Annotated in this window: 114 protein-coding genes (2 of these 114 running past the window's edge); 67 read left to right on the top strand and 47 right to left on the bottom strand. The window is 73.0% G+C overall.

The window, feature by feature from the left end:
• A protein-coding gene (locus tag IGA62_RS09985; RefSeq protein ID WP_145815295.1) for a GNAT family N-acetyltransferase crosses the window boundary here: on the top strand, window positions 1-866 show its 3' portion. 154 nt of this gene lie to the left of the window's left edge; only the last 866 of its 1020 coding nucleotides appear in the window; the start codon falls outside the window, past its left edge; the stop codon is at window positions 864-866.
• Here the strand turns inward: IGA62_RS09985 and IGA62_RS09980 are convergent.
• Entirely contained in the window at window positions 805-1383 is a 579-nt protein-coding gene (locus IGA62_RS09980) for a hypothetical protein (protein WP_186499700.1), read from the bottom strand. The two genes, IGA62_RS09985 and IGA62_RS09980, sit on opposite strands and share 62 nt — an antisense overlap.
• Before the next feature lie 83 nt (window positions 1384-1466).
• Between IGA62_RS09980 and paaN the strand changes: the two genes are divergently transcribed.
• A complete protein-coding gene (paaN, locus tag IGA62_RS09975) occupies window positions 1467-3143 on the top strand; it encodes a phenylacetic acid degradation protein PaaN (RefSeq protein WP_186499701.1) in 1677 nt (558 codons plus the stop codon).
• 91 nt (window positions 3144-3234) lie between these two features.
• On the opposite strand, the gene IGA62_RS09970 is transcribed toward paaN, so the two are convergent.
• Window positions 3235-3765, bottom strand: coding sequence for a GNAT family N-acetyltransferase (locus IGA62_RS09970; protein ID WP_145815297.1), 531 nt, complete (start codon window positions 3763-3765; stop codon window positions 3235-3237).
• Between the two features lie 224 nt (window positions 3766-3989).
• Between IGA62_RS09970 and IGA62_RS09965 the strand changes: the two genes are divergently transcribed.
• Complete coding sequence (locus tag IGA62_RS09965; protein ID WP_013288855.1) at window positions 3990-4193, top strand: cold-shock protein; 204 nt, start codon at window positions 3990-3992, stop codon at window positions 4191-4193.
• Window positions 4194-5099: 906 nt separating this feature from the next.
• A complete protein-coding gene (gene groL / locus IGA62_RS09960) occupies window positions 5100-6722 on the top strand; it encodes a chaperonin GroEL (RefSeq protein WP_145815298.1) in 1623 nt (540 codons plus the stop codon).
• A gap of 125 nt (window positions 6723-6847) precedes the next feature.
• On the opposite strand, the gene IGA62_RS09955 is transcribed toward groL, so the two are convergent.
• From IGA62_RS09955 to IGA62_RS09945, 3 genes are all read right to left on the bottom strand, one after another.
• Entirely contained in the window at window positions 6848-7084 is a 237-nt protein-coding gene (locus tag IGA62_RS09955; RefSeq protein ID WP_377464921.1) for a hypothetical protein, read from the bottom strand.
• 91 nt (window positions 7085-7175) lie between these two features.
• Window positions 7176-8123: a GNAT family N-acetyltransferase gene (locus IGA62_RS09950; RefSeq protein ID WP_145815299.1), complete on the bottom strand. Its 948-nt coding sequence runs from the start codon at window positions 8121-8123 to the stop codon at window positions 7176-7178.
• A gap of 55 nt (window positions 8124-8178) precedes the next feature.
• Window positions 8179-10614, bottom strand: a complete 2436-nt coding sequence (locus IGA62_RS09945) for a S8 family serine peptidase (RefSeq protein ID WP_145815300.1) — start codon at window positions 10612-10614, stop codon at window positions 8179-8181.
• An 81-nt stretch (window positions 10615-10695) separates the two neighbouring features.
• Here IGA62_RS09945 and IGA62_RS09940 point away from each other — a divergent pair, with 81 nt between their 5' ends.
• The gene (locus IGA62_RS09940) at window positions 10696-12510 is read left to right on the top strand and encodes a glycerol-3-phosphate dehydrogenase/oxidase (protein WP_145821688.1); all 1815 of its coding nucleotides are present in this window, start codon (window positions 10696-10698) and stop codon (window positions 12508-12510) included.
• Between the two features lie 15 nt (window positions 12511-12525).
• Here the strand turns inward: IGA62_RS09940 and IGA62_RS09935 are convergent, their stop codons facing one another.
• Both IGA62_RS09935 and IGA62_RS09930 read right to left on the bottom strand, forming a co-directional pair.
• Window positions 12526-13926 (bottom strand): FAD-binding oxidoreductase, encoded by a 1401-nt coding sequence (locus IGA62_RS09935; protein WP_145815301.1) that lies wholly within the window; start codon window positions 13924-13926, stop codon window positions 12526-12528.
• Window positions 13927-14023: 97 nt separating this feature from the next.
• Window positions 14024-14674, bottom strand: coding sequence for an HD domain-containing protein (locus IGA62_RS09930; protein ID WP_145815302.1), 651 nt, complete (start codon window positions 14672-14674; stop codon window positions 14024-14026).
• Window positions 14675-14883: 209 nt separating this feature from the next.
• Between IGA62_RS09930 and IGA62_RS09925 the strand changes: the two genes are divergently transcribed.
• Both IGA62_RS09925 and IGA62_RS09920 read left to right on the top strand, forming a co-directional pair.
• Window positions 14884-16134, top strand: a complete 1251-nt coding sequence (locus IGA62_RS09925) for an FUSC family protein (protein WP_145815303.1) — start codon at window positions 14884-14886, stop codon at window positions 16132-16134.
• Between the two features lie 62 nt (window positions 16135-16196).
• The gene (locus tag IGA62_RS09920; protein WP_145815304.1) at window positions 16197-17693 is read left to right on the top strand and encodes a PrsW family intramembrane metalloprotease; all 1497 of its coding nucleotides are present in this window, start codon (window positions 16197-16199) and stop codon (window positions 17691-17693) included.
• Between the two features lie 40 nt (window positions 17694-17733).
• On the opposite strand, the gene IGA62_RS09915 is transcribed toward IGA62_RS09920, so the two are convergent.
• Window positions 17734-17901, bottom strand: coding sequence for a hypothetical protein (locus IGA62_RS09915; RefSeq protein ID WP_176737765.1), 168 nt, complete (start codon window positions 17899-17901; stop codon window positions 17734-17736).
• A 101-nt stretch (window positions 17902-18002) separates the two neighbouring features.
• A complete protein-coding gene (locus IGA62_RS09910; protein WP_145815305.1) occupies window positions 18003-18341 on the bottom strand; it encodes a GroES family chaperonin in 339 nt (112 codons plus the stop codon).
• 126 nt (window positions 18342-18467) lie between these two features.
• On the opposite strand from IGA62_RS09910, the gene IGA62_RS09905 reads away from it, so the two are divergent.
• Window positions 18468-19823, top strand: coding sequence for an AI-2E family transporter (locus tag IGA62_RS09905; RefSeq protein ID WP_145815306.1), 1356 nt, complete (start codon window positions 18468-18470; stop codon window positions 19821-19823).
• Window positions 19824-19940: 117 nt separating this feature from the next.
• On the opposite strand, the gene IGA62_RS09900 is transcribed toward IGA62_RS09905, so the two are convergent.
• Window positions 19941-21947: an ATP-dependent DNA helicase gene (locus IGA62_RS09900; RefSeq protein ID WP_377464933.1), complete on the bottom strand. Its 2007-nt coding sequence runs from the start codon at window positions 21945-21947 to the stop codon at window positions 19941-19943.
• A gap of 275 nt (window positions 21948-22222) precedes the next feature.
• Here IGA62_RS09900 and IGA62_RS09895 point away from each other — a divergent pair, with 275 nt between their 5' ends.
• Window positions 22223-22729 carry a DUF402 domain-containing protein gene (locus IGA62_RS09895; RefSeq protein ID WP_145815308.1) on the top strand — a complete coding sequence of 169 codons (507 nt, stop codon included), beginning with the start codon at window positions 22223-22225 and terminating at the stop codon, window positions 22727-22729.
• Between the two features lie 5 nt (window positions 22730-22734).
• On the opposite strand, the gene sigJ is transcribed toward IGA62_RS09895, so the two are convergent.
• Window positions 22735-23655 carry an RNA polymerase sigma factor SigJ gene (gene sigJ, locus IGA62_RS09890; protein ID WP_145815309.1) on the bottom strand — a complete coding sequence of 307 codons (921 nt, stop codon included), beginning with the start codon at window positions 23653-23655 and terminating at the stop codon, window positions 22735-22737.
• Window positions 23656-23808: 153 nt separating this feature from the next.
• Here sigJ and IGA62_RS09885 point away from each other — a divergent pair, with 153 nt between their 5' ends.
• The 3 genes from IGA62_RS09885 (at window position 23809) to IGA62_RS09875 (ending at window position 26513) form a co-directional block, all read left to right on the top strand.
• On the top strand, window positions 23809-24756 hold the full coding sequence (locus IGA62_RS09885; RefSeq protein WP_186499702.1) for a PPK2 family polyphosphate kinase: 948 nt from the start codon (window positions 23809-23811) through the stop codon (window positions 24754-24756).
• 121 nt (window positions 24757-24877) lie between these two features.
• Window positions 24878-25504 (top strand): DUF47 domain-containing protein, encoded by a 627-nt coding sequence (locus IGA62_RS09880; protein ID WP_091452489.1) that lies wholly within the window; start codon window positions 24878-24880, stop codon window positions 25502-25504.
• Window positions 25505-25508: 4 nt separating this feature from the next.
• On the top strand, window positions 25509-26513 hold the full coding sequence (locus IGA62_RS09875; protein WP_145815310.1) for an inorganic phosphate transporter: 1005 nt from the start codon (window positions 25509-25511) through the stop codon (window positions 26511-26513).
• A gap of 194 nt (window positions 26514-26707) precedes the next feature.
• Here IGA62_RS09875 and IGA62_RS09870 read toward each other — a convergent pair whose 3' ends face one another.
• Window positions 26708-27685 carry a Gfo/Idh/MocA family protein gene (locus IGA62_RS09870; RefSeq protein WP_145815311.1) on the bottom strand — a complete coding sequence of 326 codons (978 nt, stop codon included), beginning with the start codon at window positions 27683-27685 and terminating at the stop codon, window positions 26708-26710.
• A gap of 86 nt (window positions 27686-27771) precedes the next feature.
• Here IGA62_RS09870 and IGA62_RS09865 point away from each other — a divergent pair, with 86 nt between their 5' ends.
• Window positions 27772-28605: an NUDIX hydrolase gene (locus IGA62_RS09865; protein WP_145815312.1), complete on the top strand. Its 834-nt coding sequence runs from the start codon at window positions 27772-27774 to the stop codon at window positions 28603-28605.
• Between the two features lie 475 nt (window positions 28606-29080).
• Here IGA62_RS09865 and IGA62_RS29970 read toward each other — a convergent pair whose 3' ends face one another.
• Together IGA62_RS29970 and IGA62_RS09855 are read right to left on the bottom strand one after the other, a co-directional pair.
• Window positions 29081-29272: a hypothetical protein gene (locus IGA62_RS29970; RefSeq protein WP_232624940.1), complete on the bottom strand. Its 192-nt coding sequence runs from the start codon at window positions 29270-29272 to the stop codon at window positions 29081-29083.
• 173 nt (window positions 29273-29445) lie between these two features.
• Window positions 29446-30660, bottom strand: a complete 1215-nt coding sequence (locus tag IGA62_RS09855) for a low temperature requirement protein A (protein ID WP_145815313.1) — start codon at window positions 30658-30660, stop codon at window positions 29446-29448.
• 342 nt (window positions 30661-31002) lie between these two features.
• Between IGA62_RS09855 and IGA62_RS09850 the strand changes: the two genes are divergently transcribed.
• The 6 genes from IGA62_RS09850 to IGA62_RS09825 all read left to right on the top strand — a co-directional run bounded on the left by IGA62_RS09850 (window position 31003) and on the right by IGA62_RS09825 (window position 36404).
• On the top strand, window positions 31003-31650 hold the full coding sequence (locus IGA62_RS09850; protein WP_145815314.1) for a phosphate signaling complex PhoU family protein: 648 nt from the start codon (window positions 31003-31005) through the stop codon (window positions 31648-31650).
• Window positions 31651-31870: 220 nt separating this feature from the next.
• Window positions 31871-32956, top strand: a complete 1086-nt coding sequence (pstS, locus tag IGA62_RS09845) for a phosphate ABC transporter substrate-binding protein PstS (protein WP_145815315.1) — start codon at window positions 31871-31873, stop codon at window positions 32954-32956.
• A gap of 92 nt (window positions 32957-33048) precedes the next feature.
• Window positions 33049-34041, top strand: a complete 993-nt coding sequence (gene pstC / locus IGA62_RS09840; protein WP_232624939.1) for a phosphate ABC transporter permease subunit PstC — start codon at window positions 33049-33051, stop codon at window positions 34039-34041.
• On the top strand, window positions 34038-34949 hold the full coding sequence (gene pstA / locus IGA62_RS09835; protein WP_145815317.1) for a phosphate ABC transporter permease PstA: 912 nt from the start codon (window positions 34038-34040) through the stop codon (window positions 34947-34949). Before pstC ends, pstA begins: the two co-directional genes overlap by 4 nt.
• Before the next feature lie 111 nt (window positions 34950-35060).
• Window positions 35061-35825 carry a phosphate ABC transporter ATP-binding protein PstB gene (gene pstB / locus IGA62_RS09830; protein ID WP_232625059.1) on the top strand — a complete coding sequence of 255 codons (765 nt, stop codon included), beginning with the start codon at window positions 35061-35063 and terminating at the stop codon, window positions 35823-35825.
• 66 nt (window positions 35826-35891) lie between these two features.
• On the top strand, window positions 35892-36404 hold the full coding sequence (locus IGA62_RS09825; protein WP_145815319.1) for a hypothetical protein: 513 nt from the start codon (window positions 35892-35894) through the stop codon (window positions 36402-36404).
• Here the strand turns inward: IGA62_RS09825 and mshD are convergent.
• The 3 genes from mshD to IGA62_RS09810 all read right to left on the bottom strand — a co-directional run bounded on the left by mshD (window position 36385) and on the right by IGA62_RS09810 (window position 39279).
• Window positions 36385-37332, bottom strand: a complete 948-nt coding sequence (gene mshD / locus IGA62_RS09820) for a mycothiol synthase (protein WP_377464344.1) — start codon at window positions 37330-37332, stop codon at window positions 36385-36387. The two genes, IGA62_RS09825 and mshD, sit on opposite strands and share 20 nt — an antisense overlap.
• 177 nt (window positions 37333-37509) lie before the next feature.
• Window positions 37510-38352 carry a polysaccharide deacetylase family protein gene (locus tag IGA62_RS09815; protein ID WP_145815320.1) on the bottom strand — a complete coding sequence of 281 codons (843 nt, stop codon included), beginning with the start codon at window positions 38350-38352 and terminating at the stop codon, window positions 37510-37512.
• Window positions 38353-38565: 213 nt separating this feature from the next.
• Window positions 38566-39279, bottom strand: a complete 714-nt coding sequence (locus IGA62_RS09810; protein WP_145815321.1) for a winged helix-turn-helix transcriptional regulator — start codon at window positions 39277-39279, stop codon at window positions 38566-38568.
• A gap of 252 nt (window positions 39280-39531) precedes the next feature.
• On the opposite strand from IGA62_RS09810, the gene IGA62_RS09805 reads away from it, so the two are divergent.
• The 5 genes from IGA62_RS09805 to IGA62_RS09790 all read left to right on the top strand — a co-directional run bounded on the left by IGA62_RS09805 (window position 39532) and on the right by IGA62_RS09790 (window position 43081).
• On the top strand, window positions 39532-40569 hold the full coding sequence (locus IGA62_RS09805; protein WP_145815322.1) for a hypothetical protein: 1038 nt from the start codon (window positions 39532-39534) through the stop codon (window positions 40567-40569).
• Between the two features lie 91 nt (window positions 40570-40660).
• Window positions 40661-41449 (top strand): LmeA family phospholipid-binding protein, encoded by a 789-nt coding sequence (locus IGA62_RS09800; RefSeq protein ID WP_145815323.1) that lies wholly within the window; start codon window positions 40661-40663, stop codon window positions 41447-41449.
• Between the two features lie 22 nt (window positions 41450-41471).
• Window positions 41472-41711, top strand: coding sequence for an Ms5788A family Cys-rich leader peptide (locus tag IGA62_RS30760; protein WP_332838462.1), 240 nt, complete (start codon window positions 41472-41474; stop codon window positions 41709-41711).
• A gap of 197 nt (window positions 41712-41908) precedes the next feature.
• Window positions 41909-42757 carry a sulfurtransferase gene (locus IGA62_RS09795; RefSeq protein ID WP_145815324.1) on the top strand — a complete coding sequence of 283 codons (849 nt, stop codon included), beginning with the start codon at window positions 41909-41911 and terminating at the stop codon, window positions 42755-42757.
• A gap of 3 nt (window positions 42758-42760) precedes the next feature.
• Entirely contained in the window at window positions 42761-43081 is a 321-nt protein-coding gene (locus IGA62_RS09790) for a DUF1416 domain-containing protein (protein ID WP_145815325.1), read from the top strand.
• A gap of 120 nt (window positions 43082-43201) precedes the next feature.
• Here the strand turns inward: IGA62_RS09790 and IGA62_RS09785 are convergent, their stop codons facing one another.
• Complete coding sequence (locus IGA62_RS09785; protein ID WP_145815326.1) at window positions 43202-43582, bottom strand: DivIVA domain-containing protein; 381 nt, start codon at window positions 43580-43582, stop codon at window positions 43202-43204.
• A 229-nt stretch (window positions 43583-43811) separates the two neighbouring features.
• On the opposite strand from IGA62_RS09785, the gene IGA62_RS09780 reads away from it, so the two are divergent.
• On the top strand, window positions 43812-44051 hold the full coding sequence (locus tag IGA62_RS09780; protein WP_145815327.1) for a winged helix-turn-helix domain-containing protein: 240 nt from the start codon (window positions 43812-43814) through the stop codon (window positions 44049-44051).
• Window positions 44052-44063: 12 nt separating this feature from the next.
• Here IGA62_RS09780 and IGA62_RS09775 read toward each other — a convergent pair whose 3' ends face one another.
• Window positions 44064-44795: a TetR/AcrR family transcriptional regulator gene (locus tag IGA62_RS09775; RefSeq protein ID WP_232624938.1), complete on the bottom strand. Its 732-nt coding sequence runs from the start codon at window positions 44793-44795 to the stop codon at window positions 44064-44066.
• Window positions 44796-44934: 139 nt separating this feature from the next.
• Between IGA62_RS09775 and IGA62_RS09770 the strand changes: the two genes are divergently transcribed.
• Together IGA62_RS09770 and IGA62_RS09765 are read left to right on the top strand one after the other, a co-directional pair.
• On the top strand, window positions 44935-45162 hold the full coding sequence (locus IGA62_RS09770; protein ID WP_145815328.1) for a hypothetical protein: 228 nt from the start codon (window positions 44935-44937) through the stop codon (window positions 45160-45162).
• Window positions 45163-45785: 623 nt separating this feature from the next.
• Window positions 45786-46646, top strand: coding sequence for a hypothetical protein (locus IGA62_RS09765; RefSeq protein ID WP_190289273.1), 861 nt, complete (start codon window positions 45786-45788; stop codon window positions 46644-46646).
• 30 nt (window positions 46647-46676) lie between these two features.
• On the opposite strand, the gene IGA62_RS09760 is transcribed toward IGA62_RS09765, so the two are convergent.
• The 3 genes from IGA62_RS09760 to IGA62_RS09750 all read right to left on the bottom strand — a co-directional run bounded on the left by IGA62_RS09760 (window position 46677) and on the right by IGA62_RS09750 (window position 49611).
• Complete coding sequence (locus tag IGA62_RS09760; RefSeq protein WP_145815329.1) at window positions 46677-48710, bottom strand: amylo-alpha-1,6-glucosidase; 2034 nt, start codon at window positions 48708-48710, stop codon at window positions 46677-46679.
• Window positions 48707-49114: an SCP2 sterol-binding domain-containing protein gene (locus IGA62_RS09755; protein WP_145815330.1), complete on the bottom strand. Its 408-nt coding sequence runs from the start codon at window positions 49112-49114 to the stop codon at window positions 48707-48709. Before IGA62_RS09755 ends, IGA62_RS09760 begins: the two co-directional genes overlap by 4 nt.
• 122 nt (window positions 49115-49236) lie before the next feature.
• Window positions 49237-49611, bottom strand: coding sequence for a DsrE family protein (locus tag IGA62_RS09750; RefSeq protein ID WP_145815331.1), 375 nt, complete (start codon window positions 49609-49611; stop codon window positions 49237-49239).
• A 12-nt stretch (window positions 49612-49623) separates the two neighbouring features.
• Here IGA62_RS09750 and mtfM point away from each other — a divergent pair, with 12 nt between their 5' ends.
• Together mtfM and IGA62_RS09745 are read left to right on the top strand one after the other, a co-directional pair.
• Window positions 49624-49728 carry a small membrane protein MtfM gene (mtfM, locus tag IGA62_RS30550; protein ID WP_269148487.1) on the top strand — a complete coding sequence of 35 codons (105 nt, stop codon included), beginning with the start codon at window positions 49624-49626 and terminating at the stop codon, window positions 49726-49728.
• Window positions 49722-50321, top strand: coding sequence for an FABP family protein (locus tag IGA62_RS09745; protein WP_377464337.1), 600 nt, complete (start codon window positions 49722-49724; stop codon window positions 50319-50321). The genes mtfM and IGA62_RS09745 overlap by 7 nt, the downstream gene beginning before the upstream one ends.
• 47 nt (window positions 50322-50368) lie before the next feature.
• Here the strand turns inward: IGA62_RS09745 and IGA62_RS09740 are convergent, their stop codons facing one another.
• A complete protein-coding gene (locus IGA62_RS09740) occupies window positions 50369-51259 on the bottom strand; it encodes an aminotransferase class IV (RefSeq protein ID WP_232624937.1) in 891 nt (296 codons plus the stop codon).
• A gap of 70 nt (window positions 51260-51329) precedes the next feature.
• Between IGA62_RS09740 and IGA62_RS09735 the strand changes: the two genes are divergently transcribed.
• The 4 genes from IGA62_RS09735 to IGA62_RS09720 all read left to right on the top strand — a co-directional run bounded on the left by IGA62_RS09735 (window position 51330) and on the right by IGA62_RS09720 (window position 54922).
• Complete coding sequence (locus IGA62_RS09735) at window positions 51330-51773, top strand: Fur family transcriptional regulator (protein WP_145815332.1); 444 nt, start codon at window positions 51330-51332, stop codon at window positions 51771-51773.
• Window positions 51770-52888: a CAF17-like 4Fe-4S cluster assembly/insertion protein YgfZ gene (gene ygfZ / locus IGA62_RS09730; protein ID WP_145815333.1), complete on the top strand. Its 1119-nt coding sequence runs from the start codon at window positions 51770-51772 to the stop codon at window positions 52886-52888. The genes IGA62_RS09735 and ygfZ overlap by 4 nt, the downstream gene beginning before the upstream one ends.
• 195 nt (window positions 52889-53083) lie before the next feature.
• Window positions 53084-53911: a BKACE family enzyme gene (locus IGA62_RS09725; RefSeq protein WP_190289272.1), complete on the top strand. Its 828-nt coding sequence runs from the start codon at window positions 53084-53086 to the stop codon at window positions 53909-53911.
• A gap of 54 nt (window positions 53912-53965) precedes the next feature.
• Complete coding sequence (locus IGA62_RS09720) at window positions 53966-54922, top strand: asparaginase (RefSeq protein WP_186499703.1); 957 nt, start codon at window positions 53966-53968, stop codon at window positions 54920-54922.
• Between the two features lie 6 nt (window positions 54923-54928).
• On the opposite strand, the gene IGA62_RS09715 is transcribed toward IGA62_RS09720, so the two are convergent.
• Window positions 54929-55732: an alpha/beta fold hydrolase gene (locus tag IGA62_RS09715; protein ID WP_145821693.1), complete on the bottom strand. Its 804-nt coding sequence runs from the start codon at window positions 55730-55732 to the stop codon at window positions 54929-54931.
• A 142-nt stretch (window positions 55733-55874) separates the two neighbouring features.
• On the opposite strand from IGA62_RS09715, the gene IGA62_RS09710 reads away from it, so the two are divergent.
• The 5 genes from IGA62_RS09710 (at window position 55875) to IGA62_RS09690 (ending at window position 59537) form a co-directional block, all read left to right on the top strand.
• A complete protein-coding gene (locus IGA62_RS09710) occupies window positions 55875-56567 on the top strand; it encodes a helix-turn-helix domain-containing protein (RefSeq protein WP_145815335.1) in 693 nt (230 codons plus the stop codon).
• Window positions 56564-57244: a hypothetical protein gene (locus IGA62_RS09705; protein WP_145815336.1), complete on the top strand. Its 681-nt coding sequence runs from the start codon at window positions 56564-56566 to the stop codon at window positions 57242-57244. The genes IGA62_RS09710 and IGA62_RS09705 overlap by 4 nt, the downstream gene beginning before the upstream one ends.
• A 124-nt stretch (window positions 57245-57368) precedes the next feature.
• Window positions 57369-57683 (top strand): DUF2516 family protein, encoded by a 315-nt coding sequence (locus IGA62_RS09700; RefSeq protein ID WP_145815337.1) that lies wholly within the window; start codon window positions 57369-57371, stop codon window positions 57681-57683.
• The gene (locus tag IGA62_RS09695) at window positions 57680-58567 is read left to right on the top strand and encodes an alpha/beta fold hydrolase (RefSeq protein ID WP_145815338.1); all 888 of its coding nucleotides are present in this window, start codon (window positions 57680-57682) and stop codon (window positions 58565-58567) included. The genes IGA62_RS09700 and IGA62_RS09695 overlap by 4 nt, the downstream gene beginning before the upstream one ends.
• 55 nt (window positions 58568-58622) lie before the next feature.
• The gene (locus IGA62_RS09690; protein WP_145815339.1) at window positions 58623-59537 is read left to right on the top strand and encodes an SDR family oxidoreductase; all 915 of its coding nucleotides are present in this window, start codon (window positions 58623-58625) and stop codon (window positions 59535-59537) included.
• Here IGA62_RS09690 and IGA62_RS09685 read toward each other — a convergent pair.
• Window positions 59528-60574 (bottom strand): helix-turn-helix transcriptional regulator, encoded by a 1047-nt coding sequence (locus IGA62_RS09685; RefSeq protein ID WP_145815340.1) that lies wholly within the window; start codon window positions 60572-60574, stop codon window positions 59528-59530. The two genes, IGA62_RS09690 and IGA62_RS09685, sit on opposite strands and share 10 nt — an antisense overlap.
• A 129-nt stretch (window positions 60575-60703) precedes the next feature.
• Between IGA62_RS09685 and IGA62_RS09680 the strand changes: the two genes are divergently transcribed.
• Window positions 60704-61492, top strand: coding sequence for an EI24 domain-containing protein (locus IGA62_RS09680; protein ID WP_145821694.1), 789 nt, complete (start codon window positions 60704-60706; stop codon window positions 61490-61492).
• Window positions 61489-62007, top strand: a complete 519-nt coding sequence (locus tag IGA62_RS09675; RefSeq protein WP_145815341.1) for an O-acetyl-ADP-ribose deacetylase — start codon at window positions 61489-61491, stop codon at window positions 62005-62007. The genes IGA62_RS09680 and IGA62_RS09675 overlap by 4 nt, the downstream gene beginning before the upstream one ends.
• A gap of 19 nt (window positions 62008-62026) precedes the next feature.
• Here IGA62_RS09675 and IGA62_RS09670 read toward each other — a convergent pair whose 3' ends face one another.
• From IGA62_RS09670 to IGA62_RS09640, 7 genes are all read right to left on the bottom strand, one after another.
• Window positions 62027-62956: a GNAT family N-acetyltransferase gene (locus IGA62_RS09670; protein ID WP_145815342.1), complete on the bottom strand. Its 930-nt coding sequence runs from the start codon at window positions 62954-62956 to the stop codon at window positions 62027-62029.
• Between the two features lie 49 nt (window positions 62957-63005).
• A complete protein-coding gene (locus tag IGA62_RS09665) occupies window positions 63006-64013 on the bottom strand; it encodes a LacI family DNA-binding transcriptional regulator (protein WP_145815343.1) in 1008 nt (335 codons plus the stop codon).
• Between the two features lie 19 nt (window positions 64014-64032).
• On the bottom strand, window positions 64033-65403 hold the full coding sequence (locus IGA62_RS09660; protein ID WP_145815344.1) for a GH1 family beta-glucosidase: 1371 nt from the start codon (window positions 65401-65403) through the stop codon (window positions 64033-64035).
• Window positions 65400-66233 (bottom strand): carbohydrate ABC transporter permease, encoded by an 834-nt coding sequence (locus IGA62_RS09655; RefSeq protein WP_091452364.1) that lies wholly within the window; start codon window positions 66231-66233, stop codon window positions 65400-65402. Before IGA62_RS09655 ends, IGA62_RS09660 begins: the two co-directional genes overlap by 4 nt.
• Window positions 66230-67246, bottom strand: coding sequence for a carbohydrate ABC transporter permease (locus IGA62_RS09650; protein WP_145815345.1), 1017 nt, complete (start codon window positions 67244-67246; stop codon window positions 66230-66232). The genes IGA62_RS09655 and IGA62_RS09650 overlap by 4 nt, the downstream gene beginning before the upstream one ends.
• Window positions 67243-68550: an ABC transporter substrate-binding protein gene (locus IGA62_RS09645; RefSeq protein WP_145815346.1), complete on the bottom strand. Its 1308-nt coding sequence runs from the start codon at window positions 68548-68550 to the stop codon at window positions 67243-67245. Before IGA62_RS09645 ends, IGA62_RS09650 begins: the two co-directional genes overlap by 4 nt.
• Before the next feature lie 177 nt (window positions 68551-68727).
• Entirely contained in the window at window positions 68728-69492 is a 765-nt protein-coding gene (locus tag IGA62_RS09640) for a maleylpyruvate isomerase N-terminal domain-containing protein (protein ID WP_145815347.1), read from the bottom strand.
• Between the two features lie 70 nt (window positions 69493-69562).
• Between IGA62_RS09640 and IGA62_RS09635 the strand changes: the two genes are divergently transcribed.
• Window positions 69563-70654 carry a UDP-N-acetylmuramate dehydrogenase gene (locus tag IGA62_RS09635; protein ID WP_145815348.1) on the top strand — a complete coding sequence of 364 codons (1092 nt, stop codon included), beginning with the start codon at window positions 69563-69565 and terminating at the stop codon, window positions 70652-70654.
• 83 nt (window positions 70655-70737) lie between these two features.
• On the opposite strand, the gene IGA62_RS09630 is transcribed toward IGA62_RS09635, so the two are convergent.
• The gene (locus IGA62_RS09630; RefSeq protein ID WP_145815349.1) at window positions 70738-71523 is read right to left on the bottom strand and encodes a class I SAM-dependent methyltransferase; all 786 of its coding nucleotides are present in this window, start codon (window positions 71521-71523) and stop codon (window positions 70738-70740) included.
• On the bottom strand, window positions 71523-72287 hold the full coding sequence (locus IGA62_RS09625) for an SDR family oxidoreductase (protein ID WP_145815350.1): 765 nt from the start codon (window positions 72285-72287) through the stop codon (window positions 71523-71525). Before IGA62_RS09625 ends, IGA62_RS09630 begins: the two co-directional genes overlap by 1 nt.
• Window positions 72288-72504: 217 nt before the next feature.
• On the opposite strand from IGA62_RS09625, the gene mshA reads away from it, so the two are divergent.
• The 3 genes from mshA (at window position 72505) to IGA62_RS09610 (ending at window position 75419) form a co-directional block, all read left to right on the top strand.
• A complete protein-coding gene (mshA, locus tag IGA62_RS09620; RefSeq protein ID WP_145815351.1) occupies window positions 72505-73869 on the top strand; it encodes a D-inositol-3-phosphate glycosyltransferase in 1365 nt (454 codons plus the stop codon).
• Window positions 73870-73945: 76 nt separating this feature from the next.
• Complete coding sequence (locus IGA62_RS09615) at window positions 73946-74476, top strand: type III secretion system chaperone family protein (RefSeq protein ID WP_145815352.1); 531 nt, start codon at window positions 73946-73948, stop codon at window positions 74474-74476.
• Between the two features lie 220 nt (window positions 74477-74696).
• Complete coding sequence (locus tag IGA62_RS09610) at window positions 74697-75419, top strand: hypothetical protein (protein WP_145815353.1); 723 nt, start codon at window positions 74697-74699, stop codon at window positions 75417-75419.
• A 519-nt stretch (window positions 75420-75938) separates the two neighbouring features.
• Here the strand turns inward: IGA62_RS09610 and IGA62_RS09605 are convergent.
• Window positions 75939-77264, bottom strand: coding sequence for an MDR family MFS transporter (locus tag IGA62_RS09605; RefSeq protein WP_145815354.1), 1326 nt, complete (start codon window positions 77262-77264; stop codon window positions 75939-75941).
• A 153-nt stretch (window positions 77265-77417) separates the two neighbouring features.
• Here IGA62_RS09605 and IGA62_RS09600 point away from each other — a divergent pair, with 153 nt between their 5' ends.
• A complete protein-coding gene (locus tag IGA62_RS09600) occupies window positions 77418-78185 on the top strand; it encodes a phosphoglyceromutase (protein ID WP_091452333.1) in 768 nt (255 codons plus the stop codon).
• 127 nt (window positions 78186-78312) lie between these two features.
• On the opposite strand, the gene phoU is transcribed toward IGA62_RS09600, so the two are convergent.
• Window positions 78313-78954, bottom strand: coding sequence for a phosphate signaling complex protein PhoU (phoU, locus tag IGA62_RS09595; RefSeq protein WP_145815355.1), 642 nt, complete (start codon window positions 78952-78954; stop codon window positions 78313-78315).
• A 199-nt stretch (window positions 78955-79153) separates the two neighbouring features.
• On the opposite strand from phoU, the gene IGA62_RS09590 reads away from it, so the two are divergent.
• Window positions 79154-80467, top strand: a complete 1314-nt coding sequence (locus IGA62_RS09590) for a sensor histidine kinase (RefSeq protein ID WP_186499704.1) — start codon at window positions 79154-79156, stop codon at window positions 80465-80467.
• 23 nt (window positions 80468-80490) lie between these two features.
• A complete protein-coding gene (locus IGA62_RS09585; RefSeq protein ID WP_145815356.1) occupies window positions 80491-81174 on the top strand; it encodes a response regulator transcription factor in 684 nt (227 codons plus the stop codon).
• Window positions 81175-81262: 88 nt separating this feature from the next.
• On the opposite strand, the gene IGA62_RS09580 is transcribed toward IGA62_RS09585, so the two are convergent.
• A complete protein-coding gene (locus IGA62_RS09580) occupies window positions 81263-82060 on the bottom strand; it encodes a hypothetical protein (protein ID WP_145815357.1) in 798 nt (265 codons plus the stop codon).
• A 73-nt stretch (window positions 82061-82133) separates the two neighbouring features.
• Here IGA62_RS09580 and IGA62_RS09575 point away from each other — a divergent pair, with 73 nt between their 5' ends.
• Complete coding sequence (locus IGA62_RS09575) at window positions 82134-83078, top strand: Ppx/GppA phosphatase family protein (protein WP_145815358.1); 945 nt, start codon at window positions 82134-82136, stop codon at window positions 83076-83078.
• A 78-nt stretch (window positions 83079-83156) separates the two neighbouring features.
• On the top strand, window positions 83157-83963 hold the full coding sequence (locus IGA62_RS09570) for a sugar phosphate isomerase/epimerase family protein (RefSeq protein ID WP_186499705.1): 807 nt from the start codon (window positions 83157-83159) through the stop codon (window positions 83961-83963).
• 96 nt (window positions 83964-84059) lie between these two features.
• Here IGA62_RS09570 and IGA62_RS09565 read toward each other — a convergent pair whose 3' ends face one another.
• Genes IGA62_RS09565 through IGA62_RS09555 form a run of 3 tightly spaced genes read right to left on the bottom strand, consistent with a single transcriptional unit; the run spans window position 84060 to window position 86097 of the window.
• A complete protein-coding gene (locus tag IGA62_RS09565; protein ID WP_145815359.1) occupies window positions 84060-84611 on the bottom strand; it encodes a CGNR zinc finger domain-containing protein in 552 nt (183 codons plus the stop codon).
• 21 nt (window positions 84612-84632) lie between these two features.
• On the bottom strand, window positions 84633-85799 hold the full coding sequence (locus IGA62_RS09560) for a glutathionylspermidine synthase family protein (protein ID WP_145815360.1): 1167 nt from the start codon (window positions 85797-85799) through the stop codon (window positions 84633-84635).
• 1 nt (window position 85800) lies between these two features.
• Window positions 85801-86097, bottom strand: a complete 297-nt coding sequence (locus IGA62_RS09555; protein ID WP_232624936.1) for a hypothetical protein — start codon at window positions 86095-86097, stop codon at window positions 85801-85803.
• A 135-nt stretch (window positions 86098-86232) separates the two neighbouring features.
• Here IGA62_RS09555 and IGA62_RS09550 point away from each other — a divergent pair, with 135 nt between their 5' ends.
• Window positions 86233-87153 (top strand): proline dehydrogenase family protein, encoded by a 921-nt coding sequence (locus tag IGA62_RS09550; protein ID WP_145815361.1) that lies wholly within the window; start codon window positions 86233-86235, stop codon window positions 87151-87153.
• Between the two features lie 316 nt (window positions 87154-87469).
• Here the strand turns inward: IGA62_RS09550 and IGA62_RS09545 are convergent, their stop codons facing one another.
• Entirely contained in the window at window positions 87470-87811 is a 342-nt protein-coding gene (locus IGA62_RS09545; RefSeq protein WP_145815362.1) for a PadR family transcriptional regulator, read from the bottom strand.
• Between the two features lie 64 nt (window positions 87812-87875).
• On the opposite strand from IGA62_RS09545, the gene IGA62_RS09540 reads away from it, so the two are divergent.
• The 6 genes from IGA62_RS09540 (at window position 87876) to IGA62_RS09515 (ending at window position 93367) form a co-directional block, all read left to right on the top strand.
• Complete coding sequence (locus IGA62_RS09540; RefSeq protein WP_232624935.1) at window positions 87876-89180, top strand: hypothetical protein; 1305 nt, start codon at window positions 87876-87878, stop codon at window positions 89178-89180.
• 367 nt (window positions 89181-89547) lie between these two features.
• Window positions 89548-89757, top strand: coding sequence for a helix-turn-helix domain-containing protein (locus tag IGA62_RS09535; RefSeq protein WP_088981934.1), 210 nt, complete (start codon window positions 89548-89550; stop codon window positions 89755-89757).
• Between the two features lie 286 nt (window positions 89758-90043).
• Window positions 90044-90145: a 30S ribosomal protein bS22 gene (locus tag IGA62_RS09530; RefSeq protein ID WP_007465623.1), complete on the top strand. Its 102-nt coding sequence runs from the start codon at window positions 90044-90046 to the stop codon at window positions 90143-90145.
• Window positions 90146-90266: 121 nt separating this feature from the next.
• Window positions 90267-91337 carry an NAD-dependent epimerase/dehydratase family protein gene (locus IGA62_RS09525; RefSeq protein WP_145815363.1) on the top strand — a complete coding sequence of 357 codons (1071 nt, stop codon included), beginning with the start codon at window positions 90267-90269 and terminating at the stop codon, window positions 91335-91337.
• A gap of 68 nt (window positions 91338-91405) precedes the next feature.
• Window positions 91406-92311 (top strand): lysophospholipid acyltransferase family protein, encoded by a 906-nt coding sequence (locus IGA62_RS09520; RefSeq protein WP_145821699.1) that lies wholly within the window; start codon window positions 91406-91408, stop codon window positions 92309-92311.
• 102 nt (window positions 92312-92413) lie between these two features.
• Window positions 92414-93367, top strand: coding sequence for a hypothetical protein (locus IGA62_RS09515; RefSeq protein WP_145815364.1), 954 nt, complete (start codon window positions 92414-92416; stop codon window positions 93365-93367).
• Window positions 93368-93372: 5 nt separating this feature from the next.
• On the opposite strand, the gene IGA62_RS09510 is transcribed toward IGA62_RS09515, so the two are convergent.
• From IGA62_RS09510 to IGA62_RS09495, 4 genes are all read right to left on the bottom strand, one after another.
• Complete coding sequence (locus IGA62_RS09510) at window positions 93373-94518, bottom strand: hypothetical protein (RefSeq protein ID WP_145815365.1); 1146 nt, start codon at window positions 94516-94518, stop codon at window positions 93373-93375.
• On the bottom strand, window positions 94515-95390 hold the full coding sequence (locus IGA62_RS09505) for an HAD family hydrolase (RefSeq protein ID WP_145815366.1): 876 nt from the start codon (window positions 95388-95390) through the stop codon (window positions 94515-94517). The genes IGA62_RS09510 and IGA62_RS09505 overlap by 4 nt, the downstream gene beginning before the upstream one ends.
• Before the next feature lie 155 nt (window positions 95391-95545).
• Window positions 95546-96439 (bottom strand): DUF5667 domain-containing protein, encoded by an 894-nt coding sequence (locus IGA62_RS09500; RefSeq protein WP_145815367.1) that lies wholly within the window; start codon window positions 96437-96439, stop codon window positions 95546-95548.
• A gap of 205 nt (window positions 96440-96644) precedes the next feature.
• On the bottom strand, window positions 96645-97556 hold the full coding sequence (locus IGA62_RS09495) for a sigma-70 family RNA polymerase sigma factor (RefSeq protein WP_145815368.1): 912 nt from the start codon (window positions 97554-97556) through the stop codon (window positions 96645-96647).
• A 412-nt stretch (window positions 97557-97968) separates the two neighbouring features.
• Here IGA62_RS09495 and IGA62_RS09490 point away from each other — a divergent pair, with 412 nt between their 5' ends.
• The 3 genes from IGA62_RS09490 to IGA62_RS09480 are packed head-to-tail and all read left to right on the top strand — an operon-like array spanning window position 97969 to window position 100570.
• Window positions 97969-99627, top strand: a complete 1659-nt coding sequence (locus IGA62_RS09490) for an AMP-binding protein (protein ID WP_377464336.1) — start codon at window positions 97969-97971, stop codon at window positions 99625-99627.
• Window positions 99617-99871 (top strand): glutaredoxin family protein, encoded by a 255-nt coding sequence (locus IGA62_RS09485; protein WP_091452281.1) that lies wholly within the window; start codon window positions 99617-99619, stop codon window positions 99869-99871. The genes IGA62_RS09490 and IGA62_RS09485 overlap by 11 nt, the downstream gene beginning before the upstream one ends.
• 48 nt (window positions 99872-99919) lie before the next feature.
• Window positions 99920-100570 carry an HAD family hydrolase gene (locus IGA62_RS09480; protein WP_145815369.1) on the top strand — a complete coding sequence of 217 codons (651 nt, stop codon included), beginning with the start codon at window positions 99920-99922 and terminating at the stop codon, window positions 100568-100570.
• Window positions 100571-100591: 21 nt separating this feature from the next.
• Here the strand turns inward: IGA62_RS09480 and IGA62_RS09475 are convergent, their stop codons facing one another.
• Together IGA62_RS09475 and IGA62_RS09470 are read right to left on the bottom strand one after the other, a co-directional pair.
• A complete protein-coding gene (locus IGA62_RS09475) occupies window positions 100592-101248 on the bottom strand; it encodes a response regulator transcription factor (RefSeq protein WP_145821701.1) in 657 nt (218 codons plus the stop codon).
• An 80-nt stretch (window positions 101249-101328) separates the two neighbouring features.
• Window positions 101329-102627 carry a sensor histidine kinase gene (locus IGA62_RS09470; RefSeq protein ID WP_145815370.1) on the bottom strand — a complete coding sequence of 433 codons (1299 nt, stop codon included), beginning with the start codon at window positions 102625-102627 and terminating at the stop codon, window positions 101329-101331.
• Between the two features lie 364 nt (window positions 102628-102991).
• Between IGA62_RS09470 and IGA62_RS09465 the strand changes: the two genes are divergently transcribed.
• The 8 genes from IGA62_RS09465 to IGA62_RS09430 all read left to right on the top strand — a co-directional run.
• Window positions 102992-103762, top strand: coding sequence for a redox-sensing transcriptional repressor Rex (locus IGA62_RS09465; protein ID WP_145815371.1), 771 nt, complete (start codon window positions 102992-102994; stop codon window positions 103760-103762).
• Window positions 103759-105084 carry a glutamyl-tRNA reductase gene (locus IGA62_RS09460; RefSeq protein ID WP_190289271.1) on the top strand — a complete coding sequence of 442 codons (1326 nt, stop codon included), beginning with the start codon at window positions 103759-103761 and terminating at the stop codon, window positions 105082-105084. The genes IGA62_RS09465 and IGA62_RS09460 overlap by 4 nt, the downstream gene beginning before the upstream one ends.
• Window positions 105081-106049 carry a hydroxymethylbilane synthase gene (gene hemC, locus IGA62_RS09455; RefSeq protein WP_145815372.1) on the top strand — a complete coding sequence of 323 codons (969 nt, stop codon included), beginning with the start codon at window positions 105081-105083 and terminating at the stop codon, window positions 106047-106049. Before IGA62_RS09460 ends, hemC begins: the two co-directional genes overlap by 4 nt.
• Window positions 106046-107626 carry a bifunctional uroporphyrinogen-III C-methyltransferase/uroporphyrinogen-III synthase gene (locus tag IGA62_RS09450; RefSeq protein ID WP_145815373.1) on the top strand — a complete coding sequence of 527 codons (1581 nt, stop codon included), beginning with the start codon at window positions 106046-106048 and terminating at the stop codon, window positions 107624-107626. The genes hemC and IGA62_RS09450 overlap by 4 nt, the downstream gene beginning before the upstream one ends.
• Window positions 107627-107685: 59 nt before the next feature.
• Entirely contained in the window at window positions 107686-108669 is a 984-nt protein-coding gene (gene hemB / locus IGA62_RS09445; protein ID WP_145815374.1) for a porphobilinogen synthase, read from the top strand.
• 560 nt (window positions 108670-109229) lie between these two features.
• Entirely contained in the window at window positions 109230-109805 is a 576-nt protein-coding gene (locus tag IGA62_RS09440) for a helix-turn-helix domain-containing protein (protein WP_232624933.1), read from the top strand.
• Between the two features lie 67 nt (window positions 109806-109872).
• A complete protein-coding gene (locus IGA62_RS09435) occupies window positions 109873-110202 on the top strand; it encodes a PadR family transcriptional regulator (protein WP_232624932.1) in 330 nt (109 codons plus the stop codon).
• On the top strand, window positions 110199-110560 hold the beginning of the coding sequence (locus tag IGA62_RS09430) for a hypothetical protein (protein WP_145815375.1). 424 nt of this gene lie beyond the right edge of the window; the window shows 362 of its 786 coding nt (coding positions 1-362); it begins with the start codon at window positions 110199-110201; its stop codon lies off the right edge, out of view. Before IGA62_RS09435 ends, IGA62_RS09430 begins: the two co-directional genes overlap by 4 nt.

The following is a 110560-nucleotide window of genomic DNA, read 5'->3' as shown; positions in this document are numbered from 1 at the left end:
GCAGATCGCTCCGGATGGCGCTGGCGACTCTCGACGACGTCCCGGTGGGCTACCTGGTGCTGCACCTGCCACAGTTCGAGAACATCGAGAACGCCAGCCTCGACCTGGTCGTCCGCCCGGATCGCCGGCGGCGAGGCGTCGGACGGGCGCTGTACGAGCACGCTGTCCGGGTGCTGCGTGAGCAGGGCCGGAAGCGGATCATCTCGGCGTCGGTCGGGCCGCTGCCGGAGGGGCCGGACCGGCCGGCCGTCGGCGCGGGGTTCGCCGCCGCGCTCGGTGCCCAGCCGGCGCTGGGCGAGGTGCGCCGCCGGCTCGTGGTCGACCGGCTGGACCACGCCGTCCTCGACGCGCTGCTGGCCGACGCGCGCGAGCGGGCCACCGGGTACCGCACGGTGACCTGGCAGGCGGAGGCCCCCGAGGAGTACGTCGCCGACGTCGGCCACCTGGAGAGCCGGCTCGTGCTCGACTCCCCGACGGGAGACCTGGTGCTCGAGCCGGAGCGCGTCGACGCGGAGCGGGTCCGGAGCATCGAGCGCGTGCTGACGGCCCGCGGCCGGGCCTCCTACCACTGCGGAGTGGTGCACGAGGCGAGCGGCCGGCTGGTGGCCTGGACGATGATCATCGTACTGCCGACCGTCCCGTGCCACGGCGACCAGCAGATCACCATCGTGGATCCGGCCCACCGTGGGCGCCGGCTCGGCCTGCTCGCCAAGATCGAAAACCTGCGGTACGCGCTGGCGCACGAGCCGGAGCTGCGGGAGGTCGACACCTGGAACGCCGCCGACAACCGTCACATGATCGCCATCAACGAGCAGCTCGGGTTCCGTCCCGTCGACGCCTGGACGAACTGGCAGCTCGACCTCTGAGCGCGGCCTCCCCGTCCGGCCCCCGCCCGGCGCTGTCCCGGGCCCGGCGACGCAGGACCGCCGCCAACGGTCGCCGGGCCGCCGTGGACGTGCGCAGTGCCGCCGCCCAGGGCCGCAGGGTCGGCTCGGGGTATCCGCCAGCGGCCAGGCCGGCCCGCCGCTCGAAGACGTTGCCGCAGCCGTAGCTGCCGGTCGACGCGTACGACCAGGCGCAGGCGAGCCAGTACGCCGGCCAGAAGAGCGGTCCGAGCAGCGCGTACTGGCCGGTGTGCCGTCGCTCGTGGCCGAGCAGGTCGGCGCGGTCCGGGTGCAGCAGCCACTCGGGTGGGCGGCGGGTCAGCACCACCGCGCCGACCGTGAAGCACCCCTGCCTCGGCACCGGCAGCCGGTACCCCCCGGCGACGACCAGCCCGTCCGCCGTGCGCCGCCGGGTGGTGCGGGCCAGCACCGCCAGCGCCAGGCCGACCGGCGTGGTGCCGTTGAGCCAGGTGAGCGTGGTCCGCGTCCGCTGCCGCACGGCTCCAGGATGCGCCGCCGGGTCGAACGCGGCCACCCGGCGGCTCCTACCGACCGGTCCCGGGCTGCGGCATGATGGCGGGCATGACGGAGACCCCGCATCCCCTGTACGCCACGCACGCCGACACCCTCGCCCGGGCGCTGACCGCGATCTCCGAGCGCGGGTACTGGTCCGCCTACCCCGAGTCCCCCAGTCCCCGCGTGTACGGCGAGACCGCCGCGGCCGACGGGCGGGCCGCCTTCGAGGCGTACCTGGACGGCGATTTCCCCCTCGACCAGCCGGGCACCGGCGAGCGGGTCGCCACCGAGGCGAGCCCGTTCGGGGTGCCGCTGGGCGTGCGCTACCCGCATGCCCGGGTCGACGAGCTGGTGACCGCAGCCTCCGCCGCGCTGCCCGCCTGGCGGGACGCCGGCCCGCAGGCCCGTGCGGGGGTCTGCCTGGAGATCCTGTCCCGCCTGCACAAGCGCATCTTCGAGCTGGCCAACGCGGTGCAGTACACCAGCGGACAGGCCTTCGTGATGGCGTTCCAGGCCGGTGGGGCGCACGCGCTCGACCGGGCGCTGGAGGCGATCGCGTACGCGTACGCGGAGATGACCCGGCACCCGGCGACGGCCCGGTGGGAGAAGCCGGCCGGCAAGGGCGACCCGCTGCGGATGACCAAGACGTTCCACGTGGTGCCCCGCGGCGTCGCGCTGGTGATCGGCTGCAACACGTTCCCGACCTGGAACTCGTACCCCGGTCTCTTCGCCTCGCTGGTCACCGGCAACCCGGTGCTCGTGAAGCCCCACCCGCGCGCGGTGCTGCCGCTGGCGATCACCGTCCAGGTGGCCCGGGAGGTGCTCGCCGAGGCCGGGTTCGACCCGAACCTGGTGCTGCTCGCCGCGGAGGCCCCGGGCGAGAAGCTCGCCTCCGACCTGGCCCTGCACCCGGCTGTGAAGATCGTGGACTTCACCGGCTCCACCGAGTACGGCGACTGGCTGGAACAGCACGCCCGCCAGGCCTCGGTCTACACCGAGAAGGCCGGGCTGAACACGGTGGTGATCGACTCCACCGACGACTTCGCCGGCCTGTGCCGCAACCTCGGCTTCACGCTGACCCTGTACAGCGGCCAGATGTGCACCACCTCGCAGAACATCCTCGTGCCGGCCGACGGTATCGCCACCGACCAGGGGCACAAGACCTTCGACGAGGTCGCCGCCGGGATCGCCGCAGCGGTGGGCAAGCTCACCGCCGACCCGGCCCGCGCCGTCGAGCTGACCGGGGCGATCGTCAACGACGGGGTGCTGGAGCGGCTGGACGAGGCGGCCAAGCTCGGTGACGTCGTGCTGGAGTCGCGTCCGTTGGCGCACCCGGCGCACCCCGACGCGGTGGTCCGTACGCCGACCATCGTCAAGCTCGACGTGGACGCCACCGCGACCTACGGCCGGGAGTGGTTCGGTCCCATCTCGTTCGTGATCGCCACCGGCTCGACCGCGCAGAGTCTGGAGATCCTCCGCACCACGGTCGGACGGAAGGGCGCGCTGACCGCCGCCGTCTACTCCACCGACGAGGCGGTGCTCGACGCGGCCGAGGCGACGGCGGTCGAGGTCGGGGTGCACCTGTCCTGCAACCTGACCGGCGGGGTCTTCGTCAACCAGTCAGCGGCGTACTCCGACTTCCACGCCAGCGGCGCCAACCCGGCCGCCAACGCCGCCCTGACCGACGGCGCGTACGTGGCGAACCGGTTCCGCGTCGTGCAGAGCCGCCGCCACACCGCCTGACCGGGGTTGGTTGGTTGCAGGGGACCCTTCCTACCGTTTTTTGTGTAGGAGGGGTCCCCTGCAACCCGCTCGGGCGGCTCGGCGCGCTCGCTCAGGCGGCTCGGCGCATCTGGAGTTCGCGCATCGACGGGATCGTGGGGTGCGGCACGCGTACCCCGGTGTCGGTGAAGCCCAGCCGTAGGTACGACCGGTAGGCCCGGTCGTTGCCGATCACCACCTCCAGCATGAGCTCCGGGCGTCCGCACGCCCGCGACCAGGCCCCGACCCCGTCGATCAGGGCGGCGAGCAGCCCGGTGCCGCGCCAGGCGGGGGTGACGTAGACCCCGAACACCACGGTCAGGCCCGCCTCGTGCGGCGAGGCGACGCCCCCGGCGTGGCCGACCAGGCGACCGCCGGGATCGGCGACGAACTGCGCGGTGTGCGGGCCGGTCGAGGTGTACGCGATCCGGGCGGCGAACTCGCCGTGCGGACGGGCGGCGGCGTCCGCGAGGGTCTCCAGGAAGGCCAGCGGCGCGTCCGCGAGCATCTCCAGGCGCAGGGCCCGCATTCGTGCGGCGTCGGTCGGGCGGACCCGGCGGACGGTGGGTACGCGTGCCGTCGAACCGGCCGGATTCCGCGTCATGTCCGAATGCCTACCGCAATGATGGCCGCCAATGTGATTCCGGGTCGACAGCCGCCCGTTATGCCCCGTTTTGTGATCGTGCGCTGCGGTCACGCTTCGTGTAGCGTGCGATTTCGGTCACCGAACATCGGCCGCTCCGGGCCGGTGCGGAAAGCGGTGATCCCGATGCCGGTCGGGTCGGTGTCGGGGGTTGCGTGTCGCCCAGCGAAGTGAGGAAGTGCACCGTGGCGCAAGGCACCGTCAAGTGGTTCAACGCCGAAAAGGGCTACGGCTTCATCGCCGTCGACGGAGGGCAGGACGTCTTCGTCCACTTCTCCGCGATCGAGATGGACGGCTACAAGGCGCTGGACGACGGGCAGCGGGTCGAGTTCGAGATCGCTCAGGGGCAGAAGGGTCCGCAGGCCGAGCGGGTGCGCGTCATCGCCTGAGCCGACCACGTGGAGGCGACGCTGCCGTGCCGCCGCCACGACCGGGAACGCCACGGGCCGCTCCGGCGCGCAGTCTGCCGGCGGGGCCACGGTCGACCCGTCCCCTCCGGGCCCGCCCGGATCCGACCTTTCGGAGCCGGGCGCGCCCCCGTCCACCAATCCGTCTCGGCGGCTCGCTGAGTCGCCGACCCGACGCGAACTGCGGCATATCGGGGTGTCCCCTCCGTACGGACACCCCGATATGCGGCGAACGCCGGGTCTCTCGCGCCTCGCCGGGCCTCTCGCGACTTCCGGACCTCTCGCGCTTTCCGGGCCTCTCGCGACTCCTTGGGCCTTGCGTCTTCCGGACCTCTCGCGTCTCCTCGGGCCTCTCGCGCCTCCCGGGTTCACGGCTCTCCCCGTCCCGGGTGCCTCCGGGGGTGCCTTCGGGCGGCCACATCCCCGGCCGTTCCCCGGCCGTCCCCTCGGGTCTTCCAGGGTGTTCCGCCGTTGGGTGTCCGCCTGTCCGGCACCCTCCCCTCTCCGTCCCCTCGCCGCGTCGATCATGAACGGGACGTGTCCAGAGAGGTCGACTCGTTCGTCTGACTCATGACCCTCTCGCGTCCGACGCGGTGTGAGCCCGCCGGTGAGAGCGCCCGACGGAGGCATCGTGCTTGCACTCGGCAGGGGAGAGTGCTAAACAAGTCATTGGCACTCGCATGGCGCGAGTGCCAATGGTCGGGGCGGTAGGGCCACGGTCACGCGGCATCGAGCAGCGTGGCACATGGCCGGTCGTCGCGGGCTATCCGGCCCGGCCGAGGAGACGTCGTCGTCGCCAGGTGGCGACGTCCCAAGGTGCGTACACCAGGCGGCCCATCCGGGACACACACTCGGGTGGCCCGTGAGTGTCCAGGAGGACAACGCCGTATGGCCAAGATGATCGCGTTCGACGAGGAGGCCCGTCGCGGCCTCGAGCGGGGCATGAACCAGCTCGCCGACGCCGTGAAGGTGACGCTCGGCCCCAAGGGCCGCAACGTCGTGCTCGAGAAGAAGTGGGGTGCCCCCACCATCACCAACGATGGTGTGAGCATCGCCAAGGAGATCGAGCTCGAGGACCCGTACGAGAAGATCGGGGCCGAGCTGGTCAAGGAGGTCGCCAAGAAGACCGACGACGTGGCCGGTGACGGCACGACGACGGCGACCGTCCTGGCCCAGGCCCTCGTCCGCGAGGGTCTGCGCAACGTGGCCGCCGGTGCCAACCCGATCGCCCTGAAGCGGGGCATCGAGGCTGCGGTCGCGGCCGTCTCGGAGGAGCTGTCCAAGCTCGCCAAGGACGTGGAGACCAAGGAGCAGATCGCCTCCACCGCCTCCATCTCGGCTGGTGACACCAGCGTCGGCGAGATCATCGCCGAGGCGATGGACAAGGTCGGCAAGGAAGGCGTCATCACCGTCGAGGAGAGCAACACCTTCGGCCTGGAGCTTGAGCTCACCGAGGGCATGCGCTTCGACAAGGGCTACATCTCCGCGTACTTCATGACCGACCCGGAGCGTATGGAGGCCGTCTTCGACGACCCGTACATCCTGATCGTCAACAGCAAGATCTCGTCGGTGAAGGACCTGCTCCCGATCCTGGAGAAGGTCATGCAGGGCGGCAAGCCGCTGCTGATCATCGCCGAGGACATCGAGGGCGAGGCCCTGGCCACCCTCGTCGTCAACAAGGTCCGGGGCACCTTCAAGTCGGTCGCCGTCAAGGCGCCGGGCTTCGGTGACCGCCGCAAGGCCATGCTGGGCGACATCGCCATCCTCACCGGTGGCCAGGTCATCAGCGAGGAGGTCGGCCTCAAGCTGGACGCCGTCGGCGTCGAGATGCTGGGCCGCGCCCGCAAGGTCGTGGTGACCAAGGACGAGACCACCATCGTCGACGGTGCCGGCGACGCCGAGCAGATCCAGGGCCGGGTCAACCAGATCCGGGCCGAGATCGACAAGAGCGACTCCGACTACGACCGCGAGAAGCTGCAGGAGCGGCTGGCCAAGCTGGCCGGTGGCGTTGCGGTGATCAAGGTCGGCGCGGCCACCGAGGTCGAGCTCAAGGAGCGCAAGCACCGCATCGAGGACGCCGTCCGTAACGCGAAGGCCGCCGTCGAGGAGGGCATCGTCCCGGGTGGTGGCGTCGCGCTGGTGCAGGCCGGCAAGACCGCCTTCGACAAGCTGGACCTGGTCGGCGACGAGGCGACCGGCGCGCAGATCGTCAAGATCGCGCTGGACGCCCCGCTGCGGCAGATCGCCGTCAACGCCGGCCTCGAGGGTGGCGTCGTCGTCGAGCGGGTCCGCAACCTCGACGCGGGTCACGGCCTCAACGCCGCGACCGGTGAGTACGTCGACCTGCTGGCCGCGGGCATCATCGACCCGGCCAAGGTGACCCGGTCGGCGCTGCAGAACGCCGCCTCGATCGCGGCGCTCTTCCTCACCACCGAGGCCGTCGTCGCGGACAAGCCGGAGAAGACCCCGGCCGCCCCGGCTGGCCCGGGTGGCGGGGACATGGACTTCTGAGTCCGGTTCCGACACACGCCGAAGGGGCGGACCGCATCAGCGGTCCGCCCCTTCCGCCTTGCCCGGCCCCGGGTGTCCACCGGCCGTTCGTGCTCCTCGCCGCGCGGGTCTCGGGTCCGGTCCGGTCACGTCGGCAGGGGCCGTCGTCGGCCCGGACGGTCGTCCGGCGGGTCGGCCCCGAGGGGCGCGTCCACCATCTCCACCGGTTCCCCGGACGGCGGCTCGGCGGGGGCCGACATCTCCACCAGTTGTTCGGCGTCGCCGTAGTCCAGCCAGTCGAGCGGCAGGTGGCCGGGCGGGTCGCCGACGGGTGCCCAGACGAGGGGCGCGGTGTCGTCGGCGGGTTCGTCGTCCATCCTCATGACTGCCTCCTCCTGCCGAAACGGTAGGAGGTCCAGGGCGCGGCCCGGGGTGGAACGGAACTATTCGGATCCGTGCCTGTTGTCGGGGGCTTTAGGAACTGATGTCCTTTCGGTAGAGCAGGAAGACCCGCTCGATCCGGGCACCGGCGCTACCCGAGTAGAACGGCACCGGCCCCACCCAGCCGATCTGGGCGTGTGCGATCCCGGCGTCCCGCTGGTCGCGCAGGCACCGCCGCAGCAGCACGCCGCCGATCCCCGAACCGGCCGCCGCCGGATCGGTGCCCATCGGCCCGAACCAGCTCGGCCGGGACGACCCCCAGGCGGCGAAACCGACCACGGTCCCGTCGCGCCACGCCACATGACACCCCGCTCCGGTACGCCCCACCGAGCCGGCAAGTTCGACGTCCCAGACACCGCCGAAGGTGTCCCGGGCGAACGCGGTCAGCGCCGGCAGGTCCTCCGGCTCCGCCCGGCGTACCGTCACACCTCCGGCGGCGAGCCGCTGCTCCGCCTCGGCCGTGGAGCGCAGCGCCGGCGAGTCGTCGTACGACAGGTCGGCGGTCATGTTCCAGGCGGTCCGATCCTGGCGGTAGCCCAGCGCCAGCGCGGCGCAGACCGCCGGGGTGTAGCGCACGTCGACGCCCGGCCAGGCGTAGTACGGCGGGTTTCCGGCGAGCAGCACCTCCCGCGCGCCCCACTCGGCGAGCCGCCGTTCGGCGTGCGCCAGCAGCGTCCGCCCGACGCCGCGTCGCCGCTCCTCCGGCGCGACCACCACCAGGTCCACGCACCCGTACGCCGCACCGGGCGGATCCGGCCGCTCGGGTACGGAACAGACCAGTGCGCCGACCAGCGTCGTACCGCGTACGGCCAGCAGCCCGACCACCGGCCGACCGACCCGCGCCCGCCGGTGGAGGGTGTCCACGATGGCCTCGGCCTCGACGGAGTCCTCGGCGAGGTCCAGCCCTCGGCGGCAGAGCGCGACCACCTCGGGCAGTCGGTCGTCGGTCAGCTCGGTCACGCTGATCCGGTCGTCGTCCATGGTCGCCGACCCTAGGCCATGGCACGGCAGCACGTGAACGACTGCCGCTGCGGCCTCACACCCGGGCGGCGCGGACGGCCGCGTAGGCGTCGACCAGACCGGCTCCGGCGACGTTGGCGGTGCCGCCGCACGACCCGGTCTCCCCGCCCGGTTGCGGCGACGTCTCCACCGGGGTGGCGGTCTCCCGCAGGATGCTCCGGGTGCGGTCCAGGTCACCGACGAGCGCCGGATTGGCCGACCACATCAGCGCCACCACGCCGGCCACCTGCGGGGTCGCCATCGACGTGCCGTCCAGCACGGAGTACCCGCCGCCGGGCATCGCGGAGCGTACCGCCGCGCCCGGCGCGACCAGGTCCGGTTTGGCGACCCCCGGCACCGGCCCCCGGCTGGAGAAGTCGGTGACCCGTCGGGACCGGTCCACCGCGCCGACCGTGAACACGTCCGCGTACGGGGCCGGCGGGTCGTCGATCGAGCCGCAGTACGGGCCGGTGTTGCCGGCCGCGGCCACCACGAACACCCCGGCCGCGTCGAAGGCGGCGGTGGCCGGTCGTAGCACGTGCGGGTCGCAGCCCTCGATCGTCGGACAGCCCCACGAGTTGGTCAGCACGTGCGGGGCGCGCTCGGGCCGGCCGTCGGTGAACGGGTCACCGCCGGGCGGGAACGGGGCCAGCATGAACTGGAGGCAGTCCAGGTAACGCGCCGGGTTGCCGAGGTTGCGGTCGAGGTTCACGCAGCCGGTCCAGTTCGCGCCGGGCGCGACCCCGATGCCGTCCCGCCCCACCGCGCTGCCCATCGTGTGGGTGCCGTGTCCGCCCTTGTCCCGCGGGGACCGGCTGCCCTCCCACGGGTCGTACCAGGAGTCGTCGCCGCCCCGGAACCCGGCCTGAAGCGCCGGGTGGCCCGCGTCCACGCCCGAGTCCGAGCTGCCCACGGTGATACCGGAGCCGTCCACGTCCAGCTCCGACCAGACCCGGTCCGCCCCGATCAGACGGATGTTCCACTCGGGACCGGTGGGGCCGGTGGCGTCGCCCCGGCTGGTGCCGGCCGGCGCGGGCAGCGGACGCAACCGTTGGCTGACCAGCACCCGGTCCACCTCGGGGCGGCTCGCGAGCCAGGCCCGCACCGCCGGACCGCCGTCCACCTCGATCGCGTTGACCAGGTAGTACGGGGTGTGGTCCAGTCGCAACCGGTCCAGATCCCGGCGCAGGTCGGCCTGGGTACGGTCGGCGGTGTCGACCAGCCGGCGGTAGACCTCGCGGACCCGGGCGTCCCGTCCGGCCGCGCCCTTGGTGGCGGGCACGTCCCGCAGGTCGGCCTGCTGCCGCAGCACCACCAGCAGGCGTTCACCGTGCAGCCCCGGCTGGCCCGGGCCGGCGTACACCAGGGCGCCCGCCACCAGCAGGACCGCGACGGTGGCCACGGCGAACCGCCGGCCCGGCACGCGGCGCGGCAGCAGCACGCCGTACCCGAGGGCGAGCACGAGCGCGACGGCCAGCCCGGCCCCGGCGCTGACCATCACCCAGAACGGCACGTCCCGGGTGGTGCTCAGCAGCAGGCTGACCTCCTCCGGGTCGGTGAAGGCCAGCGGACCGAACACGCCCAGCCCGACCAGCCAGCGCACCGGGGCGCGGCCGGTCGGCCGCCCGCGCGGGTCGGTGGGCGCCTGGAGTGCGCCGAGCACGAAACCGGCAGGTGGGAGGGTCAGCAGCGGGGCGAGCTGCGCACCGGAGTGGCCGGTGCCGGCGACGAGCAGTAGCAGCGTCACCCCGGCGACCAGGCCGCCGCACAGCACCAGCAGTGCCGGGCGGGTGGGTCGACCGGCACCGAAGCGCGCCCAGAACCCGGCGTCGAGCAGGACCCCGGCGAGGAGACCGACCGCCGCCGCGGCCAGGGCGGCGAGCACCGTCTCCAGCAGCCCGCCGAGTGCGCCCAGCCAGAGCCAGGGCAGCAGCAGGACCAGGCCGGCGGCGACCGCGAGCGGGGTGACCCCGGCGGGGGACGGGCCGTCGGCGGGGGACGTGGGGTCGGCGAGGGCCGGGGCGTCGGCGGGGGCCGGGGTGTCGCTGCGGAGCAGGCGGGCGGCGACCACGGCGGTCAGGGCGGCGACCAGGGCGAGCGCGGCGAGGTACGCCTCGTGGTGCACCGCCGGCACCATCCGGAGCAACCCGAGCACGCCGAGCGCCACCGACCCGGCGAGCCAGGCCCGGCCGGTGGCGCGGACCGCCCCGGAGCGGGGCAGCAGGGCCAGCAGCAGCGCGGGCACCCCGACCGCGACCAGGGTGACCAGGGAGACCACCGGCCAGAGCCAGACCGGCCGGTTGAGCCCGCTGGCGAGCAGCGCCTGCTCGGCACCCCACCCGACGACCTGGGGGAGCAGGACCACCGCGACCGTCCAGCAACCGGCCAGGACGGCCGCGGCCACCGCCAACGGCCCGGGTGGGGCCGCCGTCAACGGGGGTACGGGAGGACCGGGCGGGTACACGGGCTGCATGCCCGTACGGTACGCAGGCGGGTCCGGGGTGTGCCGCCGACCGCCGGTCCCGGTTACCGTGAACGGGTGCGTGACCCCAACATCTCCCGTGCCGCCGCCGGTCAGCTGTCGCCCGTCCGGCGGGCCGCCGATCTGCGCCGGCTTCGGGCCGAACGGTTCGATGTCCTGGTCATCGGGGGTGGGGTGACGGGTGCGGGTGCCGCGCTGGACGCCGCGTCCCGGGGCCTCAAGGTCGCCCTGGTCGAGGCGCGGGACTTCGCCGCCGGCACTTCCAGCCGGTCCAGCAAGCTGATCCACGGTGGCCTGCGCTACCTGGAGCAGTTGGAGTTCGGCCTGGTGCACGAGGCGCTCACCGAGCGGGGGCTGCTCGCCACCCGGCTCGCACCGCACCTGGTCCGTCCGGTGCCGATCCTGGTGCCGCTGCCGGACGGCGGTGGGGTGCGCGACCTGCCGGCCCGCGCCTGGCGGCGGGCCTACTACGGCACCGGCGTGGCCGCGTACGACGTCTTCGCCGGCCTCTTCGGCGGCGGTCGGGGCATGCCGCTGCACCGGCACCTGACCCGGGAAGGCGCCCGGCGGGTCTTCCCCAGCCTGCGGCCGGACAAGCTGGCCGGCGCGATCCGCTACTTCGACGGGCAGGTGGACGACGCCCGCCTGGTGGTCACCCTGGCCCGCACCGCGGCGAGCCTCGGCGCGACGATGGTGACCAGCGCCCGCGCCGTCGGTCTGATCCGGCAGGCCCGGGAGGTGACCGGGGTGCGGGTCCGTGACCTGGAAGCACCGCCCGGCTCACCGGACGCCGAGTTCGAGGTGCACGCCCGTACGGTCATCGCCGCCACCGGGGTGTGGAGCGACGACATGTCCCGGATGCTCAACGACGTGGGACTCCGCCCCGGGGTGCGGGTCCGCGCCTCCAAGGGGGTGCACCTGGTGGTGCCGCGCTCGGCGATCACCGGCGAGACCGGGCTGATCCTGCGGACGCCCACGTCGGTGCTCTTCGTCATCCCGTGGGGCGGGCACTGGATCATCGGCACCACCGACACGGACTGGCGGCTGGACCGGTCCCACCCGGCCGCCTCCGCGCGCGACATCGAATACCTGCTGGAGCAGGTCAACCTGGTGCTGGACAAGCCGTTGACCACTGCCGACATCGAGGGCGTCTACGCCGGGCTGCGCCCGCTGCTCTCCGGCGAGGCGGACTCCACCTCGAAGCTCTCCCGCGAGCACGCCGTGGTCGAGCCGATGCTCGGGCTGCTGCTGGTGGCCGGTGGAAAGTACACGACGTACCGGGTGATGGCCGGCGACGTGGTCGACCGGGCCGCCCGCCGGCTCGGCAACGTCCGGCCGTCCCGCACCGCCGACCTGCCGCTGCTCGGCGCGGACGGGTACGCGGCGATGTGGCGGGACCGGGCCGACCTGGCCCGCCGCCACGGGGTGCCGGTCGGCGTGGTGGAACACCTGCTGGAGCGGTACGGCAGCCTCACCCTGGACCTGCTCGCCCTGATCGCGGCGGAGCCGCTGCTCGCCGCCCCGCTCGCCGGTGCCCCCGAGTACCTGGCCGCCGAGGTCACCTACGCGGCCCAGGCGGAGGGCGCGCTGCACCTGGAGGACGTGCTGACCCGACGTACCCGGATCTCCTTCGAGACCAGCCACCGAGGGCTGGAGTCGGTGGAGCACACGGCCGAGCTGATGGGCGCGGTGCTGGGCTGGGACGCCGACGTGCGGGCCCGCGAGGTCGCGCACTACCGGGCCCGGGTGGAGGCGGAACGGCAGTCGCAGCGGATGCCGGACGACGCCACCGCCGACGCGGCCCGGCTCGGCGCGCCCGACGTCCGGGGCTTCGCCGCCGACCGGGGCACGGACAGCGACCTGAGCGGACTGCCCGCCCCGTACTGACCCCGGGCCCGGCGGTCAGAGCACCTTGCCCGGGTTGAACAGGCCGTCCGGGTCGAGCGCCGCCTTGATCGCGTGGTGCACCCGGATGCCGACCGGGCCGATCTCGCGGGCCAGCCACTCCCGCTTGAGCAGGCCCACCCCGTGCTCGCCGGTGCAGGTGCCGCCCAGCTCCAGGCCGAGCCGCATGATCTCGTCGAAGGCCCGGCGACCCCGCTCCAGGCTGGCCGGGTCGGCCCGGTCGACCACGATGTTGGGGTGCATGTTGCCGTCCCCGGCGTGCCCGACCACGCCGATCGGCACGTCACACTCGGCCGCGATCCGGGCCACCCCGTCGAGCAGCGCGGCGAGCGCGCCGCGCGGGACCGCCACGTCGTCGATCACCAGCCCGCCGTTGCCCTCCGGGTACGACCGGGCGGCGAACGCCTCCATCGCCGGGTGCGCCAGCCGGCGGGCCTGGAGCAGCGCCGCCGCCTCCACGGCGTCGGTGGCGACGTACACCTCGGACGCGCCGGCCGCCTTGCAGACCTTCTCCAGCCGGGCCAGGTCCTCGGCGGCCCGCGGGCCGGTGTCGGCCGCCGCGAGCAGCAGCGCCTCGGCGTCGGTGCGCAGCCCCATCGGCTGGTACGCCTCGATCGCCTCGAGGTGGGTGCGGTCGAGCAGTTCCAGCAGGCTCGGGCTCAACCCCTGCGCGGCGATGCCGGCGACCGCCGTGCCGGCGTCGGCGGTGGAGTCGAAGACCGCCACCAGGGTCAGCGACTCCTCCGGGGCGGGGCGCAGCGCCAGGGTCACCTCGGTGATGATCCCGAGGGTCCCCTCCGAGCCGACGAAGAGGCGGGTCAGGTCGTACCCGGCGACGCCCTTGGCGGTGCGCCGTCCGGTGCGCAGCACCTCGCCGGTGGCGAGCACCACCTCCAGGCCGAGCACGTACTCGGTGGTCACCCCGTACTTGACGCAGCACATCCCACCGGCGTTGGTGGCGACGTTGCCGCCGATGGTGGACGACTCCCAGGAGCCCGGGTCGGGCGGGTAGTAGAGCCCCTCCCGGCGGACCGCGCCGGCCAGCGTGGCGTTGACCACCCCGGGCTGCACCACGGCGAGCCGGCTGACCGGGTCGATCTCCAGGATGGCGTCCATCGCCGAGGTGCTCAGCACCACCGCGCCGTCGACCGCGTTCGCCGCGCCGGCCAGCCCGGTCCGTGCACCCTGCGGCACCACCGGTACGCCGTGCCGCGCCGCCGCGCGGACCACCGCGACCACCCCGGCGGTGTCACGCGGGCGGACCACGACCAGAGGGGTACCGGCGGCGCAGAGGTCGGCCTCGTCCCGCTGGTGCATCCGCAGCAGGTCCGGGTCGGTCAGCACGGCGGTCTCACCGAGCGCGGCGCGCAGTTCGTCGAGGAGAGGGGTGGCGGGCATGCAGGAGAGGTTAGCGTCGACCCAGCTCGCAGGCCACAGTGCGGCCAGCACCCGGGTCAGGCCCGCGCGGCGGACCGCAGGGCGGTCGACGTCCCCCTCAGGCCCGCGCGGCGGACCGCAGGGTGGCCAGCTCCCGGGTCAGGTTCGCCCGCGCCGCGGCCTCCCACCGCTGTGCCGGCTCGGGAAGACGGAACAGGGCCGGCAGGGCGAGCAGCCCCGCCAGTACCCGGACCCGGCCGGCCCGGAACGCCGGCTCGGGCACGTGCGCGTACTCCCGGCGGACGTGGGCGGCGTAGTCGTCGTACCGCTGCGGGTCGGCCCCGAGGATCGCCAGGTCGGCGTCGCAGAGCAGGGCCCCGTCGCGGTCGTCGGGGGCGACCCCGTGCCCGGCGGTGAGCAGCACCAGCCGGCGGACCTCGGCCACCGCGCCGGCCGGCATCCCCAGGGTGGTGAGCAGGGTACCGGCCAGCGCGGCGCTGTCGCGCTCGTTGGCGTCCCCGGTGGCGTGCGGGTCGTAGACCGCGTCGTGGCACCAGGCGGCGAGCCGGACCAGGTCGGGCCGGTCGGCGTGCCCGGCGTACGCGTCGACCACGTCCAGCACGGCGGTCAGGTGCGTCACGGTGTGGTAGTGCCGTTGCGGCTCCCGCCACCGGGCGAGCAACTCCTCCCCGGCCCGGGTCAACGCGTCCGTGTCCGGGGCACCCGCTCCCCGGGCCGCCGCCCGCCACCGTCGCACCAGCGTCTCCACGGATGCAGTGTGCCGTACGCCGAGGTGTGTGCAGGGGCACGAGGTGTTTGCAGGGGCACCCTGCAGTGCAGAAAGCGTGAGCAGGGTGCCCCTGCAAACACCCGGGGAGCGAGCTCGCGGTCGCGGTCAGGCAAGCGGCGCGAGCGGCACCACCGCCGCCAGCGGCACGGCGGCAGGATTCACCCGTCCCGGCGCGGGTAGTCCCGCCCATGGCTGTTGCCCGTAACCGTCGCCGTGTCCTGTGGCATCGCACCGGGCGGCTACGGGACGGGCTGGTCGACGTCGACAGCGCCCGGATCGCCGGGGCCATGTCCGAGTTGCGGCACCGGGGGCACGCCACTCTCCGCGACCGGCTGCACCGGGTACGCAGCGCGATGGTGCTCGCCTTGCAGGCCGGGTTGGCGGCGGCGCTGGCCTGGCTGGCCGCGCACGAGCTGCTCGGCAACCCCGAACCGGTCTTCGCGCCGATCTCGGCGGTCGGCACGCTGGCTGCCTCGGTGGGGCAGCGGATGCGCCGGACGGTCGAGCTGATCCTCGGGGTGGCCATCGGGGTGCTCATCGGCGACGTGCTCATCTACTTCCTCGGGACCGGGCCCTGGCAGCTCGCCCTCGTGGTGATCCTCGCCATCGTCATCTCGACCTTCCTCGGGGGCAGCGCCGCGGTGGTCATCCAGGCGGCGGCGACGGCCGTGCTGATCGCCACGCTCAGCCCGTCCACCCAGAACCTGGAGATCCCCCGCTTCGTGGACGCCTTCGTCGGTGGCGGTATCGCGTTGCTGGTCACGGCGGTGCTGCTGCCGCTCAACCCACTCCGCGTGATCAACCGGGCCGCCCGCCCGGCCCTGGACCTGCTCGCCGACCAGCTCGACCGGGCGGCGCAGGGGATCCGCGACCGGAACCGGGACCTGTGCCAGGGCGCGCTGGACCGGCTCCGGTCCAACCACGAGGAGCTGACCGCCTTCACCGACGCGATCGAGGGGGCGAAGGAGACCATCACCATCTCCCCGGCCCGCTGGCACCGGCGCGACGAGCTGGCCCACTACGCGGAGGCCGCCGCGCCGGTCGACCGGGCGATGCGCAACAGCGGCACGTTGATCCGCCGGGCGGTGACCATGATCGAGGACGGGGAACCGGTGCCCGACCCGCTGCCCGACGCGATCGGGCACCTCGCCGAGTCGGTCCGGCTGCTACGGCACGAATTCGCCGTCGGGGCGGAACCGCAGGACAGCCGGGAACGCTCCCTGCGCGCGGTCAGCGAAGCCGGCCGGGCGTACACGCAGGGGGTCGGGTTCTCCGGCAGCGTGGTGGTGGCGCAGGTGCGCACCACGGCCAGCGACCTGATGGTCGCCTCCGGCCTGGAACAGGAGGAGGCCAACCGACTGATCCGGGCCTCCTTCGGTGAGCAGGAGAACGCCGGGCGGCCCGCCCCGCCCCGGCACGCTCCGCCCCCGCCGTCCTGACCACCGGGCTCCGGTGGCGCGGAGGCCACCCGCGTCCGACGGGCGCGCATCACCGGTACCGAATGCGCCCGGCCGGTCCGGTGCGGGGTGGCTACGCTGACCGCATGGCCGACACCCCGTCCGGCGGAGCCACCCCGGCTGCTCCGCCGCCGCCGAGCCCCGCCCTCAGCCCGTTGGGCGGACCGCCCGGCGTGCCGCTGCCGTACCGGCGTCGCAACTGGTGGCGGTACGTGGTGCTGGCCGGCGCGATCCTGCTCATCGCCGCCTGCGCGGTCTTCATGCTGTTCACGCTCGGCGAGAGCCTGGGCGCGGAGGCGCTGCTGGTCGGCCTGGTCGCCGCGATCCTGCCGGTCCCGGTGCTGGTGACCTGTTTCCTGTGGCTCGACCGGTACGAGCCGGAGCCGCTGAAGTACCTGCTCTTCTGCTTCGCCTGGGGGGCGTTCGTCTCCACGGCGGCGTCGATCGAGGTCAACGGGTTCTTCGCCGACCGGTTCGCCGACTGGGGGCTGCCGGAAACCCTCACCGCCGTGTTCAGCGCCCCGTTCATCGAGGAACTGACCAAGGCCCTCGGGCCGATCCTGCTGCTGATCTTCCGGCGGCGGGAGTGGTCCGGCATCACCGACGGGCTGGTCTACTGCGGGCTCTCCGCGGTCGGGTTCGCCATGGTGGAGAACATCCTCTACCTGGGCGGGTACGGCTACCGCACCGGTGTCGAGGAGTACGGCCCGGCCACCGGCGCGCAGCAGGTCCTGCTGACCTTCATCGTCCGGATCCTGATCTTCGGGTTCGCCCACCCCCTCTTCACCGCGATGACCGGGGTGGGGCTGGGCATCGCCGCCCGGACCGCCGACCGTCGGGTCCGCGTTCTCGCCCCGATCGCCGGGCTGCTGCTGGCGATGATGCTGCACGGTGCCTGGAACTTCCTGCCGTCGCTGTCCCTGGCCATCGGGCAGCCCCTGGTCGCCCTCTACGGCTACATCGGCGTGATGGTGCCGATCTTCTTCGCCATGGTCGGGCTGGCGGTCTGGTTGCGGGCCTGGGAGGGCCGGCTGACCGAGCGCATCCTGCCCGACTACGTCCGTGCCGGTTGGCTCACCCCGCCGGAGGTGGCCGCGCTGGGCAGCCTCGGCCGCCGGCACGCGGCCCGGAGCTGGGCCCGCCGGGTCGGGGGCGACCGCGCGGTGAAGGCGATGCGGGAGTACCAGTTCTCCGCCACCCGGCTGGCCCTGCTGCGCGACGGCATGCGGCGGGGCCTGGACGCTCGTCCGGTCGACCGGCAGCGGGCCATCGCCGAGGAGCGGCACCTGCTGGACACGATCAGCGCGTACCGGGCGTTCTTCGTGGGGCGGGATCCGTACGCCCCGGTCGGGATCTGGGACGGGGAGCGCTACCACCTGCGTTTCCCGGACGGCCAGCAGCGTCCGGTCGACCCGCCGGACGAGCCGGTGGTGCCGATCCCGGTGGTGCTCGCGCCGCCGCCCCCGCCGGTCTACCTCCCCGGTCCTGCCGCCTGGTACGGCCCGCCCCCGCCGGTCGCCCCCTGGCCGCCCCACCGCTGATCCGCCCCGGGACGGCCTCGATCCGGTCGTCGGGGCGGTGTCAGGTCAGCAGGCTGCTCAGGAAGTCGCCCAGGCCGGCGGCGATGGCCAGGAGGGCGACCCCGATGGCCTTGAACATCTCTGCCGCCCCCTGCGGCCGGAACGCCATGAAGTAGATCAGGAAGGCGACGCCTCCCCAGATCAGCAGCTTCTTCAGGAAAACCGGCATCGTCCCTCCCCAGGGCGTGGACGTGCCTGGCTTCCCGCCGTCGCAGGGCGCAAACGAGCACCGACCGGGCGGCTGCCCGGTCGGTGGGGGAGGACGTCGAGCTAGAGGTACAGGCCGGTAGAGTCGGGTTCGACCCGTTCGGCGGCGACGGCGTGCACGTCCCGCTCGCGGAGCAGGACGTAACCTCGGCCGTGCAGTTCGACCTCGGACCGGTCGTCGGGGTCGAAGAGCACCCGGTCGCCGGAGACGATGGACCGGACGTTGGGCCCGACGCCCACCGCGGTCGCCCAGGCGAGACGCTTGCCCACGGCCGCGGTCGCCGGGATCACGATGCCGGCGGTGGAGCGGCGCTCACCCTCGTTCCCCTCCAGCCGCACCAGCACGCGGTCGTGCAGGAGACGGATCGGCAGCCCGGAGTCACCATTCTGGTCAGCGGTCACGGGAGGAACGCTACCGTGTCCGGGCGTGCCCTCCCGCTGGTGGTTACCGGGTGCGGCGCGGGGGCAAGGTGTGGCGGAACGTGCCTACCGTGGCCTCGGCGACGGTTCCGGTTCGGTGGTTACCGTATGACAACAGTTGGTTACCTGGAGGTGCGCGTGAGCCGCTTGGAACGGGTACGCGGACGGCTCCGTCGCGCGTACGAGTCGGGGCGGGACGCGGTCCGGGCGGGTCGGGAACGCCACCGCGTCCGTGCCGACGCCGTCCCCGCTGCGCAGGGTGGACCGGAGTCGGGGGTCGCCTCGCCGGACGATCCGGGGCCGGTCGCCCCGTCGTCGGCGGTGGTGGTCGGCGCGGAGACCCCGGCGGCACTGCACTCCTCCACCGCCAGCCGGGACGACGCGGACGTCCCGCACGCGCTGCGGATCGGGGCCGCCTGGTCGTGGCGGCTGCTCGTGGTCGGGCTGGTCGGCTGGGCACTGCTGAGGATCGTCAGCCAGATCCGCATCGTGATCATCCCGTTGGCCGTGGCGCTGCTGCTCTCGGCGCTGCTCGCCCCGGCCGTGGGCTGGCTGCTGCGGGCCCGCTTCCCCCGGTCGCTCGCGACGGCGGTGGTGCTGGTGGGCGGGGTGGCGGCGGTGGTCGGCACGCTGACCCTGGTGGTCAACGAGTTCATCAAGGGCGTCCCGGAACTGAGCAAGAAGTCGTCCCAGGGGGTCCGGCAGATCCAGGACTGGTTGAAGACCGGGCCGCTGCACATGAGCGACAGCCAGCTCGACCGCTACATCGACGAGGGTCAGCAGTGGGTGAACGACAACACCAACCAGCTGACCAGCGGCGCGCTCTCCACCGCCGCGACCGTCGCCGAGTTGCTCACCGGCACCCTGCTGGTGGTGTTCGCGACGTTCTTCTTCCTCCGGGACGGACGGGTCATCTGGCGCTTCCTGGTCCGGCTGCTGCCGGTCGCGGCCCGCTGGAAGGTCGACGACGCCGGCCAGGCGTCCTGGTCGACCCTGGTCGCCTACGTCCGTGCCACCGTGCTGGTGGCCTTCATCGACGCGGTCGGTATCGGCATCTTCCTCGTCATCTTCGACGTCCCGTTCGCGTTCCCACTGGCGGCGCTGGTCTTCCTCGGCGCGTTCATCCCGATCGTCGGCGCGACCCTCTCCGGGACGGTCGCGGTGCTGGTGGCCCTGGTCGACAGTGGAGTGGTCACCGCCCTGATCATCCTCGGCGTGGTGATCGGCGTGCAGCAGATCGAGGGGCATATCCTCCAGCCGCTGATCATGGGTCGGGCGGTGGCCATCCACCCGCTCGCGGTGATCATCGGCATCGCCGCCGGTGTGGTGCTGGCCGGGATCACCGGTGCGCTGGTGTCGGTTCCGCTGATCGCGGTGCTGAACACCGCCGTGCGCCGGCTCGCCGCCCGGACGGTGCCGGACACCCCGCCGGACGCGGTGGTGGTCGCCGCCAAGGCCCCGTAGCCGCCCGCGCCGTGGCCGCCCGCGCCGTGGCCGCCCGCGCCGTAGCCGTCCGCGCCGTGGCCGTCGGCGACGCGGAGCCGGGGCCGCCGTGTCGCCTGGCCGCCGTGTCGCCTCGCCTCAGGAACGGCCGAGCCGCTCCAGGGCGCCCCGGGCGACCTCCGGGCGGGTGGTGTACCAGAACGGTGGCAGCGAACGGCGCAGGAAGGACCCGTACCCACGGGCCGTCTCCAACCGGGAGTCCAGCACGGCGACCACGCCCCGGTCACCGGTGGAGCGGATCAGTCGCCCGACGCCCTGGGCCAGCCGGATCGCGGCGATCGGCACACTGACCGACGCGAAGCCGGACCCGCCGCCGGCGTCCACCGCCGCCGCCCGGGCCGCCGCGAGCGGTTCGTCCGGTCGGGGGAACGGCAGCCGGTCGATCACCACGAGCTGGCAGGCGTCGCCCGGCACGTCCACCCCCTGCCAGAGCGACATCACCCCGAACAGGCAGCTGGACCGCTCCTCCTTGAACCGGCGTACCAGCAGGGGAAGGGACTCCTCGCCCTGGAGCAGGACCGGCAGGTCGGTGCGGGCCCGCAGCAGCTCCGCCGCCTGCTGCGCGGCCCGCCGCGACGAGAAGAGCCCGAGGGTACGCCCACCGAGCGCGCCGACCAGTGCGAGCAGTTCCTCGCCGGCCGCCTCGGGCAGGCCGGAGACGCTGGGCCGGGGCAGGTGCGCGGCCACGTAGAGGATGCCCTGCCGGGCGTAGTCGAAGGGGGATCCCACGTCGAGCGACCGCCAGCCCGGCCCCTCGGTCGCCGGCTCGGCGGCGGTCGTCGAGGAGCCGCCCGGTGCCCCCGCCCGGCCCGGAGCCGACCGGTCGGGCCGCTGGGTGGCGGTGGCCAGGGCGCTGGCCGCCGCCGACGGCGCAGTGGCCGGCGGGGCCTCCAGCCCGAGCGCCCGGGCCACCGTGTCGAACCGGCCGCCCAGGGTCAGGGTGGCCGAGGTGGCGACGACGGTGCGCTCCTCGTACAGGTGGGTGGCGAGGGTGCCGGCGACGGAGAGCGGCGCGACCACCAGGGCCCGTCGGTTGCCGTTCTCCGGCTTCTCCACCCAGGCCACGTCGTGGTCGGCCTCCTCCAGCAGCCGCTGCGCGGTGGTGGACAGTTCGTCCAGCACCGCCTTGGCCTGCTGCTTGCGCACCGGGTCCGGGTCGTCGGCCTTGACGTCGCCGATCGCGTCCAGGGCGGCCCGGGTTGCCGCGTCCAGCAGGGTGCACGCCTCGCGCAGCGGCCCCGGCAGCCCGTTGGTGATCCGCCCCGCGGGTGCCTCGGTCAGCGCCACCGCCAGCGCGTCGCCGGCCTCGCCGAGCGCCTCGGCGGCCTCCGGCTTGAGGAGCGGCCGGGCCCGCCGGGCGGCCCGGTCGATCAGCTCGGGCACCAGCTCGGCCTGGGCCGCCGAGGAGACCCGGTCGGCCAGCTCGTGGGCCTCGTCCACGATCAGCAGCTTGTGCGGCGGCACGATGTGCCGCCCGGCCAGCATGTCCACCGCGAGCAGGCTGTGGTTGGTGACCACGATGTCCGCCTCCCGGGCCCGCGCCCGCGAGGCCTCGGCGAAGCACTCCGCGCCGAACGAGCAACGGGACGCGCCGACGCACTCCCGCGCCGGCATCGACACCAGTCGCCATGCCTGGTCGTCCACGCCCGGGTCGAGTTCGTCGCGGTCGCCGGTGTCGGTCTCCATCGCCCAGTCCCGCAGCCGTTGGATCTGCTTGCCGAGCCGCCCCGCCTCACCGAGCCAGCGGGTGCCACCGGAGCCCGCTGCCGGGGCGTCGAAGAGGGTGTCCACCGGCTCGTCCTCACTGGAGCTGTCCAGCCGCGCCAGGCAGAGGTAGTGGTGCCGTCCCTTGAGGACGGCGAAGGTCGGCTGGCGGCCGAGCAGCGGCTCGACCGCCTCGGCGAGCCGGGGCAGGTCATGTTCGACGAGCTGCGACTGGAGGGCCAGGGTGGCGGTGGAGACCACCACCGGCCCGGCCACGGTCAGCGCCGGGGCGAGGTAGCCCAGGGACTTGCCGGTGCCGGTGCCGGCCTGCACCAGAAGGTGTTCCCGGGCGGCGACGCACTCCTCGATCGCGGTGACCATCTGCTGCTGCCCGGGCCGGGCCGACCCGCCGGGCACCGCGCCCACGGCCGCTTCGAGCAGCTCCGCGCCGCTCGGCCGGGCCCCCCGGCGCCGGGTGCGGGAGCTGGCGGAACTGGTGGCGGCGCGCGGCGGAGTCACCGTGCGACCGTACCCGTACCCGACGACACGGCTCGCGTCGATGACGTCGTGTCAGAGGTCACCGTCCGGAATCGGTCAGTGTCGGGCGGTTCCTTCCGTGGAGCGTCGCTTGGGGGGTACGGGATAGGCTGCCATTCATGCCGAGCGACGTTGTCCGTGTGATCTACCGGAAGTACGACGGCAGCGCCCACCGCGACTACCCGGCCCGGCGTCTCGCCGAGGACGACCTGGGCGTATGGCTCGGCGTCACCGCCGGCACCGCCTCGATCTACCACGGTCGCCCGTCGGTGGAGCAGATCCCCTTCGTCCTGCTGGTGCCGCACCACGCCTGGTGGACGGGGATGTTCAACCCGCCGCCGCGGACCAGCGAGGTCTACTGCGACATCGCCAGCCCGGCCCGGTGGGAGGGCACCGACACGGTCCACCTGGTCGACCTCGACCTGGACGTGGTGCGGCGGCGGGCCACCGGTCTGGTCGAGCTGCGCGACGAGGACGAGTTCGCCGAGCACCGGGTCCGGTTCGGCTACCCGGAGGACGTGGTGACGGAGGCGGAGGCCGCCGCACGCTGGCTGTTCGGGGCGCTGGGGGACGGCACCGAGCCGTTCGCCACGTCGTACCGCAAGTGGCTGGCCCTGGTGGTCTGAACCCTCTAGAGCGGGGGCAGGGCGGTCAGCTTCTCCGGGTTGAGCTGGTTGAACAGCCCGGTGATCCGACCCTCGTGCACGGCGAACGAGATCACTATGCGGATCGTCCGGCCGTCGGAGTACGGGGCCTCGCCGTACAGGCCCACGGTGCCGTCGACCAGGACCCGCCGGAACCGCGTCCGGCCCGCGTACCGGCCGTCCGGGCCGAAGACGCCGAGCACGAAGCGGGCCACCGCGTCCGCGCCGAGGATCGGCCGCCGGGCCGCCGGGAAGTGGCCGCCGCCGTCGCCGACCAGCACCACGTCGGGGGCGAGCACCCGGAGCAGGCCGGCCAGCTCGCCGGACTCACTGGCGGCGAGGAACGCCTCGACCAGCCGGCGCTGTTCGGCCCGGTCGGCCCGGTGCCGGGGTACGCCGTCCGCGTCGACCGCCCGCCGCGCCCGGGACGCGAGCTGCCGGGCGGCGGCCGGGGTGGTCCCGAGCACCTCCGCGACCGCCTCGAACGGCACGGCGAAGACGTCGTGCAGCACCAGGGCCACCCGCTGCTCCGGGGTGAGCCGTTCCAGGACCACCAGCAGGGCGGTGCCGACCTGGTCGGCGCGGGTGACCCGCTCGACCGGGTCGGGTGCGAAGCCGTCGGCGAGCGGGGTCACCACGGGCTCGGGCAACCACTGCCCCGGGTAGGTCTCCCGCCGGTGCCGGGCGGAGCGGAGCACGTCCAGGCAGATCCGGGCGCAGACCGTGGTCAGCCAGGCGGGCAGCTCGTGGATCTGCGCGCGGGCGGCCGGGTCGGCGAGCGCGGCGGCACACCGCAGCCAGGTCTCCTGGACGGCGTCCTCGGCCTCGGCGCGGCTGCCGAGCATCCGGTGCGCCAGCGCCGTCAGCCGTGCCCGTTCCGCCTCGAAACCGGTCGCCAGGTCGCCCACGTCGCCTCCTCGTCCCCGTCGGTCCCCACCCTGCCGTACCGGTGCCGGTCGCGGGCCGCCCGGGGTGGCCGGCACCCGTACCGGCCGGGTCGCGCGGGTGGCGGAGACGGCGCTCGACGGGCGGGCGGCGGCGGCCTGGGTGATGATCGCAGGATGAGCGCACCCGAAGTGTCCGACATCGTCCCTCCGGCCGGCGGTGCGATCCGGCAGCGGCTCCGGGTGGCGCCCGGTGGCGCCTCCCCGGTCGATCTCGCCGCGATCGACCCGCGCGCCACACCCGGCCTGCCCGATCCCACGGTGACCGGTCCGGACCGCAAGTCGTGGTGCCGGGCGCAGGTGCGGCTGGTCGGCGCGGAGCTGGCGCGACAGCAGGAGATGCTCTTCGCCTCGGTCAAGGCCGACCCGGCCGACGACCGCCGGGTGCTGCTGGTGCTCCAGGCGATGGACTGCGGCGGCAAGGACGGCACGGTGAAGCGGGTGGCCGGCGCGATGAACCCGCTCGGGCTGCGGATCACCTCCTTCGGGCCGCCGACCGACGAGGAGTTGCAGCACCGCTTCCTGTGGCGGATCCGCCGGGCCCTGCCGCCCGCCGGACACGTCGGGATCTTCAACCGGTCGCACTACGAGGACGTGCTGATCGGCCGGGTCGAGACGCTGGCCCCGGAGGAGATCCTGCGGCAGCGCTACGACGAGATCAACGCCTTCGAGCAGGAGCTGGTCGCCGAGGGGGTGACCCTGGTCAAGGTGATGTTGCACATCTCGAAGGACGAGCAGCGCGAGCGGCTGCTCCAGCGGCTGACCGATCCGAGCAAGCACTGGAAGTACGATCCCGCCGACACCGACGCCCGCGCCCGCTGGGACGACTACCAGGCCGCGTACGCCGAGGCGCTGACCCGCTGCGCGACCGACGCCGCCCCCTGGTACGTCGTCCCGGCGGACCGGAAGTGGTACCGCGACTGGGCGGTGGCCCATCTGTTACGTGAGACGTTCGCCACGCTCGACCTGGGGTATCCGCCGCCGACCGTCGATCTCCTACGGGAGCGGGCGCGACTGCTGTCCGGGTGGGCGGATCAAGGTGAACGGCGGGTGAACGATGCATGAATGACGTCCGACCGGGGGTGGGCCGGCATTTTCCGGCTCCCGAACCTTCCCTAGCATGCGCTGGGCAGTGCCTCTCCCCGGGCGCCCGTCACCCTTCCATCGACACGACGAGGTCCGTGCTGTGAAGTTTTCCTTCCGCCCTTCCGAGGGCGCCTTCTACGAGCTCTTCACCAGGGCCGCGCAGAACCTGGTGCGGGGTACGGAGCTGCTCAACGAGCTGGCCCTGCCGGGCGTCGACGTCCAGTCGGTCAGTGAGCGCCTGACCGAGGTGGAGCACGACAGCGACCAGATCACCCACGATCTGTACAAGAAGATCAACTCCACCTTCATCACCCCCTTCGACCGCGAGGACATCTACCGCCTCGGGTCGCTGCTGGACGACGTGATGGACCACCTGGAGGCGGTCGGCAACCTGCTCTACCTGTACGGCCTCACCAAGCTGCCGTCGCTGCCGCGCGAGATGCACGAGCTGGTCAACGTCCTCGACCAGCAGGCCCGGCTGACCGCCGACGCGATGCCCCGACTCAAGTCGATGAAGGACCTCGAGGACTACTGGATCGAGTGCAACCGGCTGGAGAACGACGGCGACCAGGCGTACCGGATGCTGCTGGTCCGCCTCTTCTCCGGCGAGTACGACGCGCTGACCGTGCTGAAGATGAAGGAGGTCGCCGACGAGCTGGAGGCCGCCTGCGACGCCTTCGAGCACGTGGCCAACACCGTCGAGACCATCGCGGTCAAGGAGTCCTGATCCTGTGACTCCCGAACTCATCGCCGTGCTGGCGGTGATCGTGGTGGCCCTGGCGTTCGACTACACCAACGGCTTCCACGACGCCGCCAACGCGATCGCGACCAGCATCTCCACGCGGGCGCTGACACCCCGGGTCGCCCTGGCCATGGCCGCGGTCGGCAACTTCATCGGCGCGCACTTCGGCGCCGAGGTGGCCAAGACCGTCGGCAGCGGCCTGGTCAAGCTCCCCACCGGTACGGCCAGCCTCGGCATCGTCTTCGCCGGGGTGATCGGCGCGATCACCTGGAACCTGATCACCTGGTACTTCGGGCTCCCGTCGTCCTCCTCGCACGCGCTCATCGGTGGCCTGGTCGGCTCGACCATCGCCGCCTCCGGCACGGTGCTCTGGAGCGGCATCGGCGAGAGCGTGATCATCCCGATGGTGCTCTCCCCGATGGTCGGCTTCCTGCTCGGCTACATCGTGATGATCGCGGTGCAGTGGATCTTCCGGAAGGGGCACCCGGGCAAGCTCAACCGGGGCTTCCGCTGGGCGCAGACCGCCTCCGCCGCCGCCATGTCGGTCGGACACGGCATGCAGGACGCCGCCAAGACCATCGGCATCGTGGTGCTCGCCCTCTACGTCGGCGGATACCAGGACGACCCCGGCTTCATCCCCGAGTGGGCGTTCTGGACGTCGGCGGCGGTGCTCGCCGCCGGCACGTACGCCGGTGGCTGGCGGATCATCCGTACCCTCGGTCGGAAGATCATCGACCTGAAGCCGCCGGAGGGCTTCGCCGCCGAGACCGTCGCCAGCGGCGTGCTCTACTTCAACGCCCTGGTGCTCGGCGCCCCGATCTCCACCACCCACACCATCACCTCGGCGATCATGGGCGTCGGCGCGACCAAGCGGCTCTCCGCCGTCCGCTGGGGCGTGGCCGGCAACATCATCGGCGCCTGGATCCTCACCTTCCCGGCTGCCGGCAGCATCGGCGCCCTCATGTACTTCCTGGCCCGCCCCCTCTTCAGCTGAGGCCGCCGGGCACGGCTCGGGTGCTGCGACGCACGGCTTGGGTGCCCGCCGGGCACGGCTCGGGTGCTGCGACGCACGGCTTGGGTGCCCGCCGGGCACGGCTCGGGTGCTGCGACGCACGGCTTGGGTGCCTGCAGGGGCCCCTTCCTATCGCATTTTGATGAGGCGGGGGCCCCTGCAACCACCCGAGGAGGCTACGACCGGCCCGGATACACCACGCCGATCTGGGCGCGGACGTCGTCCAGCAGGCCCATCACCTCCAGCGTGGTCGCGTGCGGCACCAGCGGGCTCTCCGACAGCCCCTCGGCCAGGCAGCGCTGCACCTCGATCGCCTCGTACTGGTAGCCGTTGCCGACCAGCTCGGCGTGGATCGTCTCCGGCTCCCTACCGGACCGGTGCAGGGTCAACGAGTCGGGGCGGAAGAACAGCGACGGCAGCTCGATCCGGCCGGTGGTGCCGGTGATCGAGGCGGTCACCGCGCTCGCTCCGAGCAGACCGCAGCTCAGCGTGGCGACCGCCCCGGAGTCGTACCCGAGGACGATGCCGGTGTTCTCGTCCACGCCCTCGGGGCTGATCTTCGCCCAGCAGCGCACGTGGTCGGGCGCGCCGAGCAGCAGGTGCGCCAGGCTGATCGGGTAGATACCCACGTCCAGCAGAGCGCCGCCACCGAGCGCCAGGGCGCGCAGCCGGCTCTCCGGCGGGAACGGCCCCGCCATGCTGAAGTCGGCCCGGACCCCGGTGACCGTACCGATCGCCCCCTCGGCGACCAGCTCCACCATCCGCAGGATCAGCGGGTTGCACCGCATCCACATGGCCTCCATCAGGAAGACGCCACGGGAGCGCGCGGTCTCGACCAGTGCGGTGCTGTCCGCCAGGTCGAGCGTGAACGGCTTCTCCACCAGCACCGCACGACCGGCGTCCAGGCAGGTCAGGGTCGCCTGGTGGTGCGCGGCGTGCGGCGTGGCGACGTACACCACGTCCAGGTCGGGATCGGCGGCCAGCTCCGCCCAGGAGCCGTACGCCCGGGCGACGCCGTGCTTCGCGGCGAAGCGCTCGGCGCTCTCGGCGGTACGCGAGCCGACGGCGACCAGCTCGGCGTCCGGCACCAGCGTCAGGTCCTCGGCGAAGCGGGCGGCGATGTTTCCGGTGGCCAGGATGCCCCAACGTGTCATGCGACCGGACGCTAGCGCAGTTCCCGCCCCGGTCCCACCCTTGATCCACCCGCCGGGATGACCGCGCGGGGAACTAGGCTCGACCCATGACGATCGACAGCGGCAGCTTTCCCGTTCCGGCCGCCCTGGTCGAGCACGCCCGCCGGTTCCGCGCCGAGGGGAGTACGCCGGTGGTGCCCCGGGTCGCGGCCACCGTGCTGCTGCTGCGTCCGGCCGCCGTCGGGTTCGAGGTCTACATGATCCGCCGGGTCGCGGCGATGGCCTTCGGCGGGATGTACGCCTTCCCCGGGGGCGGCGTCGACCCGTCGGACGCGCAGGCGCACCCCGGCTGGGCTGGTCCCGACCCGGAGGAGTGGGGCCGGCGGCTGGGCGTCGCCCCCGAGGCGGCCCGGTCGGTGGTCTGCGCCGCCGCCCGGGAGGTCTTCGAGGAGGCGGGTGTGCTGCTCGCCGGCCCGGACCCGGCGACGGTGGTCGGGGACGTCAGCGGCGACGACTGGGAGGCCGCCCGGGTCGACCTGGAGAAGCGGCGTACCCACTTCGCGGGGTTCCTGACCGACCGAGGGTTGACGCTGCGGTCGGACCTGCTGCTGCCGTGGAGCCGGTGGATCACGCCGGAGTTCGAGCCGCGCCGCTTCGACACGTACTTCTTCGTGGCGCTGCTGCCGGAGGGGCAGCGGACCCGGGACGTCTCCGGCGAGGCCGACCACACTCTGTGGATCAGCCCGGCGGACGCGTTGCGCCGGGCGGCGGCCGGTGAGCTGACCATGCTGCCGCCGACCCTGCTGACGCTTCAGCAGGTGGCGGCGGCCGGCGACCTGGCCGACGTGGCCCGGCTCGCGGCGGGCCGGGACGCGGCCACCCCGATCACGCCCCGCCTGGCCGACCTCGACGGCGACGCCCCCTACTTCACCCTGGGCTGATCCGTTTCGCTGTCCGCCGACATCAGGGTGTCGCGCGGAACTGGGCCAAGAGCACTGCATTCATTCGCCACGGGGTGAGGGGTAATTGGTTAGCGGAACCAGTGACCAGATCTTCGACGCCGCGAGATCGTACGCAGTGACCATGACGATTCGCCAGTGGCAAATAATCGACGCCACTATCGACAATGAGGTGGACTCGAATATAACGGGCGGCGATCCACGAGGTGTGGTCCCGCTGGGAAAAAGCATCCGCGAGGCTGGATGGGATCAGGCCACTGACGCTTCGAGAGCATGGCGACCGTGCCTGCCATACTCGGCGCGGATCGCCCGCCCCGACAACAACTGGGTGTCCGAGGCTTCGTGGCTGCCTGAGGTGTGATCCGCTCGGCGTGTCGTATATCTGAGCTGCCACAACTGCGTGCGGTAACGAATGTCCGCTCACCCGATAACCCGGTCGACGTTCAAAGACCAGGCACTAGTCGAGGCCCCAGATCGAGATGATCGGTCCGCTCCCAACCAGCCCGGCGTACAAGCCAGATTGCCCGGTGAGCACGTCGCACCCGAGGTCGATCGCGGAGAGCACCGCGCTGGCCGCGTCGAGCCGGCCCACGGTTTCGTAGGTGATCGCGAGGGCCCGCCAGGCTTCCGGGCCGGGCGCGAGCACCAAAGCGGCGGGACGGTTGACCAGAATGTCCAGCGGTCTTGGTCGGCGACCGCGCGGTTCGCTTCGGCGAGACACAGGACGGGCAGGCCGAATGCGCAGCCAGGTTCGTCGGCGACCTCGGCGACCACCTCGCCCTACTTCACGCTGGGCTGATCCGGTGGCGGGTGCCGCCGTGCTCAGTGAGGGGGCATGGGACTCTCCCGCGACCTGCCGTGGGCGCGGGCCGCGTCGGCGATGGCGACGCCCAGCAGGACGGCCAGGGCGGCGACGGTCGCCGCCAGCACTGGCAGCCGGACCAGGATCGGGCTCGTCGCGGCCAGGACGAGGATGCCGATGATCCGGACGGGGGACACCCGTCCGAAGATGTCGTACTCGAAGCGGGCCCGGCCGGCCAGGAACAGCGCCGGTCCGCCGAGGACGGCGGCGAGCCACACCGGGTTCGCCATGTCGTACGGGTGGTCGATGACGAGTCCGTAGCCGACCGCGGTGGCGATGACGCCGACCACCATCGTCAGATGGGTGACGAATCCGTACGCGACGAGGCGGGCCGGCTGGGTGGCGGTGGCGACGGCGCTCTTCATCACCGTTCCCGCACGGTAGAAGTAGATGCGCCAGAGCAACGCCGTGGTGATGAAGGCGCACCCGAACGCCACCGTCTGTCCCGCACCGAACGGGTTGCTGCTGAAGGTCAGTCCGCTCAGCAGGATCGACTCCCCGAGGGCGATGATGAAGAACTGACGGTAGCGGTCGGCCAGGTACTCGCCGACCAGGTCCCAGTCGTGGATGCGGCTACGGCCCAGTCTCGGCGTGGGCCAGCCGAGGGCCAGTCCGACGTACTCGATGGTCAGCCCGAGCGTCCACAGCCCGCCCCGGGCGACGCCGGTGGGAGCGACCGCCCCGGCGATCCACGGCACGGCGGCGACCATGGACCAACAGAGGATCCGCGCCGGGATCGGCGGTGGGACGAGGGTCTGGTGGACGGGTCTGCGCTGGAAGAGCGCCAACGCCAGGGGACGGCCGACCTGGACCGCCACGTACGCGCCGACGAAGTAGCCGCCGTGCCCGTCGTACGCCGCTGGTGCCGAGACTCCCATCACGACGCTGCCGAAGGCGATGCAGAAGATCACCGCCTGGATCTCCGGGCACCGCGGGTCGAACCTGCTCGCCGACAACGCCGCGAAGAACCACACCAGCCACATGGCCAGGAACAGCAGCAGCACCTCGCCGACCCCGGACAGGACGAGGTGCTGCTCGTCGGTCAGGTGGTGGATGGCCTCTTCGGCGATCCGGTTGAGCGCGAAGACGAAGACCAGGTCCAGGAGCAGGTCCAGGATCGTGGACTCGTGTGGCCCCTCGCCCGCTCGCAGCGGCTTGCCCTGCCTAGGCGTCATCGGCCGCCCGTTCTGTCCGTCTTGTAACTTTCATGATAGGCGTGTCGAGTCGACCCGTCAGGTGGGCTCCGGCGAACGGGGGGCACCGTGGTCGACCCGCCGGCGTGGTCCCATGGACGGGGCAGCTCCAAAGGACGCGCGAGCCGTACCCTCCCGGCCGCCAGCCGAAGTCCCGTACCCTCCCGGCCGCCGCAGCCCGTACCCTCCCGGCCGCCGCCCACCGGTTGCCGTCACAGCGCGTGGACTGGCTTTCCTGCCGACGGCGGGGGATGGTGGTCAGGACTGACGGATCGGCGGCCGGTACCCACCGGTCGACGACGAGCCTGGCGGGGGGAGAGAGCGATGGGTAGCCACCTGGAGCAGCTCGACCGGCTCTCCGGGCTCCTCGCCACGGTGAGCCGGGACGCGGCGGGCACCATTGGCCGGGCCAGCGTGGCCCTGCTCGACCTCGACCCGGACCGGGCACGGGCGGTGCTGGCCGAGGTCGCCGAGCGGGCGGCCACCCACCGCCGGATCGACGAGCTGGTGCCGCTGGCCCTCGTCCGGCAGCAGCCGGTCGCCTCCGACCTGCGGCTGGTGCTGTCCGCGCTGCGGATGAACACCGAACTGCACCGGATGGACGCGCTCGCCGCGCACATCGCGAAGCTCGTGCTCGCCCGCCACCCGGCACCCGTGGTGCCGCCGCCGGTCCGACCGCTGATCGGCGCGATGGCGGAGACCACCGCGCGGATCGCCGACAAGGCCGCCCTGGTCCTGGTCACCCGGGACCGGCTCGACGCGATCCAGCTCGGCCTGGACGACGACGAACTCGACGTGCAGTACGAGCGGCTCTTCACGGTGCTCACCGACGCCTGGCCGTACGGGGTGCAGGCGGCGATCGACGTGGCGATGCTCGGGCGGTACTACGAACGCTTCGCCGACCACGCGGTCAACGTCGCCCGCCGGGTGGCGTACCTGGTCGGCGGCGACATGGCGCGCGGCGTCCTCTGACACCCACGGGTCGCGCCGGTGGTCGGGCGGCCGGACGCAGACGCCTCGATCCGTTCACATAGCGGACAACCGCGCCTCAGCCGACGGCAACATTTTCCTGGCGACCTGTTCACCTTCGGTTAACCAAGCTCCGGGGAGCCGGCTACCTGGCCCGCTTAGCGTCGGCAGCGGTCAGGCCCCGAGAGGTCCGGCCCAACCCCAAGAGAGAGGCAATTCTGAGGTGAACCGCAACGTGCTCTCCCGGCGCGTCCTTGCCGGCGTCGCGCTCGCCGCGCTGGCTCTCACCGGCTGTGGCTCCAGCGACAACGACAACGACACCCCCGCCGCCGCCGGCAAGAGCGGCGGAAGCGAGTACGCGAGCCTTTCCGGTGAGCTGAAGGCCTCGGGTGCCAGTTTCCCGGACGCCTACTACCAGGAGGTCATCACCTCCTTCAAGGATGTCGCCCCGGACGTCACGGTCAACTACAACGCGACCGGCTCGGGCACCGGCAAGAAGCAGTTCGGGCAGAACCTGGTCGACTTCGCCGGCAGTGACAGCCTGGTGAAGGAGAGCGACGGGGTCGCCGCCGGCTCCTTCCTCTACGTGCCGACCGTCGCCGCCCCGATCACCGTCAGCTACAACCTGGAGGGCGTGGACAAGCTCCAGCTCAGCCCGGAGACGCTGGCCAAGATCTTCCAGGCCGACATCAAGACCTGGAACGACCCGGCGATCGCCACCGACAACCCCGGCGTGACCCTGCCGAACACCCCGATCACCGTCGCGCACCGCTCGGACGGCTCGGGCACCACCAACAACTTCACCAAGTACCTGGACGCCGCCGCCAAGGGCGTCTGGAAGCTCGGCAGCGGTGACACCGTGGCCTGGCCGTCGACCACCCAGGGCGGCGAGAAGAACACCGGTGTGGCCCAGATCGTCAAGCAGGCCAACGGTGGCATCGGCTACGTCGACCTGAGCGACGCCAAGGCCAGCCAGCTCAAGTTCGCCGCGATCAAGAACAAGGACGGCCAGTTCGTCGTTCCCTCGCTGGAGGGCACGACCGCCGGCCTGGAGGGCGCGGAGATCAAGGAGGACCTGAGCTACAACCCGCTCAACGCCGCCGGCGCCGCCGCGTACCCGATCACCGCCCCGACCTACATCCTGGTGAAGACCAAGTACGACGACGCCAAGAAGGCCGAGCTGGTCAAGGGCTTCGTGAAGTACATCCTGACCGACGGCCAGGAGCTGGCCAAGGACGTCGACTTCGCGCCGCTGCCCACCTCGCTCAAGGACAAGGCGCTCGCCCAGCTCGACAAGATCCAGGGCTGATCCGAGCCGAGAAACGCACCGTCCACGCCGGGACGGGACCGGAACCCCGGTCCCGTCCCGCCGGGGTAGCCGCGCCGCCACTGGAGCTGAAGGTGACCATCACAGAGAACAAACCCGACACCCGGCCGACCCTGACGCCACAGCGGGGCGGCCTTCTCGCCGATCGCGCGTTCTCCTGGTGGACGCTCGGCACCGGCCTGCTCGTCCTGGCCATCCTCGCGCTCATCCTGGTGACCACGGTGCGGGAGGCCTGGCCGGCGTTCGCCGAGATGGGTTTCCGCTACGTCACCGAGGACACCTGGGACCCGAACCCGGGGGCCGGTGAGGCCGTCTTCGGCGCGCTGGCCTTCATGTACGGCACCGCGATCTCCTCGCTGATCGCGCTGGTCGTCGCCGTGCCGGTGTCGATCGGCATCGCGCTGTTCATCACCGAGCTGGCGCACCGCCGGCTGCGCGGCGCCGCGATCACCGTCATCGACCTGCTGGCCGCCGTACCGTCGGTGGTCTTCGGTCTGTGGGGCATCCTGGTCCTGGCGCCCAAGCTGGTGCCGTTCTACCAGTGGCTGCACGACGTGTTCGGTGGCATACCGGTGCTCGGCAGTGTCTTCGGCGAGGCGGCCAGCGGCCGGAACTTCATGACCGCCGGCCTGATCCTGGCGATCATGGTCACCCCGATCATCACCTCGATCTGCCGTGAGGTCTTCGGCACCGTCCCGCAGGCCGACAAGGACGCCGCCCTGGCGCTCGGCGCGACCCGCTGGGAGATGATCCGGGGCGCGGTCTTCCCGCACAGCTTCGGCGGCATCGTCGGCGCGGTCATGCTCGGCCTGGGTCGCGCGATGGGCGAGACCATCGCCGTCGCGCTGGTCATCGGCGGGGCCACCAACATCTCCGCGAACCTCTTCGAGCCGGGCAACACCATGGCCGCCGTGATCGTGCAGCAGTTCGGCGAGTCCACCGGCACCTTCACCGCCGCCCTGATCGGGCTCGGCGTCGTCCTGTTCGCGATGACCGTCGCGATCAACCTCACCGCCCAGGCGATCGTCCGCCGGGCGGAGGCCCGCATGAGGGGAGGCGTGGCGTGACCGCCACCGTCGAGCCGGCCACCCGTACCCCGGTCGTCCCCGACCTGTCGGGGCGTGCCCTGTCCACCCGCCGCCGGATCGTCAACCACCTGGCCAGCGGCGGGATCTACCTGGCGGTGCTGCTCGCCGTGGTGCCGCTGGGTCTGGTCGCCTGGACGGTGATCAGCCGGGGCAGCGGGGTGATGAGCCTCGACTTCCTCACCGAAGACATTCCGAACTCGTACCGGCGGTCGGGGCCCGGCATGGGCCCGGCCATCGTCGGTACCCTGATCATCACCGGCATGACGTCGCTGATGGCGATCCCGCTCGGCGTCTTCGGCGCGATCTACCTCAACGAGTACGGCAAGCAGAGGCCGCTGGCCCGGATCATCCGGATCATGTCCGACGTGATGACCGGTGTGCCGTCGATCGTCATGGGCCTGTTCATCTACATCGGCTGGGTGCTGCTGGTCGGCGAGCAGTCCGGCTTCGCCGGTGCGCTCGCGCTGGCCTGCCTGATGCTCCCCGTGGTGATCCGCAGCAGCGAGGAGATGCTCCGGCTCGTCCCGGACGAGCTGCGCCAGGCGAGCCTGGCGCTGGGCGCGCGTAAGTGGCGGACCATCCTCACCGTCGTGCTGCCCGCCGCGATCTCCGGCATCACCAGTGGTTCGCTGCTCGCGGTGGCCCGCGCCGCCGGGGAGACCGCGCCGATCATCATCGTCACCGGCATCACCTTCGCGAACAACCCGAACCTCTTCGAGGGTACGAACACCGCCCTGCCCGCGCAGATCTTCCGCAACGCCAGCCAGCCCTTCGTCGGTGCCCAGGACCGGGCCTGGGGGGCGGCCCTCACCCTGATCGTGATCGTCGTCCTGTTCACGGTCGTCGCCCGTCTCATCGCCAACCGCTTCGCCCTGAAGGAGCGCTGAACCATGGCCCAGCACCGCACCGTGAGCGACCACCGTCCGTCCGTCGCCATCAGCGCGCCCGGCGAGGGCTGGGGCGACACCGGCCCGCACGCCGCCGGGGACACCACCGTCATGGAGCTGCGCGACGTCAGCGTCCACTACGGCAGCTACGAGGCCGTCCGGGGCACCACGATCCCGATCCGGCAGAACCAGATCACCGCGATGATCGGGCCGTCCGGCTGCGGCAAGTCGACCATCCTGCGTTCGCTGAACCGGATGAACGACCTGATCCCCGGTGCCCGGGTGACCGGCTCGGTGACGTACCACGGCCAGGACATCTACGCCAAGGGCGTCGACCCGATCCAGGTGCGCCGCCGGATCGGCATGGTCTTCCAGAAGCCCAACCCGTTCCCGAAGTCCATCTACGACAACGTGGCCTACGGGCTGCGGATCAACGGGATCAAGGGCAACCTCGACGACCAGGTCGAGGAGGCGCTGACCGGCGCGGCCCTCTGGGACGAGGTGAAGGACAAGCTCCGCAAGAGCGGCCTGGCCCTCTCCGGCGGCCAGCAGCAGCGGCTCTGCATCGCCCGGACGATCGCGGTGAAGCCGGACGTGATCCTGATGGACGAGCCCTGCTCGGCCCTCGACCCGATCGCGACCAGCAAGATCGAGGACCTGATGTACGAACTGTCGAAGTCGTACACGATCGTCATCGTCACCCACAACATGCAGCAGGCCGCCCGGGTCAGCCACTACACGGCCTTCTTCACCGCCGAGGTGGACGAGCAGCAGGTGCGGCACGGCCGGCTCGTGGAGTTCGACCAGACCTCGAAGATCTTCACCAACCCGGGCGACAAGCGGACCGAGGACTACATCACCGGACGTTTCGGCTGACCGGCACCGTGCCGACCCGGGCTCCCCGGGCCGTCGGCCGGAACCGTCGATCCGAAGGAAGGTGATGTGGTCACTCACGACGTCGGCGCGGACCTCGTGCACATCGCCGTTCCGGTCGCGTACGTGCGGCACGTCGCCGCGCTCCTGGCGGAGCTGGACCGGCAGGGCGGCGACGTCCGCCCGCCGGCCCGGCCACCCGCCCGGCCGGCACCACCGGAACTCGCCGGCCAGTGGTCCGTGGCGGATCTACGGCGGTTCGCGACCGGACGGTCGAAGAGTCACGACACCGTGCTGAAGGTCCTCGACCTGCTCGCCGTGCGGCCCGGCGAGTGGTTCTCGGCGGAGGCGATCTGCGTGGAGGTGGGGGTCTCCCGGCACCGGTTCGGCGGCGCGCTGGCCGGGATGACCCGGATGCTCCGCGCCCACCCGACGTTCCGGGAACTCGGGCCGCCGATGAACCGGTACGTCACCGGCAGCCTCGACGACCGGGCCGGCACCTTCTACTGGATGACGTCGGAGCAGGCCGGGCAGTGGAAGCTGGCCCGCGCCGGCGAAGCGGTCAGGCCCGGTGGTAGTTGACGTGCGCGCACCAGTGGGCGAAACCGAGCCGCAGGTAGAGCGCCACCGCCGCGGTGTTCGACTCGTCCACGTAGAGCATCACCCGGTCCAGGCCCCGCCGCTCGCGCAGGTATGCCAGACCGGCGGCGGTGAGCACCCGGCCCAGCCCGCCCCGGTGCGCCGTCGGGTCCACCCCGAGCACGTAGACCTCCCCGATCGGGGTCGAGCCCGCCCGCTGGTGGACCTTGGTCCAGTGGAAACCGAGCAGGCGTCCGGTCGACTCCTCGACGGCGAGCAGGAAGCCGGCCGGGTCGAACCACGGCTCGGCGAGGCGGAGCCGCAGGTCGTCGGCGGTCCACCGGCCCTGCTCGGGGTGGTCGGCGAAGGCCCGCGCGTTGAGCGCCAGCCAGGCGTCGTCGTCCGTGCCGGGTTGGAAGGCGCGTAGCGCCACCCCGTCGGGAAGCTGCGGTGCGGACGGCGACCCGGTCAGCGACCGGCGCATCTGCCACAGCACCCGGGCACGGACGAAGGCGAGGTCGACGGCGAGCGCCGCAGCTGCCGGATGGTCACCGTGCGCCCAGGCCCGGACCGCCGCCGGGCCGACCGGGGCCGCCGCGTCCACGTCGGCCAGAGCTGCCGTGGCGAGCGTCCGGCCCAGCCCGCGCCGCCGGTACGCCGGGTGCACCACCAGGTCGAGGCCGGTCCCCTCGGCCGGCGCGGTGACGTCGAGGTGTGCGTACCCGACGAGCAGCCCCTCGGGCGTCCGCGCGGTCAGGTGCACCGCCGCGGCCTGCGGATCCCGCAGCCGGAGCAGCACCGCCTCGTCGAGCGGTTCCGCGCCGTCGGCGTCCCCGGCGATCCGCGCCAACGCCAGCACGTCGGCGATCCCGGTCGCGTCCAGTCGCACGTTCCGGTCCACCCGCGCGGCCGTCACCGCGTCGCCCCGCACCCCGTCTGCCACCCCGCCACGGTAACGGTTCCTGCCCTCGCCCTCCGCCCCCGGTGGAAGGAGGGGCCCCCTGTTACCGCTTTTTGTCGAGGAAGGGTCCCCTGCAACCACCAAGCCCAACTACCAAGCCCAACCACCAAGCCCAAGCCCAAGCCCAAGCAACCAACCCCCGGTGGGTTACAGGTCGGGGGGCAGGGCGGTGACCTGGAAGCGGCTGGTGAGGTTGGGCAGGATCCGGTACAGCGCGTCCACGGTGCCCTGCCGGTCGCCGCCCGCGTCGTGCAGCAGCACGATCGAGCCGGGCACCGTGCCGGCGGTGACCGTGTCGGCGATGCTGGCCGCGCCCGGCTTCCGCCAGTCCGTCGGGTCGACCGTCCAGTGCAGCGACACCATGCCGAGGTTCCGGGCCACCGACACCACCGGGTACGTCCACGCGCCGCCGGGCTGCCGGAAGTACGCGATCCGCGCCCCCGGCACGGCCGCCCGGATCGCCTCGTTGGTGCGCAGCAGGTCGGCCTGGATCGACTGGTACGAGCGGCTGCCGAGCAGCACGTCGTGGTTCCACGAGTGGTTGCAGAGGGTGTGCCCCTCGGCGGCGATCGCGCGTACCAGATCGGGGTGGGCCCGCGCGTTCTCGCCGACCAGGCAGAAGGTCGCCGTCACCCCGTACGCGCGCAGGGCCGCGAGCGCCTGCGGGGTGTAGTCCGGGTCCGGTCCGTCGTCGAAGGTGAGCGCCACCTGCCCGGTGCCGGTGGTCGCCCGGGTGCCGTAGGGACCGCCCTCGTCGGTGCCGTCGGGTGGTGGCTCGTCCGCCGGAACCGTCGGGCCGGGGGTGCGTTGCGGGGGCACGCTGGTCGCGGGTGGCTGGTCGGCGACGTGCGGCTGGTCGCTCGGTGCGGTGACGCCCGGGGCGGCCACCGGCCCGATCAGGCTGCGTCCGAGGGCGTACGCCGAGCCGAGCAGCGCGGCGACCACCAGCACCACGATCCCCAGGGTGCGGGGCGGCGACACGGCGGGCATCAGGCACCCTGGCCGGTCGGTGCGTCGGGACGACCCGTCGGACGGGGCCGGTTGCGCCCACCGGAGCAGGTGTCGACGACGCCACCTGTCGCTCGTTCGGTCGTCGTGCGCACCCGTCGCCCCCTTCTCCGGCTGGTCCGCCAGTCACATTAGGACCGGCTAACCGAACAAGAGGGCTATTTGCCTACCAATCCCTAAAAGGGGGAAAATCGGTCATACGGGCAAGGGCGCGTGCTCGGTGTCCGGCAGCGAACGCGACGGCGGGACGACGAACTTGTAGCCCACCTGCCGGACGGTGCCGATCATCGACTCGTACTCCGAGCCGAGCTTGGCGCGCAGTCGCCGGACGTGCACGTCGACCGTGCGGGTGCCGCCGAAGTAGTCGTATCCCCAGACCTCGCGCAGGAGCTGGTCGCGGGTGAACACGCGACCCGGGTGCTGGGCGAGGAACTTCAACAGCTCGAACTCCTTGTAGGTCAGGTCGAGCGGGCGTCCCTTGAGCTTGGCCGCGTAGGTGTCCGGGTCGATGGTCAGCTCGCCCGCCCGGATCGAACCCCCGGTTCCGGCGGTGGCGTTGCTCAACCGACCGACCACCAGCCGCAGCCGGGCCTCCACCTCGGCCGGGCCGGCGCTGGCGAGGATGACGTCGTCGACCCCCCAGTCGGCGTTGAGCGCGATCAGACCGGCCTCGGTGACCACCGCGACCAGCGGCACCCCCAGTCCGGTGGCGTGCAGCATCCGGCAGGTCGCCCGGGCCTCGCTCAGCTCGGAACGGGCGTCCACCAGGACCGCGTCCGGGCTCGGCCCGGCGACCAGGGTCCGCACGTCACGCGGCGCGGTGCGGACCGAGTGGGGCAGTAGGTCGAGTGCCGGCAGTACGGCGGATGGTTCACCTGCGCGTGCGGTCACCAGCAGCAGGATCTCCACACGATCACCTCCGTCCCGGCGGCGGTCAGCCGCAGGCGACCAGCGACGGCACCCAGGGCGGGGTGCGGCGCTGAGAACTCGTGGTCCCGGCGTCGCTGGCGGGCGGGTCAGGGCTCGAGCCTAACCGATCGCCCGTGGTCAGCCCCGGAGCCGTTTCCCCTTTGCCGGGGATGCCCACACTTGCGGCCCAGGTTTTAACGTCCGTGAAACGGCGTCCGCCCCGCACGTGGTCGGGTCTGGCACGATCGTGTCGTGTTTGCCTCCGCGTCTCCCGCCGCCGGTCCCGACCCCTGGTCCGACGACGGCCCACCGGCCGGTTTCCCGCCGCCGCGTACCGGGCCGGACCTCGACGACCTGGTCGGCCCGCGCAAGCGGCGCGGCCCCCGCCGCTTCCGGCCCGGCGATCCGTCGGCACGTCGTCCGGACGACGAGGCCGACGACGAGATCGACGAGGAGGAGATCGAGCCGGTCGAGATCAACAAGCGGCTCTCGCTGACCATCGCCGGCTTCGCCGCGCTGCTCGGGCTCGGCCTGGTCCTCGCCGCGCAGACCTCCGGCCCCGGCCACCGGCTGCCCTTCGCCATCGTGACCTTCGGCGTGCAGCTCCTCTTCGTCCTGGCCTGGACGATGGCGACCCGCCCGCCGGCCCTGCTGATCGTCGCCCTGGTCGGCGCGGCCACCGCCGGGGTCGCCGACACCGTCGCGCTACAGACGGCCGAGGCCCGGCTGATCCCGCTGCTGTACGTCGCGGCAGGCGGTCTGGTGGTCGCCCTGCTCGGCCAGCTCGTCCGTCGGGTCGACCGGCAGCGGCTCACCGACTCGTTCGGCACCACCCTGCTCATCGTGGCCGGCGTGGCCGGGTTCGCCACCCTGCTGCCACTGAGCCGGATCCCGGCCGGCACCCAGACCATCACGGTCAGCCTCACCGCCACCGCGCTGGCGCTCACCGTGGCGCGGATCACCGACGCGGTGCTGCCCTGGCCACGGCTCGCGCCCCAGGTGCCCCGGGGCGCGGCCGGCGTGGTGCTCGGCGCGATGCTCGGCACCCTGGCCGGCAGCGTGCTCGGCAGCTTCCTGGTCGGCTTCACCCCGACCAGCGGCGCGCTGGTCGGCCTGGTCACCGCGGCCACCGCCGTGTTGGCCGACCTCGCCGTCGGGTACGCCGAGGCGGGCCGGCTGATGGCCGGCGAGCCGCCCACCTTCTGGATCGCACGGCACATGCAGGGGCCGCTCGGCGGCATCGCCCTCGCCGCACCGGCCGCCTATCTGGTGTGCGTACTGTTCCTCTGACCCGCGTCCTCTGCCGCACGGTTGAGGCGTGGGCCCATCGGGTACCACCGGTGTGCCCCCAGGCGACACCGGACGTGAGAGTGGAGGCGGCGTGACCGAGGCCCACCCGGCGTACGACGAACGGCCCCGTCGGCGGGGCCGCAAGGTCCTCATCGGCCTGCTCGTCCTGCTCCTGATACTGGTCGGACTGGTCGTGGTGGCCGACCGGATCGCCGCCGGGGTCGCCGAGGACGCCATCGCCGACCAGGTCCGTCAGGAACTGACCCAGCAGGACGCCAGCGCGCAACCGCCGAAGGTCGAGGTCGGTGGCTTCCCCTTCCTCACCCAGGTGCTCGACGGCCGGTACGAGCGGATCACCATCCGGCTGCGCGACGTCCAGGGCACGGTCGAGGGCAACTCGGTCAACCTGCCGGAACTCGACGTGGACGCCCGGGGCGTCACCGCGTCACTGGACACCATCCGCTCCGGTCAGGGTGACGTGGTGGCCGAGCGGGTCGACGGCACCGGAACCGTCAGCTACGACAGCCTGGCGGCGTTCCTCGACCGGCCCGGTCTCAAGCTCGCCGAGAAGGACGGCAAGCTGGCGGTCACCGCGCCGGTGGACATCCTCGGGCAGAAGCTGACGGTGACCGGCAACGCCGAGGTCAGCGTCAGCGAACAGGGCAAGGTGGCGCTGCGCTTCAGCGACCTGGACGCCGAGGGCCTGCCGAACGTGCCGATGGCCCGGGTCCTGCTCAACAACTACGCGCGCAGCATCTCGATCGACGTTCCCCTGCCCGACCTGCCGTTCCAGCTCACCGTGCGGGAGGTCCGACCGCTGCCGGAGGGGCTCGCGGTCACCGCCGACGCCCGGGACGTACCGATCAGTTCGGTCGGCTGAGTCGCACGCCGCGCCGTGGCCGATGTGTCCGGCGCGGCGGCCGTTTCCCGCGCCGCGCTGCGGCCGGCGGGGCCGGAAGGGTCGCCGGGTGTGGTGCGAACCACGCCCGGAACGCCTGCTCAGGCGTCCCGGATGCTGGTCGGGCCGGTGGCGGGGCATGGGAACGCTGGTAGGCTCCCTGGTCATGGGGACGCTCCTCACCAAACGGCGCGCGGTCGACCTGTGCCGCGTGGCCACCTGCCTGTGTCGCTCCGTCATCTGACGGCGGAGCTGCAAACGGCTGTGTAGCGGCCACCGGCGGGTTTCCCTCCTCGCCCCCGGTTCTCCTCGTTCGCCCGGCAGTGGCGCCGTCGCATCCAACCCGAGATCCGTCCATCCTGGGTCCCGCGCGCGGTGCGACAGACACCGACCTTCCCCCGCGCGTCGACTCACCCGCAACCCTCACCAGGGAGTGATCCGATGAGTCGCGACACCGCACTCGTCTCGGCCGAATGGGCCGAGAAGAACATCGACGCCCCGGGCGTCGTCTTCGTCGAGGTAGACGAGGACACCTCGGCGTACGACACCGGCCACATCGCCGGGGCGATCAAGCTCGACTGGAGGACCGACCTCCAGGACCCGGTCCGCCGGGACTTCGTCAACAAGAGCCAGTTCGAGGCGCTGCTCTCCGAGCGGGGCATCGCCAACGACGACACCGTCATCCTGTACGGCGGCAACAACAACTGGTTCGCCGCGTACGCGTACTGGTACTTCAAGCTCTACGGCCACGGCGACGTCAAGCTGCTCGACGGTGGCCGCAAGAAGTGGGAGCTGGACGCCCGTCCGCTGGTCACCGACAAGGTGGAGCGGCCGAAGACCCGGTACGTCGCCCAGGAGCCGGACAACTCCATCCGCGCCTTCCGCGACGAGATCGAGCCCGCGATCGGCACCAAGAACCTGGTCGACGTGCGCAGCCCCGACGAGTACGCCGGCCGGCTGCTCGCCCCCGCCCACCTGCCGCAGGAGCAGGCGCAGCGGGCCGGGCACGTGCCCACCGCGATCAGCGTCCCGTGGTCGAAGGCGGCCAACGAGGACGGCACCTTCAAGTCCGACGACGAGCTGCGCAGGATCTACGCCGCCGCCGGGCTGGACGACGGCAAGGAGACCATCGCCTACTGCAGGATCGGCGAGCGGTCCTCGCACACCTGGTTCGTGCTCCAGGAACTGCTCGGCCACCGCAACGTGAAGAACTACGACGGATCCTGGACCGAGTACGGCTCGCTGGTCGGCGTGCCGGTCGCGCTCGGCGACGAGCCCGGGGAGGCCTGAGCCATGACCGCACCCACCGCTGCCGGTTGCGCCGCACCGGACCAGGCGGCTCCGCTGCCCGCGAGCCTGGACCTGGAGAAGGAAACCGTCATCACCGGCGTCGTACGGTCCGAGGCGGGCGAGCTCGTGCCGGGCGCGTACGTCCGGCTGCTCGACTCGACCGGTGAGTTCACCGCCGAGGTGGTCACCTCGACCGCCGGCCAGTTCCGGTTCTTCGCCGCGCCGGGCACGTGGACGCTGCGTGCCCTCTCCCGGCACGGCAACGGCGACACCCCCGTCGCCGCCGCCCGGGGCATCAACGAGGTCGCCGTGACGGTCGCCTGACCCGCGTCCTTTCAGCTGCCGGAAGGGGTCTCCACTGTGCCCGGAGGCCCCTTCCGGCATGTGCGGCCCCGGGCGGGTCCGGGTGGCCGCCGTGTACGACGAACCGCCGGTCGTCATCGCTCACCGGTGCACCCGGGGCGCGAAGCGTGACTGCCAGTCCCGCAGCGACTGCTTGATGCGGGCGTTCTCGTTGCGGATCTGGTCCAGTTCCGCGTGCAGCGCGGCGAGGTCGTCGGCCACCCGGTGCAGGAAGGCGGTCACCTCGCCCGGGTCGAGACCTCGCCGGACCAGCGGAAACTGACGGTCCCGCACCCGTCCCGCACAGAGCGGCCGGTACGCCGCCGAGCGGTGGTGCCGGCCCGCGTTTCCCATCCCGACCGGTCGGGCCTGGCCCGGGACGGAGGACCGGCCGATGGTGGATCGCTGGTCCGGAACGCGGTGGCGAACCGGTGCCGGGTCGGCCGGGGCGTCGCGGCGGAAGCGTCGGAACGGATTGCGCATGGGCGGACCACCCTTTCCCGAAGGACCCCTTGTACGGAGGCGGTGTGTGGGGGGTCGGGGCGGACCGTCCTGCCGTGCGCGGCCCGCCCCGACGGGGGGAGTGAGCGCTACCCGTTGCCATGCGAGGAGCACTCAACGTCAACATAGTTGAAGAACTTGTAGTAGTCAACGAGCAGTTGCGGCGGAGTGTCGTTGCGTGATCAAATCGCAGTGCCATGCGAGGAGTGCCATGCCTGCGACCCCGGACTACATCCGGATCTCTGACGAAATAGTCGCCGACGTCAGGTCGGGAAGGTACAAGCCCGGCGACAAGCTGCCCTCAATCAGCGAGCAGTGCCGTGTCTACGGTGTCAGCGCGTCCACGATGACCCTGGTGAACGTGCGCCTTGAGGCGCTGGGGGTGATCCATCGCCATCAGGGCAAGGGGATCTTCGTCACCGATCCGGCGACGTGGATGCGTAAGCCCTGACCCTGGTGGCGGTCACGCGCCGTTCTGTCGCGGTGTGCTCGCCAGGATGAGGTCGAGGCCGCGTTCGAAGAGGTCGTCGTCGCTCCACCGGTCGGTGTCGAGGTGGCCGGAGGAGTTGAGCGTCGGGTAGTCGGCAGGGTTCGCGGTGATGCGCCGCCGGGCTTGCGTCTGGGCCTGGGGGTCCGCGCTCCGACGCCAGGTGGCCTCGGTGAGCGCCGCGCCGATCACGTAGTTGGCCAGCGTGCGGGTGGCCACGGTCAGTTCGGGGTCGGCGAGGCCGCCACGGGCCAGCGCCGATTGCAGGTACTCGGTGCGGGTGAGGACGTTCGGACCGAGCATCGGTCGGCCGATCAGGCCCGGAGCCCACGGGTGACGGAGCATCGTCGCGCGCCAGTCACGGATCAGGCTGCGGGCGTCGCCGCGCCAGTCGCCGGTGGCCTCCGGGAGCGGCACGTCGCCGAACACGTGGTCGAAGGCCAGGTCGAGCACGTCCTCCTTGGTCTTCACGTGCCAGTAGAGCGCGGTCGAGGTGACGTCGAGCAGATTGGCGAGCCGACGCATGGTCAGGCCGTCGATGCCGTGCCGGTCGAGCAGGGTCACCGCCGCGTCGACGATGCGCTCGCGGCTCAGCGGGGTCGGGCGGGACCGGGCGGGTTCCTCGCGCAGCCACACCGAGCCGGGGTCCGCGCGGCGGCGTTCCCCCGAAGGGTCGCCGTGCGGCTGGTCGAACTCGGTGTCGGTCACGCCAGGACTCCAGACAGGTGTGCGGGTGGAAATCGTATGGCCGGAGCCGGGGCGGAGCTGTCGGACCGGGCCCCGACAAACTTAACGTTGGTAAGTTACCTTAACGGCGTACGGTGCTCCGATGTGGAGGGGGAGAGTCATGCCTCTGATGCGGATCCAGTTGGAGAGCGACCGCACCACCGCCCGCCGGGTCATGGAACTGCACCTGGCCGGCAAGATCCATCGGGAGTCCCGCGACGCCGCGCGGGAGGAGGTCTGGCGACGGGGCCGCACCCCGGCCGGTGAACCTGTCTTCGTCGGCGTCACGAACGGCGAACCCGTGCGACTGCTCTACGACGTGGAGGTCTACTGGGACACGACCCGTTGACGGGGCACCCGTGACCCGCGCCGCTGCGCTGGCCCGACTCGCGTTGTCCGGTCGAGGTCGGCCGAGGTCGGCCGAGGTCCGCTGCTCCGGTCGGCTCCTTGCCGACCGACGAAGTGCGAGCTGGGCATCGCAGGGCGGTGGTGTCCGATCGGGGTCCTTTCGAGCTGCCCCGTCTGTGCGCCCGCCGTGCAGTCGGCTGATGCCCGCGCAGTCGACGGTTCTCCGTGCATCGCGGTTCCCCGGGGGTGCTGGGCGGGGTCCTGGTGGGTGCCGGATGGGGCCGAGGAGTACCGGATCGCGCCGGTGAGGTGCCGGACGGGTGGGTGCCCCGTCTGTGCGGGCAGCTCTACAGCGTCCGCAGGGGCATGTCGCCGGGCCCGGAACTCACCGCCCGGACCGAGGTCAGGGCCCGGAAACTCGCCGTCCCGGACCGAGGTCAGGGCCCGGGAACTCGCGGTCCGGGACCGAGGGCAGGTCCCGTCGCCGGGCGGGGTGAGCTGCCGGCCGAGAGCGGGTGGTGGGGCGCGGTGGTGCCGGCCGCGCCCCACATCTGTCCAACCCACGGACAACCCTCCGGGTCACGCCCGCGTGGCCTGGTCGGGGCGACGTGACACCATGGCCGCGTGACCGGTCCTGTCCAGACGGGGTACGCCCCACCCAGTGGTCCGCCCAGCCCGCCCGCGCGGGGGTGGCCCCGCTGGCTGATCGTCGCCACCCTGCTCTGGGCGCTGCTGCTGGCGGCGCTGACCTGGCTCTCCGTACGCGATGACGGGCCGACGGTCCGCGAGCAGCGCACCCTGGCCGAGGCCGGTCCGGTGGTGGACCGGGCGATCGGTGACCTGGTCGCCGCCGCCGGTCCGGACGCGCTCGTCGAGCTGGCGAAGCCGGTGGTCGAGCGGGGTTGCCGGGTCACGCCGTTCGCCGACGGCGGCACCCTGGAACGCCTGGTCGACGTCCGGGTCCCCGGCGAGGAGCCGCGCGCCCTGCTGGACCGGCTCGCCGGGGCCCTGCCGGACCGCTACCGCGCCGCCGTGCTGCTCACCCGGGAGGGCTCCCGGTTGCGCGCCGACGCGGGGGAGTTCGTCGCCGTGCAGGGCCAGGAGACCGAGGAGGGCACTGTGCGGCTCACCGCCGACAGCGGGTGCCGCCCGCTCGGTTCCGGGTACGAGCCGACGCCGGTGACCGGCGCGGACGCCGAGGCCGACGCGGTCGCCGTAGCCCTGCGGGTGCTGGGCCGCCCGTCCGCCGGAGGGCCGGACCTGGTCGCGGCACCCTGCCCCGGCGGCGGCAGCGCCCGCACCGCGCGGGCCACCGCCGGCCCGGGGGCCCCGACCTCGGCGGCGGCCGTGCTCGCCCCGCTGGCCGCCGGTGCTCCCCTGGTCGACACCCCTGATCTGTACGCCTACCGCGTCGGTCCGGTCACCGTGCAGGTCCACCTGGCCGCCGACCCGCTCGCGGTCACCGCCTCGACCCCCTGCCGCTGAGCCGGGATACCCCCGGCCGGACCGTGCGCGTCAGTCGGTGCGGCTGCGGCCCAGCGCGTCGACGTGCCCCCAGCGGCCGGGGATGTCGAGTAGCTCGATCCGGCCCATCCCGGCCGGCACGGCCGGATCGATGATCAGGTGCTCGCCCGTCGGCTCCAGTCCGAGCAGCACCCGGAGCATCAGCAGCGGTGCCCCCGCCGACCAGGCCTGCGGGCTGCACGCCGTCGGGTACTCGACCGGGTAGTCGGTCAGGTCGCGGTCGTAGCCGGCGAACGCTTCGGGTAGCCGGCCGTTGAAGTAGCGGGACGCCTCCGCCATCGCCTTGCAGATCCGCCCGGCCTCCTGCCGGAAGCCGTACCGCCACAGCCCCCAGGCGATGATCGAGTTGTCGAACGGCCAGACCGTTCCGGCGTGGTACCCGATCGGGTTGTACCGCCCCTGATCGGTGGCGAGGGTGCGCACCCCCCAACCGGAGAAGAGCCGGGGGCCGAGCAGGTGTGCGGCCACCGCCGCCGCCCGCGACTCGTCGACGATGCCGCTCCAGAGCAGGTGCCCCATGTTCGAGGCGAGCGCGTCGACGTGCTTGCCCTCCGCGTCCAGGGCGAGCGCGTAGTACTCCCCGTCGGCGATCCAGAAGTCCCGGTTGAACCGGGCTTTCAACTCGGCTGCCTCCCGTTCCAGCCGGTCGGCCCAGGCCGGGTCGTCGTAGACCGTCCGGGCCAGCCGGGCAGCGCGCATCTTCGCGTCGTAGGCGTAGCCCTGGAGTTCACAGGTGGCGCGGGGGAATCCGGGCAGCCGTCCGTCGGCGTACGAGATGGAGTCCCAGGAGTCCTTCCAGCACTGGTTCTCCAGACCGGTGCTGGGGTTGCGGGTCTCGTACCAGAGGTAGCCGGTGCCGAGCAGGTCGCCGTAGGTGTCGATCCAGTCCAGCGCGAGGCGGATCGGGAACTCCAGAGCGCGGACGAGCGTGGTGTCGCCGGTCCAGCGTTCGTACTCGTCGACGAGGATGACGAACAGCGGCGTCGAGTCGGCGGCGCCGTAGTAGGGGGAGTGCGGCTGTTCCTCGAAGCCGGCGGTCTCGCCGTACCGCAACTCGTGCAGGATCTTCCCCGGCTCCTCGTCGCGGAAGTCGTCGAGTCGGGTCCCCTGGAGGCCGGAGAGGACGATCATGGACGCCGGCACCAGGTCCGGCATGAACGGCAGCACCTGGAGACCGGTCAGCATGCTGTCCCGCCCGAAGAGGGTCATGAACCAGGGCAGGCCGGCGGCCAGTAGGCGCATGTCGAGCGTGATCGACTCGTAACGCAGTGCGGTGAGGTCCTCGATGCTGCGCTGGTACGCCCGCTCCAGCGGGGTGAAGTCGCAGCCCAGCCTCGGAGCCCGGTCGATGAGTTGGCGGCGTTCCTCCTCGATCTGCCGGGAGCTGCGGCTGCCGCCGAGTGGCAGGCTCGCCCGGATGTCCTCGCTCCGCGCGCCGAAGACGGTGGTCACCACGTGCAGTCGCGTGCTCCACTCGGAGTGCGCCGCCACCCGGACGGTGAAGGTCATACCCTGCCCGTCGATCTGGGCGGGCGCGCTGGTCGCGACCACCGTCTCGCGGTGGAACCGTTCCCTCCGATACGTCAGCCGCAGTTGGTGGTCCTCGGCGCTGGCCGCCGAGCGACCCTTCTGCCGCCGGTCCTCCTTGATCTCGAACAGGTCCGCGAAGTCCGCCGCCATCTCGATCCGGACGGTGAACTCCACCTCCTGGCCGGTGTGGTTGAGCACGGCCAGTTCCTCGTCCAGGCCGCCCCCGATGGCCCTGCTCCGGATCACCGACACCTTGGGGTCCATGAAGTGGGCGGGTCGGTCGGGGATGAGGAAGTAGCGCGTCTGGTACGAGTTCTCCTCGTCCACGTAGAGCGTGTTCAGCCGCTGGCCGTCGAGGGTCAACAGCCAGGTGGAGAGGAACCGGGTGTCGAAGGAGAACAGGCCGGTCGGGAAGTCGGTCGAGGGCTCGATGTCGCCCCGCTCGTCGCACACCAGGAACGTGTTGCCGTCGAGGATGCTGACCAGGCGTTTCATCCCGGCCGTCCGCTCTGCGGCCGGATCGGCGGGGGCGTGTGGGCCTCCTGGGCGACCGCACGGGGGTCGCGGGTGCCCGGCGGCGAGGGGAAGAAGGTTCGGAAGACCAGGAACAGCAGTACGTTCCCGCTCAGCGTGGTCTCGTTGCGCAGCATCGCGGCGAAGCCCTGCGCGGTGCCGGTGACCAGCCGGTCGAACAGATCGGCACTGCTGTCCATGACCGCGTCCGCCGGCCGCCGTTCCCGGCTGACCCGGAGTTCCTGGTCGCGGATCACCACGTACCAGTGCTCGGTGCAGCCCCCGGCGGTCAGGTTGATCTGGAGCGTCCCGCTGATCGGTCCGCGGATGACGGCCGGGGCGCGCGCCGGCAGGGACGCGAAGAACTGTCTGGTCGCCTCACCCACACCCGGATGGTAGGTGCGGTCCGGGCAGGTCAGGGCAGGATCGGCGGCCCGCTCATCCGTCGGTGCTGCCCGGCGCGTGCGCGCCCACCCGTTCGGGCGGGCGGGGGTGGCCGGCGGGCGGGCTAGTAGACCAGCGCCTGGGCGCCCTCGGCCATCGCCTCCTCGACGAAGACCGCCGCCCCGGCGATCCGTACCCCCGGCAGCACGTCGCCGGGGCCGATGTCCCGACGGGCGGCGCACTGGGTGCAGGCGGTGACCTGCCCCGAGGCGAGGATCACGTGCAGCAGCTCGGCCAGCGGGGCGGAGTGGGGCAGCTCGAACTCCTGCGCCCGGCCGGGAAGGGCGAACCAGGTCGACTCGCCGGTCAACCAGAGCGAGACCTCCACCCCGGCCGCCACCGCGGTGGCGGCGACCGTGAACGCCTGCGCACACCGCTCCGGGGCGTCCGCGCCCGCGGTCACCTTGACGACGAGAGAACGTGCCATGGGGGCCAGCATAGGATGACCGCCATGGTCACCGAGATCGGGTTCGTCAGCCTGCTGGTCGCGGGCCTCGGCGCGCTCGCCGGTGGCCTGGTCTACGTTGCCGTACGTATTTCGAGAGGTCATTGGTGAGCGACAGCGACAACCCCCTGGCCCCGCCGCCGTGGCTGAACGCGCCGCCGGTCGACCCGTACCCGTACGAGGAGAGCCACGACCTGCGGGTCGGGCCGAAGCTGCACCCCACGCTGGACGGCCTGCTGCCGTACGTCGGGGTGTGGCGGGGACGGGGACGGGGCGGTTTCCCCAGCATCGAGGACTTCGACTTCGCCCAGGAGATCCGGATCAGCCACGACGGGCGGCCGTTCCTGTTCTACGAGTCCCGCGCCTGGATCCTCGACGAGCAGAGCCAGCCGGTGCGTCCGGCCGGTCGGGAGGTGGGCTGGTGGCGTCCGGTGCTCGACGGTGACCGGGTGACCGACGAGCTGGAGGCTCTGATGACCGTGCCGACCGGGGTCATGGAGCTGCACATCGGCAAGCGCCGGGGCACCCAGCTGGAGTTCGTCACCGACGCCGTGGTGCGCACCGCCACCGCCAAGGAGGTGACCGCCGGCCACCGCCTGTTCGGCATCGTCGAGGGTGCCCTGTTGTACGCCCAGGAGATGGCGGCCGTCGGCCACTCCCTCTCGCCCCACCTGTCCGCCCGCCTGACCCGCGTCGCGGGCTGACTCCTCGCCGGGGCCGGACGGTCGACGAACCGTCGGCGGCGCGGGGGTCAGGGATGGGGGAGGAGCTGCTGGAGCCGTCGGGTGTGCGGGGACGGGAAGGCGCGGTGCCCAGGAATGCCGTCCAGGGTGCGGATCTCGGCGACTCCCCGTACCGACGAGGTGAGCCAGGCGGCGTCGGCCTCCCGCAGGTCACCGGGGCTGATCATCCGCTCCGCCGACGTGAACCCCAGCTCGTGCGCGTGCGCCAGCAGCCAGGCGGCGGTGACGCCGGGCAGGATCCCGGTCCGGGTGGGAGGCACCGTGCAGAGGGTGTCGCCCTCCAGCCAGACCAGGTTGGCGGTCGGCCCCTCCAGGGCGTACCCGTCGGTGGAGACCCAGAGCACGTCGTCCACCCCGTGCGCGACCGCCCACCGGCGGGCGGCGCTGCTCAGCGCGTACGAGGTGGACTTGAACCCGGCCGGCAACCAGTCCAGGCCGGCGCGGCCGTCGGCGGTCACGCCCAGCGGCAGCGTCGCCACCGCGATCCCGAGGTGACGGGCGCGCCGGGCCGGCTGCGGCACCTCGCCCAGCGTGGCGTAGACCGTCGGTGGGCCGCCGCCCTCCGGCCCCCGGGTGCAGACCAGCCGGAGCGCCCCCTCGACCCCGGTCGGCCAGTCCACGGCCACCGCCGCCAGCAGGTCGAGCAGCGCGGTGGCCGGCGGTAGCCGGAGGCCGAGCAGGCTCGCCGCCCGGGTCAGCCGGGCCAGGTGTTCGCCGACCAGCCACGGCCGCCCGTCCCACAGGTGCATGGTCTCGAACAGCCCGTCACCGTGCAGCACCCCGAGGTCGTCGCCCCGCAGCGCCGGCTCGCCAGCCGGCACGAGTCCCCGGCCCAGCACCGCCACCCGGGGCGGTCCCGCCTGGTGCGTCAGCTGTGTCGTCCCGCTGAGTTCGGTCACGAATTCCGAGCGTAGCGGCGTACCGTCGCCGTGGGCCGGACCCACGCGGAGGCCGAACTATGATCGGACGGTGCCCGAAGCCTCCCTCGCCGAGCTGCTGCGCTCCCGCGGGCTGCGGTTGACCCCGCAGCGGCAGTTGGTCCTCCAGGCGGTGCTGGACCTGGGGCACGCCACACCCGAGCAGGTGCACCACGCCGTCCGCGAGGTGGCCGCCGGGGTCAACATCACCACGATCTACCGCACGCTGGAGCTGTTGGAGAAGCTGGGGCTGGTCAAGCACACCCATCTCTCCCACGGCTCGCCGACCTTCCACGCCGCCGGCGAGCACCAGCACGCCCACCTGGTCTGCCGGGAGTGCGGCAGGATCGACGAGGTGGAGCCGGAGCTGCTGCGCCCGGTCGCCGACCGGCTGGCCGCCGAGCGCGGCTTCCAGGCCGACATCGGGCACGTGGCGCTCTTCGGCGTCTGCGGGGAATGCGGGAACGCCGAGCACGGAAACGGGGAGCAGACATGATCGAGATCGCGGGGGCCGTACCGGTCGAGGCCATCGACACCGAGACCCGGGACCAGCCCGATCCCGCCCACCGGGCGGCCGGGGTCCACGGTGTCGCCGCCCACTACGGCGACCCGCTGCGGGAGCAGCGCACCCTCGCCACCGGGGTCGGCCTGGTCGACCGTTCACACCGGGGCGTGGTGGCGGTGCCCGGCGAGGAACGTGCCGGCTGGCTGCACACCCTCACCACCCAGCACCTGGCCGACCTGACCGCGGGCGAGGGCACCGAACTGCTCGTGCTCTCCCCGCACGGCCACGTCGAGCAGCACGCGATGGTCGCCGAGGACGGCGGGACCACCTGGCTGGACACCGAGCCGGGGGCCACCGCCGGCCTGCTCACGTACCTGGAGCGGATGCGGTTCTTCAGCAAGGTCGAGCCGCGCGACGCGACCGTCGAGCGGGCCCTGCTCTCCCTGGTCGGCCCGGACGCCGCCGAGGCGCTCGGCGCGCTCGGCGTGACCGGGCTCGCCGAACCGGACGCCCTCGCGGTGCCGGGCCCGAAGTTCCCCACCGGCTCCGTGCCACCCCGACCCACCGTCCGGTACGACGTCCGTCCGCTGCCCGCCGGTGGCTGGGCGCGGCGCGGGCCGCTCGGCGTGGACCTGCTCGTCGGCCGGGACACCATGGACGAGGTGGTCGCCACGCTGCGGGCCGCCGGGGTGCCGGTGGCCGGCCTGTGGGCGTACGAGGCGTTGCGGGTGGCCGCCCGGCGGGCCCGGGTCGGCGTGGACACCGACCACCGGACGATCCCCGCCGAGGTGGACCTGATCGGCCCGGCCGTGCACCTGGCGAAGGGCTGCTACCGGGGCCAGGAGACGGTGGCCCGGGTGCACAACCTGGGGCGCCCGCCGCGTCGTCTCGTCCTGCTGCACCTGGACGGGGTGACCAGCGACCAGTTGCCTCCCGCCGGTACGCCGGTGACCCAGTCCGACGGACGGGCGGTCGGCTTCCTCGGCACCGCTGTGCAGCACTTCGAGCTGGGGCAGGTCGCGCTCGCCGTGGTCAAGCGGAACGTGCCCGACGACGCCGCCCTCCTGGTGGGCGAGGCGGCCGCCGCCATCGACCCCACGCCGTAGTCGCAGTTGTCGACCCGGTCTGCGTCTGGTGGTAGCAGGGGTCCCCTGTTACCGCATTTTGTGTAGCAGGGGTCCCCTGCAACCACCTCACGCAGGACGTGCGACCACCGCACGCAAACGGACCGACGTCCGTACCAGCTGTTCCCGAGTGGCACACCATCGACCCGGCCCGACCAGCGGTCTAGGATCGCCGGCATGACGACAGGGACGTTGATCACGGTTGCCCCGACCGGTGCCGAGTCGGCCAAGGCGGAGGTGCCGGCGCTGCCGGTGACCCTCGACGAGTTGCTGCTGACCGCCAAGGAGTGCGAGGCGCTCGGCGCGGCCGTGATCCACGTCCACATCCGCGACGACGAGGCGAAGCCCACCCTCGACCCGGGGCGGCTGCGGGACACCGTCGCCGCGCTGCGGGAGAACACCGACCTGATCGTGCAGCTCTCCACCGGTGGCGCGGTGACCGACCCGGAGGCCGCCCGGCTGGCCGTGCTAGACGCCCGACCGGACATGGCCTCCTGCACCATGGGCACGGTCAACTTCGGCGACGACGTCTTCCTCAACCGCTGGGAGTTCATCGTCGACCTGCACACCCGCATGCAGGAGCGCGGCGTCGTCCCCGAGTACGAGATCTTCGACCTCGGCCACCTGACCGCCCTCCAGCGCCTGCTCGGCAAGTACGGCCTGCCGGCCGGCGGCCACGTGCACGTCGACTTCGTGATGGGCGTGCCGGGCGGTATGCCGGGCACCGCCGAGGCGCTGGTGGCGTGCCGCCAGGCGGTGCGGGACCTGCCGGAGGGCACCACCTTCTCGGCCACCGGCATCGGGCGCAGCACCATCCCGGTGATGCTGGCCTCGCTGGCCACCGGCGGTCACCTGCGGGTCGGCATGGAGGACACGGTGACCTACGCCAAGGGGCAGCCGGTCGAGTCCAACATGCAACTCGTCGCCCGTGCGGTCGCCGCCGCCCAGCTCGCCCAGCGCCCGCCGCTCACCCCGACCGGGGCCCGGCAGCTCCTCGGCGTGTAGTCGCAGGTGGGGGGCGGACGGACGGAGATCGGGACACCGGTACCGTTCCACCCCGTGAGGACGTACGCAGGTGGCGCGCTGCTCGCCGAGGTGGTCCGGTCCGGGTTCGTGGAGGGCCTCCACCGGGGCTCGGTGGTGGTGCTGGACGCGTCCGGCGCGGTCCTCGCCGCCGCCGGTGACGTCACCGCTCCGGTTTTCCCCCGGTCGGCGAGCAAACCGATGCAGACCGTCGGCATGCTCCGGGCCGGGCTGCGGCTGACCGCCTCGGCGGACCTGGCCCTGGTGTCGGCCAGCCACGCCGGGGAGGATTTCCACCTCGCCCGGGTGGCCGCGCTGCTCGCCTCCGCCGGGCTGGACGGGTCGGCGTTGGCCTGTCCGCCCGACCTGCCCCTGGACGAGGCCGCCCGGAACGCGGTGCTGCGGGCCGGCGGTGGCCCCGACCGGATCGGGATGAACTGCTCCGGCAAGCACACCGGGATGCTGCTCACCTGTCTCGCGGCCGGCTGGCCCACCGAGGGGTACCCGCTCCCGGAGCACCCGCTGCAACAGCGGATCCGGGCCACCGTCGAGGAGTTCACCGGAGAGCCGGTCGCGGCGGTCGGGGTGGACGGCTGCGGTGCCCCGGTGCTGGCGGTGTCCCTGACCGGGCTGGCCCGGGCGTACCTGCGGCTGGTGCAGGCGGAGCCGGGCACGCCGGAGCGCGGCGTCGCCGACGCGATGCGCGCCCACCCCGAGATCGTGGGCGGTACCGGGGCGGAGGACAGCCGACTGATGCGCGGCCTGCCGGGCACCCTCGCCAAGATCGGCGCGGAGGGGATCATCGCCGCCGGCCTGCCCGGCGTGGGCGCGGTCGCCGTCAAGATCGACGATGGGGCGGCCCGCGCCCGGATGCCCGTGCTCGTCTCCGCCCTGCGCCGGCTCGGTCAGGACGCCCCGATCCTGCACGAGTACGCCCAACTCCCGCTGCTCGGCGGCGGCGTGCCGGTCGGCGTGGTCCGTCCGGCCTGGTAGCCGGCCCTACCTCCCGGCTTCCGCGAGGAAGTCGAGCAGGGCGGCGTTGACGGGGGCGGGCCGTTCCAGCGGGAGCAGGTGGGCGGCGTCCGGTACGTCGGCCAGGCGCGTCGCGTCCGGCGCGGTCGCGGCGATCAGGTCGGCGAGGCGGCCGATGTCCGGCAGGTCGGCCGCACCGGCCGTGGCCAGCACCGGCATGCGCAGTTCGTGCAGACGTCCGATGGCCGGTGGCTCGGGTACGGCCACGTCGACCGCGCTGAGCGCGCGTTCGGTGGCGAGCGCCCGCTCGTCCATCTCGTGCGCGAAGCGCAGCAGGGCGGGATCGACGTCCTCCGGCCGCCGGTGTGGGCCGACCACCCAGAACCGCACCTCGGCGGCGGCCCCGGCCGCGTCGTCGTCCGGCTCGATCTCGCCGACCAGGGAGTCCCACAGGTCGTTCGTGTCGTCGGACCACTCGTGCCCGGTCACCGCGGTGCCGAGGAGCGCCAGCGCGGACACCCGGTCCGGGTGGGTCAGCGCGGTGTCGATCGCCACCGCCCCGCCGAACGAGCAGCCGACCAGGGCGGCCCGTTCGACCCCCAGCGCGTCGAGGACGCCGACCACGTCCGTGTGGTGGGCGAAGGGGGTGGGGGGCAGCTCGGACTCGCCGTATCCGCGCAGGTCGAGGGCGATCACCCGATGTCGGGTGGCGAGGGCGGGCACCTGCTCCCGCCACATCCGTCGATCCGCGATCCCCGCGTGCAACAGGAGGACCGGGGAGCCCTTGCCGGTGTCGTCGTACCCGAGTCGGGTGCCGTTCACTTCGATCATGGCCACCGGGGGACGTTACCGGACCGGCCCGCGCCGGTCGCGGGCGAGCGGCCCGTCCGCCCCCGCGGGACGATCTGAGACGTCGCTAACTCTGGTTAGCGTTCTGCTTGCAGGAGCTAGCGCAAGGGGTTAGCGTCGGGGCATGGCCACCCCGAAGGACCTTCCCCGCGACGTCGGCGGATTCATCCGTGACCTGCGACGCAACGCGAAGATCTCGCTCCGGCAGCTCGCCGAGCAGGCCGGGGTGAGCAACCCGTACCTCAGCCAGATCGAGCGCGGTCTGCGTAAGCCCAGCGCCGAGGTGCTCCAGCAACTCGCCAGCGCGCTGCGGGTCTCCACCCCGGCGATGTACCTGCGGGCCGGGCTGCTCGACGACCGCGAGGGGCAGGGGGTGCTCGCCGCGATCGCCGTCGACCCGGATCTGACGATGGCGCAGAAGCAGTCGCTCACCCAGATCTACGAGACGTTCCGCCGGGAGAACGTCCGGCTCGCCGAGGCGACCAGCGCCGCCGAGCAGAACGCTCCCGCCGCGACCACCGCAGCCGAGCAGAGCGCTCCTGCCCCGACCACCGTCGCCGAGCAGAACGCTCCCGTCGCCACCAGCGCCGGCGTGGCCCCCGACGCGGCGGCCACGGTCAACCTGGCGGCCACCGGCCCGACCACCGACAGCGGCACTCCGACCGAGGCGGTGCTGGAGTCGGTCGCCGTCACCGAGGCCGGGCCCGCCCCCGCCCCGGGCGACCGCCCGGCCCGACGGACCCGCGTACACACCACCCCCCGGAAGACCACGAAGAAGGCGACCGCCCCGGCGGTCGAGGAGGAGAACCCGTCATGAGCCAGCCGAAGACCAGTCGCATCCCTGCTCCGATCTACGCCGCCGCCGGTGCCGGCGACCTGGCGCTCGAGCAGCTCCGCAAGCTCCCGTCCGTGGTCGACGACCTCCGCGGCCGGGTGGTCAACGACCTCGGTGGCAAGGCCGTGGTGACCGGCTTCGAGCTGCGGCAGAAGGCCACCGAGACGCTGAAGACCGCCAACCTCACCGCCACCGGCCTCCGCGAGAAGGCGGTCCCGGGCGATCTCGACCTGGACAAGCTGCGCGAGATCGCCGGCCGGAACGCCGCTGTCGTCCTGGCTGGCGCCCAGGCCGCCCAGGAGCGGGCGCTGGCCGCGTACGGCGCACTGGTCGCCCGAGGTGAGCGGGTCGTCGGTGCCGGTGTGCTGGAGGCCGCCGAGACCGTGAACGCCGACATCGAGACCACCGAGGCCAGCACCACCACCGTTGCCGAGGCGGCCCCCGCCGCGGCGCTCGGAGCGGCCACCGCCCCGGTCACCGAGGTGACCGCCGTCGAGACGTCCGAGGTGACCGTCACGCCGGCCGACGTGGCCGAGGTGGTCGAGGCCAAGCCGGCCGCCGCCAAGCGGACCCGGACCACCAGGGCGGGCAGCACCAGCGACACCCCGTCGGCGAAGCTGCCGAAGGTGACGAAGCGGAGCCGCCCGGCCGTCGACTGATCCGGCGGCCCCACCCCGGCACCCCGCTGCGTACGGCACCCGGCGGTAACCGGACAGTCACTCCACCCGCGACCCCGGCCGTCCTGTCGGACGATTCCGGGGTCGCGGGCATAAGCTTGCCCACATGGCCAACGCCGCGCCGATCTTCTTCCTCGACGTCCGCTACGTGATCGAGCTGATCCTGCTCGTGTTCGCGCTGATCCTGCAGGGCGTCGCGCTGGTGCACGCGATCACCCAGCGCGCCGACGCGTTCGCCGCGATCGGCACCCTGCCCAAGGGCGGGTGGATCGCCATCCTGGCCGTCTGCCTGGCGCTCACCCTGCTCGGCTTCGGCCCGCTCACCCTCTTCGGACTGGTCGGCATCGCCGCCGGGCTCATCTACCTGCTCGACGTCCGGACCGGGTTGCGTGACCTCTCCGACGGCAAGGGCTTCTGGTGAGGGATTTCCGCTGGCCACCGCCGCCCGACGGCGGGCCGCGGACGTGGGGGCCGGGCCCGGGTGGCCCGCGTACCGGCCGACCGGCCCTGCCGGAGCCGGAGACGGAACTGGTCACCACTCCGCACGGCGTCCGGCTGGAGCGGCTGGTGACCGGGGCGGGCGAGCCGACCACGGTCTTCGCCCACGGCCTCGCCAACGGCATCGCCACCACCCGGCCCTTCGGCAGCGCGGTCGCCGGCCGCCGGGTCTTCTTCCAGTTCCGGGGCCACGGCCGTTCCGACACGCCGCCCGGTCCGTGGAGCTACCTCGACCTGGCCCGTGACCTGCGGGCCGTCGCCGACCTGAGCGGGGCGACCCGGGCGTTCGGGGTCAGCCTCGGGGCGGGGGCGCTCTGCCGGCTGCTGGTGGAGAGCCCGGAACGCTTCGAGCGGCTGGTCTTCTGCCTGCCGGCGGTGCTGGACCGGCCCCGGGACACGCGGGCCCGTCCGTGGCTGGCCGAGCTGCTGGCGGCCGTCGAGAGCGGGGAGGCCTCGGCCGTGGCGGACGTCGTCGCGGTCGAACTGCCCCCGGCCGTCCGCAACACCCCGGCCGGGTGGGCGTACCTGCGGCAGCGGCTGGACCACCTGCTCCGTGACGGCCTCGCGGCCGAGCTGGCCGGGCTGCTGGAGCAGGCCCCGCTGCGGGACGTCGCGACACTCGGGGCGGTCACCGCCCCGACGCTGGTGATCGGCTGCACCGGGGACGACCGGCACCCGGTCGAGGTCGCGGAGGCGCTGGCCGGCGCGTTGCCCGGGGCGACCCTGCACGTGTACGACCGTCCCGGCGTCCTCTGGACCGACCGGGCCGACCTCCGGGACCGGATCTCGACGTTCCTCAACGACTGACGATCATCGGGAAAAGGTGACTCCGGCTGTCAGGTACCGCTGACAGGGTCGGGGCATGACGAAACCGTTGACAGGGAAGACCGCGCTGGTCGCCGGGGCGACACGGGGCGCCGGCCGGCAGATCGCGGTGCAGCTCGGCGCGGCCGGGGCGACGGTCTACGCGACCGGCCGGAGCAGCCGCGCGGGCCGGTCGGAGCTGGACCGGCCGGAAACCATCGAGGAGACCGCCGACCTGGTCACCGCCGCCGGGGGCACCGGCATCGCCGTCCGCGTCGACCATCTCGTACCCGATCAGGTGCGCGACCTGGTCGCCCGGATCGACGTCGAACAGGGCCGGCTCGACGTGCTGGTCAACGACGTCTGGGGTGCGGACCCGTTGATCACCTGGAACCGGCCGGTCTGGGAGCAGCCGCTCGACGCCGGCCTCCGTACGCTCCGGCTGGCGATCGACACCCACATCGTCACCAGCCACTACGCGTTGCCCCTGCTGATCCGCCGGCCGGGCGGGCTGGTGGTGGAGGTCGGCGACGGCACCACCGCGTACAACTCCGGCACCTACCGCCTCTCGCTCTTCTACGACCTGGCCAAGACGGCCGTCAACCGGTTGGCCTTCGCGCAGGCCCACGAACTGGAGCCGCACGGTGCCACCGCGGTCGCGCTCACCCCGGGTTGGCTGCGCTCGGAGATGATGCTGGCGCACTACGGGGTCACCGAGGAGAACTGGCGGGACGCGCTGGTCCGGGAGCCGCACTTCGCCATCTCGGAGACGCCGGCCCTCGTCGGGCGGGCCGTGGCGGCGCTGGCCGCCGACCCGGACCGGGCCCGCTGGAACGGCAGCTCCGTCTCCAGCGGCGAGCTGGCCCGGGTGTACGGCTTCACCGACGTCGACGGCAGCCAGCCGGACGCCTGGCGGTACATGGTGGAGGTGCAGGACGCCGGCAGGCCGGCCGACGTGACCGGCTACCGCTGACCGTCGCCGGGCCGCCCGGCGGGGTCACCGGTGACCGGGGCGGATCCGCCGTCGTCCGGCCGGAGGTCGTCGCGGTAGAACGCGGCGAGCCGGCCGGCGGCGGTGGCCATCCGGGTCCGCAGGGCGGGTGGGTCGAGCACCTCCACCTCCGGCCCGAGCGCGAGCAGCATGTCGTACGCCACCTCGACGGACTCGACGGGCAGTCGGGTCACCACCCGGCCCTGCCCGTCCGGCTCGCCCGCCCCGGCGACCGCCTCGTCGTACGCGAACGGGGCGTGTGCCACGTGTCGCAGCGCGCGCAGCCCCGCCGGGGTGAGCCGGACGGTCACCCGCTCGGCGAGCATCTGACGGAGGAACACCTCGGCCTGCTCCCGCCAGTGTCCGCCCAGGTCGAAGCGCTCGTCCCGGTCGAAGGTGTCCCCGCCCACCACCACGTCGACCACCCGGTCCACCCGGTACGTCCGGTACCCGGTGCCGATCCGGCCGACGAGGTACCAGGTGCCGCTCTTGAGCACCAGCCCGTACGGCTGCACCGTGCGGGTGACCTCCCGGTCCCCGCGCCGGTACCGCAGCTGGACCACCCGGTCCCGCCACACCGCGCCGGCCAGCTCGGCCAGCCATGCCGGCGGTGCGGCGTGCCGGAACCAGCCCGGGACGTCGAGATGGAAGCGCTGCCCGGTCCGGGCCGACGCGTCCCGCAGCGCCGGCGGGAGCGCCGCCAGCACCTTCAGCTCGGCGGTGGCGACGGCGTCGGCCAGGCCCATGTCCCCGGCCGGTCCGCGCAGCCCGGCGAGGAAGAGCGCCTCCGCCTCCTGCCGGGTCAACCCGGTCAGCCGGGTCCGGTACCCGCCGAGCAGCCGGTACCCGCCGGTCCGGCCCCGGTCCGCGTAGATCGGCACCCCGGCGGCGGAGAGCGCCAGCACGTCCCGGTACACCGTCCGTTCGGAGACCTCCAGTTCCCGGGCCAGCTCGGCGGCGGTCATCGCCTCCCTCGACTGGAGCAGCAGGAGCAGTGAGATCAACCGGGACGCGCGCACCCGGCCATCCTGCCCGGTACGGCCGGCGGGCCACCGTGGACACCGGCGCGTCGGCTGGCCGTGGACACCGGCGCGTCGGCCGCCCGGTGGACCCCGGTGCCGGCCGATAGGCTCCGGTGCGTGGACACGATGAGGGTCGCCGCCCCGGCCACGAGCGCCGTGCGCCGGTTCTTCTCCGGGGCCGGGCTGCTCGTGCGCGGTCTCGGCCTGTACGCCCGCAACCCCGGGCTGATGCTGCTCGGCATCCTGCCCGCGTTGATTACCGGTGCGCTCTTCCTGGCCGCCTTCGGCGCGCTGGCGTACTTCGTCGACGAGCTGGCCGCACTGGTCACCCCGTTCGCCGACGGCTGGTCGGCCACCGTGCGCAACCTGGTGCGGGTGATGGCCGGGTTGGCGCTGCTGGGGATCGGCGGGCTGGTCGGGGTGCTCACCTTCACCGCGGTCACCCTGGTCGTCGGTGACCCGTTCTACGAGAAGATCTCCGAGCGGGTCGAGCAGCGGTACGGCGGCACCCCGGGCGAGGTGGAGGTGCCGTTCTGGCGTTCCCTGCGCCGCAGCCTCGTCGACTCGCTGCGGCTGGTCGCGATCTCGGTGCTGGTCGGCGTCCCGCTCTTCGCGGCCGGGTTCGTCCCGGTGGTCGGGCAGACGGTCGTCCCGGTGGTCGGCGCGGTCGTCGGCGGTTGGTTCCTCGTCCTGGAGCTGGTCGGGGCCCCCTTCTACCGGCGCGGCATGCGACTGCCGGACCGCCGTCAGGTGCTCCGGGCCGACCTGCCGACCTCGCTCGGCTTCGGGGTGGCGGTCTTCGTCTGTTTTCTGATCCCGCTCGGCGCGGTGCTCATCATGCCCGCCGCCGTGGCCGGCGCGGCGCTGCTGACCCGACGCCTCCTCGGCCAGCCCCTCCAGGAGGCACACCCGTGAGGATCACCCTGGTCGAGGGGGACATCACCGAGCAACGGGTCGACGCGATCGTCAACGCCGCGAACTCGTCCCTGCTCGGCGGCGGGGGCGTCGACGGCGCGATCCACCGCCGGGGCGGCCCGGCCGTCCTGGCGGAGTGCCGGGCGCTGCGTGCCTCCCGGTACGGCCGGGGCCTGCCGACCGGGCAGGCGGTCGCCACCACCGCCGGTGACCTGCCCGCCCGGTGGGTGATCCACACCGTCGGCCCGGTCTGGTCGGCCGCCGAGGACCGCTCCGCGCTGCTGCGCGACTGCTACGCCAACAGTCTCCGGGTCGCCGACGACCTGGGTGCCACCGTGGTCGCCTTCCCGCTGATCTCCGCCGGCATCTACGGCTGGCCGGTCGAGGACGCCGTCGGCCAGGCACTCTCGGTGCTGCGCGCCGCGACCCCGGCCACCGTCACCGAGGCCCGACTGGTGCTCTTCGGCGCCGACACCTTCCGCACGGCGGAGCGGGTAGCCGGCGGAGAGCCCTGATCAGCGGGTTCCGGACGCTTCAGCCCTCCGCCGCCAGGTCGCGCAGGCAGGACCAGAGCGTGGCCACCGGCTGGTAGCCGAGCCGTGCGTTGATCGCCAGCATCGGGGCGTTCGCCTCGTCGTTGGAGGTGTACGCGTGCCTGACCCCCGTCGCGCGGGCCCGGTGCAGCGCGGCCAGCTTCGCCAGCCGGGCCAGCCCCCGCCCCCGGTACGCCGGCACCGTCGCGGTCATGTCCGACCACATCCGGTCGCCGTCCCGTTTCACCAGGCTGAACGCCGCCAGTTTCCCGTCGACCTCCAACACCGAGCTGGCCCGAGGGTCGAGTCCGACGTTGTCCCAGACCTCGAAGCGCCACTGTTCGTAGCCGAGGGCGTCCGACGGCAGGTCGTCCGGCTCGTCGGCGCTGGCGGCGACGTACGCCTCGTACAGACGACGCGGCGCAAGCTCCGTCAACGCCAGCAGACGCGTTCCCGTGGGCAGGGGCGGCACCGGTGGCGTCCCGCGCAGGTCCAGCGCGGCGTAGCGCGCCTTCCGGCTCGGGACGAAGCCCCGCTTCTCCGCGAACGGCAACGATCCGGTCGTCACCCAGGTGCGCACGCGGGCCAGCCCGAGGGGCGCGAGGTGGCCCAGCGCCCGGTCCAGCAGGGCGTTGCCGACCCCACGCCCACGGTGCCCGGGGTGGACGTGCAGCATCGCCACCTCACCGGAGGTGGGCGTCGACGAGCGGAGGTACCGGTACGCCGACACCCACCCGACCACCGTGGCGTCGACCTCGGCCACGAAGGCGGCCCAGTCCTCACCGGGCGGAGGCGCGGTGATCATCTGACGGGTCGACTCGACTCCGCGTACCAGGTAGGGATGCACGACCGCCCGCAGCGCGACGACGCCCGCCGCGTCGTCGGGCCGGGCGGTGCGGATCAGGTGCCGGACGGGCGGAGGCTCTGCCATCCCCGGGACGGTACGCCGACCCCGCCGGTGGCGGCCACGGCATTTCGCCTCACGCCGAGGCGCGCAGCACCAGTTCGGTGGGGAGGATCAGCGCGGGTTCGACGGCCTCGCCGGCGGCTATGCGCAGCACCTGGCGGGTGCCGGCCCGGCCGAGTTCCAGGATCGGCTGCCGGACGGTGGTCAGCGGCGGCTCGGTGTAGGCGGCCGTCTCGATGTCGTCGAAGCCGATCACGGCCACGTCCTGCGGCACCCGCCGCCCGGCCTCGCGGAGCGTCCGCAGGGCGGCGTGCGCCATCAGGTCGCTGGCCGCGAAGACGGCGTCCAGGTCGGGGTGCTCGGTGAGCAGCTGCCGCATCGCCGCCGCCCCGGACTCCCGGGTGAAGTCGCCGTACGCCACCAGCTCGGGCAGGCCGGCGGCGACGACGGTGTCCCGGTAGCCGGTGAGGCGCTCGATACCGGCGACCATGTCCTGTGGGCCGGCGATGGTGGCGATCCGCCGCCGGCCGCTCTCGATCAGGTACCGCACCGCGCGGGTCACCCCGCCGACGTGGTCGACGTCGACGTACGGGACCGGGGAGTCGCCGAGCCCGCGTCCGCTGCACACCACCGGGATCCCCAGCCGGGCGAGGCGGGCGGGGAGCGGGTCGGCGCCGTGCAGCGAGGCGAAGAGCACCCCGTCGACGTGCCGGCCGCTGGTGTAGCGCTCCACCCGCTCCCGCCCGGCCGGCGAACCGGCGAGCATCAGCACGAGCTGCTTGTCGGCGGCCTCCAGCTCCTGGCTGACCCCCCGGATGATGCCGGGGAAGACCTGGTCGTCGGAGAAGACCCGGGTGGCCGCCTCGGGCATGATCAACGCGATCGAGTCGGTCCGCTGGGTGACCAGGCTGCGGGCGGCCAGGTTCGGCACGTACCCCAGCTCGGCCACGGCCTGGTGCACCGCCGCGCGGATCGGCTCGGCGACCGTGGTGGAGCCGTTGACCACCCGTGACACGGTCGCCCGCGACACCCCGGCCCGTCGGGCCACCGCCTCCAGCGTGGGTCGCTGCGCCGTCGTCATCCCCGTCACCACCGCCTCGTCACAGCCCGTTCCGGGAGATCACCTCCTGGTACCACCGGGCGCTGGCCTTCGGGGTCCGCCGCTGGGTCAGGTAGTCGACGTGGACGATCCCGAACCGCTTCCGGTAGCCCTCGGCCCACTCGAAGTTGTCCAGCAGAGACCATACGAGATAGCCGCGCAGGTCCACTCCCCGGCTGATTGCTTCGTGCGCCGCCCGCAGGTGCCCGTCGAGGTAGGCGATCCGGTCGTCGTCGGCCACCCGGCCGTCCCCGGTGCGGGCGGTGTCGGCGAACGCGCCGCCGTTCTCCGTGATCATCAATGGTACGCCGGGGTAGTCGGTGGCGATCCGCTCCAGCAGCCGGGCCAGGCCGGCCGGCTCGACCAACCAGCCCATGTCGGTGACCGTGCCGGTCGGCGACAGGAAGTCCACCACGCCCTCGGTGCCCGGGAACGTGCCGGCGTTCCCGACCGCGTCGGGCCGCCCGGCGACGTAGGTCGGCTGGTAGAAGTTCAGCCCGAGCAGGTCGATCGGGGCGGCGATGAGCTTCTCGTCGCCGTCGCGGATGAAGGTCGGCTCGACGAACCGGGCGATGTGGGCCAGCATGTCCTCCGGGTAGCCGGCGCGCAGCAGCGGGTCCAGGAAGATACGGTTCTGCAACCCGTCGACGAGGCGTACCGCGGCGGCGTCGGCCGCGCTCTCCGGGTCCGCCGGCTGGACGTCGGCCGGGTTGAGCGTGATCGAGATGGTCTCCGCGCCGGCCGCGCGCAGCGCACGGGCCGCCAGACCGTGCCCGAGCAGCAGGTGGTGCACGGCGGAGAAGGCGGCTCCCGCGTCCTGGACGCCGGGGGCGTGCACCCCGCTGCCGTAGCCCAGGTACGCCGAGCACCACGGCTCGTTGAGCGTGGTCCAGGTGCGCACCCGGTCACCGAGGCGGGCGTACACGGCGGTGGCGTACTCGGCGAAGTGCTCGGCGGTGTCCCGGTTGGTCCAGCCGCCCCGGTCCTGGAGGGTCTGCGGCAGGTCCCAGTGGTAGAGCGTGACGATCGGGTCGATGCCCCGCTCGACGAGCGAGTCCACCAGCCGGTCGTAGAAGTCCAGGCCGCGCGGGTTGACCGGGCCGGTGCCGTCCGGCCGGATCCGGGGCCAGGCCACCGAGAACCGGTACGCCTTCAGCCCCAGCTCCGCCATCAGCGCCACGTCGTCGCGGTAGCGGTGGTAGTGGTCGCAGGCCACGTCGCCGGTGTGCCCCTGGAAGACCTTCCCCGGCGTACGGCTGAAGGTGTCCCAGATCGACGGGGTGCGACCGTCGTCGTGGGCCGCGCCCTCGATCTGGTACGCGGCGGTGGCCGCTCCCCAGACGAACCCTTCGGGAAATCGCAGCGTGTTCAAGCCTTGACCGCACCTTCCATGATTCCGCCGATGATCTGGCGGCCGAACAGGACGAAGACGAGCAGCAGGGGCAGGGTGGCGATGGCCGTCCCGGTGAACACCTGCGACATGTCCTGGTAGTAGCCGTCCGACAGTGCTCGCAACGATAGTTGCACGGTCGGGTTCTCCGGGTCGTTGAGTACCGCGTACGGCCAGAGGAAGTCGTTCCAGGTGGTCATGAAGGTGAGCAGCCCCAGCACCGCGGCGGCCGGCCGGAGCGCGGGCAGCACCACGTTCCAGTAGATCCGGGCGGTGTTGCAGCCGTCCATCCGGGCCGCCTCGATCAGCTCGGTGCTGACCGCCTGGCCGGCGTACTGCCGCATCATGAAGACGCCGAAGCCGGTGACCAGGGCCGGGACGATCACCGCGGGCAGCCGGTCGTTCCAGTTCAGCTTCGTCATGAGCAGGTAGAGCGGGATGACGCCGAGCTGGGTGGGGACCATCATCGTCGCGACGATCACCAGCAGCAGCGCGTTGCGTCCCTTGAAGCGCAGCTTGGCGAAGGCGAACCCGGCCAGGGTGGAGAAGAAGACCACCGAGACGGTGACCGTGGTGGCCACGATCGCCGAGTTGATCAGACCGGCCAGGAAGTACGCGTCGGTGTTGTCGAAGAGCCGGGCGATGTTCGCCCCGAGGTTGCCGCCCGGGGTGACCGGGGGCGGGACCTGCCCCATCGCGTCGCTGGAGCGGCTCGCCACCACGAACATCCAGTAGATCGGGAAGATCGAGAGGAAGCCGGCGACGATCAGCGCCGCGTAGGTGAGTCGGCTGGCCGACCAGAGCCGGTTCATCGGCCGCCCTCCTTCTTCCGTCCGCCGCCGTCGGCCTTCTTCGGTCCGCCGCCGGCGAGCCGGCGCAGCATCAGCACGTTGATCGCCGCCACGACCGCGATCAGGGCGAAGAGCAGCCAGGCCACCGCCGAGCCGTAGCCGAAGTTGTAGTGCGGGGCGAACGCGTTCTCGAACATGTACATGGTCACCGTCTGGGACTCCCGCATCGGTCCGCCCCGGATCGGGTTGGTGCCGGAGTGGAAGAGGCGGGGCTCGGTGAACAGTTGCAGCCCGCCGATGGTGGAGATGATGACGGTGAAGATGATGGTCGGCTTGAGCAGCGGCACGGTGATCGACCAGAACTGCCGGACCCGGTTGGCCCCGTCGATCGCCGCCGACTCGTACAGGTCGCGGGGGATGGCCTGCATCGCGGCCAGGAAGATCAGCGCGTTGTAGCCGGTCCACCGCCAGTCGACCATGGTCGAGATGGCCACCCAGGAGGCGAACCGGTTGGACTTCCAGCCGATCGGGTCGACGCCGACCAGGTCGAGCAGCCAGTTGACCATGCCGAACTCGCGACCGAAGATCACGCCGAAGACGATCGCCACGGCGGCGGTCGAGGTCACGTTCGGCACCAGCACCGCCATCCGGAACGTGGTCCGGGCCCGCAGCTGCCGGTTGAGCAGGTTCGCCAGCCAGAGTGCGGCGAGCAACTGCGGGACGGTGGAGATGACGAAGATCCCCAGGGTGTTGACCACCGAGTGCCAGAAGTCGCTGTCGGCCATCAGGCGGCTGTAGTTCTCCAGGCCCACGAAGGTGTGCTCGGTGCCGAGCAGGTCCCAGTCGTGCAGCGACACCCAGAGGGTGTAGCCCAGCGGGTAGAGCCCGAACACCCCGAAGAGCAGGAAGAACGGCGCGATGTAGAGGTACGGGGACCAGCGCTGGTCGATCCGGCTGAGGCGTACCCCCTTCGGGGGCCGGGCCGGTGGGGGCGCCGGGGCCCCCACCGGTGGCCGCTGGAGTCCGACGGTCACTTGTCGGCGGCCTTCTTGGCGTTGTTCACCGCGTCCTTCCAGCCCTCCTCGGGGCTGCGCTGGCCGAGTTCGACGGTGCGGACGGCGTTCTCCACCTCGGTCCGGACCGCCTGGTTCTTCGGGCCCATGTAGACCGGCTTCAGGGTCTTGGCGCCCTCGGCGAAGATCTTTCCGACCGGGGCGTCGGAGAAGTACGGGTTCTTCGAGTCCACGATCGCCGGGTCGTCGAGGGCCTGCGGGGACGACGGCAGCGGGCCCTTGGCCTTGAAGGCGCCGATCTGCCCCTTGGCGCTGGTCAGGAACTTGGCCAGCTCGATCGCCTCGGCCTGGTGCTTGCTCTGCTTCGGCACGGCCAGGTGCGAGCCGCCCCAGTTGCCGCCCTCGCCGGGCACCCGGGCGATGTCCCACTTGCCCTTGGCGGCCGGACCGGCGTTGCCCTCGATCACCCCGGTCATCCAGGCCGGGCAGGCGATGGTGGCGAACTTGGCCTGCTTGAAGGCGGAGACCCACTCCTCGGACCAGGAGCCGTACTTCCCGGACAGGCCGGAGTCGACGATGTCCATGGTGGTGTCCCACGCCTGGCGGACGGCCGGGTTGCTGTCGACGACCAGCTTGTCGTTGGTGTCGTAGTAGTGGTGGCCCGGTCCGCTGCCGGCGGTCTGGAGCACGATGGTGTTGAAGATGTTGGTCGCCGCGTCGAGGAAGGAGGCGCCGGTGTTCTTCGCCTTGAACTGCTCACCCACCTTGACGTACTCCTGCCAGGTCGGCCAGAGCTTGGAGACCTCGTCCCGCTCGGTGGGCAGGCCGGCCTTGGCGAAGAGGTCCTTGCGGTAGCACATCGCCATGCCGCCAACGTCGGTGCCGAGACCGATGAGGTGCTTGCCGTCGGCGGTGAGGCCCTGGTTCCACTTCCACTCCAGGAAGTTGCCCTTCAGCTCACCGGCGCCGTGGTCGAGCAGGTTGACGAAGTGGTTGGGGTTGGCCTTGTACTCGACCATCAACCCTTCCTCGATGGCGACCACGTCCCCGGCGCCCTTGCCGGCGGCCAGCCACTGGGTGAGCTTGGGGGAGTACTCGTCCAGGTTTCCGCCGGTACCCCGCTCGACGATCTTGACGCCCTTGTGGGTGGCCTCGTACTCCCGGTACAGCTCCTCGTAGCCGAACTGGCCGAAGACGTCGACGGTCAGTGTGATCGGGCCGCCGTCGGCGGGCTCGTCGCTCCCGCCGCAGGCGGTGGGGGCGATCAATGCGGTGGCCGCGACCAGGGCGATCGCCGCGAGGCGGCGGCGCGGAATGACACCCATCTGTCTCAGACCCCTCTCAGGTCGGTATGTGCTGCGGCGGGTGGCCGTTAGGTGGTGGTGATGATGAGAGAGCGCTCTCTGGCAAGAGTGGTGGGTGCCGGGGGCAGTGTCAAGAGAGCGCTCTCAGAAGCTCTGACGAAAAAGGCGGGGGCAACCGCCCCCGCCTCGTCGTGGCGTTCAGGCCACCCGTAGTCCCGCCAGCAGGGAGCGGTCCCCGGTCACCTCCAGGGTGCCGAAGTCCACCCGTCCCCAGAGCGCCAGCAGCAGGTCGCTGGCGGTGCCCACCGCGTGCACCCGCGCGTGGTGGTCGTCGTGGTCGAGGATGGTGCCGGTGTCCAGCAGGGCCACCCCCTCCCCGCGCAGCCGCAGGAACCACTCCTGCCCCGCGTCGCTCGCCACCAGCTGCACCACCCCGCGCCACTGCCCCGGCACCGGGCGTCGGCCGGCCGGCAGGAAGGTGTCCAGTACCTCGCTCACCCCGTCGGCGGCGAGCTTCGCCTCGATCGGCTCACCGGCCGCGATGGCGAGCTGCGCGTCCCAGCGGTGGACAGCGGTGTCGTGTGCCGTCCGGCGCAGCCAGAAACCGGCCCGCTTCGGCTGCGGTGCCCAGTTCCACGCCGGCACCTCCGGGTCCAGGCCGTCGAAGAGCGCCAGCAGCCGGTCGTACGACTCCTGCCAGACCTGCACCGGGGTCGCGCCGGCGGGCACCTCGGGCCGCTCCGGACGCGGTGCCGCCGGCGCACCGGCGTGCCCCGCGGCGATGCGCTCCTGGGCGAACCGGTAGACCCCGGCGAGGTCCAACGCGAGGTCGGCGACCGTCCAACCGGGGCGGGAGAGGACAGGCGTCTCCGGCGGCGCCTCGGCCACGGCGGCGGCGAACGCCGGGCCCTCCGTCCGGAGCGCGCCGATCCAGAAATCCTTGCTGACGTGCATTCTGCTCATCGCGATCCTCCCGGGGTGACCGTGGCACCTGTGCCGTGTCACGGTTGTTCCCCAGCCTAGGGTGAAAGGCGTGCCAGACGTCTACGCCCAGCCGACAGCCGACACCGATTCCGCCGACGACCGTTCCCTGGCGAGATACACCACCCTGCGGCTCGGTGGGGCGGCGGATCGGCTCGTGACCGCTGCCAGCGCCGAGGAGATCGTACAGAGGGTCCAGGAGGCGCGCCGACGCGACGAGCCGGTGCTCCTCCTCGCGGGGGGCAGCAACGTGGTGATCGGCGACGTCGGGTTCGCCGGCACCGTCGTCCTCGTCCGCTCCCGGGGCTTCCGGGTGGTCGCCGAGGACGCCGACACGGTGACGGTTCGGGTCTCCGCCGGCGAGCCCTGGGACGACCTGGTCGCCACCACGGTCGCCAACGGCTGGTCCGGGGTGGAGTGCCTCTCCGGCATCCCCGGCTCGGCCGGCGCCACCCCGATCCAGAACGTCGGCGCGTACGGCCAGGAGGTCGCCGAGACGGTCACCGGCGTCCAGGTGTACGACCGCCACGACGGCAGCCTCGGTCGGATCGACGCTTCCGACTGCGGGTTCGCGTACCGGTCCAGCGTCTTCCGGTACAGCGACCGCTGGGTGGTGCTCTCGGTCGACTTCCGGCTGCACCGCTCGCCGCTGTCCACCCCGGTCCGCTACGCCGAACTGGCCCGGGCGCTCGGGGTCGAGGTCGGCGACCGGGTGCCGCTGGCCGACGCCCGCGACACGGTTCGCCGGCTGCGGGCCGGCAAGGGCATGGTGCTCGACCCGGCCGACCCGGACACCCGCTCGGTGGGCTCCTTCTTCACCAACCCGGTGCTCGACCGTGCCGCGTACGAGATGCTCCGCGAGCGCGCCGCCGACCTCGGCGAGCCGCCGTCCTGGCCCGGCGCGGGAGACGTGGTCAAGGTCAGCGCCGCCTGGCTCATCGACAAGGCCGGCTTCGCCAAGGGGCACCCGGGGCCGGAGGGGGTCGCCATCTCCGGCAAGCACACCCTGGCGCTCACCAACCGCTCCGGCACGGCCCGTACCGCCGCCCTGATCGAGCTGGCCCGGGAGATCCGGGACGGGGTGCACGACCGCTTCGGCGTCACCCTGCACCCGGAACCCGTCCTGGTCAACTGCACCGTCTGAGGTGCGCTGAGGTGGTAGCAGGGGCCCCTTGTTACCGCTTTTTGATGAGCAGGGGTCCCCTGCAACCACCCGGCGGGAGGCTGTCAGCGGGGAGCGACGGCGGACCACGGGACGGTGAGTTCGCCGAGTCGCCAGCGGCGGGGGCGGTCGAGCAGCGGCCAGCCCGCCTCCCGCAGCCCGGCCACCGTCCGCGTCCAGCGCTGCCGAGGGCCGAAGGGCGCGTACGGTGCCGCCGCCCGCCAACCGTTGTCGAGCGCCCGGATCAGATCGTGCACCCGTTCTCCGGGGACGTTGCGGTGGATCAGCGCCTTGGGCAGCCGCTCCGCCAGGGTGGCCGGGGTGTCCAGGGTGCCCAGCCGGGCGGCCAGGGTGAGCGAGTGCGGGCCGTCGGCGTCGAGCAGCACCCAGCCGCCGAGCCGGCCCAGTTCGTCGCAGGTCCCCTCGACCAGCAACCCGCCCGGGGCGAGCGCGGCGGTCATCGTCCGCCAGGCGGCGGCGACGTCGCGTTCGTCGTACTGGCGGAGCACGTTGAACGCGCGGACCAGGGCGGGTCGGAGTCCGGCCAGCTCGAAGCCGCCCCGGGCGAAGGTGAGCCGGGGCGGGTCGGCGGCGGGCGCGGCGGCGGCCACCCGGGCCGGGTCGATCTCCAGGCCGACCAGCCGTACGTCGGCGCGGACCCCGGCCGCCAGCCGGGCCCGCAGTTCCACGGCGGTGACCGGTGTCGCGCCGTAACCCAGGTCGACCACCAGCGGGTCGGCCGCCGTGCGGAGCCGGTCACCGCAGGTCGCGACGATCCAGTTGTCCACCCGGCGGAGCCGGTTCGGGTTGGTCGTTCCCCGGGTGACCACGCCCTGGGGCCGCTGCGTCACTAGACCACCCGGTGCACCTTGTGCTGGGCGGCCTGCGCCAGCGGCCGGACCACCAGGCGGTCCACGTTGACGTGCTGCGGGCGGGTGGCGCACCAGGCGATGCAGTCCGCGACGTCCTCGGCGACCAGCGGCTCGGCCACGCCGGCGTAGACCGCCGCCGCGCGCTCGGCGTCGCCGTCGAACCGGACGAGGGAGAACTCGTCGGTCCGTACCATGCCGGGATCGATCTCGATCACCCGGATCGGCCGGCCGCAGAGTTCCAGCCGGAGTGTCCCGGCGACCGCGGTCTGGGCGTGCTTCGCCGCGGTGTAGCCGCCCCCGCCCTCGTAGACGCCGAGCCCGGCGGTGGAGCTGACGATGACGATGGTGCCGCCCCCGGAGGACTCCAGGGCGGGCAGGACCGCCTGCGTCACCCGGAGCGTGCCGAGCACGTTCACGTCGTACATCCACTGCCAGTCCCCGACCGAGCCGGACTCCACCGGGTCGAGCCCCCGGGCGCCCCCGGCGTTGTTGACCAGCAGGGTGACCGGCCCGGGGGCCCGTTCGGTGGCGGCGGCCAGCCCGGCGACCGACTCGTCGGAGGTCACGTCGCAGGCGACGGCGGTGGCCGAACCACCGGCGGCGGCGATGTCGGCGACCAGGTCGGCCAGCCGGTCGGTCCGGCGGGCGGCGGCGAGCACGTGGAAGCCCTCGGTGGCGAGCCGGCGGGCGGTGGCCGCGCCGATCCCGCTCGACGCTCCGGTGACGATGGCGACAGGGGTCATCAGGCCATTGTCGTCCCCGCTCCGGTGCGCGCCCCGCGCGGCCCGGATCCGTCCGGCGGTGTCGGGATGACCTCCGTCACCGATGAGGTCCGTCACGCTCGCCGGCCGCCACGACACATTTCCCGACGCTGATCGGGAAGATGGGATCCGGCGTGCGGGTTGATGCGAGAAGCGCCGGTAGTGCGGACGGCATTCACCGTGGGTTGAGGGAGCGGACGTGGCGGAGATGCACACCGGTGTCGGTCGTCAGCGCGGTGCCCGTCCGTGGCCCCGGCCCCGGCGTATCGCCACGATCTCCGTACACACCTCACCACTGCACCAACCGGGCACCGGTGACGCGGGCGGGATGAACGTCTACGTCGTGGAGGTCGCCCGCCGGCTCGCCGCCGCCGGTGTCGAGGTCGACATCTTCACCCGGGCCACCTCCGGCGACCTGCCGCCGGTGGTCGAGATGGCGCCCGGGGTGCACGTCCGGCACGTCACGTCCGGTCCGTTGGAGGGGCTCACCAAGGAGGAGCTTCCCGGCCAGCTCTGCGCCTTCACCGCCGGGGTGCTGCGGGCCGAGGCGGCCCGCCCACCCGGCTGGTACGACCTCATCCACTCCCACTACTGGCTCTCCGGGCAGGTCGGCTGGCTGGCGAAGGAGCGCTGGGGGGTGCCGCTGGTGCACACCGCGCACACCCTGGCCAAGGTGAAGAACGCGCAGCTCGCCGCCGGGGACCGGCCCGAACCGAAGGCCCGGGTGATCGGCGAGGAACAGGTCGTCGCGGAGGCGGACCGACTGGTCGCCAACACCCGGGTCGAGGCCGGTGACCTGATCGACCGGTACGACGCCGAACCGGCCCGGGTCACCGTGGTCGAACCCGGCGTCGACCTGGACCGGTTCCGCCCCGCCACGGGCGACCCGGCCCTCGCCCGGCGCGCCGCCCGGCTCCGGCTCGGCCTGCCCGCCGAGGGGTACGTGGTCGCCTTCGTCGGCCGGATCCAACCGTTGAAGGCGCCGGACGTGCTGGTGCGCGCGGTCGCCGCGTTGCGCGACCGCGATCCGCTCCTCGCCGACCAGGTGACCGTGGCCATCGTGGGCGGCCCCAGCGGCAGTGGCCTGGACCGGCCCACCTCGTTGATCGAGCTGGCCGCCACCCTCGGGGTCACCGACCGGGTCCGCTTCCTGCCGCCGCGTACCGGGGACGACCTGCCGGCCCTGTACCGGGCCGCCGACCTGGTCGCGGTGCCGTCGTACAACGAGTCTTTCGGCCTGGTGGCTCTGGAAGCGCAGGCCTGCGGTACGCCGGTGGTGGCGGCGGCCGTCGGCGGCCTGGTGACCGCGGTCCGCGACCAGGTCAGCGGGGTGCTGGTCGACGGCCACGACCCCGCCGCCTGGGCCGGTACGTTCGGCCAGTTGCTGCCGGACCGGCCCCGGCTGACGGCGCTGGCCTGCGGTGCGGTACGGCACGCCGCGCACTTCTCGTGGGAGCGGACGGTGCACGGGCTCCTCGCCGTCTACCGGGAGACGATCGCCGACTACCGGGACCGGCTCACCTCCGAGCTGGCCGCCGACGGAGCGGTGCTCTCCTGCGGCTGACCCGCCGTCCCCCGGTGGACCGGGGGTCGGGCGGTGAACAGGGCGGTGCCGGAGCTGCGGTCGTAGAGTGGGGTCGATGAGCGCGAAGAGCGAGGTTGCCGCCCTGATCGAGGCGTACTGCGCGGAACGGGAGCTGGAGTACGAGGCGACCGGCCCCGCGTCGTACGCGGTCACCCTGCCCGGCACCCACAAGCTGAAGACGATCTGCAACCTGATCGTGGGCGACCACGCGCTGCGCGTCGAGGCGTTCGTGATGCGCCAGCCGGACGAGCGGCGCGAGGAACTCTGGGCCTGGCTGTTGCAACGCAACGCCCGCATGTACGGGGTGTCCTTCTCCATCGACACCGTCGGCGACGTGTACCTGACCGGCCGGGTCAACCTCGCCGGGCTGGACGCCGACGAGCTGGACCGGCTCCTCGGCGCGGTGCTGACCTACGCGGACGAGTCGTTCGACACGATGCTGGAGATCGGCTTCGGCACGGCGATCCGCCGGGAGTGGGAGTGGCGGGTCAAGCGGGGCGAATCGACCCGGAACCTCGACGCGTTCGCGCACCTCTTTGTCCCGTCCGCCAGCACCGGTGAACCGTCGCCCCCTGCCGGCGGCTGACGGCGCGGTCGCTCACCACGGCGCAGGTCCGGCGGCTGACCGCAGGGCGGCCTCGGGGGTTGAGGGCCCGCCACCGGGACGGGACACCCGAGGGCGGTCCGCTGTCGGTCGACGGTTGCGGGCGTCCGGTGGTTCGGATCCGGTCTGACGGGTATGCCGCACCGCGGTGCGGCACGGGGACCCACCGCGATGACGGACTGTCGAGGAGCGTGAGCGTCCCATGGCTCAGCGGAACAGCTCTGGTCGCGGGGGGACCGCGACGACGACGAGGCGACGGGCGGGGGGCCGGCAGACCGCCGCGTCGGATCTCGCGCAGCTCCGGGTGGACGAGATCCGCAAGCGGCTGCGGGCGTACGGGGTCTCGGGTATCTCCCGGCTGCGCAAGCCGGAACTCGTGCAGGCGCTGGTGAAGGCGGAGCGGAGCGGCGGGGCAGGCAAGCGGAGCACCGGGCCGTCCGGACGGGCGGCCACGGGCGGCCGGCGGAGCGCGCCGGCGCGGGCCGCGTCCACCCGCGCCAAGCAGGGCGGGCCGGAGCGGACGACGCGGACGACGGCGACGCCGACCCGAGCGGCGACCCGTACCGGACGGGCCTCGTCCCGGTCGGTCCGGTCGTCCCAGCTGATCGAATCGACCGCGGACCGGCCGGAGCGCCCCGGGCGCAGCCTGGTCACCGCCAACCACGAGGTGATCCAGCGGTGGGCGCGGGCGCGCGGAGCGAAGCCAGCCACCATCGCCGGTACTGAGCGCGACGGTCGGGTCGGGGTGCTGACGTTCGACTTCCCCGGCTACCGGGAGAGCCGGCGGCTGCGCCAGATCACCTGGAACGAGTGGTTCCGGACCTTCGACGAGCGGCGGCTCAACCTCATCTACCAGGAACAGTTGCGGGACGGCCGACCCAGCAACTTCTTCCGGACCGAGTCACCCGATCGGGAAGACGCGTGACTCGTTTACCGGAATGCGGGGCGGGTATGCCGATGTTGTCAACGGTGGAGTCAGGTAACCGGCTGTGACCGGTGAGACAGCCGGAAACGGTTGTCTTCGGAAACTGACCCAACTAGCTTTATTGCCCTACGCCACGCTTGGAAACGTTCGGGGGAGCGGCGGATCGAGCAGATCCGCGCACCAGGTGTGACGTAGGGGACGGGTGGAGCAACGCCGTTGGGGGACGGTGTCCACCTGTTGAACCGGCGGCGCGAGCGGGCGACGCTTACGGGGGTGAGTGTCGCCCGCCGCCGCCGGGTGACCACGCGGGCGTTCAATCCGACCAGGTCGGGCTGGACGCCCGCTGTCGCGTCCGGGGCCCCGTCGGGTCCAGCGCTCCGACCGCGCGGGAGCGGTCCAGCGGTCCGACTGCGCGGAGGCGGCCTCAGCGGTCCGACCGCGCGGGAGCGGTCCAGCGGTCCGACCGCGCGGAGGCGGCCTCAGCGCTCCGACCGCGCGGAGGCGGCCCAGCGGCCCCGGTCAGCGGGCGGCGGAGGGTTCGGCCGGGGCGGTCGCCGCCGCCTCCGCGGCCTGCGGGGCGGGTGGCACGAGGAGAGTGGCCGGCTCGGCCGGCGGGGCGGCAGGCGGGCGCAACGCGACGGCCCGGCGTTCCCGGGCCGGCCCGGAGAGCAGGTGGGCGGCGGCGGTGACCCCGCCGATCGCGGCACAGCCCAGCCAGAGCGTGACGTTGCCCGCCTCCTGCCGGACCAGGCCGCCGAGGATCGGCGCAGCGGCCCCGGCGATCTGCCAGGAGAGCGAGAACACGCCCTGGTAACGGCCGCGCAGCTCGGCCGGGGAGAGTTCGGCGATCAGCGTGGAGTTCGACGGGGAGTTGAGCATCTCGCCGAGCGTCCAGATCAGCACGGTGAGCCCGTAGAACCAGGCCGCTTCGGCGAAGGCGGTCAGCCCGAAGCCGACGGCCATCACGACCGAGGCGAGGGCGAGCACGTGGGAGCGGCTGCGACCCCGGATCAGCCGGGGGACGAAGAGCTGCCCCGCCACGATCAGGACGCCGTTGAGCGCGATCACCGACCCGTACGTCGAGGTGGAGAGGCCGTCCTCGCCCATGGCGATCGGCAGCATCGAGATGTGCTGGAGGAAGACCAGCGCGCTGAGCAGGTTGAGCGCCACGAAGCCGAGGTAGATCCGGTCGGTGAGGATAGTGCGCAGGGCACCTCGGGACACGGTCGCGCCGCTGCTGGGCACGGCCACGCTCGGTTGCCGGGTCTCCCGCACCTTGACGAAGATGACCACGGCGGTGGTCAGCGTGGTGGCGGCGTCGATCACGAAGAGCAGCAGGTAGTCGACCTCGGCGGCGAGCCCGGCGAGCACGGCGGCGCTGGCGAAGCCGAGGTTGATGGCCCAGTAGTTGAGCGAGAAGGCGCGCAGCCGGTCCCGCTCCGGCACCACGTCGATCATCATCGCCCCGAAGGCCGGCCGGGAGGCCTCGGCGAAGAGGCCGAGCAGGAGCGCCCCGGTCGCCACCGCCCACAGCGGGCGGGCGAAGCCCAGCGCCAGCATCATGCTGGCCGCGCCGACGTGGGCGGTGAGCAGGGTCGGCTTACGCCCCCAGCGGTCGGTGAGCATCCCGCCGATGGTCGTGCCGACCGCGCCACCGACACCCCAGAGCCCCAGCACCAGGCCGGCCTGGAGTTCGGAGAAGCCGCGCTCCTGGGTCAGGTAGATGGCGAGGAAGATCAGGACGAACGAACCGAGCCGGTTGATCAGGGTGCCGGCCCAGAGATACCAGAAGGTGGCGGGTAGGCCGCCGGTCGTCTCCCGGAACCAGCCCCGTACCGTCCGCACGCTCGCGCCCCCGATTTCGTAATGACCGTTCCATCTGTGGTGCCTTACGCAACCTAGTCCCGCGTCCCCGCGCAGGTCATCCGCTTTTCCACGTGGTGGTCGTCACCACCTCCCGCCGCGTGTCCGGCCCACGGTTCGGGCAGGATGATCCCCATGACTGCGAGCGAAGGGCCCACGGTCGGGACGCTGGTCCTGCTGCGGCACGGCGAGAGCGACTGGAACGCCAAGAACCTCTTCACCGGCTGGGTCGACGTCGACCTGACCGCCAAGGGTGAGGCCGAGGCGCGCCGCGGCGGCGAGCTGCTGCGCGAGCACGGCCTGCTCCCCGACGTCGTGCACACCAGCCTGCTGCGCCGGGCGATCCGGACCGCCGAGCTGGCGCTGCACGCCGCCGACCGGCACTGGATCGCGACGCGTCGGTCGTGGCGGCTCAACGAGCGCCACTACGGCGCCCTTCAGGGCAAGAACAAGAAGCAGACCCTCGACGAGTACGGCGAGGAGCAGTTCATGCTCTGGCGCCGCTCGTACGACACCCCGCCGCCGCCGATCGACGACGCCGACGAGTGGTCGCAGGTCGGTGACCCCCGGTACGCGCTGCTGCCCACCGAGCTGATGCCGCGCACCGAGTGCCTCAAGGACGTCGTCGAGCGCATGCTGCCGTACTGGTACGACTCGATCGTGCCGGACATCCTCGCCGGCCGGACGGTGCTGGTGGCGGCGCACGGCAATTCGCTGCGCGCCCTGGTCAAGCACCTGGACCAGGTCTCCGACGAGGCGATCGCCAAGCTGAACATCCCCACCGGGATCCCGCTGCGCTACGACCTCGACCCGCAGCTGCGTCCGCTCACGCTGGGCGGCACCTATCTCGACCCGACCGCCGCCAGGGACGCCGCCGCGGCCGTCGCCAACCAGGGCCGCTGACCGCTCCCACAGCTCGACGGTGGTCGCCCCCGAGGGCGGTTCGCCTCGGTTCGTTGGTAGCAGGGGCCCCTTGTTACCGCTTTTTGGGTAGCAGGGGGCCCCTGCAAACACCCGGGGCGGGCGGTGCTCAGACCGTCTCGCCGGTGACCAGGTAGACCACGTGCTCGCCGGCGTTCACCGCGTGGTCGGCGAAGCGCTCGTAGAACCGGCCCAGCAGCGTGGCGTCGATCGCCGTCTCGACCCCGTACGGCCAGGCGTCGTCGAGCAGCACCCCGAAGAGGCTGCGGTGCAGGTCGTCCATGGCGTCGTCGTCGCGGTCCAGTTCGGCGGCGAGGTCCGCGTCCGGGTCCGCCAGCACCGAGCCGATCTTCCCGGCCATCCGGTCCGCGATCTCGGCCATGTCGGTGAAGATCGGTCGCAGTTCGGCGGGAACGGCGGGGGAGGGGTGCCGCCGCAGCGCGGTCTTGGCGACGTGGTCGGCGAGGTCACCCATCCGCTCCAGATCGGCCGCGACGTGCAGCGCGGTGATCACCGCCCGCAGGTCCGAGGCGACCGGGGCCTGCCGGGCGAGCAGCTCGCAGACCCGCTCCTCGACGTCCCGGTAGAGACCGTCGATCTCGGCGTCCCGCGCGATCACGACCTCGGCCGCCCTCCGGTCGGCGGTGAGCAGCGCCCGGGTGGCCTGCCGCATGGCGGCGCGGATTCCCTCGGCCATGTCCACGAGCAGCTGGCCGACGGTCTGTAGTTCGGCCCGGAACTCGTCACGCATCGTCACGTCCCTGTGGTCGGGTGCCGCCCTGCGGTCGCGGCGGCGCGGGTGGGTGCGGCCAACCGTAGGGCCGGGGAGGCGGAGCCGAGGTGAACCTCGGTGAACGTCCACCGTCAGGACGGTGAACACTCCCGGAAGTGAGAGTGATTCGCCCCATTCTGCACGGTTGCCAGGTGAACAATGACCCTACGATCGCCGGGTGGACTGGGCAACGACGGTCGGCGCGGTGCTGGCCCTGGTGATCGGGCTGGTCATCGGGCTCCTGCTGGCCCGGTACGCCCTCCGGCCGCGCGCCCCGCGCACGAGCGCCGCAGGACCCGGGTGGAACACGGCAGGGAGGCCCGCGATGCCCGACGACCAGCAGGCAGGCCTCTCCGGGCTCGGCCGGAGAACGATCGACTCGCTCCGGGCCGGTGTGGTCGTGCTCGACGCCGACGACCAGCCGGTGCTGGTCAACCCGGCGGCCCGGGCGATGGGGCTGCTCCGGACCGGTACCACCCCCGGCTCGATGGCCGCCCACCCGTTGATCCGTACCCTGGCGGGGCAGGTGCGGCGCACCGGCGTGCGTCGCGAGATCGAGCTCGACCTGCCCCGGGGTCGCGACAACGTCGGACCGGACCCGCTCGGGGTGCACCTGCGGGCGATGGGCATCGGCGGTGGTCACGTGGCCGTCGAGGCCGTCGACGTGACCGAGTCGCACCGCCTCGCCCGGGTCCGCCGTGACTTCGTGGCCAACGTCAGCCACGAGCTGAAGACCCCGATCGGCGCGCTGCAACTGCTCGCCGAAGCCCTGCTCGACGCCACCGAACCGGCGGGACCGACCATCGCCGGAGCGGTCGGTCCGACCGCCGCCGACCGTTCGGCGGACGTGGCGGCCGCCCGCCGGTTCGCCGAACGGATCCAGCACGAGTCGACCCGGCTGGGGCGGCTGGTGCAGGAGCTGCTGGAACTGACCCGGTTGCAGGGCGCCGAGCCGCAGCCCGCCCCCGAACCGGTGGCGGTGGACTGGGTCGTCGCCGAGGTGCTCGACCGGACGCGTACCACGGCCGCCGCCCGCCGGGTGGCCGTCGCCGTCGCGGGCGAGCGGGGCCTGACCGTGTACGGCAACGACAACCAGATTGCCACGGCCGTGGCGAACCTGGTGGAGAACGCGATCATCTACTCCGGCGAGGACACCACGGTCACCGTCACGGTCGGTAGCGGCGACGAGCACGTCCAGATCGCCGTCGCGGACCAGGGCATCGGTATCGCCCCGACCGACGTAGACCGGATCTTCGAGCGGTTCTACCGTGCTGACCAGGCCCGTTCCCGCTCCACCGGTGGCACCGGCCTGGGTCTGGCCATCGTCAAGCACATCGCCAGCAACCATGGCGGACGGGTCGAGGTGTCGAGCACTCTTGGTGGTGGCTCGACGTTCACCCTCCGGCTGCCCGCCCGTCCGCCGGACGACCTGGCGGCGACACTCCAGTCCGCTGAGATCGAGGCCGGCCCGGCCGAGCTCCGGCAGGTCTGACCGTACCGAAAGGAAAACCCCTGGTGAGCCGCGTTCTGGTGGTCGAGGACGAGGAGTCCTTCTCCGACGCCCTGTCGTACATGCTCCGGAAGGAGGGCTTCGAGGTGTCGGTCGCCGCGACCGGGACGTCCGCCCTCACCGAGTTCGACCGGACGGGCGCGGACATCGTCCTGCTCGACCTGATGCTCCCGGAGATGTCCGGTACGGAGGTGTGCCGCCAGCTCCGCCAGCGGTCCCACGTGCCGATCATCATGGTCACCGCCCGGGACAGCGAGATCGACAAGGTGGTCGGCCTGGAGATCGGGGCGGACGACTACGTCACCAAGCCGTACTCGCCCCGGGAGCTGGTCGCCCGGATCCGGGCGGTGCTGCGGCGGCAGAGCGTCGAGGCCGCCGAGCCCGGTGGGCCGACGCTGGCCGCCGGCCCGGTCCGGATGGACATCGAACGGCACGTGGTGACCGTCGACGGCGCGGCGGTGCAGCTGCCGCTCAAGGAGTTCGAGCTGCTGGAGCTGTTGCTGCGTAACGCCGGCCGGGTGCTCACCCGGGGCCAGTTGATCGACCGGGTCTGGGGCGCGGACTACGTCGGCGACACCAAGACCCTCGACGTGCACGTCAAGCGGCTGCGCTCGAAGGTCGAGCCGGAGCCGTCCGCGCCGCGCTTCATCATCACGGTGCGCGGCCTCGGCTACAAGTTCGAGCCGTAGGCGGAACGGGTGAGGTGGTAGCAGGGGACCCCTGCTCCTCAAAAAGCGGTAACAGGGGACCCCTGCTACCACCTCAGCGGCGCGGCGCTCAGGCCGGGCTGGCCGGGTGGGGGGCGACCAGGCCCTGCCGGTGGCGTGCCGCGCACAGTTCGGCGAGCCTCACGTACGCGGGCTCGCCGATCAGCGCGGTCAGCTCCGGCCCGTACGACAGGTACATCGGCTCGCCGCCGACGTGTGCCTCCGGCGACGAGGTGCACCACCAGTCCAGGTCGTGCCCGCCGGAGCCCCAGCCCCGCCGGTCGAACTCGGCCAGCGTGGTCACCAGCACCCTGGTGTTGTCCGGCCGCTTGCTCCACTCCTGGTCCCGCCGGATCGGCAGCTGCCAGCAGACGTCCGGCTTGTACTCCAGCGGGTGCGCCCCGTCCCGCAGCGCCTGGGCGTGCAGCGCGCAGCCGCCCCCGGCCGGGAAGTCGGCGTCGTTGAGGAAGACGCACGGGCCGTCGACGCTCCGGGTGGCGGTCCGCCGGGCCGGGTTGTCACCGTCGATGGTGTCCACCTCGGTCCAGTTCTTGAACCCGCGCCGGTGGTGCTGCCAGGTCTGCGGCGTCAGCCGCTTCGCGGCGGCCCGCACCCGCTTCTCGTCGTCCGCGTCGGTGAAGAACGCGCCGTGCGAGCAGCATCCGTCCGCGGCCCGGCCGGCGACGATGCCGTGACAGCCCCGGCCGAAGACACACGTCCAGCGGGAGAGCAGCCAGGTCAGGTCCGCGCGGACGACGTGCCGGTCGTCGGCCGGGTCGACGAACTCGATCCACTCGCGGGGGAAATCCAGCGGCACCTCCCGGCTGCGGGGGTCCACCGGGTCGTCCACCAGGACTCGGATCTCCATCCGGCCAGCCTACGCCGGGTGCGGCCACCCGGCAGGCGAGCCGCGTACGCGTACGGGCTCTAGGGTCTTCACCATGCGACTGGGTGTCCTCGACGTCGGTTCCAACACGGTCCACCTGTTGGTGGTGGACGCGCACCGCGGTGCCCACCCGTGGCCGGCGCACTCCGAGAAGGTGGTGCTCCGCCTCGCCGAGCAGCTCGGGCCGGACGGGGCGCTGACCCGGGCCGGGGCGGACGCGTTGGTCGAGGCGGTCGGCACGGCGCGGCAGGCGACCGTCGACCTGGCCACCGACGATCTGATCGCCTTCGCCACCTCCGCCGTCCGCGACGCCACCAACGCCACCGAGGTGCTGGCCCGGGTCCGGGACGAGGCCGGCGTACGCCTGGAGGTGCTGGCCGGGGCGGACGAGGCGCGGCTGACCTTCCTGGCGGTGCGGCGGTGGTTCGGCTGGTCCGCCGGCCGGCTGCTGGTGCTGGACATCGGCGGCGGCTCGCTGGAGGTGGCCGCCGGGATCGACGAGGACCCGGACGTGGCGGTGTCCCTGCCGCTCGGCGCGGGTCGGCTGACCCGTGAGCGGCTCGGGGTCGACCCGAGCACCACCACCCCGCCCTCGCCTGAGGTCGTCGACGAGCTGCGGGAGTACGTCGACACGATGCTGGACCCGGTGGTCGAGCAGATGACGCGGGTGGGTTGGGAACGGCCGGTCGCCACCTCCAAGACGTTCCGGACCCTGGCCCGGCTGGCCGGGGCGGCCCCGTCGGGCGCCGGTCTCTGGGCACCCCGTCGGCTCACCCGTACCGGGCTCCGCCAGGTGCTCACCTTCATCCGGCACATCCCGCCGGCTCAGCTCGCCGGTGTGGAGGGGGTCAGCACCGGCCGTTCGCACCAGCTCCTGGCCGGGGCGGTGGTGGCCGAGGCGGTGCTCCGCCGGCTGGACGTCGAGGCCCTGGACGTCTGCCCCTGGGCGCTGCGGGAGGGGGTCATCCTCCGCCGGCTGGATCAGCTCGAGACAGCGTGATTTCGGACTTGGAATGTTACGAGCGGTTTGCGACTGCTCGTCACGATGCCCCCGTCGGCGCGGGCTACCCTGGTTGACGTGACTTCCCGCGTCCCGGTGCTCCTCTCCAGCTCCTCAGTCTTCCCCGAGCCGACCGCGGCGGCGTTCCAGTTGGCCGCGGCGCTCGGCTACGACGGCGTCGAGGTGATGGTCTGGACGGACGCCGTCAGCCAGGACGCCGGTGCGCTGCGCGGCCTCGCGGCGCACTACGGCGTGCCGGTCCTGTCGGTGCACGCGCCCTGCCTCCTGGTCACCCAGCGGGTGTGGAGCCCCGACCCGTGGGAGCGGCTACGGAAGGCGGCCGAGCTGGCCGAGAGCCTGGAAGCCCCGACCGTGGTCGTCCACCCGCCCTTCACCTGGCAGCGCGACTACGCCCGGGGCTTCGCCGACGGCATCGCGGAGATCGGCCAACGGCACGGCGGGCTGCGGTTCGCGGTGGAGAACATGTACCCGGTGCGGATGGCGGGACGGCAGTTCGTGCCGTACCTGCCCGGCTGGGATCCGACCGACACGGGGTACGACGCGTACACCCTCGACCTGTCGCACTGCGCCGCCTCGCACACCGACGCGCTGGCGATGGCCGACCGGATGGGTGACCGGCTGGCCCACGTCCACCTCGGCGACGGCACCGGCGAGGGGCGCGACGAGCACCTGGTGCCGGGGCGCGGCACCCAGCCCTGCGCCGAGCTGCTCTCCTCGCTGGCCGGCCGGGGCTTCACCGGTTCGGTGGCGGTGGAGGTGGCCACCCGGGGCGCGAAGAGTCGCGCGGTCCGCGAGGCCGACCTGCGCGCCGCCCTCGACTTCGCCCGCCAGCACCTCGCCGCCCCGTCTCCGGTCGACGCCTGAGTCAGCCGGCCGCGCCCGAGCCGGCTGAGCCGCGCCGCGTAGCCGGGTCCGCGCCGCATAGCCGGACCTGGACGCGCCGGGCCTGGGCGCGGCGGGTCAGCTGACCGACGTGAGGGGCTGCTCGACGGTGGCGGCGCGCTTGCGGGCCCGGTGGGCGGCCACGTGGGACCGGGTGGCGCAGCGTTCCGAGCAGAACCGCCGGCAGCAGTTGGACGACGTGTCCAGGTACACGTTGCCGCACCGCTCGTCGGCGCAGACCCCGAACCGGGCGCTGCCGTACTCGCAGAGCCACACCGCCAGCCCCCAGACCGCGCCGGCCAGGTAGTCGACGGCGACCGAGGCGCCCCGGCTCGCCGGGTGCATGTGCCAGTCGCTGGAGTCGTGCCCGGAGATGTGCGGGTGCACCGGGTACGCCTCCAGCAGGGCGTTCAGCTCGGCGACCGCCTCGGCGTCCTGCCCGGAGGCGCCGTACTCGAAGACACCACGCAGCCGTTTCCGTGCCCGGCGGAAGGTCGCCAGATCCCGTTCCGTGATCTCTTCGCGCAGCCCCGCGTCGTCACCGGGGAGCAGGGATTGCAGGTCGTCGAGGTCGTCCAGGCGGGCGTTGACGAGGTCAACGCCGTTTCGGGCGTACGCGTCGAAGTTCACCCCTCAACGGTAGACGACTCGTCAGGCGCGTGGCGTATCGATGTAGTGGGGCAGGAACCGGGCGTAGCCGTCGGTGATCAGGCTCTCGCTCTCCCGGATGCCCGCGCCGGCCGACTCGCCGTCGACGATCCAGCTGCCCAGCACCACCCGGTTGCCGTCGAACTCCGGCAGCGCCCGGAACTCCTGGTAGCACCAGCCCTCGTCGCCGTAGATGCCCGGGTTGCTGATCTCGGCACCGCCGGCCGTGACGATCCGGACCGACCCACCCTCCCGGCCGAGCAGGGGCTTGACCACGTACTCGTCCATCCCCCGGGGCGAGTCGAGGTACGCCGGGAGCAGCAGCTCGTGCCCGGGGTACAGCTCCCAGAGGACGGCCAGCAGCGCCTTGTTGGAGAGCAGCAGCTTCCAGGCGGGCTCGATCCAGGTGGTCGGCGTGCCCGGCTCCAGGGCGAGCCGCCCGTACGGCTCGGCGACCATCCACTCCCAGGGGTAGAGCTTGAAACAGGTGGTGATCGGCCGGTCGAACCGGTCGACGAAGCGGCGGCCGTCCCAGCCGATCTCCTGGATCGGCATCAGCTCGGCCTTGAGCCCGGCCTGCCGGGCACACTCGGCGAGGTAGCCGGCGGTCATCTGGTCCTCGCCGGAGTCCTCCTCCCGCGACCAGAACACGTGCACGGTGGGGTCGTGCAGGTCCCGGCCGATCCGGTGCCAGGCGGCCACCAGCCGTTCGTGCAGGCTGTTCCACTGGTCCAGGTCGGGCCGGGTCTGCTCCAGCCAGTACCACTGGATGATGCCCGCCTCGACCAGGCTGGTGGGGGTGTCGGCGTTGTACTCCAGCAACTTCGGCGGCCAGGAGCCGTCGTACCAGAGGTCGAACCGGCCGTAGAGGCTGGGCGGGCGCTCGCGCAGCGACCGGGCCACCGCCTCGGCCGCCCACGCCGGGATGCCGAAGTCGGCGTACCGGTGGCGGGCCACCACGTGCTCGGCGGCGGCGACCGACATCCGGTGCAGCTCCTCGGTCGCCTCCTCCAGCCGGAGCACCTCGGCCAGGTCGAAGGCGTACGCCGCGGTCTCGTCCCAGTACGACATGAGTTCGCCGTCGGGCAGCTCGGTCTCGGCGTAGACCAGCCCCTGCTCGCGGATCGTCTCCCGCCAGCCGGGCCGGGGCGCGCGGGTCTCCCGGCGCACGTCAGCCGCCGCAGTCGGCCAGGTGGGTGCCGAAGCCGCCGCGTTCCGGGACGGCGCCCGCGACCGGCTCCGGGGCGGTCGCTCCGGTGGCCGGGGCGGGCTTCTGGAGGGCCAGCGCCACGGTGCCGCCTCCGCCGCTCGGGCCGAGGGCGCAGTCGTCATCGTCGTCGTCCGAGGTCATGTTGCACCCGGAGAGGGCCAGCGCGAGCACGGTGAGCGTGCCGAGTTGCACGGTGGCCGACCGGAGCCGGCGAGGGGAGCGGTTTTCCACCCGTTCGTTGTAGCCGATGGCCGCCACCGCGTCGTCACCCGGTCGTGCAGAGGATCGGCCCTGGTCATCGCTTTTCCAAGGGCGTTTTCAGGGCAAAGCAGACCACCGGCCGAGGTGGCCGCTGCCGGGCGCGGCTTCCGGTCCGGGCGTTACGCTCGGCTCATGCTCCGTTCGGTCATCCTCGCCGCCGCCCGGTCATCCCGGGTCGAGCGGCTCGTCGAGACGGCTCCCTACACCCGGGACGTCGTCCGCCGGTTCGTCGCCGGCGCCGGTACCGACGACGCGTTGCGCGTGACCCGGGGGCTCGTCGCCGACGGCCTCACGGTCACCCTCGACTACCTGGGCGAGGACACCGTCAACCCCGAGCAGGCCAGCGCCACCCGGGACGGGTACCTCACCCTGCTGGGGGCGCTGCGCGACGGCGGGCTCACCCCGGCCGCCGAGGTGAGCGTGAAGCTCTCCGCTCTCGGCCAGAAGTTCGACGAGCAGCTCGCCTACGACCACGCGCGGGCCATCTGCGTCGCCGCCGACGAGGCGGGCACCACGGTCACCCTGGACATGGAGGACCACACCACCACCGACTCGACGCTGGACGTCCTGTCCAAGCTCCGCAAGGACCACCCCGGCACCGGGGCGGTGCTCCAGGCGTACCTGCGGCGGACCGAGGCCGACTGCCGGGACCTGGCCACCGCCGGTTCCCGGGTCCGGCTCTGCAAGGGCGCGTACCGGGAGCCGGAGTCGGTGGCGTACCAGTCGGCCCGGGACGTGGACCGCTCCTACGTGCGCTGCATGAACGTGCTGATGTCCGGCGACGGCTACCCGATGCTCGCCACCCACGACCCCCGCCTGATCGGGATCGGGGAGGACCGGGCGCGCTGGTTCGACCGGGGGCCGGGCAGCTTCGAGTTCCAGATGCTCTACGGCATCCGGCCCGAGGAGCAGACCCGGCTGGTGTCCGCCGGGCACACCGTCCGGACGTACGTGCCCTACGGCGACCAGTGGTACGGCTACCTCATGCGGCGGCTCGCCGAGCGTCCGGCCAACCTCGCCTTCTTCGGTCGCGCCCTGCTCTCCCGGAAGTGACCGGGTCGGCGGGCGTGGCGCGGGCCGGCGGAGACCCATCGTCCGCCGGCCCGCGACCCACCGGGCGCCCGGTGGGGCCCGGGTAGGGGCGCCCGCCCGACCCACCGCCCCCGTTCTCCGGCGGGTCGACGGGCCGGGCGACCGGCAGGGTCCGAAGGCCGACCGGCCGGGACCCGGCCGACGTGTCCGGCCGGCGAGCGCTCCCTGGAAACCTACCTAGCTAGACATTGACCGGTCTAGTTATTAGCTTTTCTTTCGCGTGCTGCCAATGTGGCCCGGTGGCTCTTGACCGGAGCCCGGCACCCCGGTCGTACGGCTAGAAGCCGGGATTCGGGTGCAGGGCGGGCGGGGTCGCATCGGCGTGCGCGTCACCCGACGGGCCGGCGACGGCCGCGCGGGCCACCCGTACCCCGTCGGGGGTGAGCCGGTAGTACCGGCGGCGCGGCCGGCCCTGGGCCTCGTGCGCGGCCGGGTCCTCCCAGAAGCTCTCCACCCAGCCGGCCAGCTCCAACCGGGCCAGGATCGGGTGCAGTGTGCCGGTCTTCAGCCTTGTCTGGCGGGCGATGTCCCGGCCGTACCGGGGCTGGTCCGGCGCGGCGAGGAGCAGCCGCAGCACCTCGACCGTCTGCGGGGTGAGCCGGGGGCCGGTGGGAGCCATGACCGGAGTCTAGGTAAGTCGGAGGCCCTGACCAGCCGGCGCAAACGGCAGTCCGGACAGCCGAATGGCGTACTCTCCCGCCGTGGAGGACGAGCGGCACGGGTTGCGGCGGAGGCGGCGCGGGCTCCTCTGGGCAGCCGTCGCCGTGGTGGCCGTGGCGCTGGGCTGCCTCCTGCCTGCGGCGTTGGTGGCGGCGGTGGTCCGGGAGACGGCGGACCGGTCGGCCGACGAGAAGATGCCGCGTCCCGGCGGTCCGGCGAGCGGTCCGGTCGCCCGGCTGGCCGCCGCGATCGACACCCAGCTCGAGCGGCAGTCCGGGGCACTGCTGCGCGGCGACCGGGACGGGTTCCTCGCGGTCGCCGAACCGGCCGCACGGGGCGACCTCACCCGACGGTTCGCCTCCCTGCGCGCGTTGCGGATCGCGGTCTGGTGGGCCGAGCCGAGCGGCCAGCCGGCCCCGGCGCCCGGCCAGCCGGGCCAGTGGCGGCAACTGGTCACCTACCGGTACTGCCTGGTCGTGCCCGACTGCACCCCCAGCCCGGTGTTGGCCGCCACCCGGTGGCGGGAGGCACCCGACGGGCCCCGCCTGGTCGCCGTCGAGCCCTCCGTGTCCGCCGAGACCGGTACCCGGCCATGGGAGGTCAGCGAGCTGGTCACCGCCGTCGGCCCGCGCACGGTGGTGGCCACCACCGTCGGCCTGCGGGCCCGTCTGCCCGGGTTGCTCGCCGAGGCCGAGGCGGCCGCGGCGGTCGCCGACGGGTACGCCGTGGACGGCATCCGGCCGGACCGGTACCGGATCTTCTACGCCGGCCGGGACGAGTGGCGGCGCTGGTACGGCGGGGGCCGGCCGGCGTGGACCGGCGGGTACGTGGTGACCGTGGGCGGCGGGCACCACGAGGTGGTGCTGAACGCGGACGCGTTGCGGACGGGCGGCGTCGCCGACCTGCTCCGCCACGAGTTGACCCACGCCGCCTCGCTGCCCGCCGGGGGCTGGTCCGGCCGGCACGCCTGGTGGCTGGTGGAGGGGATGGCCGAGCTGGCCGGCGTGGGTGGCCGTCCGGTGGGCCGGTACGCCGGGCTGGACGACGTCCGGCGGCTGCTGGTCGGGGGCGGCTGGGACGGCCGGCTCGACACGCTCGCGCCCGCCGACGACGCCCCCGCCGACCGGGTCGCGGCCAGTTACGGCGTCGGTTACCTGGCGGTCCGGTACCTGGTGGACCGGTACGGCGGTCAGCGTCTGCTGGATTTCTTCGCGGCGGTGGTGCACGACCGCCGGCCGGTGGCGGAGGCTGCCCGCAAGGTGTACGGGGAGCCGTGGTCGGAGCTGCACGACGAGTGCGTCGCGCGGGTGCGGGCCGTGGCCGCCTGACCGGTTGCCCGCGCCGTCGGCGCATCCGGCCCCAGCTCACCGCAGGGGTGGCCGGTCATGATCGACCGCCGTCCGGGCCACCGGCCGGGTCTGAGACACTGTGCACGCTCCCAGTGCGGAGCCCCGGACCGTGTCCGCAAGCGGCCCGGGGCGCCCGCCCGGTGGCCCCGGTGGCGCCACCGGAGCCACCGGGCGCCTTCCGCCGCAGCTCACCAGGGACGGAAGCGGGCTCCGCGCAAGATCAAATGCGCGAAGGGATCGCGCCGGTCACAGCCGTCCCGTTACCGTACTGGTAACACGCGCGTTGCCCTGGTGGCGGGACGAACCCGTCGCAGGCCGCGCTGGGCATGGGATGGGTCGGTGAGCCATGGCCGGGTCGCAGTCCGACGGACGGCTGTCGGAGGTCAAGTTCCTCACCGTCGCCGAGGTGGCGGCGGTCATGCGGGTGTCGAAGATGACGGTCTACCGGCTCGTGCACAGCGGTGAGCTGACCGCCGTGCGGGTCGGACGGTCGTTCCGGGTGCCCGAACACGCGGTGCACGAGTACCTGCGTGGAGCGTTCTCCGAGACGGCCTGACGGTCGGCGGCGGGAGCCGCGGCGGCCCGACGGTCGTCCGCCGGAAGCCGTACGACGACGCGGGCCGCAGCGACGTCCGGCGCTTCCCGGAGCGCGTGGTGACGGCCATCGACGGGGGCGCGTTGGTCCTGCTGATGGTCTCCGGCTACCCTGGATCCGACCGTGACCACCCGGCGGTGCGCCGCGATGCCCACCCACCAGGTCCGGTCCGTTGTCCGCAAGCGGTACCAGCACCATCTCGTGGTGCCTCCGGTCCGCCCCGCACGTTGTATCGAAAGGCTGTCGTATGGGCTCGGTGGTCAAGAAGCGCCGCAAGCGCATGGCTAAGAAGAAGCACCGCAAGCTGCTGCGCAAGACCCGCGTCCAGCGTCGCCGTCTCGGCAAGTGACCGGTGCCGGGCGTGACCCGGCACCGGCACCACTTGCCATCTGTCGACCCTCGGAGGCTCAGGTGAGAAGGCCGTGGACGTCTCGGCTCGCTGATCCGGCCTGCCGGGCAGGGTGCGCGACATGACCCCCGGTGGCACCTCAGGTGCTCCGGGGGTCGTCGTCGTGACCGGGGTTAGCCGCTACCTCGGCGCACACGTGGCCGCCCGGCTCGCCGCCGACCCCCGGATCGAACGGGTGATCGGCGTCGACCCGCCCGGTGCGGCGGAGCCGGCCGACCTGCTCGACCGGGTCGAGCGGGTGCGCGTCGACGCCGGCTCGGTCGGCGACCTCCTGGTCGACCTGGAGGTCGACGCGGTGGTCCACCTCGCGCTGGTCAGCGCCCCCGACCGGCAGCAGGGCGGCCGGGCGGCGATGAAGGAACAGAACGTCATCGGCACCATGCAGCTCCTCGCCGCCTGTCAGCGGGCGTCCCGGCTGCGCAAGGTCGTCGTCCGGTCGTCGACCGCCGCCTACGGGGTCTCCTTCCGCGATCCGGCCGTCTTCACCGAGGAGACCGAGCCGCGCGAGGTACCGCGCGGCGGGTTCGGCCGCGACATCCTGGACATCGAGGGGTACGTCCGCGGCTTCCGCCGTCGCCGCCCCGACGTCACCGCGACCGTGCTGCGCTTCGCGCCGTTCATCGGCTCCACCGCCGACACCACGCTGACCCGGTACTTCCGTCAGCCGGTCGTCCCCACCGTCCTCGGCCGGGACCCCCGCTTGCAGTTCCTCCACTTCGACGACGCGCTGGAGGTGCTGCACCGCTCGATCGTCGAGGACCATCCCGGCACCTACAACGTCGCCGGTCCGGGCGTGCTCTCGCTCTCGCAGGCGATCCGCCGGGCCGGTCGGCTCGAGGTGCCGGTGCTGGAACCCGGGCTCTCCGGGGCGGTCGCGCTCGCCCGTACCCTCGGGTACGGCCGACTCGGCCTCGACCAGGTCGACCTCTTCGTGCACGGCCGGGTGGTCGACACCAGCCGGCTCGTCGAGGAGTACGGCTTCACCCCGCGTTCCACCGCCGCCGCCTTCGACGACTTCCTCCGTGCCCACCACGGTGGTGTCGTGGTGACCCGTGACCAGCTCGCCGCCGCCGAGCAGGCCGTCCTCGCCGGCATCCGGCAGGTCCGTGCGGCCGTGCGGGAGCAGTCGTGAGCCGGCCCGACGAGACCGAGCGGGACGTGCCGTTGGGACGGCCGTTCCAGCCGCCGGACGCCACCGACCTGACCCGACCCGCCCGGCGCAACGGCCACCACCCGGATCCCCCGGCCGTGCCGGGCCGCCCGCTCGACCAGTGGGACCGCCGGGTGGCCCAGGGCCTGGCCTTCCTGCGCCGCCGGCTCTCCGGCGACTACGAGATCGACGAGTTCGGCTTCGACCCGGATCTCACCGAGGCGGTCTTCCACCCGCTGCTGCGTGTGCTCTACCGGGACTGGTTCCGCACCGAGGTCACCGGGCTGGAGCACGTGCCCGTCGACGGGGCCGGCCTGGTGGTCGGCAACCACTCCGGCACCGTCGCGCTGGACGCGTTGATCCTCTCCGCGGCCCTGCACGACCAGCATCCCGAGCGCCGGTTCCTCCGGCTGCTCGGCGCGGACCTGGTCTTCCGGATGCCGGTCGTCTCCGAGGTGGCCCGCAAGTCCGGCGGTACGGTCGCCTGCAATCCGGACGCCGAGCGGCTGCTGCGCAACGGTGAGCTGGTCGGCGTCTTCCCGGAGGGGTTCAAGGGCATCGGCAAGCTCTACTCCGACCGGTACAAGCTGCAACGCTTCGGGCGGGGCGGCTTCGTCTCGGCGGCGCTGCGCACCGGCACGCCGATCGTCCCGGTGGCCATCGTCGGCGCCGAGGAGACCTACCCGATGCTGGCCGACCTCAAGCCGCTCGCGCGCCTGCTCAAGCTTCCCTACTTCCCGGTCACCCCGACCTTCCCCTGGCTCGGGCCGCTGGGCCTGGTGCCGCTGCCGAGCAAGTGGATGATCCAGTTCTGCCCGCCGATCCCCACCGCGCACCTGACCGACTCGGCCGACGACCCGCTGGTCGTGTTCAACCTCGCCGACCAGGTCCGGGAGACCATCCAGCAGACCCTGCACCAGCTCCTGGAACGCCGTCCCGACCCGTTCGGCCCCTGACCCCGCCAGCGCTCCGGCCTGCGCCCGCGTCGACAGATCACGCGGTCCACATCGATCGGCTACGCTACGTCAGGCTGGTCGACGGTGGAGGGACGTGGCGGAATGGACAACCGACGGAGAGTCACCTGGCGGCACCTTTCGGCAGCGCTGGTCGCACTGGTCCTGGGGGCGGTTCTCCTGCCGGCACCCGCGCAGGCCGTCGACTACCCGGGCGGGCGACGCATCTACAGCGTCGCGCTCGGAGCCATTCCCGCCCATGGTGCGCCCGCCACCGGTCCGGTCTGGGTCCGGCTGGCCACCTACTACTTCTTCGGCGACGGCACGGTCACCGAGAGCTTCTTCTACTGGAACCGGGCCACCGCCGTCGGGGCCGCCGGCACGGGCGTCCGGACGACCGGCTGCACCGGCCACGACTGCGAGGTGCGTACGGCCGCCGGGTTCCAGCCCGGTGCCACCGTGAAGTCCCTCGCCGGTACGTACACCAACTCCGGTGACACCGTCACCATCACCTGGAGCGGGAGCGTCCAGGAGACCTGGCGGGTCAGCCAGCCCGCCAGCGACCTGGCCCGGCTCGACTTCGTCAGCTCCAACTACGGGGTCACCGTCGGCTGGGGCTTCGGCAGTTCCGCCTCGAACGACGCGTACACGCCGGTCAGCAACATCCCGCTGGCCCAGTACACCGGCCGGTACGCCGGCTACAGCGGAAGCACCGGTGCCGCCGGCCCCAGCGGGATGGACCTCCGGTCGTTCGCCCGGTGCAACGGGAACTGCCTGAGCTGGCTCAGCCCCCCGACCGCCACCTGCTCGTCCTGCCCGAACGGCGCGACCTCCTCCCCGATCCGCTACTACCTCGCGGGATCGGGCCGGCGGAACTTCTACGAGCACTGGTGCACCTGCCTGACGTCGAGCACCTGCTACACGGGCGGGTCGCACCGCAAGCCGCAGCTCCAGGTGATCGGCGACAACGGGACGTTCCACGGGTGGGTCGGCGTGGAGGCGTCCAACTCCACGGCGAACACCGGCTACTTCGCGGTGCACTTCCACGTGAACGTCTGACCCGCTCAGGTCAGGGTGCGCAGGTCCAGGGTGTGCCAGCCGGTCGCCTCACGCCCGCCACCGGACCACCAGAGCACGTCGCCCCGGCAGAGCACCAGACCCACCCCGTCGGCCACCACCAGCGTCCGCCGCCGGGTGACGTCGTACAGCCGCAACTGCGATCCACCGCCGGGGGCACCCGCCGGGTCGGTGCGCAGGAGGACCTCGAACCGGTCCCGCACCGCCACGTCGACCAATGCGGCATGGGTGTCCCCACCGGCCACCCGGTGCCGGTCCCGGCCGTCCGGGCGGAACAGGTCCAGCCGGCCCGCCCCCGTCCCGACCGGCACCAGCGCCCGGCACCAGACCGGGCCGCAGCTGAGCAGCTCCTCCGGGCCGGCGGGCACCGTGTGTTCCGTACCGTCGACGAGGTGGCGCAGCCGCACCGGGCCGATGCCGCCGGTCGCCGCGCTCACCAGCCACGGCCACGCCGACAGCGTCCAGGCTCCCGGCTCGGTCCGCACCGCGACCCGGCCTCCGGCCAACGGCACCGAGCGCACCTCGGTCGCCGGAGCAGTGCCGGGGGCCGCCGCGACCCAGTGCAGCCGATCCGAGTCGATCACCAGGTCGTGCCGGGAGTTGAAGAAGAGGACGTCGCCGCCGTCCGTGGTCACCCGCCGGGCCGGCCGGTCCGACCCCGGCTCCACCGTCCACAGCTCGGTACGCCCCCGGCCGTCCGGGCCGGTGGTGGTCTCCGCCCACGCCACGACCGCGCCGGAGCTGGTGAACCCGGCGTACTGCGGGCTCCCGGACTCGGGCAGCCGGCGCAGTTGACGGACCGCGCCGTCGGCGGACCGCCGCAGCAGGCGCAGGTGACGTCCGTCGGGGCTGGGCGCGGTGCCGATCGAGGTGGCCGGGTCGAGGAACCAGACCGGGCTGTACGCCGTACCGTCGGCGAGCCGGGCCGGCAGGTCCCGTCGTACCGCCCGGGGCCACTCCTGCTCCACCCGGGCGGGCGGCGGTGCCGGTTCGGCGGGTGGGGGACCGGCCTGCGGCAGCGTGACCAGCACGGTGCCGGCGGCGATCGCCACGGCGAGCCCGGCCAGCCCGGGACGGTACCGCCGGGCCGGGCCGGGCAGCCGTACCGCCGCCGGCCACCGGCGCCGGGTCAACGGAGTTGCCGCCGACGGTGCAGGGCCACCCCGGCGCTGACCGCCCCGGCCAGCAGCCCGGCGGCGGCCGTCGACGGTACGGCGATCCGGGCCGCCCGGCGGCCGGTACGGAAGTCCCGGACCTCCCAGCCCCGCTCCCGGGCGGTACGCAGCAGCACCCCGTCCGGGTTGACCGCGACCGCCCGGCCGACCGCCGAGAGCATCGGCAGGTCGTTGGCGGAGTCGCTGTAGGCGACACAGCGCGACAGGGTCAGCCCCTCCACGGCCGCGAGCTGGGTGACCGCCTCGGCCTTGGCCGCACCGTGCATCAGGTCGCCGACCAGCCGCCCGGTGTACGCACCGTCGACGATCTCGGCGACCGTGCCGATCGCCCCGGTCAGGCCGAGCCGGGCGGCGATCACCCGGCCGATCTCCACCGGCGCGGCACTGACCAGCCAGACCCGCATTCCCTCGTCGAGGTGGCGCAGGGCCAGCTTGCGGGTGCCGGCCCAGATCCGTGGGGCCATCAGCTCGTCGAAGATCTCCTCGGTGAGCCGTTCGACGTCGTCCACCCGCCAGCCCTCGACGAACGCGAGGGCGGCCTCCTTGGCGTGCGTCATGTCCCCGGCGTGCTCGGTCGCGAGCAGCCGGAACCGGAGCTGCCGCCAGGCGAACCGGGCCAGGTCGCCGGCGGTGAAGTACTTCCGGGCGGCGAGCCCCCGGGCGAACCAGTAGATCGAGGCGCCCTGCATCATCGTGTTGTCGACGTCGAAGAAGGCCGCGGCGGTCGGGTCGGGTTCGGGGCGGCCGGGTGGCTCCAGCTCGGTGGGGGCCCAACCCGCGGTGTGCCCGTGGGCGTCCGTACTGACGGTCACCTTTCGGCTCCGGGCCACGCAGGTACTCCCTCCGCTCGACGCGCCGGCCGGCGCGGTGTGCGGCGGACCGGTCCGGCACGACGCCCCGCCGCGAGCGGCACGACGTCTGCCACCCGCGAGACTAGCCAAGGAGGATCGCGGCTGGCGGGCGCTGCGGTGTACCGGGGCGCCGGTCAGCGGTCGGTCGGGCAGGAGCCGGCGGTCGGGCCGAGCGCGTCGGTCGTCCCCGTCTGCGGGGCGCCGCAGGTCAGGGCCGCCCGCAGCGCGTCGGAACGCTGTTCCGCCGCGTCGAGCAGGGTCAGGGACCGCCGGGTCCGGTCCCGTTCGGCGCGGGACGCCCCGTCCAGCAGGGCGGCCACCGCCCGGCGCTGCCCGGTGACGAAGGTGTCGACGGCGTCCAGGCCGGCGGCGTCGGTGCGCTGCACCGCCGTGCTGGTCAGCAGTTGCACACCCTGGCGGGTGTCCTCGTCCATGTCGTCGAGGATCGCCTCGAAAGCCGCCCGGTCACCCCGCACCTCGCTCGCCTCGGCGAGTCGGGTCCGGGCGAAGTCCAGGAAGAGCTGCCCCCGGCCCAGGTCCGAACTGGCCAGGGCGAGCTGGGCCCGTTCGGTGGAACGTTTCATGCCGTACAGGGCGTCGCCGGGGATGGCGTTCTCGCTCGCCGCCGAGATGCCCGAGACGGCCACGGCACCGACGGCGACCCCGACCAGGATGGCACCCCGGGCGCGGGCCCGGCGGGCGGTGACCGGGGGCACGAGCGGACCGCGCGGGGACGGCCCGGCGGCCGTCCGCCGACCGGCCGGTCCGGCCCCGGCCGTCGGGGCGGCCGTGGTGCCGACGCCCTCACGTTCCACGGTGGCCACCAGCATCGCCCGTAGCCCGGTACGGAAATCCGCGTCCACCTCGACCGGCGGGGCCGCGGCACCGAGCTGTCGGCCGAGACCGACCAGGTCGCCCAGGTGGTCGTCGACCCGGGAACGTACGTGGTGCCGGCGGCCGCCGTTGGCCTCGTCGAGCAGTTGTGCGAAACGCTCGGCCCGCCGACGGGAGAAGAGGTTGCTGTCCACCGCAGGCACTCCTCTCACTGGTCACGGTCGTCCGGCCGGTGTGGTCCCAACTGGGAGCCTGCCGAGGCGAACACCGGTCGCACCGGGAGAAACGGTCGGTACCGGGCGGTGGTTACGGGGCCGGGGCGCCCAGTATGGAGAGGAGTGATGGTCATCACTATCTTCCGGAGGGTGTGAACCCGCCGGTGCAGACGTGGCGGCCGGGCTAGGGCTGGAAGCCGTCCGGCAGCAGGCGGGCCAGGGCGCGTACCGCGCGGTACTGGAGGGCCTTGATCGCACCCTCGTTCTTGCCCATCGCCTTCGCCGTCTCCGCGACCGAGAACCCCTGGAGGAACCGGAGCACGATGCACTCCTGCTGCTCCGGGTTGAGCTGCTTGACGGCGGTCAGCAGGGCCACGTTGGTGATGTGCTCGACCACGGCCGCCTCCGGGCTCCCCTCGGGGCCCCGGTCCTCGCGGTCGGCGTCCATGACGTCGCCGGTGGTCACCTCCAGCCGGTACCGGCCGGACTTGAAGTGGTCGGCGACCAGGTTCCGGGCGATCGTCACCAGCCAGGCGCCGAGATCCCGCCCCTGCCAGGTGAAGCTGCCGATCCGCTTGAGTGCCCGCAGGAACGTGTCGGAGGTGAGGTCCTCGGCGAGCTGGCGGTTGCCGACCCGGAAGTAGACGAACCGGAAGACGGTGTCGACGTACCGGTCGTAGAGCAGGCCGAACGCCTCCGGCTCGCCGGCCTTGGCCCGCTCCACCAGCGACCAGACCTCGGTCGCCGGATCGGACGGGTCCGGACGGCTCGGCGGGGCGGCCGGCGGCTCGGGCGGCGCGGCGGCGGCCGGGACCGCTGGCATGACCGCGGTCTCGGCGGCGGCCGGGTCCGCCTCGTCGCCGGGCCGGCGGCCCTGTGCCGGCATGCTCGGCCGGGCCGGCACGGCGACCCGGCCCCCGGTCGACTTCGCGTTGCCGCCGGAGGGTGCCGGGCGGGAGGGTGGTTCGTTCGGGTGGGGCCGGTTGCGCGTCCGTCTGGCGGTTCCGTCGTCGCCCTCCCCGAGACCCCACGTGTCGTCGAGGCGGCGCAGCGGGGCCAGTCCCGTCGGTTGCTCGGCGTAACCGAACGTGGTCACCGGGCCTCCCTCCCGCCGGGGGGCACCGTCCGTCCGGCCCGCTGTGGGGTCGGCGAGGCGTTTTCGCCTCCGGTTCGGACGGTCGGTGCTGGTCGGGGGGCCGTCGGCTGACGGCGGACCCCGGTGGGGTGCTGGTCCAATACGGTCACAGGCACGGCGGCCTCCTCGGGCTGAGGGGTGTCGACTCACGGCAAATGGGGTGAGTCGACCCGAGTGATGATAGGGCCAACGTCACCCATGTGTGGCAAGTCCGTTACACAGAGCCGAAGTATTTCCCGCCTCGTCACACCGGTGTCGGACCCGTTGTGCGTTGGCGCCGGTTGACTTTCGTCCAGGAAGGTGGTTAGCGAGAAACCGCTGGTAGCTGGCCTGCCGTCGGCGTGGCGCACCCCGGTCGCCGGCCAACCGATCGATGGGCATGGTCTGCCACCCGCCCACTGTGCCAGACTCAGCGACCGTGCAGCAGCAGACAGCGGGCAGCTCCGTGCCGAACCTCGCCGACCGGGTACGCCGGGCGGCCGACCGTCGTCCCGACCGGGCCGCGCTGCACTGGCGCGACCAGACCCTGACCTGGTCCGAACTGGACGCGGCGGTGGACGGGGTGGCCCGGGCGCTCACCCGGGCCGTTCCGGCGACCGATCCGGCCTCCGGCCAGCCGCCGGCCCGGGTCGCCCTCGCCCTGCCCAACTCCCCGGAATTCGTGCTCGGCTATCTCGGCGCGCTCCGCGCGGGGCTGGTCGCCGTGCCGCTCAACCCCGGGCTCACCGGCCCCGAACTGCGTCACGTGCTGGCCGACTCCGGTGCCACCGTGCTGGTCGGCACCTCGGCCGTGGTCGAGCTGGTCGCCGGGATCGCGGCGGAACTGCCCGCCCTCACCGCCGTGCACACCACCCTGCCGACCGAGGCGACCGGGCCGGTGGCGTCCACCCGGGGCGGGGACGACCTCGCCGTCCTGCTCTACACCTCCGGCACGGAGGGTCGACCCAAGGGGGCCATGCTGTCGCACCGCGCGCTGGCCGCCAACCACGAGCAGGTCGACCGGCTCACCCCGCCGGTGGTCGGGCCGGACGACACGGTGCTGCTGGCCCTGCCGCTGTTCCACGCGTACGGGCTGAACACCGGGCTCGGGTCGGTCGTGCACCACGGGGCGACCGGTGTGCTCGTCGACGAGTTCACCACCGTCGGGGCGCTGGACGAGATCGCCCGGCACCGGGTGAGCGTGCTGGTCGGCGTACCGTCGATGTTCCAGGCGTGGGCGGAGGCGGGCGAGGCGGTCGCGACGGCGATGGCGTCGGTCCGGGCCGCGGTCTGTGGCGCGGCGCCGCTGGAGCCGGCGGTCGCGGCGCGCTTCGCGGCGGTCGCCGATCGGCCGGTGCACGTCGGGTACGGCCTCACCGAGACCGCCCCGGTGCTCACCTCCACCCTGGTCGGCGGGGCGCCGAAGCCCGGCTCGATCGGGCGGGCGCTGCCCGGTGTCGGGCTGCGCCTGGTCGCGCCGGACGGGACGGACCTGTGGCGTGACGGCGTGTCCCCGCCGGAGGAGGACGCCGACGAGATGGACCTCGACGTCTCCTCGCCCGGCACCGACCCGGGCCAGATCGTGGTCCGGGGCGAGAACCTCTTCGCCGGCTACTGGCCGGACGGACGCGGCGGACCGGATCCGGACGGCTGGTGGGCCACCGGGGACGTCGCCTACGCCGACGCCGACGGCGACCTCTTCCTGGTGGACCGCCTGCGCGAGGTGATCCTGGTCAACGGCTTCAACGTGTACCCGCACGAGGTGGAACTGGTGCTCCAGGCCCACCCGGCGGTGGCGGAGTCGGCGGTGCTGGGCGTGCCGCACCCGCGTACCGGCGAGACCGTCCGGGCGTACGTGGTGCCGAGGGCGGCCGGTACGGTGGATGCCGGGGAGCTGCTCACCCACTGTGCCCGGCACCTGGCCCGGTTCAAGTGCCCGACGTCGGTCGAGTTCGTCGACGCGTTGCCGCACTCGGCGATCGGCAAGGTGCGCAAGACCCTGCTCCGGCCGTCCGCCGCCGGTGACGCCCACGGAGGTTCCGATGTCCACTGACGCCCGGCTCACTCTGATCACCCGACCGGGCTGCCACCTCTGCGACGACGCCCGTGAGGCGCTCGCCCGGGTGGTCGGGGTCACCGGTGACCGGTGGACCGAACGCGACGTCACCGGGGACCTGGAACTGGAGCGTGAGTACGGCGACCGGCTGCCGGTGGTGCTCCTCGACGGCCGGGAGCACGGCTACTGGCGGGTCGAGGAGGAGCGGCTGCTGCGCGACCTCACCACCGGTCGGCTCTGACCGCCGCCGGGTGGCCCACCACGGCGCGGTGCTGACTATCGTGGCCGGATGACCCCTGCTCGCCCCCACCTGGTGTGGGACTGGAACGGCACCCTGCTCAACGATCTCAGCCTCGTGGTGGCCTGCACCAACGCGGCGTTCGCCAGCGTCGGCGGGCCGGCGGTCAGCGCCGACGAGCACCGGGTGCGCTTCCGCCGACCGATCGCCGACTACTACGCCGAGGTGCTCGGGCAGGCCGTCGACGACGAGGCGTTCGGCCGGCTGGACCGGGTCTTCCACGACGCGTACCGGGTCGGCCTGACCACCTGCGACCTGGCCGCGGACGCCCGCTCCGCGATCGCCGCCTGGTCCGGTGGCCAGTCACTGCTGTCCATGTGGTTCCACGACGAGCTGGTGCCGACCGTCCACACCTACGGGCTGGCCGGACACTTCAGCCGGGTGGACGGGCTGCGGGCCCAGGTGGGCGGCGACCGTAAGGCGGAGTCGCTCGCGCGGCACCTCGACGAGCTGGGTGTCGACGGTGGTTCGGTGGTGCTGATCGGGGACTCGCTGGACGACGCCGACGCGGCCGAGTCGGTCGGCGCGCGGGCCGTCCTCTACACCGGCGGCTTCACCGACCCGGCCCGCCTGCGCGCCTCGCGTCACCCGGTGGCCGACACCCTCACCCAGGCCGTCCACCTGGCGGCCACCCTGCCCTGACCCGTTCCGGCCGGGTCGGGGTCAGGTGCGGAGGTAGGTGAGGACGGCCTGGACCCGGCGGTGCAGGTGGTGGGTGTCCGGGGGCAGGTCAAGCTTGGTGAAGATGTTGCGGACGTGCTTCTCCACCGCGCCGTCGCTGACCACCAGTGTCCGGGCGATGGCGGTGTTCGAGCGTCCCTCGGCCATCAGGGCCAGCACCTCGCGTTCGCGTGGGGTCAGCTCACGCAGCGGGTCGTCGCGCCGCCGCCGGACCAGCAGTTGCGCCACCACCTCCGGGTCCAGCACGGTGCCACCGGCGGCCACCCGGGCGAGCGTGTCCAGGAACTCGTCGATCGCGGCGACCCGGTCCTTGAGCAGGTAGCCGATCCCGCCGCCGGCACCGCCGGTGGTGGCGAGCAGGTCGTCGGCGTACGACACCTCGACGTACTGGGAGAGCACCAGGATCGGGGTACGCGGCACGAGCCGGCGGGCGGTCACCGCCGCCCGTAGCCCCTCGTCGGTGTGGGACGGCGGCATCCGGACGTCGACGATCGAGACGTCGGGTCGGTGCGTCACCACCGCCTCCACCAGCGCGTCGCCGTCCCCGACCGCGGCCACCACCTGATGGCCGTTCTCGGTCACCAGCCGGATCAGCCCCTCCCGGAGCAGTACGGCGTCATCGGCGATCACCACCCGCATGGTCGGAATGTCTACCACGTCGACGGCCGTCGGGCCGTGGCCGCTTCACGGCAGTCGAACCTCGGTCGCCGCTCCGGTGGTCATTCCGGGAGGAGTGCGTGGACCTCGGTGGGGCCGCCGGCCGGGCTGGTCACCGTCAGGGTGCCCCCGCCGGCCCGGACCCGGTCGGCGATGCCGGCCAGGCCGTGCCCCTTGGCCAGGTGCGCGCCGCCCTGCCCGTCGTCGGCCACGCTGATCTCCAGGTGCCCCTCCTGCCGGCCGACGGTCACCCGGCACTCGCTGGCGCGGGCGTGCTTGGCCACGTTGGTCAGCGCCTCGGCGACGACGAAGTAGGCGGCGTGCTCCACCGCCGGCTCGGGCCGACCGTCCGGGGTGCCGAGATCCGGGTCGACCCGCAGCTCGATCGGGACCAGTCCGCGTCCGGCCAGGGCCGCCAGGGCGCCGGGCAGCCCCCGGTCCACCAGGATCGGCGGGGCGATGCCCCGGGACAGGCCGCGCAGCTCGGCCAGGGTCTCCCGGGTCTGGTCGAGCGCCTCGTCCAGGGTGCGGCCGGCCGCCTCCGGGTCGTTGGCGAGCTGCTGCCGGGCCCGGCCGAGGTCCATGGCGAGTCGCACCAGCCGCTGCTGGGGGCCGTCGTGGATGTCCCGTTCCAGCCGGCGCAGCGCCGTCGCCTCGGCCGAGGCCGCGGCCCGCTTCTGCTCCTCCAGCACGGTGATCCGATCCCGCATCTCGGCCACCCCGGTCAGCATGGCCCGGCCGAAGCCGGCCTGGAGCAGCGCGCAGCCCCGGACCACGATCGGCAGGGTGAGCAGGAAGAACAGCCCGATACCGGTGTGCAGGCCGATCCGGATCGCGGTGGTGTCGCCGAGACCGAGCAGCTCGTTCAGGTCGGTGTTGCCCGGGGCGCGGGGGATCGCCCAGTCGTACGTCCAGTAGAGGACACCCGTGGCGGCCACCGCCCACCAGACCAGGGTCAGCACGAAGGTGACGATCGCCACGGGCAGCCGGAGGATGCCGTGGGCGAGGTCGAGCCAGGACTGGACATCGCGCATCGGCAGGAAGATCCGCCGCCAGGCGGTCGCACCGGCTTCCGGGAGCCGGTAGCGCGGCCGGATCCGGGGCTGCCGACGGACGGCGGCCAGGCGCAGCCGCTCGATGTCGGCCAGTCCCCGGGCCGCGTAGAGGGTCCCGGTGAGGACCGGCAGGCCGACCACCAGCACCAGCAGCCCCAGACCCAACACGAACCCCACCAGCAGCACCACGAAGCTGGCCACCGCGAGCGGCAGACCGAGCAGGACGTATCCGGAATCGGTGAGAAGGCGTCGGGGAAGGCCCGGTGTGCGGGCCGTCACGGAGGGCGCGGGATTGGCCGTGGTCATGGGTCGAGGCTAGGTGCGCCGAGGGGTGCGAACCCATCCCGTACACCGCCCTACCGGAGGTGGGGCTGGCCCTACCTCGAAGGACACGGCGGGCGCGACCGGCGTAATTGGTCAGACAAGTCGGAATTAAGCAATAATCGCGACGCGGTGTCGCAGTGCCCGCTCAATGGCGGGTGCGAAACGGAGGGGCCTGGTGTTGTCGCGTCGTGCATTCGCAAGATCGCGATTTGTGCACGTCTTCACAAGCGCCTACTCTGTAGTTCCGACGCGCCCTGCTAGCACAGCCGGCAAGATCGGTCGCCAGCGGGAGTCCCGAAACGGCCGGCGAGCGGAGCTGGTCCAGGATCGCACCGCACGGAGTCTCATGAGTCAGCACCGTCACCCAGGCGCGCCCGGCCGCGCCGGTGCCGTACCGGCGCTTCCGGATCTGCCGGAAGCGACCGTCGCGCGGCTCCCCGAGTATCTTCGTGCCCTTCATCACCTCGCCGAAACCGGTCACGAGACGGTTTCCAGCGAGGGGCTCGCCGCCGCCGCCGGGGTCAACTCCGCCAAGCTCCGCAAGGACCTCTCCCACCTCGGGTCGTACGGCACCCGGGGCGTCGGCTACGACGTCGGGCTGCTGATCGACCAGATCGAGTCGGTGCTCGGGCTCACCCAGCGGCGGGCGGTCGCCCTGGTCGGCGTCGGTAATCTCGGTCACGCCCTGGCCGGCTACGCCGGCTTCGCCAGCCGCAGCTTCCGGATCGCCGCCCTCTTCGACGCCGACCCGGGCCGGGTCGGCGAGGAGATCAACGGGCTGGTCGTGCGGCACATCGACGAGCTGCCCCGGGTCGCGGTCGAGGAACAGCTGGCCATCGGGGTCATCGCCACCCCGGCCGGCGCCGCCCAGGCGGTGGCCGACCAGCTCGTCGCGGTCGGCGTGACGAGCATCCTGAACTTCGCGCCGTGTGTCCTGGCGGTGCCCGACGGGGTCGACGTGCGCAAGGTCGATCTCGCCATCGAGTTGCAGATCCTGTCCTTCCACGAGCATCGTAAGGCGTCGCTCACCGCCCTGCCGGGCACCGGCCCGTCCACCCTCAGCACGCTCGCCGGCGGCGGCGCCACCACCGACCCCCAGGAGGCGATCGGCACGTGAAACTGCTCGCCGTCGGCGCGTCCTACCGCACCGCTCCGGTCGCTGTGCTGGAGCAGTTGGCGGTGGCTCCGGCCGAACTCACCCGGACCCTGGACCGCCTGGTCGCCCAGCCGTACGTCAGTGAGGCGGTGCTCGTCTCCACCTGTAACCGGGTGGAGGTGTACGCCGCCGTCTCCGGCTTCCACGGTGGTCTCGGCGACATCTGCGCCGTGCTCGCCGAGCAGGCCGGCGCGCCGCCCGCCGCCCTCGCCAACCACCTCTACGTGCACTACGACGCCGCCGCGGTCAACCACGTCTTCCGGGTCGCCGCCGGGCTGGACTCCATGGTCGTCGGCGAGGCGCAGATCCTGGGGCAGCTCCGGGACGCCTACCACTGGGCGGCCGGCGCCGACTCGGCCGGCCGGCTGCTGCACGAGCTGATGCAGCAGGCGCTGCGGGTGGGGAAGCGCGCTCACGCCGAGACCGGGATCGACCGGGCCGGCCAGAGCGTGGTCAGCGCCGCGTTGAACCTGGCCGCCGAGCAGCTCGACGGCACCCTGGCGGGTCGGCCGGCACTGATCGTGGGCGCCGGCGCGATGGGCGCGCTCAGCGTGGCCACCCTCTCCCGGCTCGGTGCCGGGCCACTGACCGTGACCAACCGGGGGGCCGACCGCGCCGTGCGGCTGGCCGAGTCGTACGGGGCCAGCGCTGTTCCGATGGCCGAGCTGGCCGACGCGCTCTCCACAGTGGACATCGTAGTGGCCGCCACGGCGGCCACCGAACCGGTCCTCACCCACTCCGTGGTGCGCCGGGCACTCGCCGGGCGGGACCCCGATCGGGGCCCGTTGGTCCTGCTCGACCTGGCCGTCCCGCGCGACGTCGGGCCGGGCGTCGCCACGCTGCCCGGGGTCGAGGTGATCGACATCGACCGGATGGGCACCGTGCTGGCCGGCGGTCCGGCCGCCACCGACGCGGCGGCGGTCGACCGGATCGTCGCGGGTGAGGTCGAGTCCTTCCTGACCTGGCTGCGCGGGGCGGACGTCGCGCCGACCGTGGCCGCCCTGCGCGGCCGCGCCGACGACGTGGTCGCCGCCGAGCTGAGCCGGCTGGCCCAGCGTCGCCCGGACCTCACCGACGACCAGCGGGCCGAGGTGGCCCGGACGGTCCACCGGGTGGTGCAGCGCCTGTTGCACCAGCCCACCGTGCGGGTCCGGCAGCTCGCCGCCGAACCCGGCGGCGACCAGTACGCCGCCCTGCTGCGGGAACTCTTCGACCTTCAGGTGCCGCAGACCTCCCCGGTCGACACGGTGCCCGACATCACTCCCGACGGAGGACAGCGATGACCGCCCCCCTGCGCCTCGGCACCCGGGGCAGCGCGTTGGCGATGGCCCAGTCCGGCCACGTCGCCGACGCGCTCACCGCCGCGACCGGCCGCCCGGTCGAGCTGGTCGAGATCGTCACGACCGGTGACCGGTCCTCGGAGCCGGTGCACCGGCTCGGGGTGGGGGTCTTCGTCTCCGCGCTGCGCGACGCGCTCACCGCCGGTGAGATCGACCTCGCCGTGCACTCGTACAAGGACCTGCCCACCGGTGAGTACGGTGGGCTGCACATCGCGGCGGTGCCACCCCGGCAGGACCCGCGTGACGCGCTCGTCGCCCGTGACGGTCGCACGCTCGCCGAACTGCCGTCCGGCGCCGCCGTCGGAACCGGCGCGCTGCGCCGCATCGCCCAGCTGCACGCACTCGGGATGCAGCTGACCGTCGTGCCGATCCGCGGCAACGTGGACACCCGCCTGAGCCGGGTGCTCGGGCCCGACGCCGATCTCGACGCGGTCGTCCTCGCCCGCGCCGGGCTGGCCCGGCTGGGCCGGACCGACGAGATCACCGAGACGCTCGATCCGATGCTCATGCTGCCCGCACCCGCCCAGGGCGCGCTGGCCGTGGAGTGTCGGGCCGACGATTCGGACCTGGTCGAGCTGCTCGCCGTACTCGACCATGCGCCGTCCCGGGCCGCGGTGACCGCGGAACGGGCGTTGCTGGCCACCCTGGAGGCCGGATGCTCCGCACCGGTCGCCGCTTATGCCGAGGTCGCCGAGGGCGACACCGGCGAGGAGATCTACCTGCGCGGGGCGGTGATCAGCCCGGACGGCACCCGAGACATCCGGCTGTCCCGCACCGGTACGCCCGCCGACGCGGCGGAGATCGGCAAGGCACTCGCCGCCGAACTCCTCGCCCGTGGCGCCGACTCGATCCTCGGCCAGCCAGAGCACGCCGGCCCGGGGACCCAGCAATTTGGGAGCACAGAATGACCCGCACCCGTAAGCCCGTAGGCCACATCGCGTTCGTCGGGGCCGGTCCCGGCGACCCGGGCCTGCTGACCCGTCGGGCGCACGACGCCCTGGTCGACGCGGACCAGGTGGTGTACGACCGGGGCGTACCCGAGTCGCTGCTCGACGCCGTCCGCGCCCAGGCCCGCTCCGACGCCCAGTTCACTCCGGCGGAGGGCGCGCCCGGTGACGTGGCGAAGGTGCTCATCTCGGCGGCCCGTTCCGGGCTGAACGCGGTGCACCTGGTCGCCGGTGACCCGTTCGGGCACGAGTCGGTGGTCAAGGAGGTGCAGGCGGTGGCGCGTACGGCCGCGCACTTCGAGGTGGTGCCCGGCGTGAGTCAGGCCGAGGGTGTCGCCACCTACGCCGGGGTGCCGCTGCCCGGCGTCCGGACCTCCGCCGACGTCGAGGACGTCACCACGCTGGACTTCGAGGCGCTCGCCGCCGCCATCGGCCGGGGTTCGCTGGCACTGGCCGTGGACGCGGGCGACCTCGCCGCGATCCGGGACGGCCTGCTCGCCGTCGGGGTGGACGGCACCACCGCGGTCGGGGTGACCGGGGACGGCACCGGGGAGACCCAGTACACCACCACGTCGACCGTGGACTCCTTCGTCGCCGCCGCGCTCGGCTTCACCGGCCGGGTCGTGCTCACCCTCGGGGAGAGCGTCGGCCAGCGCGACCGGCTCAGCTGGTGGGAGAACCGCCCGCTGTACGGCTGGAAGGTGCTGGTCCCCCGGACTAAGGAGCAGGCCGGCGTGATGAGCGCGCGGCTGCGCGCGTACGGGGCGATCCCGTGCGAGGTGCCGACCATCGCGGTCGAGCCGCCGCGTACCCCCGCCCAGATGGAGCGGGCGGTCAAGGGCCTGGTCGACGGCCGGTACGCGTGGGTGATCTTCACCTCGGTCAACGCCGTGCGGGCGGTATGGGAGAAGTTCGCCGAGCACGGCCTGGACGCCCGGCACTTCGGCGGCGTCAAGATCGCCTGTATCGGCGAGGCGACCGCCGACGCGGTCCGCGCGTTCGGCATCCAGCCGGAGCTGATCCCGGCCGGGGAGCAGTCCTCCGAGGGGCTGCTGGCCGAGTTCTCCCCGCACGACGAGATCCTCGACCCGGTGGGCCGGGTGCTGCTGCCGCGCGCCGACATCGCCACCGAGACGCTCGCCGCCGGGCTCACCGAGCGCGGCTGGGAGGTCGACGACGTGACCGCGTACCGGACGGTCCGGGCCGCGCCGCCGCCCGCCGAGATCCGGGACGCGATCAAGTCGGGTGGCTTCGACGCGGTCCTCTTCACGTCGTCCTCGACGGTGCGCAACCTGGTCGGCATCGCCGGCAAGCCGCACGCGCGTACCGTTGTCGCCGTGATCGGTCCCAAGACGGCCGAGACGGCGACCGAGTTCGGCCTCCGGGTCGACGTGCAGCCGGCGCACGCTTCGGTGCCGGACCTGGTCGAGGCGCTCGCCACCTACGCCGTCGAGTTGCGGGAGAAGCTGGCCGCGATGCCGGCCAAGCAGCGCCGCGGCTCGAAGGTGCAGGGGCCGACCGCCCTGCGGTTCCGCTAGCCGGCCCGCGGGTTCTCGGCCCGACCCTGTCCACACCCCCCGCACAGGAGGCAGCAGTCATGCCGTACCCCGACATCCGGCCCCGCCGGCTGCGCCGCAACGCGGCCGTGCGGAGGCTGGTCGCCGAGACCCGGGTCATGCCGTCTGACCTGGTCGTGCCGATGTTCGTCAAGGAGGGCCTGACCGAGCCCCGGCCGGTCGCCTCCATGCCCGGGGTGGTCCAGCACTCCCGGGAGTCGCTGCGCAAGGCGGCGGTGGAGGCGGTCCAGGCCGGGGTCGGCGGGATCATGCTGTTCGGGGTGCCCGAGCGGCGGGACGCCACGGGCTCCGGTGGCATCGCCCCGGACGGCATCCTCAACCTCGCCATCCGGGACGTGGTGAGCGAGGTCGGCGACGCCACCGTGGTGATGAGCGACCTGTGCCTGGACGAGTTCACCTCGCACGGGCACTGCGGGCTGCTCACCCCCGGCGGTGAGGTGGACAACGACGCCACCCTGGCCGCGTACGCGGAGATGGCGGTGGCCCAGGCCGCCGCCGGGGTCGGCGTGGTCGGGCCGTCCGGGATGATGGACGGCCAGGTCGGCGTGGTACGCCGGGCGCTCGACGCCGCCGGTCACCAGGACGTGGCGGTGCTGGCGTACGCCGTGAAGTACGCCTCGGCCTTCTTCGGCCCCTTCCGCGACGCGGTGGAGTCGGCCCTGGACGGCGACCGGCGCACCTACCAGCAGGACCCGGCGAACCTGCGCGAGTCGCTGCGCGAGGTCGCGCTGGACGTGGCCGAGGGCGCTGACATGGTGATGGTCAAGCCGGCGCTGCCCTACCTGGACGTGGTCGCGGCGGTCCGGGCCGCGGTGGACGTGCCGGTCGCCGCCTACCAGGTCTCCGGTGAGTACGCGATGGTCGAGGCCGCCGCCGCGAACGGCTGGGTCGACCGGGAGCGGGTGATGCTGGAGACGCTCACCTCGATCCGGCGGGCGGGTGCCCAGATCATCCTCACCTACTGGGCGGTCGAGGCGGCCGGCCTGCTGCGCGAGGGCTACTGACCCCCCCGGCCCGGTGGGTGCGCGCCTGTCCGCCCGTCCTTTCTGGGCCTGCCGGTCCGGTGGGTGCGCGCCTGCCGCCCGGCCCGGTCGGACCTGGCTCCAGACCGGCCATTGGTCGGCCGGAACAACAACGACTACTCTCCGCAGCCGCCCTGCTGGCCAGCGGCATCCTCCATCACCTCCTTTGCTCAGCACCCATCAACGCACCAGTTGCTCTCGGTGGCTGGCGCGTATGCGGGTGCAGAGCAAAGGGAGGAAGGAGGACCTCGTCCGCTCGGCATGCTGGCCTGGATATGTCCAGCTAGATGTGATTTCGGGAGTGACGCTTGAGTCTGGACGCTCTGCTTTGCCGGGCAGGCGATTACTCCGTGTGATTTTGGCCGAGTCGGATGAGCTGACTACCCACTGTAACGGCGTCCGGTGCGCGGTGCCGGGCCGCCGTACTCGTCGAGCCCGCTGCGGTGCGGCTCGTGAAGGTTTTCCACAGGCGGCGCAGCGCTTGTCCACAGGCGGGGCGGACCGGGTTGCCCGGGTGGCTCCCGAACCGGGACCGTGTCGCCATGGCTGGTGCTGAGGAAGCGCATCCCGAGCCGACCCCGCAGCTGGGCGGGCCGATCGACCACGCCGGGCGGAAGGTCGACGCTGAGCGAGTGGCCGGACTCCCCGAGGAGCCGTGGCCGGTCGCGGGCATCGTCCGTGCGGCCCGGCGGCGGGCGGGCGCTAGTCAGCGGGAGTTGGGTCGTCGAGCGGGTGTCCATCACGCCACGATCGGGCGGATCGAGGCGGGTGGGTTGACCCCGAGCCTCGACCTGCTCCAGCGGATCATCGCGGTGGCCGGGTTCCGGCTCGCGGTCGTCGACGAGTGCGGTCGGGTGCTCCAGCCGATGCGGGACTGGGACGACACCCGGGACGGGGCCGGGCGTCGCTATCCGTCCCACCTGGACACCATCCTCGACCCCGGGCCGGGGGAGTGGTGGGCGGACATCTACGGGCTTGGCCCGCCCACCGGAGACCTTCCACCGCGACCCTCGGGACCGGGAGGCCCGGCGTCGTCGCAGCCAGTGGGAGGTGCGTGTGGCCCGGTACCGCGATCAGCCGCCACCGCCGGACCCCCGCTGCCACCGCTGACCGCGTGACACGCCGGACCGCCGGCCGCCGCAGAAGGGGGTGTCCCGCACACGGCACCCTATGTAGAGTACGAGTATGCGAATGACGTTGCAGGTGCAACTCGTGCTGCGCGCCCTGCTCCAGGACCCGGAGCGGGAACTCTACGGCCTGGAGATCGTCGACTCGACCGGACTGCCGCCCGGGACGATCTACCCGATCCTGGCCCGGCTGGAGGCGGCCGGCTGGGTGGAGAGCCGGTGGGAGGTCATCGACCAGCAGGCCGAGGGACGACCGCGACGCCGTTACTACCGGCTGCCGCCGGACGGGCGTACGCAGGCCCGGTCGGCGCTGGCGGCGGCCGACGCGCGGCGACGGACCCGGACGCGCACCGTGACGACCCCGGGCCGACAGGCGGAGGCGTGGTGACCCGGGTGCTGGCCGCCCTCCTGGTGGTCGCGTCGGTGGGCCTGCCCGCGCGCCACCGCGCCCGGTGGCGGGAGGAGGCGCTCGCCGTCCTGCTCGCCGTCCGGGGCGGGCGGCGCTGGCGCTACGCGGTCGACACCGTCGCGAAGGTGCCCCTGCTGGCCTGGCAGTACCGGCGGACGGACCCGCCGGGTGAGCCGGCGCGCTGGCCGTCGATCGTGGCGGGGGCCTGGCTGCTAGGCACTCCGGCCCTGCTCGCCGGGGCGGTGGTGGCGGCTCCGGTGATCGGGGAGGACGCCGCCGAGTTCTTCTTCCTGCTCGCCCCGTCCGGCATGCTGCCGGTGGTGGCGGTGCGGGCCGG

The sequence above is a fragment of the Micromonospora sagamiensis genome (assembly GCF_014680085.1).
In the GTDB taxonomy this organism is placed as follows: Bacteria; Actinomycetota; Actinomycetes; order Mycobacteriales; family Micromonosporaceae; genus Micromonospora; species Micromonospora inyonensis.
Note: the sequence above shows the minus strand (reverse complement) of the source record. Positions and strands in the feature narration are given on the sequence as shown.

Coding starts and splice junctions, on each gene's coding strand:
- IGA62_RS09715 (WP_145821693.1), bottom strand. CDS start 55,732: ATGATCGAAGTGAACGGCACCCGACTCGGGTACGACGACACCGGCAAG.
- IGA62_RS09950 (WP_145815299.1), bottom strand. CDS start 8,123: ATGGACGACGACCGGATCAGCGTGACCGAGCTGACCGACGACCGACTG.
- IGA62_RS09945 (WP_145815300.1), bottom strand. CDS start 10,614: ATGCAGCCCGTGTACCCGCCCGGTCCTCCCGTACCCCCGTTGACGGCG.
- IGA62_RS09900 (WP_377464933.1), bottom strand. CDS start 21,947: ATGGTCACCGCGATCGAGGAGTGCGTCGCCGCCCGGGAACACCTTCTG.
- pstB (WP_232625059.1), top strand. CDS start 35,061: ATGGAGCTGCGCGACGTCAGCGTCCACTACGGCAGCTACGAGGCCGTC.
- IGA62_RS09485 (WP_091452281.1), top strand. CDS start 99,617: ATGTCCACTGACGCCCGGCTCACTCTGATCACCCGACCGGGCTGCCAC.
- IGA62_RS09895 (WP_145815308.1), top strand. CDS start 22,223: ATGCCGAGCGACGTTGTCCGTGTGATCTACCGGAAGTACGACGGCAGC.
- IGA62_RS09815 (WP_145815320.1), bottom strand. CDS start 38,352: ATGCCCGCCGTGTCGCCGCCCCGCACCCTGGGGATCGTGGTGCTGGTG.
- IGA62_RS09885 (WP_186499702.1), top strand. CDS start 23,809: ATGAGCGCACCCGAAGTGTCCGACATCGTCCCTCCGGCCGGCGGTGCG.
- IGA62_RS09545 (WP_145815362.1), bottom strand. CDS start 87,811: ATGGCTCCCACCGGCCCCCGGCTCACCCCGCAGACGGTCGAGGTGCTG.
- IGA62_RS09725 (WP_190289272.1), top strand. CDS start 53,084: ATGACGACAGGGACGTTGATCACGGTTGCCCCGACCGGTGCCGAGTCG.
- IGA62_RS09955 (WP_377464921.1), bottom strand. CDS start 7,084: ATGAGGATGGACGACGAACCCGCCGACGACACCGCGCCCCTCGTCTGG.
- IGA62_RS09770 (WP_145815328.1), top strand. CDS start 44,935: ATGCCTCTGATGCGGATCCAGTTGGAGAGCGACCGCACCACCGCCCGC.
- IGA62_RS09575 (WP_145815358.1), top strand. CDS start 82,134: ATGCGACTGGGTGTCCTCGACGTCGGTTCCAACACGGTCCACCTGTTG.
- hemB (WP_145815374.1), top strand. CDS start 107,686: ATGCCGTACCCCGACATCCGGCCCCGCCGGCTGCGCCGCAACGCGGCC.
- IGA62_RS09480 (WP_145815369.1), top strand. CDS start 99,920: ATGACCCCTGCTCGCCCCCACCTGGTGTGGGACTGGAACGGCACCCTG.
- IGA62_RS09855 (WP_145815313.1), bottom strand. CDS start 30,660: ATGACGCCTAGGCAGGGCAAGCCGCTGCGAGCGGGCGAGGGGCCACAC.
- IGA62_RS09490 (WP_377464336.1), top strand. CDS start 97,969: ATGGGCATGGTCTGCCACCCGCCCACTGTGCCAGACTCAGCGACCGTG.
- IGA62_RS09915 (WP_176737765.1), bottom strand. CDS start 17,901: ATGCCGGTTTTCCTGAAGAAGCTGCTGATCTGGGGAGGCGTCGCCTTC.
- IGA62_RS09750 (WP_145815331.1), bottom strand. CDS start 49,611: ATGCTGGCCCCCATGGCACGTTCTCTCGTCGTCAAGGTGACCGCGGGC.
- phoU (WP_145815355.1), bottom strand. CDS start 78,954: ATGCGTGACGAGTTCCGGGCCGAACTACAGACCGTCGGCCAGCTGCTC.
- IGA62_RS09440 (WP_232624933.1), top strand. CDS start 109,230: ATGGCTGGTGCTGAGGAAGCGCATCCCGAGCCGACCCCGCAGCTGGGC.
- IGA62_RS09665 (WP_145815343.1), bottom strand. CDS start 64,013: ATGACGACGGCGCAGCGACCCACGCTGGAGGCGGTGGCCCGACGGGCC.
- IGA62_RS09550 (WP_145815361.1), top strand. CDS start 86,233: ATGCTCCGTTCGGTCATCCTCGCCGCCGCCCGGTCATCCCGGGTCGAG.
- IGA62_RS09865 (WP_145815312.1), top strand. CDS start 27,772: ATGACGATCGACAGCGGCAGCTTTCCCGTTCCGGCCGCCCTGGTCGAG.
- IGA62_RS09925 (WP_145815303.1), top strand. CDS start 14,884: ATGGCTGTTGCCCGTAACCGTCGCCGTGTCCTGTGGCATCGCACCGGG.
- mtfM (WP_269148487.1), top strand. CDS start 49,624: ATGGTCACCGAGATCGGGTTCGTCAGCCTGCTGGTCGCGGGCCTCGGC.
- IGA62_RS09615 (WP_145815352.1), top strand. CDS start 73,946: ATGAGCGCGAAGAGCGAGGTTGCCGCCCTGATCGAGGCGTACTGCGCG.
- IGA62_RS09610 (WP_145815353.1), top strand. CDS start 74,697: ATGGCTCAGCGGAACAGCTCTGGTCGCGGGGGGACCGCGACGACGACG.
- IGA62_RS09580 (WP_145815357.1), bottom strand. CDS start 82,060: ATGGAGATCCGAGTCCTGGTGGACGACCCGGTGGACCCCCGCAGCCGG.
- IGA62_RS09645 (WP_145815346.1), bottom strand. CDS start 68,550: ATGGGTGTCATTCCGCGCCGCCGCCTCGCGGCGATCGCCCTGGTCGCG.
- IGA62_RS09905 (WP_145815306.1), top strand. CDS start 18,468: ATGACAACAGTTGGTTACCTGGAGGTGCGCGTGAGCCGCTTGGAACGG.
- IGA62_RS09640 (WP_145815347.1), bottom strand. CDS start 69,492: ATGAGCAGAATGCACGTCAGCAAGGATTTCTGGATCGGCGCGCTCCGG.
- IGA62_RS09690 (WP_145815339.1), top strand. CDS start 58,623: ATGACGAAACCGTTGACAGGGAAGACCGCGCTGGTCGCCGGGGCGACA.
- IGA62_RS09935 (WP_145815301.1), bottom strand. CDS start 13,926: ATGCCCGCCACCCCTCTCCTCGACGAACTGCGCGCCGCGCTCGGTGAG.
- IGA62_RS09600 (WP_091452333.1), top strand. CDS start 77,418: ATGACTGCGAGCGAAGGGCCCACGGTCGGGACGCTGGTCCTGCTGCGG.
- IGA62_RS09970 (WP_145815297.1), bottom strand. CDS start 3,765: ATGACGCGGAATCCGGCCGGTTCGACGGCACGCGTACCCACCGTCCGC.
- IGA62_RS09470 (WP_145815370.1), bottom strand. CDS start 102,627: ATGACCACGGCCAATCCCGCGCCCTCCGTGACGGCCCGCACACCGGGC.
- IGA62_RS09525 (WP_145815363.1), top strand. CDS start 90,267: ATGACCCCCGGTGGCACCTCAGGTGCTCCGGGGGTCGTCGTCGTGACC.
- paaN (WP_186499701.1), top strand. CDS start 1,467: ATGACGGAGACCCCGCATCCCCTGTACGCCACGCACGCCGACACCCTC.
- IGA62_RS09670 (WP_145815342.1), bottom strand. CDS start 62,956: ATGGCAGAGCCTCCGCCCGTCCGGCACCTGATCCGCACCGCCCGGCCC.
- IGA62_RS09450 (WP_145815373.1), top strand. CDS start 106,046: ATGACCCGCACCCGTAAGCCCGTAGGCCACATCGCGTTCGTCGGGGCC.
- IGA62_RS09790 (WP_145815325.1), top strand. CDS start 42,761: ATGACCGCACCCACCGCTGCCGGTTGCGCCGCACCGGACCAGGCGGCT.
- IGA62_RS09780 (WP_145815327.1), top strand. CDS start 43,812: ATGCCTGCGACCCCGGACTACATCCGGATCTCTGACGAAATAGTCGCC.
- IGA62_RS30760 (WP_332838462.1), top strand. CDS start 41,472: ATGTGTCCGGCGCGGCGGCCGTTTCCCGCGCCGCGCTGCGGCCGGCGG.
- IGA62_RS09700 (WP_145815337.1), top strand. CDS start 57,369: ATGGCCAACGCCGCGCCGATCTTCTTCCTCGACGTCCGCTACGTGATC.
- IGA62_RS09530 (WP_007465623.1), top strand. CDS start 90,044: ATGGGCTCGGTGGTCAAGAAGCGCCGCAAGCGCATGGCTAAGAAGAAG.
- IGA62_RS09625 (WP_145815350.1), bottom strand. CDS start 72,287: ATGACCCCTGTCGCCATCGTCACCGGAGCGTCGAGCGGGATCGGCGCG.
- IGA62_RS09760 (WP_145815329.1), bottom strand. CDS start 48,710: ATGAAACGCCTGGTCAGCATCCTCGACGGCAACACGTTCCTGGTGTGC.
- IGA62_RS09795 (WP_145815324.1), top strand. CDS start 41,909: ATGAGTCGCGACACCGCACTCGTCTCGGCCGAATGGGCCGAGAAGAAC.
- IGA62_RS09710 (WP_145815335.1), top strand. CDS start 55,875: ATGGCCACCCCGAAGGACCTTCCCCGCGACGTCGGCGGATTCATCCGT.
- IGA62_RS09870 (WP_145815311.1), bottom strand. CDS start 27,685: ATGACACGTTGGGGCATCCTGGCCACCGGAAACATCGCCGCCCGCTTC.
- IGA62_RS09515 (WP_145815364.1), top strand. CDS start 92,414: ATGGACAACCGACGGAGAGTCACCTGGCGGCACCTTTCGGCAGCGCTG.
- IGA62_RS09680 (WP_145821694.1), top strand. CDS start 60,704: ATGAGGGTCGCCGCCCCGGCCACGAGCGCCGTGCGCCGGTTCTTCTCC.
- IGA62_RS09920 (WP_145815304.1), top strand. CDS start 16,197: ATGCGCCCGGCCGGTCCGGTGCGGGGTGGCTACGCTGACCGCATGGCC.
- IGA62_RS09475 (WP_145821701.1), bottom strand. CDS start 101,248: ATGCGGGTGGTGATCGCCGATGACGCCGTACTGCTCCGGGAGGGGCTG.
- ygfZ (WP_145815333.1), top strand. CDS start 51,770: ATGATCGAGATCGCGGGGGCCGTACCGGTCGAGGCCATCGACACCGAG.
- hemC (WP_145815372.1), top strand. CDS start 105,081: ATGACCGCCCCCCTGCGCCTCGGCACCCGGGGCAGCGCGTTGGCGATG.
- IGA62_RS09655 (WP_091452364.1), bottom strand. CDS start 66,233: ATGAACCGGCTCTGGTCGGCCAGCCGACTCACCTACGCGGCGCTGATC.
- IGA62_RS09465 (WP_145815371.1), top strand. CDS start 102,992: ATGAGTCAGCACCGTCACCCAGGCGCGCCCGGCCGCGCCGGTGCCGTA.
- IGA62_RS09785 (WP_145815326.1), bottom strand. CDS start 43,582: ATGCGCAATCCGTTCCGACGCTTCCGCCGCGACGCCCCGGCCGACCCG.
- IGA62_RS09850 (WP_145815314.1), top strand. CDS start 31,003: ATGGGTAGCCACCTGGAGCAGCTCGACCGGCTCTCCGGGCTCCTCGCC.
- groL (WP_145815298.1), top strand. CDS start 5,100: ATGGCCAAGATGATCGCGTTCGACGAGGAGGCCCGTCGCGGCCTCGAG.
- IGA62_RS09705 (WP_145815336.1), top strand. CDS start 56,564: ATGAGCCAGCCGAAGACCAGTCGCATCCCTGCTCCGATCTACGCCGCC.
- IGA62_RS09535 (WP_088981934.1), top strand. CDS start 89,548: ATGGCCGGGTCGCAGTCCGACGGACGGCTGTCGGAGGTCAAGTTCCTC.
- IGA62_RS09435 (WP_232624932.1), top strand. CDS start 109,873: ATGCGAATGACGTTGCAGGTGCAACTCGTGCTGCGCGCCCTGCTCCAG.
- IGA62_RS09540 (WP_232624935.1), top strand. CDS start 87,876: ATGGCGTACTCTCCCGCCGTGGAGGACGAGCGGCACGGGTTGCGGCGG.